The sequence below is a fragment of the Xanthomonas sp. AM6 genome (genome assembly GCF_025665335.1).
In the GTDB taxonomy this organism is placed as follows: domain Bacteria; phylum Pseudomonadota; class Gammaproteobacteria; order Xanthomonadales; family Xanthomonadaceae; genus Xanthomonas_A.
Genome location: NZ_CP106869.1, coordinates 867052 through 979268 on the forward strand (window position 1 = coordinate 867052; position 112217 = coordinate 979268).

A 112217-nucleotide genomic window follows, 5' to 3' on the forward strand; every position below is an offset into this window, starting at 1 on the left:
TGCACGGCGGCCACCATTTCGACCAGCGCCCGGCCGGCTTGGCGACGATCGTCGAGACGCGCTGGCGGCAGCTCGCGGAGGAGGCACACGGCCCGATCGTCGCGCTCGACGCCGGGCGTTCCCGCGCGGCCGCGGTGCAGCCGGCGCCGCTGCGCACGTCGAGCGGGGCGCTTTCGCGCTGATATCCGGCGCGGGCCGGTGCGGCGCCGGGCTGGACGGTGGCTTGCCGGCAGGGGCGGTCGTGGCGGCGCGCGATGCAGCGCGTGCCGCAGCGCCCATGTCTGCCCGGTCCGTCGTTTCCGGTGGTTGCGGGTAGCCATCGGCCTGCCGCCGAGAAACGCCGCGCTGGCCAGAGCGGCGTACGGGACGGCCGTGCACCACGTTTGCCAACCCACGGAGCACACGGTGGACATTGCCCGCGGCCAACGCAACGCCCGCGGCCTTGCGGTGCGACGGGGGAATGCCACCGGCACTGCCCGCGCCGCGCCGCCGCTGGCCGCCGGGATCAGCGCGGCATGAATACGCCAGTGCGCTTGACTCCAGGCAAAGTTCTTTTGTTTCATGGCGTTATTGGTGGAAATTCATCTGGACTCTGTTAACCTGCCGGCATGATTCGACGCTCGCTGATTTGCCTGATCACGCTTGGCCTGGTCGCATGCGCGACCCAGCCCAAGGCTCCGACGCCGCCGCCGCAGGCCAATGCATTGCCGCAGTCGGCGCCGCCGCCGGCGACCCCGGTGCTGCCCGCCGGCACGGCGCCCGAGGCGGCGCCCGCGCCGCCGGTCGACCTGACCCCGGTGCCGTTCGAGATCGCGCGCGCCAACTTCATCCGCGACACCGCGGCCAAGTACGGGCTGGACCCGGCGCAGATCGAGGCGACGCTGGCGCAGGCGCAGTTCAAGGATCCGATCGTGGCGGCGATGTCGCGCCCGGCCGAGCGGGTCAAGCCGTGGAACGAATACCGGCCGATGTTCATCAGCCAGGCGCGGATCGACGGCGGCCGCGCGTTCCTGGCCACGCACCGCGACGAGCTGATGCGGGTGCAGGCGCGCACCGGCGTGCCGGCCGAGATCATCGTCGCGATCATCGGCGTGGAGACCAGCTACGGCAAGAACGCCGGCAGCTACCGCGTGCTCGATGCGCTGTACACGCTGGCGTTCCGCTATCCGCGCAGCGGCGATCCGGCCAAGCTCGAACGCGAGGTGCGCCGCGAACTGTTCTTCCGCGACGAACTCGGCCAGCTGTTCGCGCTCGGCCGCGAAGAGAACCTGGACGTCACCAAGCTGATCGGCAGCTACGCCGGCGCGATGGGCCTGGGCCAGTTCATGCCGTCCAGCTACCGCCAGTTCGCGGTCGACGGCGATGGCGACGGCAAGCGCAACCTGTTCACCGACTACGACGACGCGTTCTCCTCGATCGCCAACTACTTCGTCAAGAAGGGCGGCTGGGTGCGCGACGGCCTGGTCGCGGTGCCGGCCACGCTGCGCCCCGGCGCCGAGGAATTCAATCCCACCGACTGGACCCCGAACCATTCGCTGGCCGACCTGGCCGCGCGCGGCTACCAGCCCAGCGCGCCGGTCCCGGCCGGCGCCACCGCCACGCCGATCGCGCTCGACGACGGCAGCGCCGGCAAGCAGTACTGGCTGGGCTTCCAGAACTACTACGCGATCACCCGTTACAACATTTCCAAGATGTACGCGATGGCCGTGTACCAGTTGTCCCAGGCCATCGCCGGCAAGGAGTTACCCCCGGCATGAACCCGAACGCGCTGCTCCGGATCGCCCCCGTCGTCGCACTGCTGGCGCTGGCCGCCTGCAGCAGCGCCCCGAAGAAGACCACCGGCGCCGCGGCCGCAGCGCCCGGGGTCAAGGTGGAAGGCCGCGGGCCGGCGCACGTCGCCACCGGCTGCCCGTCCACCTCGCCGTACGCACCGGCCAAGGAGGACCCGTCCACGCGCGGCAACTACACCGCCGGCGGCCTGTACGCGCCGGGGGTCAGCGACAGCACGCCCGACTACGTGCCCAACGTCGCCTGCATCCCCGAGCCGCTGGTCACCGACGAGCCGCGCTCGGCGATCGGCAACCGCTCGCCGTACATGGTGCTGGGCCGCGAATACAGGATCATCGACGACCCGCACCGCTACGTCGAACGCGGCACCGCCTCGTACTACGGCAGCAAGTTCCACGGCCGGCTGACCTCCAACCGCGAGGTCTACGACATGTACGCGTTCACCGCCGCGCACAAGACCCTGCCGCTGCCGAGCTTCGCCCTGGTCACCAACCTGGACAACGGCGAATCGGTGGTGGTGCGGGTCAACGACCGCGGCCCGTTTCACGACGACCGGGTCATCGACCTGAGCTATGCGGCGGCGGTCAAGCTCGGCATCACCGGCAAGGGCACCGGCCGGGTCGAAGTGCGCGGGCTGACCCCGGCCGACAACGGCAACCTGCTCGCCGCGCGCCGTGCCGGCAAGCAGGTCGCGACCGGCACCATGCTGGCCAGCGCGGCGCCGGGCGCCGGCACCGCCGCGCCGTCCGCCGCGGCGCGCCGCGCCACCGACATGGACAACCTGGTCAAGGCACTGCCGGCCAAGTCGGCCGCCGTCGCCGCGGCCAAGGCGCCGGCGCGCAGCGCGGCGGCGGCCGCGCCCACCGCTACCAGTGCCGCCGCGACCGCGGCGGCCTTGCCGGAAGGCGAGCGCTGGCGCTACCGCGTGCAGGCCGATGCCGACACCGCGGCCAATGCCGACCATTTCGACGACTGGATGAAATCGCGCGGCGTGCGCGTGGCCACCGGCAAGCCGGCCAAGCTCGACACGCCGGCCAAGGCCGGAGCGAGCGTGGCCGCTGCGCCGCCGCGGCGCGCCACCGCGACGGCTGCGCCAGCTCCCAGCGTTGCGGCAGCCGTGACACCGGCCCCGGCCGCGCCGGCACCGCGCGCGCTCGCCGACAACGCAGGCGCGCGCGGCCCGCTCGGCATCCTGCTGCAGGTGGCCAGTTTCGCCAGCCGCGAGAACGCCAACCGCGCGCTGTCGCAGCTGGCCTCGGCCGGCATCGCCGGCGCCAGCGTCAGCGACATCGTCTCCGGCGGGCGCACGCTGTGGCGGCTGCGGGTCGCGGCCGAGGACCATGGCCGCGCCGCGGAACTGGCCAGCCGCATCGCCGGCCTCGGTTTCGGGCGTCCGCAGATCGTCAAGGACTGAGCGCGCGCGGATCGCACGCCACGCCGAGGCGTGCGCAGCGCTCGCTCGGTGTTTACCCGGCGCTCGGCCGCCGATCGCTTAACGCCGGCTCCTGCCTGCGCCGCCGCCGCGCCTGGCCAGGCGCCGGCTGGCCCTACAATGCCTCGTTTACCATCGGCCCTCGGGCCCGCCAGGAGTCGTGTTAGATGAAATTCCGCTTCGCCGTCGCCGCCGTGGCCACCTTCGCCGTGGGCCTGGTTTCCGCGCAGACCCCCGGCCCGGTGCCGGCACAGCCTGCTGCCGCTGCCGCCGCGCCCGCTGCCGTGGCGATCCCGCCGGCGCCCAGGCCGGCCGTGTCCAAGTCCTGGGTGCTGATGGACTACGCCACCGGCCAGGTGCTGGCCGGCGAGAACGAACACGTGCAGGTGGCCCCGGCCAGCATCACCAAGGTGATGACGTCCTACGTGGTCGCCGCCGAACTGAAACTGGGCAAGATCAAGCGCGACGACCAGGTCATGCTCAGCGAACGCGCCTGGCGCGAGGGCGGCGCCGGCACCGACGGCAGCTACAGCGGCTTCCCGGTCAACCAGACCGCGCGCCTGGAGGACATGGAAAAGGGCATGGCGATCCAGTCCGGCAACGACGCGGCGATCGCGCTGGCCGAGCACACCGCCGGCAGCGAGGAAGCCTTCGCCGCGCTGATGAACAACTACGCGGCCAAGCTCGGCATGACCGGTTCGCACTTCGTCAACGCCCACGGCCTGTCCGCCGAAGGCCACCACACCACCGCCTACGACCTGGCGCTGCTGGGCCGGGCGATGGTGCGCGACTATCCGGAAACCTACGCCTACAACAAGATCAAGGAATTCAAGGTCGGCGACATCACCCAGCAGAACCGCAACCTGCTGCTGTGGCGCGACCCCAGCGTGGACGGCATCAAGACCGGCCACACCTCCGAGGCCGGCTACTGCCTGCTCAGCTCCGCGCAGCGCGGCGACCAGCGCCTGATCGCGGTGGTGATGGGCGACAGCTCCGAGAAGCAGCGCGCCGACGACAGCCTGGCGCTGTTGAACTGGGGCTTCCGCTTCTTCGAGACCCACCGCCTGTACGAACCGGGCAAGCAGGTCGCGCAGCAGCGCGTGTGGAAGGGCACCGAGAAGGAAGTGCTGCTGGGCGTGGCGCAGCCGCTGCTGGTCGGCGTGCCGCGCGGCCGCTACAACGAACTGAAGCCGTCGATCGACGTGCCCAAGACCCTGGAAGCGCCGATCAAGCAGGGCCAGGCGATCGGCACGGTCAAGGTCTCGCTGGACGGCAAGGTGGTCGCGCAGGCCCCGCTGGTGGCGCTGAAGGCGGTCGAGGAGGCCGGCTTCTTCAAGCGCCTGTGGGACAGCTTCTGGATGTGGTGGGAAGCCGAGTGAGTTGAAAAAAAGCCGGCTTGCGCCGGCTTTTTCGGGATTGGGGATTCGGGATTGGGGATTCGTTGAAGCCGGGAGCGCTTTCCAATCCCCAATCCCGAATCCCCAATCCCGGCCTTTCAGAGACGCCGACTGATCGTGAAGCTGCCGAACACCGGGGTCTGCTTCTGCAGGTCGAATTCGCGGGTGCTCCAGTAGCGCGCCAGGGCGAACTTCCACTTGCCGCGCATCACCGCCAGGCCGAAGCCGGCTTCGCCGACGAAGGGGCGCTTCTTCACGCTGTGGCTGTCGCGGAAGGTGTTGCCGTCCAGGGTGATGTCGCGCAGCACCCAGCGCGCGTCGCTGGTCAGGAACAGGTGCGCCGACCAGCCGCGGCCCATGCCGTAGCGGGGCGGGGCGGTGTTCTCGCCGGCCGGGCGCAGCGGCGAGCTGCCGAAATCGTCCGGCAGCTTCCAGCCGAAGCGCACTTCGGCGCCGGCGTTGGCATGGGTCTCCAGGGTGCCGAGCGCGCCGCCCCAGTGGCTGATCGCGTCCCAGCCCCAGCCGTCGGCGTTGACCGCCGCGTCGCCGGGCCAGCGGCGCATGCGTTCGTGCAGCACGCGGAACACCGGTTCGTCGTGCAGCTGGTTGTCCCAGCCGAGGAACTTCTCGTCGCCGAGCGCATCGTGCACCATGTCCTGCACCTGCTTGCCCTGCGCCGAGGGGCCGACCATGCCCAGCAGCAACTGGGTGGTGCGCAGGCGGTCCTGGTTGCGCGCGTTGTAGCCGAAACTCATCGCCAGCACGCCGACGTAGGGGCGGTCGTCCTTGATCAGGTCGCGGCGGGTCTTGTCGGTCGGGGTGTAGATGGCCTGGCCGAAGCTGAAGACCATGTTCTGCTGCTCGAACTCGCCCGGGTGCAGGCGTTCCAGGTAGCGGTTGACCGCCCGTGCCAGCCGCGGCAGGCAGGGGTCGTCGGTGAAGTCGACCAGGTTCGGCGAGACCAGGGTCACGCCGAACCCGTTGGTATAGCCCTGGTCCTGGCCGGCACCGCCGAACAGGTCGTTGTCGACCCGCAGGTTCACCGTGGGCGGCGTGTCCTGCAGGGCGCTGCCGGTGCAACGGTCGGCGGCGGCGGCGGGCAGCGAGGCGATGGCGAGAACAGCGGCGACGGCAACGGCGAGAGGCAGGCGCGATGACAGCATGGCGACGTCCCTGTGCAAGGAAGGGGGGAGGGTGTGGCGACGCTAGCGGGCCGGCTGCGCGGATGCCGTGAAAGCCTGCCGCGGAAGGGGCTGAAGCCCAGCATAGGATGCCGTGCCGGCCGGGGGAAAGCCATGCGGCCGTATCGCTTCGTCCCACTGGCGCCGCTTGCCAACATCGCGCGCATGCCGACGATGCGAGGCTGCCGCCGCATGACGGTCCGCCGCGGCCGCCGCCCGCGCGGCGCGGCCTTGGGTTTGCCCGGCGGCGGCCCGATAATGCAGCCATGGACATCACCTCCGACAATCCCGAACACGGCTTCCAGTTCCCCGGCGTCTTCGAGCTCAGCGCGATGGGCACCGCCAACACCGGGCTGGAGACCGAGCTGCCGCGCCTGCTCGCGCAGGCCGGCGTGGACGTGCTGGAAGAGCGCATCAGCTGGAAGCATTCGTCCAACGGCAAGTACGTGTCGGTGCGGATCGCCTTCCGCGCCGCCGACCGCGCCCAGTACGACGCCGCGCACGTGGCGCTGCGCGAGCATCCGGAAGTGAAGTGGACGCTGTAGCCGGCGACCGCGCAGCGTCGCCGGAACCGGCCTCGGCATTGCCGCCGTGCCGGGTCCGCGATCTCGGCCGCCAGCCCTACGAACCGGTGTGGCGGGCGATGCAGCGCTTCACCGATGCGCGCGGCGAGGCCAGCGCCGACGAGCTGTGGGTGGTGGAGCACGACCCGGTGTTCACCCTCGGCCAGGCCGGCAAGCCCGAACACGTGCTGGCGCCGGGCCAGATCCCGGTGCTGCACGTGGACCGCGGCGGCCAGGTCACCTACCACGGCCCCGGCCAGCTGGTGGTGTACCCGCTGCTGGACCTGCGCCGGCTGAAGATCGGCGTGCGCGACTACGTGTGCCGGATCGAGCAGGCGATCATCGACACGCTGGACGAATGGAACATCCTCGGCCAGCGCCGCGACGGCGCGCCCGGCGTCTACGTCGGCGCGGCCAAGGTCGCCGCGCTGGGCATCCGCGTGCGCCGCGGCTGCACCTTCCACGGCCTGTCGTTCAACGTGGCGATGGACCTGGAGCCGTTCCACCGCATCAACCCCTGCGGCTACCAGGGCCTGCAGGTGACCTCGGTGCTAGACTTGGGCGGTCCCTCCGGCATGCAGGCCGTCAAACCGGTGCTGCTGGCCCAACTGGCGCGCCAGTTCGGGCTGACCCTGCAGCCGCTCGACGCCCTGCCCGACCTCACGCTCACGCACGCGGCCTGACCGCCTGCCCGCCGACGACGCCATGACCCAGCCCAGCGCACGCACCATCCCCTTGCAGGTCCTTTCCGGCGACAGCGCGCCCGCGCCGCTGCAGGCCGGCGTCAAGCAGCTGGGCGGGGACAAGATCAACCGCTCGCCGGTGCAGTTCGCCGACGCGCCGGTGCTGCGCAAGCCGTCGTGGATCCGGGTGCGGATCCCGTCTGGCAACGCGGTGCAGACCCTCAAGGCCAAGCTGCGCGAGAACCGCCTGGTCACGGTCTGCGAGGAAGCCAGCTGCCCGAACATCCACGAGTGCTTCAGCCACGGCACCGCCACCTTCATGATCCTGGGCGAGGTCTGCACCCGCCGCTGCTCGTTCTGCGACGTCGCCCACGGCCGGCCCAAGCCGCCGGACGCGAGCGAGCCGGCCAGCCTGGCGCAGACCGTGGCCGACATGGGCCTGCGCTACGTGGTGGTGACCAGCGTCGACCGCGACGACCTGCGCGACGGCGGCGCCCAGCACTTCGCCGACTGCATCGGCGCGATCCGCGCCAAGGCCCCGGCCACGCGCATCGAGATCCTGACCCCGGACTTCCGCGGCAAGGGCCGCATGGACCGCGCGCTGGAGATCCTGGCAACCAATCCGCCGGACGTGTTCAACCACAACATCGAGACGGTGCCGGACCTGTACCCGAACGTGCGCCCCGGCGCCGACTACCAGTGGTCGCTGACCCTGCTGCAGAAGTTCAAGGCGCAGCACCCGGCCATCGCCACCAAGTCCGGGATCATGCTCGGCCTGGGCGAGACCATGGAGCAGGTGCAGGCCACGCTGCGCGACCTGCGCGCGCACGACGTGGACATGGTCACCATCGGCCAGTACCTGCAGCCCACCGCGCACCACCACCCGGTGATGCGCTACTGGACGCCGGAGGAATACAAGGCGCTGGAGGAGTACGGCAACGCGCTGGGCTTCAGCCACGTCGCCTCCGGGCCGATGGTGCGCTCGTCCTACCACGCCGACCGCCAGGCGGCAGGGGCCGGCGTCGCCGCCTGAGCCGGCGCGGCGGCGGCGCTGCCGCCCTTCGACAGCGGCGCGTCGGGTTCGCCCGGCGCGCGCCGCATGCCCGCTGCGCCTGCCTGTGCGCACGCCCGTGGTGCCCGCACCGGCGCCATTCACACTTCGCTACCGAGCCGCCGCTAGTCTGGTTCAGGAACAGGTGACACGGCCTGCAACTTGCGGCACTGTCGTGTTGTCTCACGCAATCTGCAGCCCCCCTGACGGCCTGGTGCCGAGAGTACGTAGATGAAATTCAAAGCTTCTGCCGTTCTGCTGGCGTTCGCGCTGACCGCGCCGCTGGCGCTGTTCGCCCGCACCGACGCGCCGGCGCTGCCGGCGGCCTCGACCGCCGACCAGGCCACCACCGCCAAGCTAGTGTACGGGCTGCTCTCCGACAGCCGCTACGCCTACCGGCCGCGCGCGCTCGACGAGGCGACCTCCAAGGAAGTCTTCAAGAAGTACCTGGAGACGCTGGACGGCAGCAAGCAGTTCTTCACCCAGGCCGACGTGGACAGGTTCGCCCCGTTCCAGACCAACCTCGGCGCCAACATCGCCTCCGGTCAGCTGGAGCCGGCGTTCCAGGTGTTCGCCGTGTACCGCCAGCGCGTGGACGAGCGCATCGGCTATGCGCGCAAGCTGCTCAAGCAGGACTTCGATTTCAACGGCACGGAGAAGTTCGAGTACGACCGCAAGGACGTGCCGTGGCCCAAGGACAACCAGGAGCTGGACGATCTGTGGCGCAAGTCGGTGATGAACGACTGGCTGCGGCTCAAGCTGGCCGGCAAGAAGCCCGAGGACATCCGCAAGACCCTGGACAAGCGCTACGCCAACCTCGCCGACTCGGTGAAGGAGCTCAAGAGCGAGGACGTGTTCCAGTTCTTCATGAACGCCTACACCAACACCGTCGACCCGCACACGGACTACTTCACCCCGCGCACCGCCGAGAACTTCAACCAGCAGATGTCGCTGTCGCTGGAAGGCATCGGCGCGCAGCTGCAGAAGCAGGACGACATGGTGGTGATCCGCGAGGTCATCCCGGGCGGCCCGGCCGCGGTGGACGGCACGCTGAAGGCGGGCGACCGCATCGTCGGCGTCGGCCAGGGCAAGTCCGGCCAGGTCGAGGACGTGATCGGCTGGCGCATCGACGACGTCGTGGCCAAGATCCGCGGCGACAAGGACACCCAGGTGCGGCTGGAATACATCCCGGCCGAGGCCGGCGTGGACGGCAAGCACCGCCAGCTGCTGCTGACCCGGCAGAAGGTGCGCCTGGCCGAACAGGCCGCCAAGGCCGAGACCATCGCCTTGCCGGCGAAGGACGGGGTGCCGGCGCGGCGCGTCGGCGTGATCAAGCTGCCGGCGTTCTACCAGGACTTCGAAGGCCGCCGCCGCAACGCCAGCGACTACGCCTCGGCGACCCGCGACGTGGCCAAGCTGCTGGCCGGCTTCAAGACCGACAAGGTCGACGGCGTGGTGCTGGACCTGCGCAACAACGGCGGCGGCTCGCTGGACGAGGCGATCGAACTGACCGGCCTGTTCATCGAGCAGGGCCCGGTGGTGCAGGTGCGCGAATCCGGCGGCCGCGTCACCGTCAACAGCGACGACAAGCCGGGCGTGGCCTGGGACGGCCCGCTGGCGGTGCTGATCAACCGCGGTTCGGCCTCGGCCTCGGAGATCTTCGCCGGCGCCATCCAGGACTACGGCCGCGGCCTGGTCATCGGCGAGACCAGCTTCGGCAAGGGCACGGTGCAGAACATCGTCGACCTGGACCGCTGGCCGGCCAACGAGACCGACCGCTTCGGCCAGGTCAAGCTGACCATCGCCCAGTTCTTCCGGGTCAGCGGCAGCAGCACCCAGCACAAGGGCGTGGTGCCGGACATCGCGTTCCCGGCCAGCGTGGATGCCACCGAGTTCGGCGAGAGCACCTACGACAACGCCCTGCCGTGGACCCGCATCGCCGCGGTGCCGCACACCCAGTACGGCAACTTCGCGCCGCTGCTGCCGCGGCTGGAGACGCTGCATGCCAGCCGCATCGCCAGCGACAAGGAATTCCAGTGGTGGGAAGAGGACGTGCAGCAGTTCCGCACCGAGGCGGCGAAGAAGTACGTGGTGCTCAACGAGGCCGAGCGCCGCGCCGAGCGCGAGAAGCAGGACGTGCAGCGCAAGCAGCGCCAGGAGATGCGCAAGCAGCTCGGCTTGCCGCTGGACCCGCTCGCCGACGACAGCAGCGACGACGGCCTGACCGGCAACGAGCGCGACATCGTCAAGGACGCCGCGCGCGAGAAGCTGGTCGACAAGCGCCCGGATCCGCTGCTGCGCGAATCGGCGGCGATCCTGGCCGACGCGCTGAACCTGCTGGAGAAGGACCGCCCGCTGTCGGTGCAGGTGCTGCCGCAGTCCACCGGCCCGGGGCGCTGGGCGGACTGAGCCTGGCGTCCACTGCCGCGCGAAGACAGACGCGCCATCGCCTAGCGGTGGCGCGTTTTTCGTTGGCCGTTCGCAGGGCCGCGGCATCGTATGCACGCTGCGCTGCCGGTGCCGAACGCGACGGCAGCGCGACCAGCGAGGCACCGGCGATCGCGCTGAAGGAGGGGCTCCGGATTGCCTCGGACCATGAGCGCCGTCAGGCGGCCTGACAGGCTCGTCGTAGGAGCGGCTTCAGCCGCGACCGGCCTTACCGGTAACGCCCGGTCGCGGCTGAAGCCGCTCCTACAAGCGCGCATCAGCTTGATCGAAAGCGGTCCTAGCCCCACGCCTGCCACGCCTGGTGCAACCCCAGCCCCAGCAGGGTCGCGAAGAACACGCGGCGGAACGCCTCGGCGGAAATGCGCTGGCGGAGCCGCGCACCGAGCCACATGCCCGCCACGGTCGGCAGCAGCGCCAGCAGCGACGGCCCCAGCGCGCCGCGCGCAAACGCGCCGTGCCAGGCCAGCGCCGCGGCCAGCGCCAATGTGGCGGTGCCGAAGCAGTAGCCCAGCGCGCGCATCAGCGCATCGCGCGGCAGGCCCAGCGCGACCAGGTAGGGCAGCGACGGCAGCACGAACACGCCGGTGGCGCCGGTCAGCAGGCCGGTCGCCAGCCCGGCCGCCGGGCCGGCCCAGGGTTCGTGCCGCGGCGGCAACCGGCCCTGCCAGCGGCTCAGGCCGAGCAGTGCGTACAGCGCCAGCAAGGCGCCGAGCCCGCCGCGGGCCAGCGCCGGATCGGCGCCGACCAGGATGCCGGCGCTGAGCCAGGTGCCGGCCACGATCGTCGCCAGCAATGGCCACAGCCGCCGCAGCAGCGCCGCCGCGCCGGCGCCCCAGGCCTGCTGCAGGTTGGTCAGCAGCGACGGCAGCACCAGCAGCGCGGCCGCCTCCGGCGGCGCCAGCCACAGGCCGAGCAGGCCCATCGCCACGGTCGGCAGGCCGGTGCCGGCGACGCCCTTGACGAAGCCGGCCAGGCAGAACACCGCGGCGATCGGCAACAGGTGCGGGATGAGCGATTGCATGCCTGCAGCATCGGCGCTGCGCCGGCGCCGGACAATGCGCGATCGCTTCAGGCAGACTTCGGCAACGACGAAGGCTGGAGCGGGCATGCACCTGGATTTCATCGACTTGCGGCTGTTCGCGGCGGTGGCCGAGGCCGGCAGCATCACCGCCGGCGCCGACCGCGCCGCGCTGTCGCTGGCCGCGGCCAGCGCGCGCATCCGCGCGCTGGAAGTGCAAGCCGGGTCAGCGCTGTTCGAGCGCGGCCGCCGCGGCGTGACCCTGACCGCGGCCGGCGCGGCGCTGCTGCGGCACGCGCGGCAGCTGCTGCGCCAGGCCGAGGCGATGCGCGCCGAACTGGGCGAGCATGCCGGCGCCAACCAGGCCACGGTGCGGCTGCTGGCCAACACCGCGGCGCTGTACGAATGGCTGCCCGAACTGCTGGCCGAGTTCCTGGTCGCGCATCCGCGCATCGACCTGGCCCTGCGCGAGCAGGGCAGCATGGCCGCCGCCGACGCCGTGCGCGAGGAACGCGCCGACCTGGCGGTGATCGCCGACCACGCCGACCTGGCCGGCCTGCACGCGCAGCCGTTCCGCCAGGACCGGCTGGTGCTGGTGGCCGCGGCCACGCATCCGCTGGCGCAGGCGCCGCAGCTGCGCCTGGCGCAGCTGTGGCAGGCGCAGTTCCTGGGCCTGGCCGACGACAGCGCGCTGCAGCGGCACCTGCGCACGCAGGCCGCGCGCGCCGGCGGCCAGTTGCGCGTGCGCGCGCACGTGCACGGCATCGAACCGCTGTGCCGGATGCTGGCGCGCGGCGCCGGCGTGGCGATCCTGCCGCAGGCCGCGCTGGCCCGGGTCAGCGTGCGCGCGCAGCTGGTCGCAGTGCCGCTGCACGAAGCGTGGGCGGCGCGGCAGCTGTCGATCGTGTGGCGGCCGGCCCCGGCGCCGGCGCCGGCGGTGCGTCAGGTGTTGGACTGGCTGTGCGCGCACGCCGACGGCGCCGCGCCGGCACGGGCGCAGTGACGCCCGGCGCGCCGATCGCGAAAACTCAGTGCGGCCAGGCGAACTCGGCGACGACCGGGAAGTGGTCCGACGGCCAATGGCCCTGCGGGCGTGCGTCCAGCGTGGCGAAACGCGTCGCGCGCAGCCCGCGCGACAGGATCCAGTCGATGCGCCGGTCCGGATGGCCGGTGAAGTCATGGAAGGTCGCCTGCGGCCCTTGCGGCTGCGGCGCCTGCGCGCGCGCGTCGGCCAGCGCCGGGACCAGGGTGCGGTAGGTGGGCGAATCGGGCGCGGTGTTGAAGTCGCCGGTGAGCACCACCGGCACGTCGGCGGGCAAGGCCTGCAGCCGCGCGAGGATCAACGCGGCGCCCTTGGCGCGCGCCGCCTCGTCCTCGTCGCGATACGGCAGGTGGGTGTCGAACAGGTAGAAGCGGCGGCCGTCGGCGATGCGCTCGAACAGCCCCCAGTTCACCATGCGCGGCAGCGGGTGGCCCCAGCTGATGCTGCCGACCACCGCCGGCGTGTCCGACAGCCAGAAGTCGCCCGAGTCCACCAGCTTCAACCGGCGGCTGTCGTAGAACACGCCCATGCGCTCGCCGTCCTCGCTGCCGTCGCGGCTGCGGCCGAACCAGCGGTAGTCGGGCAACTGCGCGGCCAGGTAGTCGGCCTGCAGCTTGACCAGTTCCTGGGTGCCGAACACGTCCGGATGCTGGGTGCGGATCAGTTCAGCCATCGCGCTGCGGCGGATCTCCCAGCGCTTGTCGCCGTCCTTGTCCACCGGCACGCGCACGTTGAAGCTCATCACCTTCAGCGGCGCCGCTGCCGGCGCGGCGCTGGCCGGGAGTGCGAGGCAGGCGGCGAACAGCGCCATGGCGAACGCGAGCGCCACGGCGCGGGCGCGGGAAGAGAGCGGGAACGTCGGCATCGGCAACATGTCTCTGGCAAAGGGAAGTGGTGCGAGCGGCGATGGTGCCATAGGCATCGTCCGGGCTCGGCATGCAGCGCAGCGGCGGCATCGCGACACGCCGGCGCGCATGGTCGCTCGCGCAGCGCTACACGATCATGACCGGGCGGTGCGTGCTGGGCAGCCGCATGTGCAGGCGCAACGCCCCGCACGTCGAGCGCATGCGGCGAACACGCGGCTGCATGCCGCGCGCGCCGCGCCGGCGAACGTCAGTCCCAGGTGTTGGGCGGCGCACCGGCGGCGGGATCGCGCATCTTGACCACGCAGAAGCGATGCCCGGTCGGCGCTTCCATCACCCACCAGCGCTTGACGAAGCCGATCCGGCGCGCGCCCAGGCCCTCCAGGCGCGCGACCTCGGCCTCGATGTCGTCGCTCTCGATGTCCAGGTGCACGCGCGAGGCGTGATCGACGCGTTGCACCTCCACCTGCAGGCCCGCGGGCGCGCCCTCCAATGCCGCGTATTCGGCGCCGAGTTCGGAATAGCCCGCCGCGGCGGAATAGCCCAGCGCCGCGCTCCAGAAGCGCGCGGCGGTGTCGGCGTCGGTGTCCTGGCAATCGATGATGAATCCGGCAAGACGGCTGCGGTGGGGCATGGTCGCGCGCTCCTGTTCGGGGGCCACGAGGCTAGCGCGATCGCGCGCGCCGCGCGCGCTGCAACGCAGCGGCCCTCGGCTGCGAGACGGACGCGGCGCAGCGTGCGGCATGTGCGCCATCGATGGGCGGGCCACGCCGCGCCACTTGACGCCTTCGCGCATCGGCGTAGCATTTGCGCCACGCCAAGGGATAGACCCGCGGCGACCCCAATCACCGTGAGGGATGCTCATGGAGTACGACTATCTTGTGTTCATCGGGCGCTTCGAGCCCTTCCACAACGGCCACGCCGCCGTTGCCCGCCACGCCCTGGCGCGTGCGCAGAAGCTCATCTTCCTGATCGGCTCGGCCGATACCCCGCGCACCATCCGCAATCCGTGGACCGTGGCCGAACGCAGCGTGATGATCCAGGCCGCGCTCGACGGCGCCGGCGAGCGCCTGATCCTGCGCCCGCTGCGCGACCATCTGTACAACGAGAGCCAGTGGATCGCCGCGGTGCAGTCGGCGGTGGCCGAGGCGGTGCGCGCCGACGGCGGCGGTGCCGAGGCGCGCATCGGCCTGGTCGGCATGGACAAGGACGCCAGCAGCTACTACCTGCGCGAATTCCCGCAATGGCCGCTGGTCGACGTGCAGCACACCGAGACGCTGTCGGCGACCGAATTGCGCCGCTACCTGTTCGAGGCCGGCAGCATCGATTTCCACGGCGCGCTGCTGATGCTGCGCGGCAACGTGCCGGCGCCGGTGTTCGACATGCTCGAGGCGTTCCGCAAGAGCTCGCCCTCGTACGCGGAGCTGCTCGCCGAGTACCAGTTCATCGAGCAGTACCGCGCGGCCTGGAAGGAGGCGCCGTATCCGCCGACCTTCGTCACCGCCGATGCGGTGGTGGTGCATTCGGGCCACGTGCTGCTGGTGCGGCGCCGCGCCGCGCCGGGCAAGGGCCTGTGGGCGCTGCCGGGCGGCTTCGTCGGCCAGCACGAGAGCATCCTCGACGCCTGCCTGCGCGAACTGCGCGAGGAGACCCGGCTGAAGATCCCGGTACCGGTGCTGAAGGGCTCGCTGAAGAACCGCCACGTGTTCGACCACCCCGAGCGCAGCCTGCGCGGGCGCACCATCACCCATGGGTTCCACTTCGAGTTCACCTTCGGCGAGCTGCCCGAGGTGCGCGGCGGCGACGACGCCGACAAGGCGCGCTGGATCCCGGTCAGCGAAGTGCTGGGGATGGGCCCGAAACTGTTCGAAGACCACCTGCACCTGCTCGAATTCTTCCTGGGCCGCGGTTGACCGCGGCCTGCCCCGGCCGGCGGACAGACCGCTGGCTTTCCCTGACGCGAAGGAGCTTCCGTCATGCAATGCCTGAACAACCTGCTGCTCAACACCGATAGCTACAAGGCCAGCCACTGGCTGCAATATCCGGCCGGTACCGACGCCACGTTCTTCTACGTGGAATCGCGCGGCGGCGTCTACGACCGTACCGTGTTCTTCGGCCTGCAGGCCATCCTCAAGGAAGCGCTGGGCCGCGCCATCACCCATGCCGACGTCGACGAGGCGCGCGACCTGTTCGCCGCGCACGGCGAGCCGTTCAACGAGGCCGGCTGGCGCGACATCGTCGACCGCCTCGGCGGGCAGCTGCCGATCCGCATCCGCGCCGTGCCCGAGGGCAGCGTGGTGCCGACCCACAACGCGCTGATGACCATCGAGTCCACCGACGCGCAGGCCTACTGGGTGCCCTCGTACCTGGAAACGCTGCTGCTGCGCATCTGGTATCCGGTCACCGTGGCCACGGTCAGCTGGCACGCCAAGCAGACCATCCGCCAGTTCCTGGAGCGCACCAGCGACGACCCGGAAGGGCAGCTGCCGTTCAAGCTGCACGACTTCGGCGCGCGCGGCGTGTCCAGCCTGGAGTCGGCGGCGATCGGCGGCGCCGCGCACCTGGTCAATTTCCTCGGCACCGATACCGTGTCCGGGCTGCTGCTGGCGCGCGCGCACTACCACGAGCCGATGGCCGGCTACTCGATCCCCGCCGCCGAGCACAGCACCATCACCAGCTGGGGCCGCGCGCGCGAGGTGGACGCGTACCGCAACATGCTCAGGCAGTTCGGCAAGCCCGGCGGCATCGTCGCGGTGGTGTCCGACAGCTACGACATCTTCCACGCGATCCGCGAGCACTGGGGCACCACGCTGCGCGAGGAGGTGATCGCCTCCGGCGCCACCGTGGTGATCCGCCCCGATTCCGGCGACCCGGTGGCGGTGGTGCACCAGTGCCTGGAACTGCTCGACGAGGCCTTCGGCCACAGCGTCAACGGCAGGGGCTACAAGGTGCTCAACCACGTGCGCGTGATCCAGGGCGACGGGGTCAACCCGACCAGCATCCGCGCCATCCTGGAGCGCGTCACCAGCGCCGGCTATGCCACCGACAACGTCGCCTTCGGCATGGGCGGCGCGCTGCTGCAGCGGCTGGACCGCGACACGCAGAAGTTCGCGCTGAAGTGCTCGGCCGCGCGCGTGGACGGCGAGTGGATCGACGTCTACAAGGATCCGGTGACCGACAAGGGCAAGCTCAGCAAGCGCGGGCGCATGAGCCTGCTGCGCCATCGCGAGTACGGCGGCTACCGCACCGAGCCGGTGCCGGCCAGCGCGGCGTCGCTGGACGCGGTGGCGCGGCCTGCCGGCTACGACGATGCGATGGTCACGGTATGGGAGAACGGCCGCCTGCTGCACGACTGGAGCTTCGCGCAAGTGCGCGAGCGCGCGAACGCGGCGCGCCTGTAGGTGCGGCGATGGACGCGCGCATGGAGTTCGCGCCGCCGCTGAGCGGCGCCTCGCCGCTGTTCGCCGCGCTGCGTGCCGGCATGCCGCACCTGGAATGGCGGGTGCCGGCCGGCGACGATGCCGCACGCTGGCGCGTGCAGCGCATCGGCGGGCGCGACTACCGCGTCGCGCAGCCGGTCACCTTCACCCCGTACGCATCGGTGCGGCCGTGTTCGGCGCGCTGCCGTTTCTGTTCGGAGACCCTGCGCCCGCACGCCGGCGGCACCGCGGCGGCCAGCCTGCGGCCGCCGCCGGACTATTTCGCGATGCTGCGCGATGGGCTGGCGCAGCTGCACGGCCTGCCGCTGTCGCATTCGCTGTCGGGGCTGGAGATGACCGACGACGAGGAATGGTTCGTGCAGTTGCTGGAGACCTTGAGCGCCGCCGAACGCGACGGGCTGCTGGTCGAGCAGCGGGTGCTGTACAGCAACGGCGCCGGCTTCGCCCGCGGCCGCGGCGATGCGCTGCTGGACGCGCTGCAACGCTTCCGGCTGTCGTGGGTGGAACTGTCGCGGCACCATCCGCAGCAGGCCGGCAACGACGCGATCATGCGTTTCCGCGATGGCGAGGCGATCGCCGACGCGCAGGTGTTCGTCGCCACCGCGCGGCGCATCGCCGCGGCGCTGCCGCTGCGCCTGGTGTGCATCCTGCAGCACGGCGGCATCGCCGATGCCGACGGCGTCGCCGGCTATCTGCGCTGGGCCCGCGCGTGCGGCGCACGCACGGTGATCTTCCGCGAGTTCTCGCGGCTGGGCGACGGCTACCGCGCCACCGGCACCCAGCGCTACCTGGCGCAGGCGCGGGTCGGCGTGGAGCAGGTGCTGGCCGCATGCATGGCCACGCCGTGGTGGCGCACGCTGCGGCCGCTGCAGATCACCGAGGGCTATTACTTCTGGAACCTGCGCATGGCCACCGACGACGGCATGGAGCTGGTGTTCGAGAGTTCCGACTACGGCGCGATGCAGGCGCGCCACGACAGCGGCGACATCTACAAGCTGGTGTTCTTCGCCGACGGCCGGCTGTGCGCGGGCTGGCAGCCGGACCGCGATCTGCTGTGGCAGGCCGCGCATGGATAGCCGCAGCTGGTGGACGCCGCCGCCGGACCCGCCCGCGCACCGGCTGCCCGATGACCTGCGCCAGCGCGATCCGCTGGGCGCGCGCGACTGCGGCTGGGTCAGCCAGATGCGCCCGTTCGTGCGCCAGTTCAGCGCGCCCGATGCCTGCGTGCTGGATCCGTTCTGCGGTTTCGGCAGCACCTTGCTCGCCGCCGCGCTGGAAGGCCGGCGCGGGCTGGGGCTGGAGATCGACGCGGCGCGCGCGGCGCTGGCGCGCGAGCGGCTGCAGCGGCTCGGGCTGGCGGCGCAGGTGCGGGTCGGCGCGCTGCCGCAGCTGGCGCTGGAGGCGCCGGTGGACCTGTGCCTGACCAACGTGCCGTACTTCGGCTGCGCCTGGCCGGGCGCGGCGACGCCGGGCCAACTCTACGCCAGCACCGACTACGCGGCCTATCTGCACGGCCTGCGCGCGGTATTTCACGCGGTGCGCCGCAGCCTGCGCGAGGACGGATTCTGCATCGCGATGGTCGAGAACGTCGAACTGGACGGCGTGTTCGTGCCGCAGGCCTGGGACCTGGCGCGGGTGCTCGGCAGCCTGTTCGTGCCCTGCGCCGAGCGCGTGCTGTGCTACCCGCGCAACGGCGCGCAGCCGCTGGCGCCCGGCCAGACGCGCAGCGACCGCAGCCACGAGTACGCGTTGATCTTCCAGAAACGGCGCGAGCCGATCGACCTGGCCGGCACCGCGCAGCTGCTCGCCGCGCTGCGCACGGAGGGGTTCGATTACGCCTTGTACGGCAGCTACCCGGCCTGGCTGGCCGACCCGGCCGCGGCCGCGCGCCTGCCCGGCGACGTGGACCTGCTGCTGCCGCGCGATCCGGGCCAGCTGCAGCGGCTGCTGGACTGGCTGCGCGCGCGCGGCTTCGCGCTGAGCCTGTGGGGCGAGCCGCTGGCGGCGCCGCCGACGCTGGCCGCGCTCGATGCCCACCACTACCTGCGCGCCGAACGCCGCGACCGCGGCGGCGGCCTGCTGCGGGTGGACCTGTCGCTGCGGCCGCCGCCCGGCCCGCTAACCGCCGGATGAGCGCCGGCGGCGGCATCAAGGCCGCCTCGACACGCTTGCGGCTATCCTTGGCCGGTTCCTTCCTTCGGTCCACGGCCATGTCCGCTTCCTCCAACGTCCTCGCCCTTCCTGCGCTGCTGCTGGTCGCGATCGGCCTGAGCGGCTGCTTCGCCCGCAAGCAGGACAACCTGGTGAAGGAGACCTTCAACTCCGACAACACCTATTCGCGCAGCTATCCGGTGCAGCCGGCGCAGGCCTGCGAATCGGCGCGGCGCACCTTGCTGAGCCAGGGCTACGTGGTGTCCAAGGCCACCGCCGATGCGGTGGAAGGCACCAAGAACTTTCAGCCCAACCAGGATTCGCACGAGCAGCTGGAATTGCGCGTGTCGTGCGTGGCGCACGGCCAGGACGAATCGTGGGTGTTCGTCAGCGCGCTGCAGGACCGCTATGCGTTGAAGAAGAGCGCCAACTCGGCCAGCGTCGGGGTCGGCGTGCTCGGCTCGGTGTCGCTGCCGGTCGGCAGCAGCGACGATTCGCTGGTGCGCGTGGCCAGCAGCACGGTGCAGGACGGCGATTTCTACAAGCGCTTCTTCGAACGCATGGCGCAGTACCTGCCCAAGTCCAAGCCGGCCGCGGCCGAGCCGCCAGCGCCGGCGGCGGCGCCCAAGTCCGAACCCGAGCCCGCCGCGGCAGCGCCGGCACCTGCGCCTGCGGCGCCCGCGCCGATGCCGCACCCGGCCGAAGCGACGCCTGCGCCTGCTGCGCCGGTTGCGCCGGTGGCAGGCGACGGCACCACGCCGCGTTGACCCCTGCGTTCATGCGCCGCTGCGGAAGCTGAATAGCGCGGTTTCGCTTCACGATCCATTCGCGAACGCGGTGCAAAGGTGGCGCCTGTCGGGAGCGCGATGCGTGCAAGCGCATCGGCTCCGCCACCCAGGAGCAACCAGCATGAACACTCTCAAATCCGCGTTGTGTCTCACCGTGCTCGCCGTCGCCACTGCCGCCGCGCCGCTGGCGCAGGCGCAGCGCCACTACGGCCCGGAAGACGCCGGGCGCCGTTTCAGCGACGGCACCCGCGTGCACTGCAAGAAGGTCGCGGTGCAGAAGAACAGCACCGACCCCAATCGCATCGGCGGCACCCTGGCAGGCGCGGCGATCGGCGGCCTGCTCGGCAACCAGGTCGGCAAGGGCAACGGCAAGAAGCTGGCCACGGTCGGCGGCGCGGTCGCCGGCGGCGCCACCGGGCGCTACATCCAGGGCCAGCGCCAGCAGGCCAACGGCAACCGCCAGGTCGAGACCGTCTGCAAGCGCTATTGAGGCCACGCCGCGATCGGCCATCGCGGCGCAGCGCTCGCACACAAAAACGCCCCGGCGGACAGCCTCCGCCGGGGCGTTTTGCATTGTTGCGGGATGCGATCGCATGTACAGAGCGCCGGGATGAGGCCAGGCGGCTCGCCTGCACTTGCCAGGCCATGACACGCTTTCGTAGGAGCGGCTTCCGCCGCGACAGGGTATTACCGGTAACGCCCGGTCGCGGCTGAAGCCGCTCCTACAGTCGCTTCGGTCGTGTGCCTATCCGATCACGGCACGCAGCGCTTCACCCAACTCCGGATGGCGGAACACATAGCCTTCCTGCTGCGCACGCGCCGGCAGCGCCCGCTGGCTGCCCAGCAGCAGGTCGGCCATCTCGCCGAAGGCCAGGCGCAGCGCCGCAGCCGGTGCCGGCAGCAGCGCCGGCCGGTGCAGGGCACGGCCCAGCTGTGCGGCGAAATCGGCATTGGTCGCCGGTGCCGGCGCGGTGGCGTTGTAGGCGCCGTCGCCGCCGTGCTGCAGCAGCCACAACAACAGGCCGACGTGATCGTCGCGATGGATCCAGCTCATCCATTGCCGGCCGTCGCCCATGCGCCCGCCCAGGCCGAGCCGGAACGGCGGCAGCATCCGCGCCAGCGCGCCGCCGTCGCGGCCCAGCACCACACCCGTCCGCACCAGGCTGGTCCGCACGCCCAGCGCCTGCGCGCGCAACGCCTCGGCTTCCCAGTCGCGGCACAGCTGTGCGGCGAAATCCGCGCCGGCCGCGCTGCGTTCGTCGAGCAGGTCGCCGCCGCGGTCGCCGTAGTAGCCGATCGCCGAGCCGGAGAGCAGGCAGGCGGGCCGCTGCGCGGCGTCCAGCTGCGCAATCCAGTCGATCAGTGCGCGGGTGGTGCCGATGCGCGAGGTGCGGAAGCGGCGCTTGCGGGTCTCGTTCCAGCGGCCCTCGCTCAGCGGCTCGCCGGCGAGATTGATCACCGCGTCCGCCGGCGCGGCGCCGTGCAGGTCTTCCAGCGCCTGGATGCCCGGCAGCGCCTGCGTCGCGCGTGCCGCGTCGCGGCTGAGCACGCTGACCTGGTGCCCGGCCTGCAGCAGGGCAGGGCACAGTGCGCGGCCGATGAATCCGGTGCCGCCGGTGACGAGCACATGCATGACGCTGTTTTCCAGAAGCGGGAGCGGCAGTGTAGGGTTGGCCGGCATTGCAGCCGGGTGAACGCGCGCGCGGCGCGGCTTCGCGGTGCGTGCACGACGTGCGCGGCACGCTCCGCGTCCGCGCCCCGGCGCGCCGACCACTCTTCTCCGCCTGCCGTTTCGCATCTGCCATGCTCGCGCCATGACCGCCCCGACTGCGCTCCAGCCATCGCCGCGCCGGCATCGTATCGCCGCGCGCCTGTTGCTGGCGCTCGCGCTGAGCGCGAGCGGCGCGCTCGCCGCGGCGCCGGACCCGGCGGACCAGGCCAGCGCCGACTGCCTGGCCGCCCTGCTGCGCCAGCTCGGCTGGCGCATCGACAGCACGCCTGATGCGCAGCCGCGCCTGCTGCCGGGCGAGCCCTGCACGCGCGCCTCGCTGGCCGACGCGCAGGCGCACGGCGACCTGCAGGCGGCGCTGCCGGCGCGATGGACCGCGGCGCAACGGCGCGACGCCCTGCGCGCGCTGCTCGACACACCGGCCACGCACTGCGGCTATTTCCTGCGGCTCGGCGCGGCCACCCAGCGCGCGGTGGCGCGCCTGCAGGACAACCCGGGCTACCGCTTCTCCGCCGTGCAGCTGGGCTGGATCGGGTTCGGCCCGGGCGGCGCGCGCCGGCAGGGCTGGCAGCGCTTCCGCAGCTTCGGCCGCGGCTACCGCCCGGTGCACGGCAACGCGCGCGCGATCGAGGCGTTCTACAGCGGCCGGGTGCGCTCGGAATGCGGCGTCGGCCGGCAGATCGCGCAGCTGGCCACGCAGCGCGAACTGTACGGCGATGCCGGTTTCGATCGTGCCTTCAGCGCCGGGGAACTGTCGATCGGCACCTTCCTCACCCTGCACCGCACCGACAGCATCCTGCTCGGCGCGCATGCCGGCGAGTTCTTCGCCGACGGCAAGGCGGCCAGGACCTCGCAACTGGGCGGCGCCGCCTTCCTCGGCGCGCCCGGCTTCATCGCCCACGTGTTCGAGCGCCGCTACCTGGACGACATCAACAACCAGGCCGAGAACTTCGTGGTCGTGGCGGTCAGCGCCGAGGCGGCGTCGGCGTTGCGCGCGCATGGCGGCTTCGCCTACTACGACCGCAACAACCGGCGCATCTGGGAACTGGCGCAGGCGCTGCGCGGCCGTGGCCGCGAACGCTTCGAGAAACTGTTGTTCGACCGCGACCCGGCCCTGCGCGCGACGTTGTCGCCGGCGCAACGCAGTGTCCTGGCGCAGATCGACGCCTTGCTCGACGACCCGTTCTACCGCGGCTTCGAGGTGTACGTGCATCCGAAGGGGGTCAAACCGATCGGCTACCACGTGGCGCGCCTGCTGGACCGCAATCCGCGCACCCCGTTCGCGATCGACCTGGCCCTGCACAACCTGCACACCACCTTGTACCGGCGCTGGCGCGACCAGCAGTTGCAGGCCTGTGCGCAAGCGCCTTCGCCTTAGCTGCGCGTCAGCCGCAGTGGGGCGCTTCGTGCGACCCTAATGCTCCTCACTTCGAGCTAGGACGGACGCATGGAACTGGGACTTGTAGGGTTGGGCCGCATGGGCGCGAACATGGCCGAGCGGCTGGTGCGTGGCGGCCACCGCGTGGTCGGATTCGACCTGGGCGAGGCGGCGCGCAGCGCGGCGCAGCAGCGCGGGGTGGAGACGGCCGACAGCATGGCCGCGCTGATCGCGGCGCTGCCGGCGCCGCGCGCGGTGTGGCTGATGGTGCCGGCCGGCAAGATCGTCGACGACACCCTGGCGGTGCTGCTGCCGCTGCTGGACAAGGGCGACGTGGTCGTGGACGGCGGCAATTCGTACTACAAGGATTCGGTGCGCCGCGCCGCCGAACTGGCCGCGCACGGCATCGCCTACGTCGATTGCGGCACCAGCGGCGGCGTGTGGGGCCTGCAGGAAGGCTACAGCCTGATGATCGGCGGCGACGAAGCGGCGGTGCACCGGCTCGACCCGCTGTTCGCCACGCTGGCGCCGGCCGCCGATGCCGGCTGGGGACGGGTCGGTCCCAGCGGTGCCGGCCACTTCACCAAGATGGTCCACAACGGCATCGAGTACGGAATGATGCAGGCCTATGCCGAAGGCTTCGCGCTGATGGGGCGCAAGCAGGAGTTCGACCTGGACCTGCACCAGATCGCCGAAGTCTGGCGCCAGGGCAGCGTGGTGCGTTCCTGGCTGCTGGACCTGTGTTCCGACGCGCTGGGCAGCAACCCGGACCTGTCCGGCATCGCCCCGTACGTGGAGGATTCCGGCGAAGGCCGCTGGACCGTGGCCGAAGCGATCGACCTCAACGTGCCCGCGCCGGTGATCACCCTGTCGCTGCTGGAGCGGCTGCGTTCGCGCGACGCCGATTCGTTCACCGACAAGCTGCTGGCGGCGATGCGCAACCAGTTCGGCGGCCACGCGGTGATGCGCGAAGTGCGCGACGTGCCTTCGCACGGCGGGCCGCGCGACACGCTGCCCAAGTAACCGGCGGCGCTCGTCAGTCCAGGGCGAGGGTGCGGCCCGAGGCGGCGCTGCGCTGGCCGAGTTCCAGCAGCCGCATCACCGCCAGCGCCTGCGCCGCGTCCACCGGCGCGGGCGCGCGTCCGGCCATCGCTTCGCGGAAGCCGGCGTAGCAGTGGCGGTAGTCGCCGCGCTGCGACGGCAGCGCCTGCGTGGCGGCGCTGCCGTCGTCGCCGACCAGGGTCAGTTGGCCGGCCAGCGGGTCCTCGCCCCACTGCGGCGCGGCCGGGGTCAGCCCGGCGCGCAGCTGCGCCTCCTGCGTGTCCAGGCCGTGCTTGACGTAGCTGCCGCGCTCGCCGTGCACGGCGAAGCGCAGCCCGTTCGCCGCGACCAGCGAGCCGGCATGCAGCACCGCGCGCAGCCGCGGGTAGCGCAGCACCGCATGGAAGTAGTCGGTCGCCTGCGCGCCGTGGCGCTGCTGCGCCAGGTCCACCTGGATCGCCTCGGGCAGCCCGAACAGTTGCAGGGTCTGGTCGAGCAAGTGCGGCCCCAGGTCGAACCACAGGCCCGAACCGGGCAGCGCGTGCTCGCGCCAGCGGTCGCCGACCTGCGGGCGGTGGCGGTCGAAGTGCGAGTGGAATTCGGCGATCGCGCCCAGGCGGTTCTCCTCGAGCAGGCGCCGCACGGTGAGGAAGTCGCCGTCCCAGCGCCGGTTCTGGAACACGCTGACGACGCGCCCGGCCTGCTGCGCCTGCGCGAGCACCTGCTGCGCTTCGGCCACGTCCAGGGTGAACGGCTTGTCCACCAGCACGTGCTTGCCGTGGGCCAGCGCCGCCAGCGCCAGCGGCGCGTGGGTCTGGTTGGGCGTGGCGATGACGACCGCATCGACCTGCGGATCGGCGAAGGCCTGCTGCGCGTCGGCGACGATGCGCGCCTGCGGATAGGCCGCGGCGGCTTCGTCATGGCGGCTGGAGACGATGCTGTGCAGGCGCAGGCCGGGCGTGTGCGCGATCAGCGGCGCGTGGAAGACGCGGCCGACGAAACCGTAGCCGAGCAGGGCGAGATTGAAGGGCTGATCCATGGCGAGAAAGGCTGTGGCGGGGGAGGCCGCCAGTATCCGGCAACGACCGTCACGCCGCGTGCACGCCTTTCACGCTGCCCGCATTTGGCGGTCACGTCGCTTGTACGCCGCCTTGCAGAGACTGCGCACACACCTTCAAGGGAGGAGGACATCATGAAAAAGTTCACGTCACCCACGCTGCTCGGCGCCGCTCTCGCGTTCGGTCTGACCCTGGCCGCCGGCCAGGCGCTCGCCGTCGATCCGCCGACCACGGCGAGCAAGGACCATGACACCATGGGCCACAACGACGGCATGAAGCACGAGTCCAAGGAGCCGGTCACCGACACCTGGATCACCACCAAGGTGAAGGCCGATCTGCTCGCGACCAAGGACGTCTCCGGTACCGACATCAAGGTCGAGACGCTCAACGGCACGGTCAAGCTGTCCGGCGCGGTCGAGAACAAGACCCAGCGCGACAAGGCCGTCTCGGTCACCAAGATGATCGACGGGGTCAAGAAGGTCGACGCCTCCGGCCTGAAAGTGACCGGCGCCGCCAAGCACTGATCCATCGCGACCACGGCGGATGCGGGACGCGAGACGAGGCGCGCCCCGCAGTCCGCATGTGTGAGAACGCACCCTTCGGGGTGCGTTTTTTTTGCGCCATGCGGGTGCATGGACCGCGGCATCTGCACCGTTTCGCGCTGTATTGACATGCATTCAGCCATCATCCAGCCATGTTGGCTACCAGGCGAATCGCTATGTTGGATGCTTACTCCCATGCCGCGCCGAGTCACGCGCACGCGACGTCGCAACCCGCAGCCGTCGGCGCGGGGCCGTCCTCCGCCGAACTGCCGTTGCGGCCGTCCTCCTTGACCTTGGCCACGCGCCAGCTGGAATCGCAGTTGGGCATGCTGCTGGCCACCTTTCACGACGATGCCGGGTTCTGGCCCGCCTTCACCACGTTGATGCAGGGGTTGGAGACCGAGCTGACCCAGGCCGAGCGTTCTCGCCTGCGCAGCCATGCCGATTTCCTGCTGGTACGGGCGGGCATGTCGTCGTGGACGTTGATCGGCGCCACCCCCGGGACCACCGCGCGCGCGGTGGCGGCTGCGGCGCGCTGACCCGGACGTTACGGATCGGCTTCACCAGGACGGGCGGCTCGCAGCCGCCCGTTTCTTTGTTTCCGGGCATTAGGATAAAGTCGTATTCAGGTGCGCGAGGGGCATGACGCGCAGCCTGAATAATTCACCTGCACCGGACGGGGATCGGCGACAATCCCGCCCCGTCCCGTGCCGCTTTCGTTTCCCATTTTCCACGAACAGGTATGCAGATCACCGCCAAACATGACCCATGGGACCGCTGGCGCCTGCCGCTGCTGGCATTGGCGGTGGTGTTGATCGTGATCCTGCCTTCGTTGCTGCTGCGGCAGATGAGCGACAGCACCCTGCGCGCGGCCGACTGGGTCAGCCACAGCCAGGAAGTCACGGCAACGCTGCACGACCTGGAAGCGAACCTGCGCGACATGGAGTCGGCGGCGATGGCGATGTCGCACCAGGTCCAGTCGCCGATCCTGCATGCGCGCTTCAACGAGTCGCGCGCCGCGATCGCGCCGACCATCGCGCGCCTGGCCGAGCTGACCCGCGACAACCCCGATCAGCAGGTGCGCATCGGCCGCCTGCAGAGCACCCTGGAGCGCCGCGGCCTGCTGGCCGTGCGCATCGCGCAGAACCGCAACCCGGAGCAGGTGCGGGCGCTGATCCAGGAGATGACCGCGGACAATCCGATCCGCGGCCTGATCGCCGAACTGCAGCGGCGCGAGGACGTGCTGCTGGCCGAACGCACCGCCGATGCCGATCAGCGGCGGTTGCTGGCCTCGGTGATCAGTTGGGTGTCGCTGACGGTGCAGCTGCTGCTGCTGGGCCTGGTGATCTGGCTGCTGCAGCGGCAGATCGGCCGGCGCCTGGACGCGGAGCGGCACCTGCTGCGCGCCAACGCCCGCGCCGCCGCGGTGCTGCAGACGGTGCGCGAGCCGATCGTGCTGCTCGACGGCACCCAGCGCATGATGATGTACAACGCCGCGTTCGGCGAACTGTACGGGCTGGACCCGGAGCGCGCGCCGAAGATGCTCGGCGAGGTCGGCGACGGCGTCTGGCAGGACCCGATCATCCGCCAGCGCCTGGCCGACGTGCTGCTGCGCGGGCGCGAGCTGTGGGATTTCGAGCACGAGCAGGCCGGCGCCGACGGTGTCGGCCGCACCATGCTGCTGAACGCGCGGCGCATGCCGTTGCCGGACAGCGACGACGAGGTGGTGCTGATGACGGTCAGCGACATCAGCCTGCAGAAGGCCACGCAGCAGCGCATCCAGGTGCTGAACCGGCAGCTCGAGGGCAAGGTGGAGCAGATCTCGGAGGTCAACCGCGAACTGGAGGCCTTCAGCTACTCGGTCTCGCACGACCTGCGCGCGCCGCTGCGGCATGTCGCCGGCTTCGCCGACAAGTTGGCGCGCCATCTGGGCGACGACGCCGACGAGAAGAGCCGCCACTACCTGGAAGTGATCGGCACCTCGGCGCGGCGCATGGCCTCGCTGATCGACGACCTGCTGGTCTACTCGCGCCTGGGCCGCAGCGCGCTGCGCCTGCAGGCGGTGGACATGCAGTCGCTGGTGGCGGAGACGCGGTCGGTGCTGGACGCCAATTTCCAGTCCGACCATGCCGGCAGCGGCCGCCGCATCGAATGGAACATCGCGCCGCTGCCGATCCTGGTCGCCGACGAGAACATGATGCGCCAGCTGTGGCTGAACCTGCTCGGCAACGCGGTCAAGTACAGCGCCAAGCGCGAGCTTCCGGTGATCGAGGTCGGCTACCAGCTGCAGGCCGACGGCAGCCATCACTTCAGCGTGCGCGACAACGGCGCCGGCTTCGACATGGCCTATGCGGCCAAGCTGTTCGGCGTGTTCCAGCGCCTGCACAAGGCCAGCGAATACTCCGGCACCGGCATCGGCCTGGCCAGCGTGCGCCGGGTGCTGACCCGCCATGGCGGCCACATCTGGGCCGACGCGGCGCCGGAGCAGGGCGCGACCTTCCATTTCGTCTTACCCCCCGCGCTCGAAGCGCCCACCAATGAGTTGACCGCATGACCGCCATCCGCACCATCCTGCTTGCCGAAGACAGCCCCGCCGATGCCGAAATGGCGATCGACGCGCTGCGCGACGCGCGCCTCGCCAATCCCATCGTCCACGTCGAGGACGGCGTGGAGGCGATGGATTACCTGCTGCGCCGCGGCGCCTACGCCGACCGCGAGGAAGGCCTGCCGGCGGTGCTGCTGCTGGACATCAAGATGCCGCGCATGGACGGGCTGGAAGTGCTCAAGCTGGTGCGCACCGACGAAGCGCTCAAGCGCCTGCCGGTGGTGATCCTGTCGTCCTCGCGCGAGGAAAGCGACCTGGCGCGCAGCTGGGATCTGGGCGTCAATGCCTACGTGGTCAAGCCGGTGGACGTGGACCAGTTCTTCACCGCGGTGAAGACCCTGGGCACGTTCTGGGCGGTGATCAACCAGGCGCCGGACAAAGAGTAAGCGCGCATGCCCATGACCGGCACCAAGCTCGGACCGATCCGGATCCTGATGGTCGAGGATTCGCCGGAAGACGCCGAGCTGCTGTCCGACCAGCTGCTGGACGCCGGCCTGGAGGCGACCTTCCGCCGCGTGGAAAGCGAGTCCGCGCTGCGCGCGGCGTTGCAGGAGTTCGCGCCGGACATCGTGCTGTCGGACCTGAGCATGCCGGGCTTCTCCGGGCACCAGGCGCTGCGCGTGCTGCGCGAGCACGGCAACGCGGTGCCCTTCATCTTCGTCTCCGGCACGATCGGCGAGGAGACCGCGGTGGAGGCGCTGCGCGACGGCGCCAACGACTACATCATCAAGCACAACCCGACCCGGCTGCCGTCGGCGGTGGCGCGCGCGATCCGCGAGGCGCGCACCGAGCGCGAGCGGCAGCGGGTGGAAGGCGAGCTGATGCGCGCGCAGCGGCTGGAGAGCCTGGCGATGCTGGCCGCCGGCCTCAGCCACGACCTGCGCAACATCCTGCAGCCGCTGCTGATCGTGCCGGAGCTGATGATCGGGCGCAGCGACGATCCGCAGCTGCGGCACCTGGCCGAGGTGATCGCCGAGTGCGGCCGGCGCGGCCACGAGATGGCCGAGTCGATGCTGTCGTTCGTGCGCGGCTCGCGCCAGCCCAGCGAGCGCGTGTCCATCGCCGGCCTGTTCCAGGCGGTGCAGATGCTGCTCAAGAGCAGCATGCCCGAGCGGGTCGGCCTGCAGGTGGAGGTGGCCGATCCCGAGCTGTCGATCGAGGCCAACTACACCGAGCTGCAGCAATGCCTGCTCAACCTCGGCCTGAACGCGATCCAGGCGATGCCCGACGGCGGCACGCTGACGTTCTCGGCGGCGCCGGCGATCGGCGCCGACGGCAGCGAGCAGGTGCGGATCCTGGTCCGCGACAGCGGCCTGGGCATGGACGCGGACACGCAGGCGAACCTGTTCAGCCCGTTCTTCACCACCAAGCCGGACGGCACCGGCCTGGGCCTGATCTCGTGCAAGCGCATCGTCGAAAGCTATGGCGGCAGCATCGGCGTGGACAGCACCCCGGGCGTGGGCACCTGCTTCGAACTGCTGATCCCGCTGCGCGGCCACGCGCCCTCGGCCGAGCCGGAGCCGGCGATCCCGATGGGCAAGGGCCAGCGCGTGCTGCTGGTGGACGGCGAGGCCACGCGCCTGTCGCTGCTGGGCAATGCCCTGTCCAGCCAGGGCTATCGGCCGCAGCTGGCCTCCGACGGCGCCGCGGCGCTGCGCGACGTGCGCGAACGCGGCATGCCGGACCTGGTGATCGTGGACAGCGACATCATCCTGCTGTCGGCGGTGAGCCTGCTGCTGGCGCTGCAGGACCTGGACTACCGCGGCCCGGCGATCGTGCTGGAGGACGCCGGCACGGCGCTGCAGCGCGACCACTTCCCGCAGGACATCGCCGTGCACGTGCTGCGCAAGCCGCTGGAGATGCAGCGCGTGTTCCGCGCGGTGGCGCACGCGCTGGAAAGCGGCTGAGGAGTCGGGATCGGGGATTGGATTCGTTGCGGGCCACCCACGACAGCGGCGTTAGCGGCGTCGTCCCCACTGCAGCCGAGCGCTGCGGCGAGCGCGCGCCTTCAGGCGGCTTGACGCCGCTTTGCGAATCCCAAATCCCCAATCCCCAATCCCGGCTTCACTGCTGCGACGACTGGTCTTCCGGGTCGCGCCGGGCCGGCGTGCGGCGCGGCGGCAGCGGCGGCAGGGCGCCGCGGTTGTCGGTTTCGCTCTCGGCGGTCAGCGCCGGTTCCCAGGGGAAGCGCGGCAGCGTGCGCACCGCGTTCTCCAGCTTGCGCGACCAGGTGTCGTGGATTTCCGAGTACAGCGGCGTGTCCGCTTCCAGGCGCATGCGCTCGGTCACGCGCAGGTCGTCGCGGCGGATCAGCGCCAGGTCGATCGGCATGCCGACCGACAGGTTGGAGCGGATCGTGGAGTCCAGCGACACCAGCGCGGTGCGCGCGGCGTCCTCCAGCTGCATTTCCGGGCGGATGATGCGGTCCAGGATCGGCTTGCCGTACTTGGACTCGCCGATCTGCAGGTACGGCGTCTCCGGCGAGGTGGCGATGGCGTTGCCCAGCGGATAGATCATGTACAGCCCGGGCCGCTCGCCGGCGATCTGCCCGCCCAGGATCAGCGTGGACTGCACGCTGACGCCGCTGTGCTGGGACTGGTCGGACAGCTTGACCTGGCTGGAGACCAGCACCTCGCCGACGTACTCGGCCACCTCGAACAGGTGCCGGAACGAGCGCAGGCTGCGCGGCGCGTCCGGATCCTCGGCGTCGCGCTGTAGCCTGGAGATCGCCAGCTGGGTGGTGGCCAGGTTGCCGGCCGACATCAGCGCGAACACCGCCTGGCCCGGATACTCGAACACATGCAGCTTGCGGTGCACGCGCACGTCGTCCAGCGAGGCGTTGGTGCGCGTGTCTGCGGCGAAGACCAGGCCTTCGTCCACTTCGATGCCTACGCAATAAGTCATGTCGCTGCCGGAAGATCAGTGCGTTTGGATTCTATGCGGGGGGGACGGGCTTGGCTACCGGTTGACGGTCGCCGCCGCGGCATGCGCGAATATCGCATGACCACCGTGCTCCTCAGCCTGGGCAGCAATCTGCGCCCGCAGCATCACCTGCGCGCCGCGATCGCGGCGCTGCGGCAGCGTTTCGGCCCGATCGTGGTGTCCCCGGCCTACCGCACCGCGGCGGTCGGATTCGACGGCCCGGCGTTCCTGAACAATGCCGTGTCGCTGCAGACCGACTGGGAGCTGGCGCCGCTGGATGCGTGGCTGCATGCGCTGGAGGACGCCCACGGCCGCGACCGCAGCGGCCCGCGCTTCGGCGACCGCACCCTGGACATCGACGTGGTGTTCTACGGCGACCGCATCGTCGAGGGCCCGGGCCACCTGCGCATCCCGCGCCCGGAACTGCGCCACGCCTTCGTGCTCAAGCCGCTGGCCGACATCGCCGCCGACTTCGTCGACCCGGTCAGCGGCCGCAGCCTGGGCGCGCTGTGGCAGGCGCATGCGCAGTTCGGGGAGGCGTTCGAGGTGGTGGAGCTCGATGAGGCCGGGAATGGGGAAGAGGGACTGGGGAATCGGTAAAGGCAGACACCGGGTAGGGTCGTTGGGCTGTCATGGCGCGGTCAGGGGCGCTCAGCAACGACTGGCCTGGGCGCGCTCGCCTATTCCCATTCCCGAGCTCCCAGCCTTCAAGAAAGGCTCCGCCCCCCATCCACCCGCAGCGTCTGCCCGGTGACGAAGCCGGCGTCGTCGAGCAGCCAGCGCACCGCCTCGGCGATCTCCTCGACCTGGCCGGTCCGCGCCAGCGGGGTGCGCGCCAGCAGGGCCTGCTGCGCGGCGCTGTCCTTGCCGGCCTCCGGCCACAGGATCGCGCCCGGGGCGATGGCATTCACCCGCACCTGCGGCGCCAGCTCCAGCGCCAGCGAGCGGGTCAGCATCGCCAGCGCCGCCTTGGCGGCGCAGTACAGCGGGTGGTCGCGCAGCGGTTGCTCGGCGTGCACATCGGTGATGTTGACGATCGCCCCGGCATGCGCGCGCAGCTGCGCGGCCGCGGCCTGGGCCAGGAACAGCGGCGCGCGCGCGTTGACCGCGAACAGGTCGTCCCATTGCGCCGGCGTCGCCTCGGCCAGCGGGGTGGGGTAGAAGTTGGAGGCGTTGTTGACCAGCGCGTCGAGCCGGCCGAAGCGCTGCACGCACTGCGCCACCAGCGCCGGCAGTTGCGCGGCGTCGCGCAGGTCGGCGTGCAGGGCCAGGGCGCTGCCGGGGCGCGCCGCGTCCAGTTCCTGCGCCAGCGCCTGCAGCTCGGCCTGCGAGGTGTGCGCATGCAGCGCCACCCGGTAGCCGGCCGCGTGCAGGCGCCGCGCGATGCCGGCGCCGATGCGGCGCGCGCTGCCGGTGATCAGGGCGACTTTGCTCTCGGTCATGTCTGCATTCCACGCTCGGCTATGCTGTGCATTGTCCACGCAATCCGGCGCCGCATGCCTATCGACCTTCCCGCCCCCGACGCCGACGCGCTCGCCCACAGCGAGCGCCTGGCCGCGCACCTGCGCGCCGAGATCGCCGCCGGCGGCGGCGCCATCCCGTTCTCGCGCTTCATGGAGCTGGCCCTGTACGCGCCGGGCCTGGGCTATTACAGCGCCGGCAGCAGCAAGTTCGGCGAGGAGGGCGATTTCGTCACCGCGCCGGAACTGGGGCCGCTGTTCGCCGCCACCGTCTCCAATGCGCTGGCGCCGGTGCTGCAGCAGCTCGGGCCGCAGGCGCGGATGCTGGAGGTGGGCGGCGGCAGCGGCGCGTTCGCCGAGGTGATGCTCAAGCGCCTGCTGGCGCTGGACGCGCTGCCCGAGCGCTACGCCATCCTCGAGCCCAGCGCCGACCTGCGCGCGCGCCAGCGCGAGCGCCTGCAACGCGCACTGATCCCGCCGGTGTTCGAACTGGTGGAGTGGCTGGACCGGCCGTTCGAGGACGACTGGAACGGGGTGCTGTTCGCCAACGAGGTGATCGATGCGCTGCCGACGCCGCGCTTCGTGCTGCGCGAGGGCGAGGTGTTCGAGGAAACCGTGACCCTGGACGGCGAAGGCCGCTTCCGCCGCGGCGAACAGCCGGCCGATCCGCTGCTGGCGGCGGCGGTGCGGCACGTCGAACGCTACCTGCAGGCGCCGTTCGCCGACGGCTACCGCTCCGAACTGCTGCCGCAGCTGCCGTACTGGATCCAGGCGGTGGCCGGCGGGCTGCGCAGCGGCGCGCTGCTGTTCGTCGACTACGGCTATCCGCGCGGCGAGTTCTACCTGCCGCAGCGCGACGACGGCACCCTGCGCGCGTTCTACCGGCACCGCACCCATGCCGATCCGTACCGGTGGCCGGGCCTGCAGGACCTGACCGCGTCGGTGGACTTCACCGCGCTGGCCGAGGCCGGCACCGGCGCCGGCTTCGAGCTGGCCGGCTACTGCAACCAGGCCAGCTTCCTGCTCGGCAACGGCATCGATGCGCTGCTGGCCGAGGCCGAGGCGCGCAGCGACGAACGCGGCCGCCAGCGCCTGCACGAGCAGGTGAAGCGGCTGACCCTGCCCAGCGAGATGGGCGAGCGCTTCCAGGTGATGGGTTTCGAGCGCGACGTGTCGCTGGCGCCGGCGTTCCTGGCCGGCGACCTGACCTGGCGGCTGTGAGCGTGCGGCTGTGAACAGGCGCGCGCTGCGCGAGTTCCGGCGGCCGGCGCCGTGGCTGGGCCTGTGGCTGCTGGCGATCGCCGCGGTGATCGCGGTGTGCCTGGGGCCGCCGCCGCAACTCCCGGACCTGCCCTCGGGCAGCGACAAGATCGAGCATTTCCTGGCCTATTTCCTGCTCGCCTGGGGCGCGGTGCAATTGTTCGCGCGCCCGCGCGCGCTGCTGCTGGCCGCGCTCGGCCTGGTCGCGCTGGGCATCGGCATCGAATTCGCGCAGGGCGCGCTGACCACCGACCGCATGGCCGATCCGCGCGACGCGCTGGCCAACAGCGTGGGCGTGGCGGCCGGCATGGCGCTGCTGCCCACGCCGCTGCGCAACTGCATGCTGTGGCTGGACCGACGCCTGTTCGGCCGCCGCGCGCCGGCCTGAGCGCGGCGGCGGCTCGAACGGCCGCGCGCCCTAGCGCGGCTGCAACGTCAGCCGGTCCAGCACCCACATCGCCGGGCGCGTGTCGCCGGTGAAGTAGACGCACAGGTCGGCGGTGCGCGGTGCGTCCGTCGGCAAGGGCACGCGCAGGGTCGCGAAGCCGTCCGCGTCCGGCCGTGCGGGCAGCGCGACGTCGGCCAGGATGCGGCCCTCGCAGCCGTCGCGCACCACCAGTTCGCCGTGCGGCGTGCGCGCGGGACGGAAGCGCCGGTGCGGTTTGTCGTGCGCGAGCTGGAAGTAGTAGGGCACGCGGCCGGCGCGGACCTGCAGCGCGCCGACGCCGTCCAGCGCGGCCTGCTTCCAGGTCCAGCACGGGTCGAAGATGTCCACGTCGAAGATCGCGCGCTCGCCCTCGCGCGGACCGTCGTCCTCCAGCCGCAGGGTCAGCTTGCCGCTGCACATCGCCAGGTCTTCGTCGCGGCGGCTGCGCAGCGAGGCCAGGTCCACGCGGCGGCGCACCGGCTCGGCGAGCGGCATGCCGTCGGCGAAGGCTTGCGCGGCGAGCGTGGCCGGCAGGGCGACGGTCAGTGGCGCGGTGTAGCGCGGCGAGGCGGCGTTCGGCGCGCTGCCGTCGGTGGTGTAGCGGATGTCGCGGTAGCCGAGCGGCGTGGCCAGGCCGACCGTGGCCCGCGCCGCGGCGCTGTCGCCGCGCACCTCGAACTGCGGCTGGAACGGGGTGGCCGCGTAGGCGATGCCGAGCGCGCGGTAGTGCGCCAGCAGGTTCGGCAGGCGCTGCAGGAAGCCGTCGTAGTCCTTGGCTTGCGCCGGCGTCCAGCCGGTCTCGGCGACGGCGGCGATGCGCGGGAACACCGCGTGCTGCAGCCGCGCCCAGCTGCGCATGTGTTCGGAGAACGCGGTGGCCTGCAGGCCGAGCACGTGCTTGCGCTGGGCCTGGTCCAGCACCGCCGGCACCGGATCGAACGCATACACCTTGCGCAGTTCGGTCAGCGCCGGGCGGCCCGGCGGCTCGTCGGGCGAGGCGGTCTGCAGGTAGTCCAGGTACAGGTCGGTGACCGGCGCCATCACCACGTCGTGGCCCTGCCGCGCGGCGGTGATGCCGCCTTCGATGCCCTGCCACGACATCACCGTGGCGCGCTCGGGCAGGCCGCCGGCGAGGATCTCGTCCCAGCCGATCAGGCGCCGCCCGTGCGCGTGGAGATAGCGCTCCAGGCGCTTGATGATCCAGCCCTGCAACTGCTCCTCGTTGGCCAGGCCCAGTTGCCTGATCCGCGCCTGCGCCGCCGGCGAGGCCTTCCACTGGTCCTTGACCGCCTCGTCGCCGCCGACGTGGATGTAGGTGCCGGGGAACAGCGCGATCATCTCGCCGAGCACGTCCTCGAAGAACGCCAGGGTTTCCTCGCTGGCATTGAACAGGTTGGCGTGCACGCCCCACTCGTTGGAGACCTGCAGCGGCGTGTCGATCGAACCGAACTGCGGATACGCGGCGAGCGCGGCGGTGGCATGCCCGGGCAGGTCGAATTCCGGCACGATCGTGATGTGGCGCGCGGCGGCGTAGGCCACCAGTTCGCGGATCTGCGCCTGGCGGTAGAAGCCGCAGCTGCGCAGCGGGCGGCCGTCGGCGCCGATGCCGGCGTCGCCGGAGGCGACCCGGCAGCCGCCGATCTCGGTCAGCTTCGGATACTTCGGGATCTCGATGCGCCAGCCCTGGTCGTCGGTGAGATGCCAGTGCAGGGTGTTGAGCTTGTGCAGCGCCATCGCGTCGAGCAGCTGCTTGATCTGCTCCACGCTCTGGAACTGCCGCGCCGAATCCAGCATCAGTCCGCGCCAGCCGAAGCGCGGCGCATCGACGATGTGCGCGCCCGGCAGCACCGCCGGGCGTGGCTGGCCGGCGGCCGGGGCGAGCTGCCACAGCGTCGCCGCCGCATAGAACAGGCCGCGCGGATCGGCGGCGCGTGCGCGCACGCCGTCGCGGCCGATGTCGAGCACGTAGCCTTCCGGCGATGCGCTGGCCTTGGGATCGAGCGCGAACACGATGCTGCGCGCGCCGGGACGGCTCGCGGGCGGCGCGAGCTGCAGCTGCAGGCCGCTGCCGCGCGCCAGGCCGTCGATGAATTGCCGTGCGGTCGCGGCCGCGCGCGGGTCGTCGGCATGCACGCGCACGCTGGCGTCGAGCGCGAACCCGTCGCCTTCGATGCGCGCCTGCTGTGGCGCGGGAATCAGCGGCAGCGGCGCTGCGGCGGCGCTGGCGGCCGCGGACAAGGCGGCCAGTGCGATCAGCGCGGTGGCGCTGCAGCGCGCCAGCGAGAAGAAGGTGCTGCGGGTGGAACGGGCCATCGGCATCTCCCGCCGGGCGGTTGCCCGGCTGCAAGCAAAGCGGGCCCGGACGAATCCGGGCCCGCAGTGGGTCTACAGGTTGCGCATGCGTTGCCGCGATCAGAACTTGAAATGCACGGTGGCCATGTAGCGGCGCCCGTTCTTGTAGCGGCCGGCGGGATGGTCGGTGTCGCCCAGGTACTGGAAGTAGTCCTCGTCCAGCAGGTTCTGCGCGTCCACCTGTACAGACCACTGTTCGTTGATCGCATAGCCGATGCTCGCACCCAGGTCGGCGTAGTCGTCGACGCTGGCCGGGGCCGCGCCGGCCACGTAGCCGCCGGCGAGATAGCTGTCGCGCCAGTTGTAGGTGATGCGCGCGTTCAGCGGGCCCTTCTCGTAGTACGGGCTGAAGGCGATGGCGTTGCGCGACTGGTAGGGCAGGGCGTCGCCGGTGTTGTTTTCGCCGTTGGCGTAGGTGTAGTTGGCGGTGAGGCCGAAGCCGCTGTCGCCGAACGGCTGCTGGTAGGCGATGGTGAAGCCCTTGACCTTGCCGTCGCCGGCGTTGCGCGGGCGCTGGATGCTGTAGTCGCAGTAGCCGTCTGCGGTACAGCCGTTGCTGCCGAGCATCTGCGCCCAGGTCTGCGGCGAGGTGTCGCGGATCGAGTTGTACTGGCGCTCGATCGTGGCCGAGGTGTCGATGTAGTTGTCGATCTTCTTGTAGAAGATGGACCAGGCCACCATCGACTGCTCGGCGAAGTAGTACTCGGCCGACAGGTTGAAGTTCCACGACTCGTACGGCGACAGCTCGGCGTTGCCGCCGCTGCCGGTGAGCGTGGTGTCGTTGAGGAAGGTGTTGTTGACCATCTGGTTGTACGGCGCCCACGCGATGACCTTGGCCGCGGCGAAGCGGAATACCCAGTCGCTGCTGGTGTCGTAGACCAGGTTCAACGACGGCAGCACGAAGTTCTCCTTCTTGGTGCGCGTCTGCCACTTGCTGTCCAGGTCGTCCAGCGTCGGCGTGCCGCTGTAGACGAAGCCGCTGCCCTCGGTCTTGGAATCCACGTAGCGCACGCCGAGGTTGCCGCGCAGGCCGCCCTGGGAGAAGTTCAACTGCGCATAGGCGGCGTTGTTGGTCTGCTCCAGCGCCCAGCTGTTGTTGAGGAAGCTGGCCGGGTCGGGATTGCCGTAGTCCACCGGGCTGTTGCGGATCCAGTCCATCACGTTGCCGCGCCCGGCCTGCACGTGCCGGCCCTGGTCGGGATAGAAGCCCTGGATGTCGGTCAGGCCGAGGGTGCCGACGTCGGCGAGCGTGCCGGGGGTGACGCCGCCGTACACGTTGAGCTCGAAGTTCTCCTTGTGCTTGCCCTGGCGCAGGCCGAACAGCAGCTGGTTGAATACGCTGTCGAAGCGCACGTTGAAGTCGAGCTGGCCGTAGGTGTCCTTGCTCTCGGTGGAGAAGATGCCGTTGTTGCCGAACCAGCCGCCGGCCGAGCCCCAGTTGGCCGGATCGCGCGCGCCGGCCGGATCGTCGAAGCGGATGCCGCGGTCCAGGTCCCAGCTGAAGCCGCCGTTGTAGAACGGCTCGATGAAGTACTGCGCCAGGTGCTTGTTCTCCGACTTGCTCTGGCCGACCTGGCCGCCCACGCCCCAGTTCTCGCCGCGGAAGGCGCCGCGCAGGTCCACGCCCTTGGTGGTGACCTCGGACTGGCGCACGTTGTTGTCGTAGATCACGGTGCCGCCGTCGGGGTTGGCGTTGGCGCTGGAATGGCCGCTGCGGACCACGCCGTTGCGCACGCCGCCCAGCGCGTCCACCGCGTCGATGGTGCCCTGGTTCCAGGTCAGGAAGCTGTACATCGACTGGTTGTAGTTGTCGAAGTTTTCCTTGATGTACAGGCCGCTGAGGTTGAACTCCAGCGCATCGCTGGGCTTGAGCTGCAGGTTGACCACCGCGCTGTCGCGCTTGCGGTCCTGCTGGAACCACGCCGCATTGACCGAGTTTGGCACGTCGGCATCGGCCGGCACGCCGGTGGCGTTGGTGAAGGTGGAGGCCTTGGCGTAGCCGAACACCTCCATGCCCTGGCGGTCGACGCGTTCTTCGTAGTGCTGCGCGGACACCGCGATGCCGAAGGTTTCCTCCGGGTTCTTCCAGCTGTACAGCAGCGAGGCGTTCGGCTTGCCCTCGCTGGCCTGCTGGCTGTAGCTGTAGCCCACCGAGGCGGCGAGCTCGTTGGCCTTCATGTCCAGCGGCTGGCGGGTGTGCATCAGCACGGTGCCGCCGAGGCTGCCTTCGGTCAGGCGCGCCTCGGACGCCTTGATGATCTCGGCGCGGCCCAGGATCTGCGGCGACAGCAGGGTGTAGTCGAAGCCGCGGTTGGGCTGCTCGCCGTACAGCCAGATCGCCTGCGCCACCGGATGCCCGTCGAGGAACGACAGGTTCAGGCTGGGATCGGTGCCGTCGATGCTGACCCGCTCGCCCTGGCCGAAGCGGCGGTCCAGGGTGACGCCGGGAATCTGCGAGAACGCCTCGGCCACGTTGGTGCTCGGGAACTTGCCGATGTCCTCGGCGGTGATCGCCTCGGAAACGGTGACGTTGTTGCGCTTGGTGTCCAGCGACTTCTCCAGGCTGGCGCGGATGCCGACCACCTGGACGGTGTCCAGCTCGGTGGCGCCGGTGCTGGCCTGCTGCGCCTGGGCGCCGAAGACCAGGCTGCTGGCGATGGCGGCGGTCAGTACGGACTTGCGGTATTTCATGATGTCTCTCCTCATCGATGAACGGATCGACCGCGCGCCTGCGACCCCCTGCAGCGCGCGCGGCCTCGGTGCCTACTGCGGTGTTGCGTGACGCTGGCGCGTGCTCTGGCCCAGGTACCAGCTGGCGGCGCCGACGACGCCCAACTGCCCGTGCTCGACCAGCTTCACGGGAATGCGCTGCAGCGCCTCGCGCATCGGCCCCTTGTCGAGGAAGCGCTGCACGAAGCTGCTGCGGATCAGGAATGGATGGATCTTCGGCAGGATGCCGCCGGCCAGGTAGATGCCGCCTTGCGCGCCGTAGGTCAGCGCCAGGTCGCCGACCACGCTGCCGAGCAGGCCGCAGAACACCTCCAGGCTGTCCACCGCCAGCGCGTCGCTGCCGTCGAGCGCGCCGGCGGTGATCGCATCCGGCGAGGCATGCACGACGGGCGCGCCGCGCACCGCGCACAGGGCGGTGTACAGATTGAGCAGGCCAGGTCCCGACAGCGCCTGTTCCACCGACACATGGCTGCGCCCGCCCAGCATGTGCCGCAGCAACTGCATCTCCAGTTCGGTGTTGGTCGCCAGCGCGGCCTGTCCGGCCTCGGTCGCCAGTACCACCGGGCGCTCGCCGGTGGGGATCCACACGGCTGCGCCCAGCCCGGTGCCGGGACCCAGCACCAGCACCGGCGCGCGCGGCGCCTGCGCCGGCCCGGCCAACTGCACGACCTGGCTGGCATCGACGTAGGCGGCCGCGTGCGCCACCGCCTCGAAGTCGTTGACCAGGTGCACCGCATCGAAGCCGAGTTCCCCGCGGATGGCGCGCGGCGACAGCGGCCACGGCAGGTTCACGGTGATCACGGTGCCGTCGGCGAGCGGGAACCCGGCGCTGGCGATCACGCAGTCCTTCAGCGCCGGCCCGCCGCGCAGGAACTCGGCCAGGATCGCGCTCAGGCTCGGATAGTCGGCGCAGCGGTAGGTCCGATAGTCGAGCACGGCGACGGGCTGCGCGGCGTCGCTGCCGGCGCGGACGCGGCCGACGCGGACGTGCGTGCCGCCGACGTCGGCGGCCAGAAACGCGTCCGGCGTGCCGGGCACGGCGTGCCTTTCGATGGACTGGACCATTGCGACTCCCTGCCTCCCCATGTCCTGCGCTCTCCGCGTTTGTGCGGAATTCGACCCCGTTCGTGCGGATTCTTACGACGTGGTGACAACGATGTCAACGGGAATTGCGGCGAGTTGTCTGGTTATGATTTCTGTGGTCTCCAGTCCGAATCCGGGAGACGAGTTCAGGAAAACGATTTCAGGGCGCCTTTGTGATCAAACACTTGCGGTATACCTAAGCAAATCAAGCGGATCCGGCATGGGCGCTGCCGCGGCGCGGGGACATGGTGCACCGCGGAAATTGGTCTTATCCGCGGTAGACAATTTCGGCACTGGAGGTGACAACGATGCTGTTTTGCGGCACTGCAACCAGACTTTTTGTCCGCTGCTGCGCATCGGTTGGCCTGTGCCCGACCGCGGGCGCGCCGCTGCCGTTGCCGCGGCTCGGTGCGGGGCGCCGATCCTGTGCAGCGGCCGTTGCAACCTTCCCGGTCCGGCAGTGCCGGCCATGAGCGCGCCGCCCCCGATGCCGGTGGCCGGCCGCGAGCGCTTCCTGTCGCTGGACGTGTTCCGCGGCCTGACCATCGCACTGATGATCCTGGTCAACACCCCCGGGCCAGGCGCGGCGCCGTATGCGCAGCTGGAGCATGCGGCGTGGTTCGGGTTCACCCTGGCGGACCTGGTGTTCCCGTCGTTCCTGTTCGCGGTCGGCAGCGCGATGAGCTTCGCGCTGGCCGGCGATCTTCCGCTCGGCGCGTTCTGGCGCCGCGTCGGCAAGCGCGCCGCGCTGATCTTCCTGTGCGGCTTCCTGCTGTACTGGTACCCGTTCTTGCATGTGCAGGACGACGGACGCCTGGCGCTCAACGCGCTGGGCGAGACCCGCATCATGGGCGTGCTGCAGCGGATCGCGCTGTGCTACCTGCTGGCGGCGCTGCTGGTGCGCCACGCGCCGCCGCGCGCAGTGCCGTGGATCGCGGCAGCGCTGTTGTTCGGCTACTGGGCGCTGCTGTACGCGTTCGGCACGCCCGGCGCGGAACTGGACAAGCTCGGCAATGCCGGCACCCGGCTGGACCTGTGGCTGTTCGGCCGCAACCATCTGTACCGGCACGACGGCGGCTTCGATCCGGAAGGCCTGCTCGGTACGTTGCCGGCCACGGTCAACGTGCTGGGCGGTTATCTTGCCGGGCGCTTCCTGCAGCGCCGCAGCAAGACCGCGGCGGCCACGGCCCTGCTGCTCGGCATGGGCGTGGCGCTGGTCGCGCTGGCGCTGCTGTGGAACCCGTGGTGGCCGATCTCCAAGAAGCTGTGGAGCGGCGCCTTCGTCGCCTGCACGCTGGGCCTGGACCTGGTGCTGCTGGCGGCGCTGGTGTACGCGATCGAGTTGCGCGGCTGGGTGCGCGGCACGGCGGCGTTCACCGTGCTGGGGCGCAATCCGCTGGCGATCTACCTGTTCGCCGAACTGTGCATGGTGACGCTGCGGCTGCTCCCGGCCGGCGACAGCGGCCACGACCTGTACGCGTGGGCGGGCATCGAGGTGTTCCAGCGCCTGCTGCCGGGACCCGGCGGCAGCCTGCTGTGCGCTGCGGCCTACACCGGGCTGTGCTGGCTGGTGGGCTGGTGGCTGGACCGCCGCCGCCTGTACCTGCGGCTGTGACCCCGGCGTGCACAGGCCACGGATTGGTACTATATTGGACCTAACGAATTCCTGCGGTCCGGAGCGAGCACGATGACCAAGCCCAAGCCGGTGCCCGATCCCAGATTGGCGGGCTTGGCCGTGGACCCGGGCGCGCCGACCCCGCTGTACCTGCAACTGGCGAGCAAGCTGGTGGCGGCGATCAAGGACGGGCAGTGGAAGCCGGGCGAGGCCTTGCCGGCCGAGCGCCAGCTGTGCGAGCAGCTGCAGGTGTCGCGGGTGACCCTGCGCCAGGCGGTGGATGCGCTGGTCGAGCAGGGCCTGGTCTCGCGCCGGCAGGGCGCCGGCACTTTCATCACCTCGCATATCCAGCACCAGCTCAGTGGCCTGGCCAGCTTCAGCGAAACCCTGCGCATGAAGGGCCTGGAACCGGGCACGCGCTGGCTGGAGCGGCGCATCCGCCCGGCCCACGGCGAGGAGATCCTGCGCCTGGGCCTGTCGCCGGACACGGTAGTGGCATCGCTGACCCGCCTGCGCAGCGCCGACGGCCGGGTCATGGCCTACGAGAAGGCGGTGCTGCCGCAGCACGTCGTGCCCGATCCGCTGGCGATCGGCGATTCGCTGTACGCCCACCTGGACGAACACGGCCACCCCGTGGTGCGCGCGCTGCAGTACTTCCGCGCGCTCAACCTGCCGGCGCGGCTGGCCGGACACCTGGGCATGAAGGAGGGCGAGGCGATCCTGCACGTGGTGCGGGTCGGCTACACCCGCGACGGCAGCGCGATCGAACTGACCGACACCTATTGCCACAACGACTACTACGACTTCGTCGCCGAACTGCGACGTTGAGCCGTCCGCACCCACGCGCCCTCCCGGAGCCCGCCCGCCCATGACCACCGCACGGCCTGCCAGTCCCTTCGCCTCGATCGCCATCGTCGGGTTGCTGTTCTTCATCATCGGCTTCTTCACCTGGATCAACGGCCCGCTGATCACCTTCGTGCGGCTGGCGTTCGACCTCGACGAGGTCAACGCGTTCCTGGTGCTGATGGTGTTCTACCTGTCGTATTTCTTCCTGGCGCTGCCGGCGTCGTGGATCCTCAAGCGCACCGGCATGAAGAAGGGCCTGGCGCTGAGCCTGGTGGTGATGGCGGCGGGCGCGGCGGCGTTCGGCCAGTTCGCCACGCAGCGCTTCTATCCCGGCGCGCTGGCCGGCCTGTTCGTGATCGGCAGCAGCCTGGCGCTGCTGCAGACCGCGATCAATCCCTACATCAGCATCCTCGGCCCGATCGAGAGCGCGGCGCGGCGCATCGCGGTGATGGGCATCTGCAACAAGATCGCCGGCATCCTGGCGCCGTTCCTGATCGGCACGCTGGTGCTGCACGGCGTCGGCGACCTGGCCACGCAGGTGCAGGCCGCCGACCCGGTGGCCAAGGAGGCGCTGCTGGATGCGTTCGCCGCCAAGATCCACCTGCCGTACCTGGTGATGGCCGGGGTGCTGGTGCTGGTGGCGATCGGCGTGCTGTTCTCGCCGCTGCCCGAGCTCAAGGCGTCCGAGGCCAACGCCACGCCGGCCGCCGCCGGCAACGCCGCGCAGAAGACCAGCATCTTCCAGTTCCCGCACCTGTGGCTGGGCGTGCTGTGCCTGTTCGTGTACGTGGGCGTGGAAGTGATGGCCGGCGATGCGATCGGCACCTACGGCAACGGTTTCCACCTGCCGCTGGACCAGACCAAGCTGTTCACCTCGTTCACCCTGGCGGCGATGCTGGCCGGCTACGTGGCCGGCCTGCTGCTGATCCCCAAGGTGATCTCGCAGGCGCGCTACCTCAGCGTGTCGGCCGTGCTGGGCGTGCTGTTCTCGTTCGGCGCCTACGTCACCCACGGCTACATGTCGGTGGGTTTCGTCGCCGCGCTGGGCTTCGCCAACGCGATGATGTGGCCGGCGATCTTCCCGCTGGCGATCAAGGGCCTGGGCCGCTTCACCGAGATCGGCTCGGCCCTGCTGGTGATGGGCATCGCCGGCGGCGCGATCATCCCGCAGCTGTTCGCGGTGCTGAAGCAGCACTTCGATTTCCAGCTGGTGTTCCTGCTGCTGATGGTGCCCTGCTACCTGTACATCCTGTTCTATTCGCTGCTCGGCCACCGCGCCGGCCAGGCTTCCGGCGCGTGATCGCGCATCATGGGCACACTTCCCGACGTGCAGGACCGCAACATGCGTAGACCGACCATCAAGGATGTCGCCGAACGGGCGCGGGTGTCGCTGAAGACCGTCTCGCGCGTGATCAACAACGAACCGTCGGTGATGCAGGCCACGCGCGCGCGCGTGCTGCACGCCATCGCCGAGCTGGACTACGAGCCGGACCCGTCGGCGCGCAACCTGCGCAGCGGCACTCCGTTCGTGATCGGGCTGGTGTACGACAACCCCAACCCGTACCACATCATCGGCGTGCAGAACGGCGTGCTGGCGGCGTGCCGCGAGACCGGCTTCGGCCTGCAGATCCATCCCTGCGACTCGACCTCGCCGATGCTGGCCGAGGAACTGGCCGAATGGACCCAGCGCTCGCGCCTGGCCGGGCTGGTGCTGACCGCGCCGATGTCCGAGCGCGCCGAGCTGGTCGCGGCGCTGACTGCGCGCGGGATCAAGACCGTGCGCATCATCGCCGCCACCGAGGATCCCCAGGACGGCCCCTGCGTCTACGTCGACGACCGCGACGCCGCCTACGAGGTCACCGAACACCTGATCCAGCTCGGCCACCAGCGCATCGGCTTCCTGTGGGGCGGCACCTCGCACCGTTCCAGCGGCGAGCGCTACGCCGGCTATGAGGCGGCGCTGAAGGACTACGGCATCACCCTGGACAAGCACCTGGTGGTGCCCGGCGACTACACCTTCGACGACGGCTTCCGCGGCGCGCGGCGGCTGCTGGCGCTGCGCGAACCGCCGACCGCGATCTTCGGCTCCAACGACGAGATCGCCGCCGGCGTGCTCGCCGCGGCCAAGTCGGCGGGCATGAACGTGCCCTACGACCTGTCCATCGCCGGCTTCGAGGACAGCCCGTTCTCGCGCCAGTCGTGGCCGGCGCTGACCACCGCCAAGCAGGCCACCGAGGACATCGCCCGCCACGCCGCGCGGCTGCTGATCAGCCAGCTGCGCAGCGACGCCTACGAAGAGCATCCGGCGCCGATGCGCAACCAGGGCTTCGTGCCGCAGCTGGTGGTGCGCGGCTCCACCGCGCCGATGCAGCCGCAGTCGCGCCGTTCCCCTTCCCCCGACCCGACATGACCCTGCCCATGGCATTGCCCACCGAAACCGAGACCCTGATGTTCCGCGAGGCCGCGGAAACCGCCGACGTCGTCGCCGCGCAGTTCGCGCGCAACCATGCGGCGGTGAGCGCGCTGGCCGCCACGCTGCGCGCCGATCCGCCGCCGTTCGTGGTCACCTGCGCGCGCGGCAGTTCCGACCATGCCGCGACCTACGCCAAGTACCTGTTCGAGACCCAGATCGGGGTGGTCACCGCCTCGGCCTCGCCCTCGGTGGGCTCGGTGTACGCCTCGCCGCTGCAGTTGCGCGGCGCGCTGTACGTGGTGATCTCGCAGTCCGGCAAGAGCCCGGACCTGTTGCGCAACGCCGAAGCCGCCAAGGCCGCCGGCGCGCGCGTGGTGGCGCTGGTCAATGTCGAGGATTCGCCGCTGGCGCAGCTGGCCGACACGGTGATCGCGCTGGGCGCCGGCCCGGAGAAGAGCGTGGCGGCGACCAAGAGCTACCTGGCCTCGCTGGCGGCGATCCTGCAGCTCGGCGCGCACTGGAAGAACGATGCGGCGCTGCTCGCCGCGCTGGACGCGTTGCCGCAGGCGCTGCGCGCCGCCTGGCAGGCCGACTGGCGCCCGCTCACCGACGGCCTGGCCGACGCGCACAACCTGTTCGTGCTCGGCCGCGGCCTGGGCCTGGCCGCGGCGCAGGAAGCGGCGCTGAAGTTCAAGGAAACCTGCGGCCTGCATGCCGAGGCGTACAGCTCGGCGGAAGTGAAGCACGGGCCGATGGCGCTGGTCGGCCCGGGCTTCCCGGTGCTGGCCTTCGCCCAGCCGGACGAGACCGGCCCCGGCACCCGCGACCTGGCCGAGGAGTTCCGCGGCCGCGGCGCGCAGGTGTGGCTGGCCGGCGCCGACGGCGACCTGCCGCTGGTCGCCGCGCCGCATCCGGTGTGCGCGCCGCTGCTGACCATCCAGAGCTTCTACCGCGCGATCAACGCGCTGGCGCTGCGCCGCGGCTACAACCCGGACTTGCCGCCGCATCTGAACAAAGTGACGGAGACGGTGTGATGGCGACCACGGCGCTGCGCAATGCGCGCGTACTCGGCGAGGACGGATTCCTCGATGGCACGAGCGTGCTGCTCGACGGCGGCCGCATCGCCGCGCTGCTCGACGACGGCGACGCGCGCGTGGCCGCGGCGCCGGTGCAGCTGGACCTGCACGGCGGCACCCTGCTGCCGGGCTTCATCGACCTGCAGGTCAATGGCGGTGGCGGCGTGCTGTTCAACAACCGGACCGACGTCGACGCGCTGCGCCGCATCGGCCAGGCGCACCGCCGCTACGGCACCACCGGCTATCTGCCGACGCTGATCAGCGACGACGTCGCGGTGATGCGCGCGGCGATCGCCGCCACCCGCCAGGCCATCGCCGACGGCGTGCCGGGCGTGCTCGGCATCCACCTGGAAGGCCCGTACCTGGCGCCGGCGCGCAAGGGCACCCACAACGTGGACAAGTTCCGCGTGCCCGATGCCGCCGAACTGGCGTTGGCCGCCTCGCTGGACAATGGCGTCACCCTGATCACGCTGGCGCCGGAGCGGGTGCCGGCCGACAGCATCCGCGCGCTGGTCGCGGCCGGCGCGCAGGTGTTCGCCGGGCACACCGCCGCCAGCTACGAGGAGGCGCGCGCCGGCCTGGATGCGGGCATCCGCGGCTTCACCCACCTGTACAACGCGATGTCGCCGCTGCAGGGGCGCGACCCCGGCGCGGTCGGCGCGGCGCTGGAAGACCGCCACGCCTGGTGCGGGATCATCGTCGACGGCGTGCACGTGCACCCGGCGAGCCTGCGCGTGGCGCTGGCGGCCAAGCCGCGCGGCAAGCTGTTCCTGGTCACCGACGCGATGCCGATGGTCGGTGCCGACAGTCCCGACTTCGACCTGTACGGCGAAACCATCACCGCCGTGGACGGCGTGGTGCGCAACGCCGCCGGCACCCTGGCCGGCTCGGCGCTGGACATGGCCAGCGCGGTGCGCAACACCGTGCAGTGGCTCGGCGTGCCCCTGGACGAGGCCGCGCGCATGGCCTCGCTGTATCCGGCGCAATGCGTCGGCCTGGACGACCGCTACGGCCGCATCGCGCCCGGCTACCAGGCCGACCTGGTGCTGCTCGACGACGCGCTGCAGGTGCAGCGGACCTGGATCGCCGGGGCGATGGAGCAACCAGCGGCATAGCCGATCCATGCGCCTGGCGCGTCCGCCACGCGCAAACGGGGGCATTCGTCGGCGGCGTGCCGACGATTCCGATCCAGTCGTGGGAGCGACTTTGGTCGCGACGCGCTTCACCGGGAATGCCGGTCGCACCCAAGCGGAAAACCCGCTAGCCTGAGCCGATGCATGCCGCCGGTTCCGACCTGTTCGCCGTGCCGGCGCATGACGGCCTGCACCGGCTGACGCTGCGCGACGGCCGTGGCGCGATCTGCAAGCGCCGCCGCGCCCTGCCGCCCGATTTCTTCGCCGCCGAAGTGCGCGGCCTGGACGCGTTGCGTGCCGCCGGTGGCCTGCGCGTGCCGCAGGTGTATGCGCAAGGCGAGGACTGGCTGTTGCTCGAAGACCTAGGCGAAGCGCGTCCGGATCCAGCGTTCTCCCGGCTCGCCGGCGAAGGCCTGGCGCGACAGCACCGCCTGCGCGGCGAGCGCTTCGGCTTCGATCACGACGGCTATATCGGCGACAGTCCGCAGGCAAACGCGGCAGACAGCGACGGGCATCGCTTCTTCGTCGAACGACGGCTGCGCCCGCAAGGCGACCGCGCGCTGCGCAGCGGCCGCCTTGACGCCACCGCGGCGGCGCGCCTGCAGCGGCTGTACGCACGCCTGCCGCAGCTGATCCCGGCGCAGCCGCCGGTGCTGCTGCACGGCGACCTGTGGCAGGGCAACCTGCACTGCGCCGGCGACGGCCTGCCGGCGCTGATCGATGCCGGCGCCACGCACTACGGCTGGGCCGAAGCCGAGCTGGCGATGCTGACGCTGTTCGGCGAACCCGATCCGCAGCTCCTGCGCAGCTACGCCGAGCACGCGCCCTTGGCCAAGGACTGGCGCGAGCGCGCGCCGCTGTACAACCTCTACCACCTGCTCAACCACCTCAACCTGTTCGGCGGTGGCTACGCCGCGCAAGTGGAGCAGGTGCTGGCCCGCTTCGGATAGGCATGCCGAAGGACACCTTGCGGCCCGCCCGGGTCGTCGCCAAGCTTGGCCATCGGTTTCCGCGCAGCGATGGCCCAGGGGCGAGCGGTCGTTGCTTCGCTCCATGTCTCTTCCGGGGAGTGTGCATCGAATGATTCGCAACGCTGCGCTGGCGCTCCTGCTTGCAGGAATCCCGGGCACTTCCGCTGCCCGCGCCGAGGAGGCCTGGGCGCCGGTGGAGGCGCGCGTACCGTTCGCGCCCACTGCGTTCACGGGCAGCGACGGGCTCACGCACCTGGCGTACGAGCTGCACGTCACCAACTTCTACGGCGACTCCGGCGCGCTCGCGCCGCAGGGGCTGGACGTGTTCGGCGACGATGCGGCCACGCCCCTGCTGGCACTGGATGCGAAGCAGCTGGCGCAAGTGGCGAAACCTGCGCCGGCGGCGCAAGAACCCGTGGCGATACTCCCCGGCAAGCGCGCGGTGTTCTTCGTATGGTTGACCCTGCCGGCGGACGCGTCCGTGCCGCACCGCCTGCGCCATCGCATCCAATTCACCGCGGACACGCATGCGAACAGCGTGCTCGACGGCGCCACCGTCCAGGTCGGCGATGCGAAGCCCATGGTCATCGCATCGCCGTTGCGCGGTGGCCGCTGGTTGGCCCACGAAGGCCCGGGCGCCGCCCAGTCGCACCACTGGGGCAGCCTGGTGGCGGTGAACGGGCAGCTGACCATTCCGCAGCGCTACGCCCTGGATCTGGTGGGCGTCGACGATGCCGGACACGTGCTGCGATCCGGCGTGAAGGACATCCAGAAATCCCTCTACGCCGACTGGATCGGCTATGGCGCGGACGTGCTTGCCGTGGCCGATGGCGTCGTGCGCAGCGCGCGCGATGGCGAGGCCGAACACCCGCCGCTCAGCGCGCAACCGGAACCCAGCGCGCTCACCAGCAACGGCCTGTTCGGCAACTACGTGGTGCTGGAAATCGCGCCGGGCACGTTCGCAAGCTATGCGCACCTGCGGCGAGGCAGCCTCAAGGTGAAACCGGGCGACCGGGTGCGGCGGGGGCAAGTGCTCGCGCAGCTGGGACAGTCCGGCAATTCCGCCGCGCCGCATCTGCATTTTCAGCTGTCCAATGCCGTCGCGTTCGAAGGCTCGGAAGGCGTGCCTTACGTGTTCGAGCGCTTCGGCTACCTCGGCCCCGAATCCGAAGCCCAGCTGTTCGGGCAGGGCGATCCATGGAAAGCCTCGCCCATCGAATACCGCCGCTCGCAGCTGCCGCTCAACGACGTGGTGATTCGGTTTCCCGGTCCTTAGGAGATCTTTGCCGGCTTCCTGCGCCCGCCTGGGCGGCATCCAGGCCGGACACGGGAAGTGGCCGGTGTGGCCGTTGGGGGACGGCGCGCGCAGCTTCGCCCCAGCCGCTTGGGCCGGCGTTTTTTTCAGGTGGAAAGAACCGGACCGTGCCTGCGAGACGGCATGCGATGCAAGGCGCGGCCGCGTCAGTCCGCGGGTGCGCCGCGCGCCGCGGCGATCGCCTTGATCCGCGCCTTGGCCAGCGCCTCGCCGATCTGCGGGCCGCTCAGGCCCTGCGCGGCCAGGTCGCGCGCGTTCACCGCCAGCGCGGCGGCGTGCAGGCGCTGCAGTTCGCGGCCCTGCGGGTAGTCGGCGTCCTCGCTGCCGAGGCGGCCGCGCTTGTCGGCCTCGCACACCAGCGCCAGCTGCGCGATGCGCTCGGGCTTGCGGAAGCCATCGCAGCGTTGCAGCAGTTCGTGCACGGTGCGGTCGCGCAGCTCGGCCAGGCGGTGCACGTTCAGGTGCTCGCGGCAGGCGATCTCGGCCAGCTGGCGGTGCTCCTGCGGCAGCTTCAGCCGCTCGCACAGCGCGCGCAACGGGGCCACGCCGCGCTGTTCGTGCATCACGTGGCGGGGCCATTCCGCTTCCGGCGTCAGCGCCTTGCCCAGGTCGTGGGTCAGCGCGGCGAAACCGATCAGCGCATCGCCCGGCGCCAGCCGCGCGGCCATGTCGCTGACCAGTTCCTGGTGGCGGCCGGTGTCGATCTCGGGATGGTATTCGGCGCGCTGCGGCACGCCGTACAGCGCCTCCAGTTCCGGCAGCACGCTGCGCAGCGCGTCGGCTTCATGCAGCGTGCGCAGGAACGCCGAGGGCTGCGCGGAGGCCAGGCTGCGCCGCAGTTCCTGCCACACGCGCTCGGGCACCAGCGTGTCCAGTTCGCCGCTGGCCGCCATCTCGCGCATCAGCGCCAGCGTCTCCGGCGCCACGCTGAAGCCCAGCGGCGCCAGCCGCGCCATGAAGCGCGCCGCGCGCAGCACGCGCAGCGGGTCTTCGCCGAACGCAGGGCCGATGTGGCGCAGCACGCGCTGCTCGAGGTCGCGCACGCCGCCGTACGGATCGACCAGCGCGCCGCTGGCCTCGTCGCGGGCGATCGCGTTGATGGTGAAGTCGCGGCGCTGCAGGTCCTCTTCCAGCGTCACCGACGGATCGGCGTCGACGGTGAAGCCGTGGTAGCCGCGGCCGGACTTGCGCTCGGTGCGCGCCAGCGCGTATTCCTCGCCGCTGTGCGGATGCAGGAACACCGGGAAATCGCGGCCCACCTGCTTGTAGCCCAGCGCCAGCATCTGCTGCGGCGTGGCGCCGACCACGACCCAGTCGCGGTCGCCGGGCGGCTGCCCGAGCAGGCTGTCGCGGACGGCGCCGCCGACGAGGTAGATATGCATGGGCCGGGATTCGGGAATGGGGAGTGGGGATTGGCCAGGGCGGTGTCGCGCGAGCGGATGCCGCCCTGGCCTATCCCGGCGATGCTACCTGCATACGGACGCGCTGCGCTGTTGCCAATCCCGAAATCCCTAATCCCGAATCCCTGCCTCACAGACGAACTTCTTGCGCGGCGCGTCCAGCTTGCCGAGCATGCGGTCGCTGACCGGCAGGGCGTCGCCGTTGAGGCGCCAGTCGTAGATCACGCTGAAGGCGAGGATGCGCGCGACGTATTCGCGGGTTTCCTTGTAGCTGATGGTCTCGATCCAGAAATCGGCGTCGTGGCCGGGGCGCTGGCTCTGCCAGCGCTGCGCCGGGCCGGGGCCGGCGTTGTAGGCGGCGATGGTCAGGTACGGCAGGCCGTAGGTGTTCAACAGCTGGCGCAGGTAGGCGGTGCCGATGGCGATGTTGGTGTCCGGGTCGTACAGGCTGGCGGCGCCGCCGTAGCCGGCCAGGCCGAGGTTCCTGGCGACGCTGGCGCCGGTGGCCGGCAACACCTGCATCAGGCCCATCGCATTGGCCGGCGAACGCGCGTTGGGATTGAAGATGCTCTCGGCGCGGATCTCGGCGGCGACCCAGGCCGGGTCGATCGCGTTCTTGCCCGCTTCGCGGCGGATCGTGGCGTCGTGGTGCAACGGAAAGCGCAGCGAGTACAGGCGCTGTTCGTCGGGCGACTTGCCCAGCGCGAACACCGCGCGGTCGAACCAGCCATTGTCGCGCGCCACTTCCACCGCGATGCGCCGCTGGGTGTCGTCGAAGCGGCCCAGCGCGTCGTTCCATTCGGCCACCGCCCAGGACGCGCGCTCGATCTTGAACAGCTCCAGCGCGCGCACCAGCGCCGGATCGCGCGCCACCGCGGCCTGCGCCTGGGCGCTGTCGTTGGGTTCCCACGGGCACAGCGCGTAGGGCTGCTTGAGCCGGTCGGCGGCCATGAAGCCGTGGAAGGTGGCGGACTTGGCCGCCTCGCGGTACAGCCGCTGCGCCTCGCCGGCCGTGCCGGTCTTCTCCGCCAGCCGCGCCTCGAAATACTGCCAGCGCGAATCGTTGCGCTGCGCCGGCGCCATCTTGCGGATCGCCGCCAGCGCCGCCGGCCAGTCGCCGCGCGCCATCGCCTCGCGCGCGCGCCACTCGTGCAGGCGCTCGTCGTAGGCGCTGTCGGGCACGGCGTTGAGCCGGCGCGCCGAATCCGGGCCGTAGGACGCCACCGTCCACAACGCGATCTGGTACAGCACGTCGCCGCGCTGCGCCTCGCTCAGCTGCAGCGCCTGGGCGAACTGCGGCAGCTGCCGCTCGGCGGCGTCGGGATCGGTCTTGGCCAGTTTTTCCAGGCCATCCACCACCACCTTGCGGCTGCGCTCGGTCTTCGGCCAGGACAGCGCGCGCGGGTGCACCGCGTCCAGGAACGCGGCGTAGTCGTTGGCCAGGGCCAGCTCGGCGGCGGGCAGGCCGCGTGCGGCGCTGCGCATCACTGCCGGCTGCTGCGCGTCGGCCGCCGCTTCCACGCGGCTCCAGCGCAACGCGTCGGTCAGGCCGCCGCGCGCCTGCAGCACCGCGAACACCGCATCGCAGGCGTCCGGCAGCGACTTGCCGCTGCTGCGCCACAGCGCCTGCGCCTCGTCGACCCATTGCGCATCGGCGCGGCCGGTGGCCTGGCGCGCGTTGAGCTGCGCGCAGCGCAGGCCGACGTTGTCGGTGGGCTTCCAGTTGGCCAGCAGCGCCGGCCAATCCTGGCGCCGCGCCAGCGCCGGCAGCCACAGCGCGCGGAAGCTCTCGGCCACCGGCTGCCCGGCGTAGCGCTTGAGGAAATCCTGCGCCTGCGCGTCGGAGACGCGGTCGATGGTGCGGCGCAGGTTGGCGTATTCGAGCCAGCCGTACAGCGGATGCTGCCTGAATGCCGCGGCCTGGGCGGGATCGAACTGGCCGCGTTCGGCGGCGTCGATCGCCGCGCGCAGCGCCGGACGCTGGGCGTCCAGGGACTGTGCGAGGGCAGGAGCGGTGCCGCAGAGCGCGGCGGCGAGCAGCAGGAGGGACATGCGCAATTTCATGCGCAGGACTATACCGAACGCCGATGAATCGACGCGCCAGGCAAGGCGCTGCGGCAGCGCCGGCGCAGGCGGACATGGCTGCGCGGGCGCGCTCGCTGCAGCGTGCGGCGCCGATGCAGCGACGTCGGTCGGGCAGGGCAGTGGGAACCGGTGCACGGCCTGCGCCGGCTGCCTGCCGACGCCCAACCCCGTGTTCGCCGCCGGGCGCCGCCGCGCATGCGGATCGCCAGCGCGTCGACCTGCGCCATGGCCACGGCGCACCACCGTTCTTCCGACGCATCGGCCTGCCCGTGTCTACGACGTCATCCAGTCGGTCCGGGTCCGGCCGAATCCCGTTCCGATCGCTTGCTTAGCGTTTACGTTTTGTTTACAAGGTAGGCCACGCCGTCGCGGTGCAGGGGGTCGCAGCGGCCGACCCACATCCTTCCTGGAGAGAGAGACGGATGAATTTCCTGCACCGCCATCCTTTGGTTTTCGCGGTTTCCTTGTCCTTGCTCGCCGGTTCGCCCGTGCTGGCCGTCGCCCAGCAGGCCGCGCCCGCTGCCCCCGAATCCGCCACCACCCTGGACAGCGTCCAGGTCACCGGCACGCGCATCCGCAGGGCCGAGCTGGAAGGCCAGGTGCCGGTGCAGACGCTCAGCCGCGCCGACATCGAACGCACCGGGCTGAACTCGATCGGCGACGTGCTGCAGGAGCTGACCGCGTCCGGCTCGGCGTTGAACGCCAAGTTCAACTCCTCCGGCAACTTCGGCTTCCCGCCGGACGGCAGCGGCGTCGGCGCCGGCTCGGCGCAGGTCGACCTGCGCCATCTGGGCTCCAAGCGGGTGCTGGTGCTGGTCGACGGCATGCGCTGGGTCAACGAATCCTCGGCCTCGGGCGTGGGGTCGTCCACCGATCTCAACACCATCCCGCTGGCCATCGTCGAGCGCATCGAAGTGCTGGAGGACGGCGCCTCGTCGCTGTACGGCTCCGACGCCATCGCCGGCGTGGTCAACATCATCACCCGGCGCAAGTTCGACGGCGGCCAGGTCACGCTGAACTACGGCCAGTACGACAAGGGCGACGGCGCCAGCAAGGGCTTCGACCTGGCCTGGGGCCACAGCACCGAGCGCACCAGCCTGTTCCTGGGCGCCAGCTACACCAAGCAGGACCCGATCTACGCGCGCGACCGCAAGCAGTCGCTGTATCCGGTGCCCGGCACCGGGCTCAGCTTCGCCAGCTCGGCCACGCCGGACGGCCGCTTCATCTTCGTCGATCCGGTCACCGGCGCCGAGCAGGACCTGACCCTGAACAGCGGCGTGCGCGGCCCGGCCTACGACGGCAGCGCCGGTTGCACGCGCAGCGACGACTACCACTGCTTCGGCACCCCCGACCGCTACAACTTCGCCGCCTCCAACCTGTTGCTGACCCCGTCCGAACGCAAGGGCGTGTTCGGCCAGTTCCGCTACTTCTTCAACGACGACGTGCAGTGGTACCTGAAGGTGCTCGGCAACCGCCGCGAATCGACCAACCAGGCCGGGCCGGAGCCGATCTTCCTCGGCCCCGATGCCGGCACCGGCAACCCGCTGGCCGACAACATCGTCATTTCCGCGGCCAACCCGTACAACCCGTTCGGCTTCGACCTGGATTCGTCCAGCAACCTGATCATGATCGGGCGCCGGCCGGTGGAAGGCGGCGCGCGCGTGTTCGAGCAGCGCGTGGACACCCAGTACGTCGGCACCGGCTTCATCGGCAGCTTCGAGAGCGCCGACCGCACCTGGTTCTGGGACGTCAACGGCGCCTACAGCAAGAACAAGGCCGAGCAGACCAACTACGGCAGCTACAACATCTACAACATCAACCTGGCGCTGGGCGACCCGGCCGCATGCGCGGCGGTGGCCGGCTGCGTGCCGCTGGACATCTTCGGCGGCGCCGGCAGCATCACCCCGGAGATGCTGCGCTGGATCCAGCCGGTGGTGCACGACCGCAGCCAGAACGAACTGACCCAGTTCACCGCCAACCTCAGCAGCGACCTGTTCACGCTGCCGGCCGGCGCGGTGTCCTTCGCCACCGGCGTGGAATACCGCAAGTACGAGGGCTCGTACCAGCCCGATCCGCTGACCGTGATCGGCCACTACAACGGCGTGCCGTCGTTGCCGACCGAGGGCAGTTACGACGTCAAGGAGGCCTACCTCGAACTGAGCGTGCCGATCTTCGCCGACTCGCCGCTGGGCGACAAACTCGACCTGAGCCTGGCCGGGCGCTACTCCGACTACTCCACCTTCGGCGGCAAGTTCACCCCGAAGTACGGCCTGCGCTGGCAGGTGTCGCCGGACTTCGTGTTGCGCACCAGCTTCGCCGAAGGCTTCCGCGCCCCGACCATCGGCGAGCTGTACGGCTCGGCCGCGCGCGCCGACCTGACCCTGTCCGACCCGTGCTCGATCGGCCTGGGCGGCACGCCGCCGCGCGGCAGCGCGGCCAACTGCGCCACGCTCGGCGTGCCGGCCGGCTACCAGCAGGCCAACTCGCAGATCTCGGTGACCACCGGCGGCAACCGCGCGCTGGAACCGGAGGAGGCGCGCAGCTTCAGCGCCGGCTTCGTGTGGAGCCCGTGGTTCGCCAGCAACGTGCCGTGGTCGGACCGCTTCGACGTCGAGGTGACCTTCTACCGCCACGACATCGAAGGCGCGATCCAGGCGATCAACGCGCAGACCCAGCTCGACCTGTGCGTGGACACGCTGGACCCGACCTATTGCACCGGCATCACCCGCGCCTCCACCGGCGGCATCAACGGCTTCAACAACCGCCTGACCAACCTCGGCTCGATCAAGACCGACGGCTGGGACGTGGACCTGTTCTGGACCTCGCCGGAGACCGCGGCCGGGCGCTTCAAGATCGGCTGGCAGAACACCTTCGTCACCCGTTACGTCGCCACCGGCGCCGCCGGCCAGGTGCAGCCGCAGGAACCGGGCGTGGAAGTGGTGGACAGCGCGATCCCGGAATGGACCAGCAACCTGACCCTGGACTGGTCGCTCGATCGCTGGAACGCCTCGTGGACGGTGCGGCACATCTCCGAACTGACCGAACAGTGCGGCGATGCGGTGGCGTTCCCGGTGTGCAGCGACCAGGCCGCCGGCACCAACACCCTGGACGCGACCACCTACCACGACGTGCAGCTGGGCTACCGCATCGACTGGCTGAAGGGCCTGACCGTCAGCGGCGGCGTCAACAACGTCTTCGACAAGGATCCGCCGATCTGCCTGTCGTGCTCGCTCAACGGCTACGACGCGTCCACCTACGACATCCCGGGCGGCCGCTACCTGTACGTGCGCGCGGACCTAAAGTTTTAGTCGCCTTCGCCCCGGGAGCGGCCACTTGTGGGAGCGGCTGCAGTCGCGACGGGCTTCACCGAGGGCCCCGCCGCGACTGCAGTCGCTCCCACAACGTCATGCAAGCGCCGCGCTTTTTGTAGGAGCGGCTTCAGCCGCGACGCTCTACCGGGAAAGCCCGGTCGCGGCTGAAGCCGCTCCTACAGGAGACGCAGCGGTACGGGAGGCAGCGGTACAGCGGGCGCAGCAGCAGGGAGGAAGCGCGCAGTGCAGGAACCGCGGCGCTAGCGCAGCATCCCCTGCGGCACTTCGATCTCGGTCGCCACCGCCAGGTGGTCGGAGAACGCGGCGGGCAATGCGCGTTGTTCGTTGCAGCGCAGTCCGTCGCTGACCAGGATGTGGTCGATCGCGCGCTGCGGGCGCCAGCTGGGGAAGGTCGGCACCACGCAGCCCGGCGGTTGCAGCCGGGTGCGCTTGTACAGGGCCTGCATCTCGGGCCGGTCGGCGACGCAGTTGAAGTCGCCCATCAGCACCGCGTTGGGATGGTCGGACAGCAGTTCGGCGATGAACGCCAACTGCGACGCGCGCGAGTTGGCGCCCAGCGACAGGTGCGCCACCGCGATCGCCAGGCCCTCGGCGCCGTCGCCGAACTTGGCCAGCAGCACGCCGCGCCCGCCGAGCCGGCCGGGCAGGGGATGGTCCTGCACCTCGACCGGCTCCAGCCGGCTGAGCAGGCCGTTGGCGCTGGAGGCCACGCCGCCCATGCGCCGGTTCGGCTGGTGGCTCCAGTAGTTGAAGCCGGCGCGCTCGGCCAGGTAGTGGGTCTGGTTGGTGAAGCCCGAGCGCAGGCTGCCCGGATCGCTTTCCTGCAGGCCGACGATGTCGTGCTCGCGGGCCAGCTGCGCGATCGCGTCCAGGCTGCTGCGCTTGCTGCCCGCAGGCAGCGCATGCGACCAACTGCGGGTCACGTAGTCGCTGTAGCGGCGCGTGCTGGAGCCGGCCTGGATGTTGGCGGTGAGCACGCGCAGCGTGCGGGTGGCGGGGGCGGTCACGGTGGGGCGGGGCTCGGGCTTACTTGGCCAGCGCCGCGCGTTCGCGCGCGATCAGGTGATCGGCGATGCGCAGCATGTCGTCGTAGTTCTTGCCCTTGACCAGGTACTTGCCGTTGACGATCAGCGACGGCGTGCCGGTGATGCCGCTGCGCGTGGCGAACTGCTTGGCGCGGTTGGTCTTGGTGCTGACCGCGAAACTGCCCATGGTGTCGGCGAACTGCTTGGGGTCCACGCCGTACTTGGCGTAGAAGCCGGCGATGTCCTGCACCGAATCGCGGCCGCGCTCGCCCTTCAGGGTCTCGTCGATGTGGATCGCCTTGTACAGCGCCTCGTGGGTCTTTTCCTGCACGCCCAGCGCCTCGGCGGCGTAGAACGCGCGGGCGTAGTCGTCCCAGGTGCCGCCGAACATCGCCGGCACGTACACGAAGTGCACGTCCGACGGCAGGCCGGCCTTCCATGGGCCGATCAGCGGCTGGAAGCGCGCGCAGGCCGGGCACACGTAGCCGAACACCTCGGCCACCTCGATCTTGCCGTTGGTCGGCTGGAACGGCTGGCCACCGGCGATGTCGACGTAGTCGGTGCCGGCGACCGGTTCGGCGCCGCTCGGCGCGCGCGCCACGACCGGCGCGGCCGGGGTGTCGGCGGCAGGCGGCGTGGCGGCATCGGCGGCCGGGGCGGTGGCGGTGTCGGCCGCGGCCGGCGCGGCGTCGCTGGCGCCTGCAGCGGGCGCGGCAGGCGCAGCGGCCGGCGCGTTGGCGGCCGGGGCGGCGGTGTCGGCAGTGCCGTCCTGGGGCTTGCATGCGACCAGGATCGGCAGCAGGGCCATCAGGGTCAGGGCGAAGCGGGTCTTCATCGGCGGCATCTCCAGCAGGATGGGGGACAAGGCCGGCCGCGCCGGAACGCGCGGCAGGCAACCCCGTCATGATGCCATGGCGCGGATGAAGCGCCGTGCTGCCGGAATTACTTGGCCGCGCGCTCGCGCGCGACCAGCGCATCGGCGATGCGCAGCATGTCCTGGAAGTTCTTGCCCTTGATCAGGTACTTGCCGTTGACCACCAGCGCCGGGGTGCCGGGGATCTCGGTGCGCGCGGCGAAGTCGCGCGCGGCCTTGACCTGCGCGGCCACCTGCGGGCTGTTGTAGGCGGCGACGAAGTCCTGCGGCTTGACCCCGTAGGCGGCGTAGAACGCAGCCAGTTCCTCCGGCGCCACGTTCTGCACCGGCACGCTGTGCTTGTCGTGGATCGCCTCGAACAGCGCGCGATGGCTGCGGGTCTGCACGCCCAGCTTCTGCGCAGCGTAGAACGCGCTGGCGAAGCTGTCCCAGAAACCGCCGAACGCGCCCGGCACCAGCGTCACCCGCACGTCCTTGCCCTGCTTTCGGGTCCACTCTTCCAGGATCGGCTCGAAGTGCGCGCAGTGCGGGCAGGTGTAGCCGAATACCTCCACCACCTCGATCTTGCCGGCCAGCGGCGCGAACGGCTGCGGCTTGGCGATCAGCGCGTAGTCCTCGCCTTCGACCACATTGGCGGCCTTGGGCTGCGCGCAGGCGCCCAGCGGCATCAGGGTGAGCAGGCACAGCAGCAGGCGGGGCAGACGGTTCATGCGATCTCCATGGCAAAAAACGAACGCCGGTCGTGACGACCGGCGCGAGAGGGAAGCGGTCCGGCGCCGCCGCGGCGGCGCACGGTCAGGATTGTTGCGCCGGCGCCGCCGGTTGCGGCGCGGCCTGCGCCGCGGCCGCGTCGTCGGCGCGATCGTGCAGACCCTGCAGGTAGCTGCCCAGCGCCTTGATCTCCTGCTCGGTCAGCGGCTTGGCCACCTGCGCCATGATCTTGAACAGGGCCGGGTCGCGTTCCTGGGTGGCGCCGGCCTGGTATTCCTGCAGGCGCCGCGCCACGTAGTCGGCGTGCTGGCCGCCCAGGTGCGGGTACGCGGGGCCGGGATTGCCGGCGCCGGTGGGGCCGTGGCAGGCCATGCACGCCGGGATCCCGCGCGAGGCGTCGCCGCCGCGGTACAGCTGCTGGCCGACCTCGTAGAACTTCATGCCGGCGTACGGGCCGTCGGCGATCACCGCGTCGTCGGCGATGCCGGCGGCGGCCTTCTGCGTGGCGAAATAGGCGCCGATGTCGCGCATGTCCTGCGCGCTCAGCGGCTGCACGAACGGCACCATCACCGCGACCGGGCCGGAGGTGCGCTCGCCATTGGCGATCAGGGCCATCTGCCGCGCGCTGTAGCGTTCGCTCTGGCCGGCGATGCGCGGATACATCGCGACCGAGGGGTTGCCGTCGGCGCCGTGGCAGGCGGCGCAGGCCGCGGCCTTGGCCTGGCCGGCCTTGGCGTCGCCCCAGGCGACCTTGCCGACGTCGGTTTCCAGCGGCGCGGTGCGCACCGGTGCGTTGTCGGGAATGGGAACCACCGAGGTCTGCGCGAACGCGACCGCGGCGGCGACGGAAACCGCTAGACCGGCAAAGGCAAGAACGCGAGCGTGGCGCATCAGCTGAAGCTCCGTATGACCCCAGCGGGAGCCGGGCCGGCAACCGCATGTCGCGCGATTATCCCTTCGCGGCGCCGTGCCGGTCAACGAACGCCGCAGGACGGCCGCGGCGGACCCGCCAATCCCGCGCCAACGGCCGGGATCGGCGCCGAACGTGCGATCCTAGCGCCATGTCGCTCCTCATCGAACGTGCCCAGTACCTGCTTTCCGCCCACAACCACCGGCAGCTGCCGGAGGATGGGGGCTGGGAAGTCGCCTTCGCCGGCCGCTCCAACGCCGGCAAGTCCAGCGCGCTGAACGCGCTGACCCGCCAGAACGCGCTGGCGCGGGTGTCCAAGACCCCCGGCCGCACCCAGCAGCTGGTGTTCTTCCAGGTGCAGCCCGAGCGCTATCTGGTGGACCTGCCCGGCTACGGCTACGCGAAGGTGCCGCTGGAACTGCAGGCGCACTGGCAGTCGTTCATCGACACGTATTTCCGTACCCGCGAGGCCCTGCGCGGGCTGGTGGTGGTGATGGACATCCGCCACCCGCTGAAGGACTACGACCGGCAGATGCTCGGCTACGCGGTGCAGCGCGGGCTGCCGGCGCATGCGCTGCTGACCAAGGCCGACAAGCTCGGCCGCGGCCAGCAGGCGCAGGCCTTGCAGCAGGTGCGCAAGGAACTGGCCAGCGCCTTCGGCGACACGGTCAGCGTGCAGACCTTCTCCGGCGAGACCCGCCAGGGCGTGGACGAGGCGCGCGGCATCGTCGGCGGCTGGCTGGGCCTGGACGCGGAGCCGACCGCCGCGGAGTGAGCGCGGCGGGGACGGATTTCCGGCATCCGCGGCGCCGATGCCGCCTGCAGGCGATCGCAGGCGGCGGACGCGGCCGTCCTGCCTGCTTCGGGCTGCATCGGATGCGCGATGCTGGCGCCCGCAGGGGCGTACTAGGCTACGGACGCCGCCTTCGCGAGGCGCTTCGCGCCGGACCCTCACCCCGACCCCTCTCCCGACGGGAGAGGGGCCAAGCCGCGCCATTGCGGTTCTTCCTTCTCCCACCGGCAGAACGCGGCACTCAAGGCGTGGCCGGCAACGGTGCGAACTCGGCCGGCACCCAGGCGAACGCGTCGCCGTCGCGGCGCACATGGCCCAGGCCCGGGAACGGCAGGTGCGCGCCGGCGACCCACCAGCCGCCGTCGGTGGCCTGCGCCATCGTCCGCTTGCGCGCGGCGATCGCCGCATCGCGGTCGCTGTCGGCCTCGTAGGACGCCTGCGGCTGCGCGAACTGCACCGCGTGGTAGTGCACCAGGTCGCCCCACACCAGCAGCTGCTGGCCGCCGCCGCCATCGAAGCGGTAGGACACGTGGCCGGGCGTATGCCCGTGCGTATCCAGCGCCACCGCGCCGCCGGGCAGCGCATCGCCGGGCCGGAAACGGCGCAGCCGGTCCTTGGCCTGGTACGGCGCCGCCGCCGCGCGCGCCAGCGGGAACGCGAACTTCAGCATCTGCGGCGCGCCCGCCTCGCTGGCCGGATCCAGCCAGTACGCGGCATCGGCCGCGCTCAGCCACACCGTGGCATTGGGATAGGCCGCCTGGCCCTGCGCATCGAGCAGGCCGCACATGTGGTCGGGGTGGGCGTGGGTCAGCAGCACGTCGTCGACCTGCGCCGGCGCATAGCCGGCCGCGCGCAGGTTGGCCAGCACCTGGCCCAGGCCCGGGCCGAAGCAGGTGGCGGTGCCGGTATCGACCAGGGTCAGGCGCGCACCGTCCTGGATCAGGTAGGCGTTGACCGCGGTCTGCAGGCCTTTCGGGGTTTCCGGCACGTAGCGGTGGTCGAGCAGGCCCGCGATCGCGCCGGCGTCCAGGTTGGACAACTGCGCGCGCGGCAGCGGCACCGTGCCGTCGAACAGCGCGGTGACGCGCAGCGTGCCGATCGCCTGGCGGTAGACGCCGGGGACCTGCTGGGTGGGCGCGGCCGGCGCGGCGGCGTGCGCGGCGGGCGGCAGCGCGGCGGTCAGCGCGGCGGCCAGCGCCAGCAGGGCGAGCGGGCGCGAGAGGGAAACGGGCATGGGAGGTTCCGGCAGAAGCGGCGTGCGCCGCGGTACCGGCATGCTGCGCGGGCGGCGCTGCGCGATTCGCTCATTCGGCTGCGCGCGGCGCTCGCGGCGGCGCAGCGCAGCGCAGCGGCCTAGTTGCCGATGCTCGCCGGATCCAGGCCGTAGCGCTGCTGGAAGCGCTGGCTGAAGCTGCGCGTGGAGCGGTAGCCGGCGCGCGCGGCCACCGTCTTCAGCGGCCAGCGCGTGGTGTAGAGCAGTTCCATCGCATGCGCCAGGCGCGCATCGACCAGCAACTCGCGCAGCGTGGTGCCTTCGCCGGCCAGGTGCCGGCGCAGGGTCGCGCCGCTCAGGCCCAGGCTGTCTTCCAGATCGCGCGATCGCCATGCGCGCTGCGGCTGCGCCGCGATCAGCTCGCGCACCTGCGCGGCGACGCTGGGCGCGGGCGGCAGCAGCAGGCCGCCGTGGCCGCGCCGGCAGAACGCGACCACCAAGGCCGCCAGCGCCAGTCTGGCTTCGGTGTAGTGGCCGTCCTGCAGCGCCTGCCGCCACTGCAGCAGCGCGCTGCCGAACTCGATCGTACGCAGCCGTGCCAGTTCTTCGCCGGCTGCGGGCAGCGGTTCGTTCCATAGCGTGCGTGCGGCCGTCAGCGCTTCTTCGCACAACGGGATCACCACGCTCAGATAGAGGCCGCTGTGCGGGTCGGGAGCATTGACAACGTCGATGCGGCAGCGCCGGGTGATCAGGAACAGATCGCCCGGTGCGAATTCCAGCGTCTGCGTCGCCGTGCGCACCTGCTTGCGGCCTTGCAGCAGGATCGCCAGCTGCGGCCGCGGCATCTCCACCGAGCGCGCGCCGTGTTCGCGGCGCGCGCTGATGCAGGCGTAGCCCTTGGCCTGCGCGCAGGTGGCCAGGCTGGCTAGGCGCGCCAGCAGCAGGGCGTCGGGGGAAGTGGTGTCGGCCATGACAAGCGATGCTACCGCAGCGCACTGCGCGCGCGCTCAGAGTAAAGCGCCGGGCCGCTAAGTCGCAGCCGGCAGGACCACCACGACTGTGCTGGTGCCGGCCCTGCAAACTGCCGGTCTCGGCGCGCCACAGGCTGCTTCCTCGCGGGTTGGCCGTCCGCGCCGCGGGCAGCCGACGTATCTCGCCGCAAAGTGAATCACACATTTGACGATCGGCGATCGAAAGAGCCGGAGCGCTTCACACCACGCCGGATGAGACTTATCTGGAAGGTTGCATGATTTCGATGGTGATCCCATCGGGCCCGCTTACGTAAGCAACGACGGTTCCCGCGCGTGGCCCGGCCTCGATAGGCCGTGGCGATCCTTTCAAGTGCCATCCCTGCGCCTGGATCCTGGCGACAGCCACGTCGATATCCGCTACTGTGACGGCAAGATGGGCCGCGCCGATCGCGCCAGCGCTTTCGGGTGTCTTGCCCAAGGTGTGGGCTGTCGAGTATTCCAGAAGTTCGATGGGAAACCCGGCAGGCGATACCACCAGCGCCATGCGGCAACGAGGATCGTCGACGCCCGTCACCTCGCGCAGGAAATCGCCGCCCATTTGGCCTGTGCGGACAAGTTCGAAGCCCATGGCCTCGGTCCAGAACCCGATCGCCTCATCCAGCGACGAAACGGAAAATCCAATGTGGTCGACGACCATGGTGCCAGTCTTAATTTTCAGTACTCCATTTTGTTCTGTTTCGAGGGATGGGCGTGCGATGGCCTTGCATTCTGCCCTTTGCGTCTGGCTGGATCGAATGCTGCTGTTGCTGCCATCGCAGCGTTTCGATGGGCAGACATCGGCAGTGTTGCGCTGGCATAGCGCCATTCCCAGCGCCGCCAGCGCCAGCGGCACGGCCTCGGCAGAACCGATGTCGGCCATGCCGGCGATGCTGCCGTAGCGCGCGGCGCGCCTGTTCAGACATGCACGCCGAACGTATGGCCGATCGCGCCGCTGGCGAGCATCGCCGCCGCGCCCCAGAACACCACCCGCAGCGCGCCGCGCGGGCCGGAGGCGCCGCCGGCCCGCGCCGCCAGCGCGCCGGTCAGCGACAGCCCGAGCAGCGTTGCCGCGACGGTCACCCACACCTGGCGCCCGGCCGGCGCCAGCAGCGCGGCCAGGATCGGCAGCGCCGCGCCGCAGCAGAACGCGGCCGCCGACGCCAGCGCGGCCTGCAGCGGCCGCGCGCGCAGGGTCTCGGTGATGCCGAGTTCGTCGCGCGCATGCGCGCCCAGCGCGTCGTGCGCGGTCAGCTGCTCGGCGACCTGGCGCGCCAGCGCCGCGTCCAGCCCGCGCTGGCGGTAGATGCCGGCCAGTTCTTCCAGCTCGCTGTGCGGATCCTCGCGCAGTTCGCGGCGCTCGATCGCCAGGTCGGCGCGTTCGGTGTCCACCTGCGACTGCACCGAGACGTATTCGCCGGCGGCCATCGACATCGCGCCGGCGACCAGGCCGGCGATGCCGGTCGCCAGCACCGCCGGCGCCGGCGCGCCGCTGCTGGCCACGCCGACCACCAGCCCGGCCACCGACAGGATGCCGTCGTTGGCGCCGAGCACCGCGGCGCGCAGCCAGCCGGCGCGATCGGCGCGGTGCAGTTCGGAATGGGCGGGGCGCATCGGCGGCCTGCAGGGCGGGGAACAGGCCTGTAGCCTAGCCGAGCGCGACGCCGCCGGCCGTGCTGCGTCTCACTCTCGCCGGCGCCGGCCGGGCGGATCGTGGAATGCTGCAGCACTGCCGGTAGCGATGTGGGCCTGGCGCCGGTCACGCTATAGTGCGGCCCTTGCGATGGCGGCGGGCCGTCCCCACATCGCCTCACCTTCCGTGCGAGCCTGCCCTTGTCGAGCCCCAGCCACGTTGCCGAGACCCCGATCACCGACCGCACCGAGCTGGTCGAGGTGCTGGCCTCCGGAGAAAAGCCCGAAGCGCAATGGCGCATCGGCACCGAACACGAGAAGTTCGGCTTCCGCCTGGACGACCTGCGCCCGCCGGCCTTCGACGGCGAGCGCGGCATCGAGGCCCTGCTCAACGGCTTGACCCGCTTCGGCTGGGCGCCGGTGCTCGAAGGCGGGCGTACCATCGCGCTGCTGCGCGACGGCGCCTCGGTGACGCTGGAGCCGGCCGGCCAGCTGGAACTGTCCGGCGCGCCGCTGGAGACCATCCACGACACGTGCGTGGAAGTGGGCAGCCACCTCAACGAGGTCAAGCAGGTCGCCGACGAACTGGGCCTGGGTTTCCTCGGCATGGGCTTCCAGCCGAAGTGGCGCCGCGACGAGATGCCGTGGATGCCCAAGGGCCGCTACCAGATCATGAAGAACTACATGCCCAAGGTCGGTTCGCTCGGCCTGGACATGATGACCCGTACCTGCACGGTCCAGGTCAACCTGGACTACGCCAGCGAAGCGGACATGATCAAGAAGTTCCGCGTGTCGCTGGCGCTGCAGCCGATCGCCACCGCGCTGTTCGCCGACTCCCCGTTCACCGAGGGCAAGCCCAACGGCTACCTCAGCTACCGCTCGCACATCTGGACCGACACCGACGCCGACCGCACCGGCATGCTCGACTTCGTGTTCGAGGACGGCTTCGGCTACGAGCGCTACGTCGACTACCTGCTCGACGTGCCGATGTACTTCTCCTACCGCGACGGCACCTACGTCGACGCCAGCGGGCAGAGCTTCCGCGACTTCATGCAGGGCAAGCTGCCGGCGCTGCCGGGCGCGCTGCCGACGCTGCGCGACTGGTCCGACCACATGACCACCGCGTTCCCCGAAGTGCGGCTGAAGAAATACCTGGAGATGCGCGGCGCCGACGCCGGCCCGTGGGGCCGGCTGTGCGCGCTGTCGGCGTACTGGGTCGGCCTGCTGTACGACGATGCCGCCCTGGACGCGGCCTGGGACCTGGTCAAGGATTTCAGCCTGGTCGAACGCCACGCGCTGCGCGACGGCGTGCCCAGGCAGGCGCTGAAGCTGCCGTTCCGCAACGGCACCGTGCAGGACCTGGCCGCCGAGTCGGTGAAGATCGCCCTGGACGGCCTGCGCCGCCGCGCGCGCCTGAACGGCGACGGCCAGGACGAATCGCGCTTCCTGGAACCGCTGGTGGAGATCCTGCACGCCGGCGAGACCGCGGCCGAGCGCAAGCTGGCGCTGTATCACGGGGTCTGGCAGGGCGATGTGGATCCGGTGTTTCGCGAGTTTGCCTACTGAGTAGCGTGTGCCGGCTGTGTTCGACGCGGCTGGCCATGATGCGCAGCAACGCCTTGCCTGCATGTCTGTTGCTTTTGCTGGGTGCTGACGTCAGCGGGATCTCAAAGCACCCTCTGCCGCTGGCCGGCCAAGACATGGGCCTCCAAGTACGCAAGGCCGCGCGGATTTGGCGGCGCGCACGTCGCGGGAGTGGAGGAGGGCTTTTTTACGCGCTGGCGTGGCCGCGCTTCATTCACGAACCCGCTTCGCGGGCCGGCTTCATTCGGCGTCAGGGATCATGCCCAACTTTCGCGCAATTTTCGGTATCGGTATCGGCATCTGCATTGCAGTCGCCACTACTGCATGCCAACCGCAGCAAGAGGAGCCGACTGCCGCCGCGCGCGCGCCTGCCTCCCGTGATTCGGCTGCCGGCCCACCCGCTCGGCCAACCTTGCCCGCTCATGTCCGTACCATCATCGAGGCCAGCCGAGCCAGGATTTCCCTGGGAGAGGTCTACGACCCCAAGTACTACGCCATCGCCTATCCGGGTGGAGATGTCGCCAACGATCGTGGCGTTTGCACCGACGTCGTCATTCGCGCCTACAGGCACCTCGGGATCGATTTCCAGCAGCTGATCCACGAGGACATGCGCCAGCATTTCTCGGCGTATCCGCAGCTCTGGGGGAGCCAGTCGACCGACAGGAACATCGATCATCGGCGGGTGCCCAACATCGAGAGGTTCCTGGCCCGCAAGGGCGCATCGCTGCCGATCAGCGACCGTGCCGTGGACTACCGGCCCGGCGACTTGGTGACGTGGCGGCTGGCTGGCGGCTTGCCCCACATCGGGATCGTCTCGGATCGCCATGCGTCAGGAAGCGACCGCCTCCTGATACTCCACAACATCGGTGCCGGCACTGCCGAAGACGACGTCCTTTTCGCTTATCCGGTCGTCGGTCATTTCCGCTACTACCCGGATGGCACCTAGTTTCCCGGGGTTTCGTCGACCGCCTTCACCGATCACAGGCCCAGCTCTGCAGGCGGCTGCCGCATCTCGGATGGCAGGCGCCATGCTTAGCCCGCAGCCGCCTGGCACGGCAGTTCCACGCACACCCGCAACCCGCCTTCGGGGCGGTTGCTCAGGGTGATCTCGCCGCCGTGGGCGAGCGCGATGCTGTGCGCCACGGACAGGCCCAGGCCGATGCCGCCGGTGTCGCGGTTGCGCGAGTTCTCGCCGCGGAAGAACGGCAGGAACAGTTGTTCGTGCTGGGCCGGATCGATGCCGGGGCCGTCGTCGTCGATCCACAGCACGCAGTCGGCGCCGTCGCGGTGCAGCTGCAGGCGCGCGCGCTTGCCGTACTTCAGGGCGTTCTCGAGCAGGTTCATCACCATCCGCCGCAGCGACAGCGGGTCGCCGTCGAGGGTGATCGCCTGGCCGGCGACGAAGGTCGCGTCGGCGCCGGTGTCGCTGGCGTCGTCGACCACGCTTTCCACCAGCAGGCGGAAGTCCAGCGGCGCGCGGGCGCCGCGGCGGCTGTCGTTGTGGATGAAATCCAGCGCCGCGGCGATCATCGCCTTCATCTCGTCGATGTCGGCGATGGTCTTGTCGCGCAGCGGCGGTTGCAGGCCTTCCAGGCGGAACGCCAGGCGCGCGAGCGGCGTGCGCAGGTCGTGGGCGATCGCCGCGACCATGTGCGTGCGTTCGTTGACCAGCCGGTTCAGGCGCGCCTGCATCGCGTTGAACGAGTCGGCGGCCTGCACGATCTCGCTGGGGCCGCTGCGCTGTAGCGGCTGCGCGTCGGGATTGCGGCCAAGGCGGTCGGCGGCTTCGGCGAAGCGCTTGATCGGCGCGGCCAGCGCGCGCGAGAACCACCACGCCAGCGGCAGCATCGCCAGCAGGCCGGCGACGAACAGCAGCGCGACCTGGGTCTTGAATGCGGTGGAGAAACGCCGCGGCGGCGACACCACGCTGCGCCAGCGGCCGTCGGGTTGGCGCAGCGCGGCGGTGAAGCCGCCCAGCAGTGGCGAGGCGGGGGCGAGGCCGCGTTCGCGCCAGCGCGCGCCGGTCGCGCGCATCGCCGCGGCGACCGCGTCGCTGGCGGCAGGCGCCGGATCGCGCGGGGGCTGCTGCGCGACGGGGTCGTCGAACGGGGCTCGCGGCGGCGCGCCCTGGTCGGCGAACGGCGGGGGTTCCTCGCGCAATAAACGTGCGTCGCCGGGCGGCCCGGCGCGCGGCTGCAGGCGCGGCCGGCCTTCGGGAAACTCCGGGTTGTGCATCTTTTCGTCGCTGCTGCGATAGAAACGCACCTGCTCCGGCGCCACGTCCAGCCAGTTGCTCATCATGAATTCCGCGAAACGGTCGCGGATCTGTCCCGGCGCCGGCAGCGGCGCGTGCGCCGTGTCGTGCACCTTCAGCGTCTGCGTGCCGGCGGGCATCTTGGTGGTCAGCAGCGCGATCACTTCCGGCGGATGCACTGGCATCTCGTAGACCGGCGTGCGCAACACCAGCAGGGCGATGCCGATCAACTGCGCGGTCAGCAGCGCGGCCACCAGCAGCAGGAAGGTGCGGGCGAAGATCGAGACGCCGCGGCGGCCCCGCTTGGGCGCGTTCACAGCCGGGCGACGCTCGGCAGCAGCATGTAGCCCTCGTTGCGCACGGTGCGGATCAGCTCGGTCTGCACGCGCTCGTTGATCTTGCGCCGCAGGCGGCTGATCTGGCTGTCGATCGCGCGATCGTAGACCTCGGTGTCGCGGCCGCGCGCGTAGTCGAGCAGCTGGTCGCGGCTGAGCACGCGCTGCGGATGCTCGACGAAGGTGCGCAGCAGGGCGAACTCGCCGTCGGAGAGATTGATGAAGATGCCGGTGGGGTCGCGCAGGTCGCGGCGGATCACGTCCAGGCGCCAGCCGGCGAACTCGTAGACGTTGCCGCGCGCTTCCGGCGGCAGCGTCGCCGCCTGGCTGCGGCGCAGCAGCGCGCGTACCCGCGCCAGCAGCTCGCGCGGATTGCAGGGCTTGGCCAGGTAGTCGTCGGCGCCCACTTCCAGGCCGATGATGCGGTCGGTGTCGCTGCCCAGCGCGCTGAGCATGATCACCGCCGGCGCGCCGCGCTCGCTGGCCAGCTGCCGGGCGGCGCTGAGGCCGTCCTCGCCGGGCATCATCACGTCCAGGATCACCAGGTCGGGCTGGCGTACCGCCATCAGCCGGCGCATGTCGGCGACGTTCTCCGCGGCCTCCACCTGATAGCCATGCTCCTGCAGGAATTCGCTGATGAGCCGGCGCAGATCGGGGTCGTCGTCGACCACCAGAATGAAGGATTGCATATCCATGATCTTGAAGGGCGGCCGCTCGGAGTTCAGCCAGTCTAGACGCGGCCGCTGCCGCCTGGAACTGGTGCGGGGCGGGCCGTCGCTGCGGGGTGCAAGGCGGGCGCGTATCGCACCGCCATGATAGGCAGTGACGGCAGTGGCCTCATGGCCGGTTTGTGTCGGTCGCCGACATGCGATGACACATTGGGTGCGCCGCCATCGGGACTGCGTGGCCTTTCGTCCGTCACCGCGAGAGCATCGCTGGCGAAGGCGCATCGCCGCGGCGTGTCGGCCGATGACAATCGCATGCGAGATCGGCATGAAACCATGCCTCCATGGATGCATCGCCGGGCGCACCGCGGGGAGCGGTTGCGACAGTGCCGGCACGTCGCGTCCGTCGTCCGTTTCCTCACCCGCCATCAGGAGCAGGCATGCCGCGCATGACATCGCATCGAGTCGCCAACGGGGTATTGGCCATCGTATTGGGTACCGCGTTGAGCGGCTGCGTCACCGTGTGCGCCGGCGGCCCCGGCGCGCCGCCGCCGCCGCCGGGTGGCGCACCGCACCATGGCCCGGAGCCCGGCGAGGGCCACGACCGGCCGCCGCCGCGCGATCCGGCGGTCGAGGCGGCGATGCGCTCCTGCGCGCGCGAACTCGGGTTGCCGCTGCCGCCAGGCCATCCCCCTGGTGCGCCGTTCGCCGATGCCGGCCCTGACGCACCAGCCGACGCGTCGGCTGCGCCGTCGCCAGGCGCCAAGCCGGCTCCGGCGCCGCGGCCGGACGTCGCCAGGCTCGACGCCTGCCTGCGCGGCAAGGGCGTCGCCCCGCCGCCGTGGCGTGCGCCGCCGCAGGACGGCGCGGCGCCAGTCCCGGCCGCGCCACCCGCCCAGCGCTGAGTTCCGCGGCCCGCTGCCGCCCGCCCGCGCCATCCGGATCCTGGATGGCGTGGGCGTTTTCTTTTGCGGGCGGTGGAATATACTGTCCCCCAGTATAGTTCCGGGCCGCCGTTGCATGCCGCACACTCCCCATGAGAAGAAACGTGTCCTGGCCCGCATCCGCCGCGTGCGCGGACAGACCGAGGCGCTGGAGCGCGCGCTGGAGGGCGGTGCCGACTGCGCCGCGGTGCTGCAGCAGATCGCCGCGATCCGCGGCGCGGTCAATGGCCTGATGTCGGAAGTGATGCAGGCGCACATCCGCGAAGAATTCGGCCACGCCGCCGCCTCGGAGACGCAGCGCGCCGCGCGCGTGCGCGAGATGGGCATGCTGGTCCGCTCCTATCTCAAGTGACCCGAACCCCACGACCCAACCCGTTCTTCCAGGAGAAACCTCATGAAATCCCGTGCCGCCGTCGCTTTCGAAGCCGGCCAGCCGCTGCAGATCGTGGAGATCGACGTCGAACCGCCGCGCCAGGGCGAGGTGTTGGTCCGCATCACCCACACCGGCGTCTGCCACACCGATGCGTTCACGCTGTCCGGCGACGATCCGGAAGGCATCTTTCCCGCGGTGCTCGGCCATGAGGGCGGCGGCATCGTCGAGGCGATCGGCGAGGGCGTGACCAGCGTCAAGGTCGGCGACCACGTGATCCCGCTGTACACGGCCGAATGCCGCAAGTGCAAGTTCTGCCTGTCGGGCAAGACCAACCTGTGCCAGGCCGTGCGCGCCACCCAGGGCAAGGGCCTGATGCCCGACGGCACCACCCGTTTCTCCTACAACGGCCAGCCGATCTTCCACTACATGGGGTGCAGCACCTTCAGCGAATACACGGTGGTGCCGGAGATCTCGCTGGCGGTGGTCAACCCCGCCGCGCCGCTGGAGAAGGTGTGCCTGCTCGGCTGCGGCGTCACCACCGGCATCGGCGCGGTGCACAACACCGCCAAGGTCAAGCCGGGCGACACGGTGGCGGTGTTCGGCCTGGGCGGCATCGGCCTGGCGGTGATCCAGGGCGCGGTGCAGGCCAAGGCCGGGCGCATCCTGGCCATCGACACCAACCCGGGCAAGTTCGAGCTGGCGCGCAGCATGGGCGCCACCGACTGCATCAATCCGAAGGACTACGCCAAGCCGATCCAGGAGGTCATCGTCGAACTGACCGACGGCGGCGTGGATTTCAGCTTCGAGTGCATCGGCAACGTGCACGTGATGCGTTCGGCGCTGGAGTGCTGCCACAAGGGCTGGGGCGAGAGCGTCATCATCGGCGTGGCCGGCGCCGGCCAGGAGATCAGCACGCGTCCGTTCCAGCTGGTCACCGGCCGGGTATGGCGCGGCAGCGCGTTCGGCGGCGTCAAGGGCCGCACCCAACTGCCGGGCATGGTGGAGCAGGCGATGCATGGCGAGATCGACCTGGACCCGTTCATCACCCACACCTTGCCGCTGGAAGAGATCAACGAAGCCTTCCACCTGATGCACGAAGGCAAGTCGATCCGCACCGTGATCCATTTCTGACCTGACGGTCAGTCCGGCGCGCGGCCGCTTCCGCGCATGCAGGTACGCAACGAACCCGGGAGGGGCATGATGAGTACCGTAACGATTCATCCGTCGGTGGACGGCGGTGTGCGCGCCGGCGCGGAGAATTTCCAGGGCGGCACCCTGGAATGCCACTGCGCCAGCGACAAGGTGACCGTGGAGGTGGGGGCGCAGACCGCGCACAACCACGCCTGCGGCTGCACCAAGTGCTGGAAGCCGAAAGGCGCGACGTTCGCGGTGATCGCGGTGGTGGGCCGCGACAAGGTCAAGGTCACCGCGCATGAGGAGAAGCTCAAGGTCGTCGACGAAAGCGCCACGATCCGGCGCCATGCCTGCACCGGCTGCGGCGTGCACCTGTACGGCCGCATCGAGAACACCGAGCATCCGTTCTACGGGCTGGACTTCGTCCATACCGAGCTGTCGCCGCAGCAGGGCTGGTCGGCGCCTGGCTTCGCCGCGTTCGTGTCCTCGATCATCGAGAGCGGCACCCGCCCGGAAGCGATGGACGGCGTGCGCAGCCGGCTGCGCGAGTTGAAGCTGGAGCCCTACGACTGCCTGTCGCCGGCGTTGATGGATGCCATCTCCACCCACGTCGCGCGCAAGAGCGGCGTGTTGCAGTAGCCTCCGCTGTTCCGCAGCGTGCCGCCTGGCGGCGCGCCGCGGCAGCGTCTTCGGATGCGGCCGGCGTCTGTCCGGCCGCGTCCCCCAATCCGGGATTCCTCCAATGGAACGCATCGAACACCATGCCTGCTGCGGCGGCTGGCAGGACGTCTATCGCCACCAATCGGCCGTGCTCGGCTGCACGATGAACGTGGCCGTGTATCTGCCGCCGCAGGCCGAGCATGCCGCGCTGCCGGTGCTGTACTGGCTCAGCGGGCTGACCTGCACCGAACAGAATTTCATCACCAAGGCCGGCGCGCAGCGCTACGCCGCCGAACACGGCGTGATCCTGGTCGCGCCGGACACCAGCCCGCGCGGCGACGACGTCGCCGACGCCGAGGGCTACGACCTGGGCAAGGGCGCCGGGTTCTACGTCAACGCCACCCGCGAGCCGTGGGCCAGGCACTACCGCATGTACGACTACGTGGTGCAGGAACTGCCTGCGCTGATCGAGGCCAACGTGCGCACCAATGGCGCACGCGCGATCAGCGGCCACTCGATGGGCGGCCACGGCGCGCTGGTGATCGCGCTGAAGAATCCGGGCCGCTATCGCAGCGTGTCGGCGTTCTCGCCGATCGTGGCGCCGTCGCAGGTGCCGTGGGGCGAGAAGGCGTTCGCCGCCTACCTGGGCGAGGATCGCGCCAGCTGGAAGGCCTACGACGCCACCGCGCTGATCGGCACCGCGTCCGAACGCCTGCCGCTGCTGATCGACCAGGGCGGCGGCGACGAGTTCCTCGACAAGCAGCTGCAGCCGCAGCTGCTGCAGGCCGCGGCCGAGGCCGCCGGCTATCCGCTGACCCTGCGCGTGCAGCCTGGCTACGACCACAGCTACTACTTCATCGCCAGCTTCATCGGCGAGCACATCGCCCACCACGCGCGCGCGCTGCAGGGCTGAGTGCGCGTTGCCGCGGCGTCCGGGCGGCCTCTCCGCGCGGACGGTCGTGTCGGCGACGCGCGGTGGGTGCGTCGACCAGCATGGCGCGGACTTGAGCAGCGCGCCGTCGTTGCGGATCTGCCGCTCGCGGCCGCGCCGCGCCGGGGCCCACCCGCGGCAGGCGCGGCTGCCGCTTGCATGGCATGTGGGGGCATGGCGTCGGTGCGGTGATGCGGGGGCGCCGGCAATGGGGCGGCAGATGCTGGTCGCTGCGGTCGCCTGTATCTCAAGCGCTGGCCGGGGACGCGCATTGCATCGTGCTGCAGCTTTCTTGCCGCGTGCCGCGGCGGCACCAGCCTGGCATGCAGGGTCGCTCGCGAGTGCGCGGCCCAGTGCGCCGGTGACGCCTCCATGCTTGCGGACAGGCATGGACAGGAATGCGGCGCATTTCTCCGCCGGTACGTATGGCCAATACAACTGACGCAGGTGGTGGGGAGCGCCTTCAGTCGCGACGGGACTCCCGATAAAGCCCGTCGCGACTGAAGTCGCTCCCACAAGATTGCATCGCCTGTAGCAGGCAAGAGGGGTGGCCTTGGCGCCGCTTGCTGCGGTCGCCGGCATGACAGCGCAGGCGGGGTTGGCAGGGGCAGCGCCTTCATTGCCGCAGGGCGCCATGTCCCCGCTTTCGATGGCGCCACGGTGCCAATGCCGTGACGGTTGCATGTCGGTTGCGCTGCGCACTGGCCTGGTTCGTAAACAAATGCGCGGCGCATCGTCCAATGCGCGGATGTGCGATTGCGGTCGCGTCGGCTGAGACGGCGGGCCGCTAGATTCCTCGGCCTTCGCCATCGTGTCTTCCCGGACTGGAGTCGCGCCATGCTCGCCTGCCGCAAACCCGCCTCGTCGTTCTCGCGGCAACGCTGGCGCAGCCCGCTCAGCGCGCTCGCCATGCTTGCCTGCACCCTGATCGGCGCCTGCGCGGCGCTGGCGATCGGCGCGGCGGCGGCGTAGGCGAGCGTCGGACGGTCGCGTTGCCGGCAGGGCATTTGCTGGTCGCGGTCGACAGGCGCGGGAATGGCCTCAGGGCACTTCCGGAAGGCCTTGATCTGGAGCAACCGGTGCCGTGCAGCTCAACAGCGCGTGGGTGTTCTTCGCGGATCCGCGGGTTGTCGGAAGTTTCTTCGGTTGCCATCGATCGCTCGGGGCCGGTTCGCAGAATGGCTGCCGTAGCCAGATGAGGGAAAACACCCTGGCTTTCCTGGCTTGCCGCTGATCCGCGGCGGCGACGGACGCGATGGCGTCCGTTCGACGAGGACGGCCGTCACTGGCTTGGGCGCTCCGGCGCGTACCTCGGCACGCTGCCGTCCGTGCACTAGGGCTTGGCCAGGTCTCCGGCTCTGCACGGGGCATGGCCGGATCGCCGGTTCTGCACGGGCAGTTCCGATCGCCGGGCCTGGCGGTTCAGCGCGGCAACCGCGCGGCCAGCGCGCCCAGGCGCCGCATCGCCCGTTCCAGGGTCTCGCTCCAGGGTTGGCCGCAGGTCAGGCGCAGGTGGTCGGCGTAGTCGCCGCGGCTGGAATACAGGTGCCCGGGCGAGGTGCCGATGCCTTCGGCCAGCGCCGCTTCGAACAGCGCCTGGCCGCTGCCGGCATCGGCCAGTTGCAGCCATAGCGACAGCCCGCCGGCGGGATCGCCGACGCGGGTGCCCGCCGGCCAATGCCGCACGACCGCCTCGCGCAGGCGCTGGCCGTTGTCGGCGAGGGTGCGGCGCAGCTTGCGCAGGTGCCGTTCCAGGTCATGTTGGGCCAGGTAGTCGGCCAGCGCCAGCTGCGGCAGGCTGGCGCCGCCGATGGTGGAGAAGTACTTGGCGCGGACCAATGCGTCGGTCCATTCGCCGCCGAGCAGCCAGCCCACCCGCAGCCCGGGCGCCAGCACCTTGGAGAACGAGCCGCAGGTGATCACGTTGCGGTGGGTGTCGAAGTGGCGCAGCGGGCGCGGCCGCTGCCCGGACCAATCCAGTTCGCCGTAGATGTCGTCCTCGATCACCACGGTGCCGTGGCGCGCGCAGCTGTCGAGCACGGCGCGCTTGGCGCTATCGGGGGTGAGGCTGCCGAGCGGATTGTTGAAGTTGGGCACCAGCACCGCCGCGCGCGCGGGCGTGCGCTGCAGCAGCGCGTCCAGGCGCGCGGCGTCGATGCCGTGGCCGGCGCGGGTAGGCACTTCCAGCACCTTCAGCCGCAGCGCCGCCACCGCCTGCAGGATGCCGTGGTAGGTCGGGGTTTCCACCAGCACCACGTCGCCGGGCGCGGTCAGCGTGCGCAGCGCCAGGCTGATCGCCTCCATCGCGCCGGCGGTCACCACCACTTCCTCCGCCGCCACCGTGGTCGCGCAGTGCGCGTAGCGCTGCGCGATCTGCCGGCGCAGCGCGGCGTGGCCCTGCGGCGGCGCGTAGTCGAGGGCGACGCCGCGATGGCGGCGCAGCTGCCGCGACAGCGCGGCCGCCAGGTGCGCGCCGGGCAGCAGCGCCGGCGCCGGCGTGGCCGTGTGCAGCGGCACCAGGTCCGAGCGCGCGAGCATGTCGAGCACGCCCTGCAGCGCCGGGTTGTCGACCATGCCCGGCGCGCGCCGCCGGGCCGGCGCCGTGGCCGCCGGCAGCGGCGCCGCCACGGCCCGCACGAAGTAGCCCGAACGCGGCCGTGCCTGCACCCGCCCTTCGCGTTCCAGCTGCAGGCAGGCCTGCACCGCGGTGGCGGTGCTGATGCCGTGGCTGGCGGCCAGTTGCCGGATCGACGGCAGGCGCTCGCCGGCGCGCAGCGTGCCGCGCTCGATCTGCTGGCGCAGCTGCGTGGCGAGCGATTCGTACAAGAGCATGCGGGCGCCTCACTGTATCGGTCCATTTACAGCGTATCTGAATCTGTAATGGTTGCGCGCGGCGCCGCAGACTGGGCCCGTGCCGGCCATCGCGTCCGGCATCCCTCTCCCGTCGCGAGGCCGGTCATGCCGTTGTCCCTGTTCGTCGTCGATGCCTTCACCACGGTCCGCTTCAAGGGCAATCCGGCCGCCGTGGTGCCGCTGCAGGCCTGGCTGCCCGACGCGCTGATGCAGGCCATCGCCAGCGAGAACAACCTGTCGGAAACCGCGTTCTTCGTGCGCGATGCCGACGGCGCGTTCGCGATCCGCTGGTTCTCGCCGCTGAAGGAAGTCGGCTTCTGCGGCCACGCGACGCTGGCCAGCGCGTTCGTGATCGCCGCGCAACGGCTGGCGCCGTTCCCGCTGCGCCTGCGCGCGGCCGCGGTCGGCGAACTGGGCGTGGACCAGGTGGCCGACGGCACGTTCGAGATGCGTTTTCCGAATCAGGCGCCGGCACCGCTGGCGGAAGTGCCGCCGGCCTTGCACGCGGCCCTGTCGATCGCGCCGCAGGCGGTCTACGTCAATGGCCAGGCGTACATCGCGGTGTACGCGAACGAACGCCAGGTGCGCGACGTGGTGCCGGACCTGGCGCGGATGCTGGCGCTGGCGCCGCGCGACGTGGCGGTCACCGCGCCCGGCGGCAGCCACGACTTCGTGTCGCGCTATTTCTGGCCCGCCAACGGCGGTGCCGAGGACCCGGTGACCGGCTCCATCCACGCCGCGCTGGCGCCGTTGTGGGCGCAGCGGCTGGGCAAGCCGCAACTGACCGCGCTGCAGGCCTCGGCGCGTGGCGGCGAACTCGGCTGCCGGGTCGAGGCGCAGCACGTCTACGTGCGCGGCAGCGCGGTGCAGTACCTGCACGGGACGATCGCGCTGTGAGCGCCGCCGTCGCCGTTCCCGCCGGCGCCGCGCGGCTCGCGCTGTGGCAGTTGCTGCTGGCCGAGGTGCTGATCGGCTCGGTCGGCGTGTTCGTGCACGAGAGCGGCCAGGACCCGGTGACCGCGGTGTTCTACCGCTGCCTGTTCGGCGCGCTGCTCCTCACCGTCTGCGGCCTGCTCGGCGGCCAGCTGCGCGGGCTGTGGCGCGAGCGCACGCTGCTGCGCGACGCCGCGGTCAGCGGGGTGTTGCTGGTGTTGAACTGGGTAGCGCTGTTCGCCGGCATGGCCCGTTCTTCGATCGGCGTGGCGACGATGGTCTACCACGTGTTCCCGTTCGTGATGCTGATCCTGGCGGCGGTGCTGCAAGGCGAGCGCACGCGCCGCAGCGACCTGGGTTGGACGCTGCTGGCCTTCGTCGGTGTGGCCTGCTCGGCCGACCCGGCGCGGCTGTGGCACACGGCCGATCGCGGCTATTTGCTCGGCATCGCGCTGACCTTGCTGGCGGCGCTGCTGTGCGGCGCGTCGCTGCTGATGTCGCGGCGCATCAGCCGCGAGCGGCCGCTGGCGGTGGTGACGGTGCAGTGCTGGGTGGGCACGCTGCTGCTGGCGGGATTTTCCAGCGGCAGCGCACTGCATCCGGGCATGCACTGGCTGTGGCTGGCGGGACTGGGGGTGATCCACAGCGGCATCGTCTACGTGCTGTTCTATTCGTCCTACCGGCACCTGCACGTGGCGACGATCGCGATCCTGGCGTTCGTGTACCCGCTGGTCACGCTGCTGCTGGATTACCTGTTGTACGGGCACCGGTTGGTGCCGGTGCAATGGCTGGGACTGGCGTTGATCGTGCTGGGCACGCTGGCGGTCAACCTGAAATGGCGCTGGCCGCGGCGCGCGGCAGGCGCGGTGGCGGGCGGCGCGGCGCGCTAGAACACAGTGCACGTATCGCGGTCGGCGAAACGCTGCAGGAGCGACTTCAGTCGCGACAGGCCTTGCCGGTAGAGCCTGTCGCGACTGAAGCCGCTCCCACAGAAATCAGTCGCACCTGTTCTGGTCCGTGCCGCCGGCACGGATGCGCGGAAGAAGCGCTCAGCGCACGTTGCGCAGTTCCCAGCCGCTGCCGGCGAGCAGGCGCATGCGCTGCTTGAGGATGTCGCCGGGGATGCTGGTGGTGGCGACCAGGTCGATGCGCAGGTCGTCCTGCTTGCCGCTGACCGTGGCCGCCGGGTCGACGACGCCCAGCGACGGATCCACTTCGTCCGGCTCCGGCTGCAGCGCGCGCCAGCGCTCGAACCACGCGGGGCTGCTCAAGGCCTGCTGCAGCTGCTCGGCGAAGGCGTCGGCGCCGTTGGCGCTGAAGCTGAGCGTGGGTTCGCTGCCGCGTGCGCGGGCGGGGTCGGGCAGGCTGATCGAATAGGTCACGGCCATGGCTGTTTCTCCAGTGAAGCGGTGCGGCGCAGCCTAGCAGGCTGCGTCGTGAGTGGGCCGTCTACGCCAGTGGTCTTGTGTAGGAGCGGCTTCAGCCGCGACCGGACTTTTCCGGTAACGCGTGTCGCGGCTGAAGCCGCTCCTACAGGAGGCGGAGCGTGCGCGCGATCTGCATTGCCTAGGCGAACGTATGCGGCGCGTCGGCGAAGCCCAGCGTGATCGCGCCCTTGCCGACGTTGACCATACCGGTCAGGCTCATCACGCTTTCCAGCACTTCCACCGCATGCGCCTCGCAGATCTCGCGCAACGCCGTGTAGCCGGGCAGGGCGCGCAGCTCGCTCAGCTCGCCGCCGTAGCTCAGGCACAGCGTCGGCGTCATCAACCCGGCGGCGACGCGCTTGCCGACGAACTCGAACAGTTTCTGCACGGCGGCGTCGAAGCCCTTGATCTTGGCCACCGGCGCGGTGTCGCCGCGATAGCCGTGCAGCACCGGCTTGATGTCCAGCGCGGTGCCGAGCGCGGCGCTGAGCAGGCCGACGCTGCGGTCGCCCTTGCTGCGCGCGCGGGCGCGCATGTAGTACAGGTCGCGTGTGATCATATAGCCGTGCACGTTGCCGGCCAGTTCCTCCAGCCGTTCGCGGATCGCCTGCACGCTGGCCCCGGCCGCGCGCAGCCGCACCGCTTCCACCGCGGTCACCGCCTGCGCGGCGAACAGGTTCTGCGTGTCGATCACCCGCAACGCGAACGGCGAGGTGTGCCCGGCCGCCTGGCGGATCGGCTTGTAGTCGTTGAGGATGGCGAAGCTGGCCTGCAGCGCATGCTCGTGGATCGGGCTGCGGGTCTTGGTGATGGTCATGCAGAATACGTGGTCGAAGTCGATCACCAGCCGGCTCAGGAACAGTTCGCGGATCTGCGCCACGCTGAACGGAATGGTCTCCGCCTCGGCGCCATGCGCGGCCACGTGCGCATGCAGGAAACTCAGCGTGGCCTCCTCGTCGCGGTGGTCGGCCAGCACGGCGTCGCCGATGCGCACGCTGATCGGCAGCAACACGATGTTGTTGCGGGCGATGTAGTCCTGCGGCAAGTCGCAGGCGGAGTCCACCACGATCCCGATACGCATCTGGCCCCCTCCGGCATTGCGCTTGGTCACTGCCGGCTAGGGTAGCGCAGACGCCGTGCGGCGTCGCGCGCCCGGCTCAAGCGCCCGGCTCAAGCGCCCGGCTCAAGCGCCGCGCTGCACGCCGACCGGCAGCGCCGCCAGCCGCGCCATCTCGCCGCGCTGCAGCAACTGCGGGTCGGCCAGCACCGCCTGCATCAGCGGGTGCGCGTCGTTGCCCCACAGCAGCGCATCGCCGACCTGCAGCGTCGGTACCCCGAACACGCCGGCGGCGATCGCCCGCTCGGTGTTGTCGCGCAGCCGCGCCTTGACCTGCGGGTCGGCCAGCGCGGCCGGCGCATCGGCGATGCCCAGGGCCAGCGCCACCGGCGCCAGCGCCGCCGCGTCGTCGCCGGCATGGCCGTCGCGCCACAGCCAGTCGAAGATCGCCTCGATCGCCTGCGGCGTGCTGCCGGCCGCGATGCACAGCCGCAGCGCCGCCAGCGGATTGAACGGGTGCGCCGGCGGAAAGTGCAGCGGCACGCCCTCGTGCTGCGCCTGCCACTGCACGAACTGATAGGTGAAGCCGCGCTTGTGCGCGATCTCCGCCGGCCCGCGCGTGTGCAGGTGCTGCAGCACCGCGCCGAACACGATCGGCACCGGCTCGATCTGCGCGAATTCGGGCAGCGCCTTGAGCTTTTGCCAGTGCAGATAGGAAAACGGCGAGACGAAATCGAAATACCAGCGCAGGGTCATCGTGCTTCTCCGGCGGACGCCGCCAGCTTATCGCGCGGCGCGGCATGCCGCGCTGGCTGCGGCACGCGCATGTTGCAGTGCGAAGCGGCGCCATCGGTTCGGCATCGCGGAGGCGGCGGGCGTAGACAATGCCACGGCGCGGATCTCGCCGGCGCGCTGGAACTGGGAAGCGGCGCACGCGCGCACGCTCGACCGGATAGCGCTATTGCGCCAGCGCATGCCGCGCGCGCTTCTTTTCATAGCTCGCCGCGAAAACGCTTTGCTAGCGTCCGCCGCGGCAGCATTTCCGCTGCCGTGTGCCACCCCATCCAGGAGAGACAGCCCATGCACGATGTCCAGACCGCTTCGATCGCCAAGCCGTCCCTGCACGCAGCCGCGCATCGCGCGCCGTTGCGCCGTCGCCTGCTGCAGGCGTTGTTCGCCGTGTCGTGCCTGGCCGCCGCGCCGCTGGCGCTGGCCGGGCCCTACAAGATCTTCGGCAATCACTATGCGTGGGTCAACAATTTCAACGACCCCAACAACGTCATCCAGGGCACGTTTGGCAACGGCAGCACGCCGGAGCTGACGGTCACCTTCAGTTTCGCCAACTCCAATCTGTACGGATATCCGGCGATCGTGCGCGGCTGGCACTACGACTGGAACCCGACCAGCGATACCTTGTTCCCGCGACAGGTGTCGTCGTTGAGCACGATCCCGGTCAAGTTCACCTACAGCGCCGGCGGCAGCAATCTGGGCGGCGATTTCGCCTACGACCTGTTCTTCCGCCGCGACACCAGCAAGGGCGTGCCGCAGCTGGAAGTGATGATCTGGGGCGGCCACAATTCCTGGCCGATCGGCACGCTCAGCGCCAGCAACGTGATCAGCGCCGGCGGCCAGACCTTCGACCTGTGGGAAGGCAACAACAGCGCCGCCGGCTACTACGTCTACACCTTCATTCCGCACGGCACCGCCGGCCAGGCCAACCTGCCCACCAGCGGCACCCTCGACCTCGACGTCAAGCCGTTCCTGAACTGGCTGCAGGCCAATCGCAGCCAGGACGGCCGCTACAGCAACGCGCTGTACCTGCACGTGGTCGAAGCCGGCTTCGAGGTGGTGCGCGGCAACGGCTGGGCCAAGGTCAGCGCGACCATCGACGCGCATTGAGCGGCGCGGCGGCGGCCAGATCAGGCCGTCGTCGCCATTGCGAGATATCCCCGGCATCGAGGTCGGCGCGCCGGCGAAGGTCGGTACCCGTGCGGCAAGCGGATCGGACAGGAACGCTGCATCGCCGTCGCGGCGGGACCGCGGGCGCTTGCAGGACGGCTGCCGGGCCATGGCACGGGACGCGACGCTACGGGTCGTGTCCCGTCCCGCTTGCGCCGCCCGCTACTGCGGATACGCCCGCGGCAGCGCCCCCGCCTGCTTCATGTAGCGGTCGCGCAGTTCGGTCTGGCGCGAGCGCATCGGGATCGCGCGGCCGCCGAGCCAGACCTGCTCGGCGTAGTGCGCCACGTCCAGCGGGTCGCCTTCCCACAGCACCAGGTCGGCGAGCTTGCCGGGGGCGATGCTGCCCAGCTTGTCGCCGACGCCCAGCACTTCGGCCGGCACCTGGGTCAGGCCGGCCAGGCCGTCTTCCCAGGGCAGGCCATGCGCGACCGCGTTGCCGGCCAGCTGGCGCTGCTTGCGCGCGTTGTGCGAGCCGTCGCCGCCCTGGGTGAAGCTCACCGCGACGCCGGCCGCGCGCAGGCGCGCGGCGTTCTCCAGGGTGGCGCCGATCTGGTCGAAGCTGGCCGGCAGGTCGTCCAGTGCGTTGACGAACACCGGCACCTTCACCGCGGCCAGCAGCGGCGCCAGCTTCCACGCCTCGTCGCCGCCGGCGATGGCGATGCGCACCTTCTCGCGCTCCGCCCAGCGCAGCAGCTGGCGGATGTCGGCGGCGCGGTTCACCGCCACCACGATGCGGCCCTGGCCGGCCAGGTACCTGGCCAGCACGGCGCGGCCGGCCGGGGTCAGCAGCGCGTGCGGCGAGTCCGCGGGCATGCGTCCGCGCGCTTCGGCGACCAGTTGGTCGAGCAGCATCCACTGCGCGGCGCGCGACTTGCCGCTCAGTTCCAGCGCGTCGCTGCCCAGGCGCACGTACAGTGCGCGCGGGCCGATCGGGTCGACGCTGCCGTCCAGGCGCATCACGCCGCCCTGGCCGGCGATGAAGGCGCCGCCGCTGCTGGCGCCGAGCGCGGTGAAGCCGATGCCCTCCACGCGCGCGACCGGGATCAGCACCGACTCGGGGTTGTAGGCCAGAGTCACGTCGAATTCCGGGCGCACCGGTTGGTCGCGCGGCAGGGTCACCGCGCTGTCCACGGTGGAGGACTCGCCGGACACTTCCTCGATGCCGATCTCGGTGATGCCGCCGAACAGCGCCGGGGTCAGCGGGCGGCCCTTGGCCTCGACCACGGCGACGCCGGCCGGCGCCGTCAGGCCCGGGCCGACCGCGCGGATGGTGCCGCCCTGGACCAGCACGTCGGCGTTCTGCAAGGTGCCGCGCGCGCTGGCGGTGTGCACGGTGGCGCCGCGGATCAGCACGTCCTGGGCGAAGGCGGGGGCGCTGCCCAGGACCAGGCACGCGGCCATCGCCAGGCGATGCGCAAGGCGATACGGATGCGGAGCGGAACGGCTCATCGTGCAGCCTCCTGGCCGAGCATGAAGTCGGATGTGGGTTGCAGGCGGCGGTCGGCGCGGTCGTAGACCTGCGCGCCGTCGATGTAGACCTTCTCGGCCAGCGCGTAGGAACTGAACGGGTTGCCGTTCCACACCACCACGTCGGCCATCTTGCCCGGCGCCAGCGCGCCGGTCTGCTGGTCGATGCCCAGTGCCTTGGCGGGGTTGCTGGTGAGCCAGCGGATCGCGCGTTCGGGCGGGATGTCGATGCCGGCGCGGCGGCCGGCGGCCATCGCCTTGGCCGCTTCCTGGTTGAGCCGCTGGATGCCTTCCTCCGAATCCGAATGCACGATCGCGCAGCCGTTGGCCGGGCGATCGACCAGCGCGATGTTTTCCTGGATGCCGTCGAAGGCTTCCATCTTGAAGCCCCACCAGTCCGCCCACAGCGCGCCGCAGACATTCTCCTGGGCCAGCCGGTCGGCGATCTTGTACGCCTCCACGCCGTGGTGGAAGGCGGCGACCTTGAAGCCGAATTCCTTGGCCAGGTCGAGCATGGTGGTCATCTCGTCGGCGCGGTAGCAGTGGATGTGCACGCGGATGTCGCCGTTGATCGCGCCGGCCAGGGTGTCCAGCTTCAGGTCGCGCTTGCCGCCGCTGTCGCCGGAACTGTCGTTGTCGCCGGCGCCGCGGCTCCACCAGTGGCGCTTCTCCGGCGCCTTCTTCTTCGGCGCGTTCTTGCGCAGGTATTCGCTGGCATCGATGAACGCGGCGCGGTAGCCGGCGACGTTGCCCATGCGCGTGGCCGGGCCGCCCTTCTCGCCGTAGACGCGCTTGGGGTTCTCGCCGCAGGCCATCTTCAGGCCCCACGGCGCGCCGGGGAACTTCATCGCCTGGTAGGTGGTGGCCGGCACGTTCTTCAGGGTCACGCCGCGGCCGCCGACCAGGTTGGCCGAGCCCGGCAGCACCTGCAGCGAGGTCACGCCGCCGGCCAGCGCGGTGCCGAAGCCCGGATCCTGCGGCCATACCGAATGCTCGGCCCAGACGTTGGGCGTCACCGGCGCGGTCATCTCGTTGCCGTCGCTGTGCGCGTTGACGCCGGGGCTGGAGTACACGCCCAGGTGCGAGTGCACGTCGATGATGCCGGGGGTGACCCACTTGCCGTGGCCGTCGATACGGGTGACGTCGGCCGGGGCGGCCAGGGCGCGGCCCACGGCCTGCACGCGGCCGTCCTGCAGCAGCACGTCGGCATCGTCCAGGCGCTCGCCGGTGCCGGTGAGCACAGTGGCGTGCTCGATCAGCACGGGCGTGGACGCCAGCGCGCGGTAGGTGCTGGGATACGGGTCTTCGACGAAGCGCGAGGCTGCCGCGGCAGGGCCGCACAGCGCCACGCCCAGGCAGGCGAGCAGCAGATGACGCATCAGATTTTTCCCCGGATGGTGGATGCAGGCGTGGAGCCGCCTGCGCACGCTAGCCCGAGCCGGCGCGCTTGCCAAGTGCAGGTGGTGGCGCCGCCGCGCGCTGGCGGCGCCGCACATCGCGTGGCGACGGCGGATCGGGTATAGAAGCCGATTGCCGATCGATGGAAACGCGATGACCGAGACCCTTGCCCGCGCCGTCGTGGAGTTCTGGCGCAGCGCCGGCCGCGAGCGCTGGTTCGCCGCCAACGAGTCGTTCGATGCGAACGTGCGCCAGCAGTTCCTGGATGCGCACCACGCCGCGGCGCGCGGCGAATACGCGGCGTGGATGGACAGCGCCGAGGGCGCGCTGGCGCTGCTGCTGTTGCTCGACCAGGTGCCGCGCAACGCCTTCCGCGGCAGCGCGCACGCCTATGCCACCGATGGCCTGGCGCGGCGCTACGCGCAATGGGCGCTGGCCGCCGGCCACGACCGGCAGGTGGAGCCGGAACTGCGCATGTTCTTCTACCTGCCGTACGAGCACGCCGAGGACGCGGCGCTGCAGCGCCAGGCGGTGGAACTGTTCAGCGCGCTCGGCGATGCCGACGGCCTGCAGTGGGCCACGTTGCACGAGGACGTCATCCAGCGCTTCGGCCGCTTCCCGCACCGCAATGCGGCGCTGGGGCGGGAGACGACGCCGGAAGAGCGGCGTTTCCTGGACGAGGGCGGTTTCGCCGGCTGAGCGCGGTGTGCGTCCACGCGTGGACGTCGGCGTCTTTTGTAGGAGCGGCTTCAGCCGCGACAGGCTGTATCGGTGAAGCCTGTCGCGGCTGAAGCCGCTCCTACAGGGTTCCAGCGAAGTGCCGGCTGCGGCTGGCTACGACGACGCGCACTGGCGGACCGCCGCCGGCCGGATGCCGCGCTCAGCAGCCTCCGACCAGGTCGTCGGTGCGCCACTGGCCATCGACCAGATGCAGCAGCCAGAAGCCGTAGCTCTCGTAGCCGGCATGCTGGATCAGGAAGTCGACGTTGCCGTCGGCATCGACGTCGCCGAACTGCAGCTGTGCGTAATCGTCGTTGCGGCCCTCGCAATCGTCGCAGCCGTGGTTGGCGAAGCTCATGCGCAGGCGCCAGCCGGCGTCGCCGCGTTCCAGCACCGCCAGCAGGGAGGTCAGGGAGGACGCCTCCTCGGCCGAGGCCGGCGCCGCGTCGTTGACGCTGGCGGTCACCAGCGCCACCTCGTGGCCCGGGCGCTTGGCGTCGGTGATCACCGTCAGCGTCGGCGCGTCGTCGTCGGCGGGCGGCGCGGCCAGGTGCGCCAGCAGCCGTTTCAGCGCAGGGGCGGGCAACTGCTTGCGCACCGACGGATCGCTGCCGATGGCCTGGATCAGCGCACGCCGTTGCGTCGCGTCGGGGGCGCTGCGGGTGAAGCGCCGGCCGGGATTGAGGTCGAACGTGGCCAGCAGCGCGTCGTGGTCGAGGACCGGGCCGTGCGCGGTCTTCAGGCGCACGCGCAGGTCGCCGCCGCACATCGTCCGGTCGTCGATCGAGAACCCCAGCGGCGTCGCCACGCCGTCCTCGTCGCCCTCGTCGAACACCCGCAGCGGCGTCTTCAGCCCGCGCCATTTCCCCAGTTCGGCCTCGTCGGACGGCGCGTTGCGCACCGGCACGTAGCTCATCACCGTCTCGCCTTCGCCGACCGGCGCGACGTAGAGCACGGCCTGCGCCGGTGCCGTCTGCGGTGCGGCGGATGCTGCGTTCGCGGACAGCGCAAGGCCGATGACGGCCGCGGTACAGCGTTTCAGCATGGTCGCCATGCGGTGATTCCCCCCAGGAAAACTACGAAATGCCGGCACAAAAAAAGCGGGCGATCCCCGGATCGCCCGCCGCGGTGTCGCTGCGTCGGCTCAGTACTTCGCCACGCCGTTGTCGACCTGGTCGGCCCAGGCATCGATGCCGCCGACCACGTTGTGCACGCGGGTGAAGCCGAGCGCACGGAACTGCTCGGCGGCCTGCGCGCTGCGCCCGCCGTGGTGGCACAGGAACGCCAGCGCGGTGTCCTTCGGCAGCGCTTCCAGCTGCGCGCGCTGGTCGCCGTCGAAGGTGCGGAACGGCACGTTCACCGACGCGATCGCGCGCTCTTCCGGCGGGCGCACGTCCACCAGGATCAGGCCGCCGGCGCGGACCTGGTCGTCGGCATCGCGCACGCTCAGTTCCTGCACCGGCTTGGGCGCGTTCGGGTTGTCGATCGCCAGGCCGCGGCCGCGCAGGTCGTCCACCCAGTCGATGGTGATGCCCTCGGCGCGGCGCGCGCTGGCCAGGTCGAACTGCACGCGCAGGCCGTTGGACTCGGCGGCGATGGCGTTGGGGTCGGTCGGCGCCAGCTGGAAGTTCGGCTGGAACTGCGCATCGATCGCCAGCGCCAGGGTCGCGCCCGGGGCATCGGCCAGCGCGCCGCGCAGCATCTCGGCGGCAGCGTCGGTGATAGTGATCGACGGCGGGGTGCGGTCCGGCGCTTCCACCCCGAGCAGTTCGCTCAGCTCGCCGCTGCCGGCCATCTGCAGGATGATGTCGCTGCCGCCGACCAGTTCGCCGTCCACGTACAGCTGCGGGATCGTCGGCCAGTCGCCGTAGGCCTTGATGCCTTCGCGGATGTCCTGGTCGGCGAGCACGTTGACGTGGGCGAAGTCCACGCCCAGTTCGTTCAGCGCGCCCACCGCCTTGGCGGAGAAGCCGCACTGCGGCATGCTCGGCTGGCCTTTCATGAACAGCACGACGCGGTTGGAGCTGAGCAGCGTTTCGATGCGGGAACGCAGGGCGGGATCGAGGGACATGGCAGTGATTTCGGTCGCTGAGTCGGACCGGCCATTCTACGCCGCATGGCATCATGGGGCATGACAGTTCCGGAAACGCTGCATCGCATCCCTCGCCACCCCTACCGCTGGCTGCCCTGGGCGCTGGCGTCGCAGGCGCTGGTCGCCACGCTGTGGTGGGCCTGGGGCTGGCGGATCGGGCTGCCGGCGCTGCTGGCCTCGCATGCCGCGTTCGTGCTGCCGGTGTTCCTGCCGCGGGCCCGGCTGTACGCCCCGGTGCTCAGCCGCCTGCCCGGCAACGCGCCGCAGGTGTGGCTGACCATCGACGACGGCCCCTCCGACGACACCGCCGCGATCCTGGACCTGCTCGACCGCCACCAGGCCAAGGCCACCTTCTTTCTGGTCGGCGCGCGCGCCGCCGCGCGCCCGGAGCTGGTGCGCGAACTGCTGCGCCGCGGCCACGGCATCGGCAACCATAGCCACACCCACCCGCAGGCCTGGTTCTGGGCGCTGGGCCCGCGGCGCATGGCGCGTGAGATCGGGCAGGCGCAGCAGGCGCTGGCCGCCATCGCCGGCACCGCGCCGCGCTGGTACCGCTCGGTGGTGGGCATGACCAATCCGTTCGTCGCCGCGCCGCTGCGCCGCCACGGCCTGACCCGGGTCGCCTGGAGCGCGCGCGGCTTCGATGGCGTGCGCTGCGACCCCGCCGCCACCGTGGCGCGCATCGTGCGCGACCTGAGGCCCGGCGCGATCGTGCTGCTGCACGAGGGCGCGGCGCATGGGCACAACGTGGCGATCGTGGACGGCGTGCTGCAGGCGATGCGCGAACGCGGTTACCGCAGCGTGTTGCCGGACTAGGGCGGTCGTCGCGAGTGGAATGGCCACCGCCGGTCCCGTCTGGCCGGGAGTGAGCGAGCGGACCAGGCCGGTCGTGCCGTCTTCGACATGCTGGAGGGAATGCCGCGATGAGGCGCTGGCGCGTCATCGCAACCGGAGGGCATTGCGGCATCCCGCGACGCGACGCCGAAACGGCAACCGACAGCCCGCGGCGCTAGTCGCCCTGCATGAGCCCGAAGACGATCAGCGCGACGATGCCGATCAGGGTCGCGACCGCGAAGATCAGGCCGAGCACGCCGTACAGTTTCCGGCGGTCGCGCTGGAACAGGCTGCCGATGCCCAGCGCGGCGGCCGCCAGTTCGGCGAAGATGGTGATCATCATCGCCAGGCCGACCAGCATCGCCATCGGCGCGTCTTCGTCCAGGCTGCCGGGCTGGTAGTACGCCAGCGCCCCGCTGATGCCGATCAACACGAAGGTCAGCGCCGCGGCGATCAGGCTGACGGCGAACGAGGCGATGCCGAGGCCGGAATAGGGAGGAAGCGGCGGGGAGGTGGTCATGGGGACTCCGGGCAAGGGCAGGATCGCCCCGGCGCCGATGCGCGCAGGGCACGCGAGGGTGCGAATGAACTGCGACGGGGCGCAGTGCTCCGGCAGCGATCGGGCATGCGCATCAGGCCCGGCAAGCCGGTGCGATCGCGCTGGACGAGGGAGGCAGAACGTGTCGGACTTGCGTTTCCATCCCTGGAATCCAGGCGTTGCCGCCGCTGCGTGATCGAAGGCGCGGCAGTATAGACGTCGCGCGTACCGATCGCCGCCATCGCCCTCGATGCGAGGCGTGGCGAGTGACGAGCGAGCGACCAACCGGCGCATGGGTTTTTCGCGGTCAGGCGTTTGGCCCCGCGAGCCGTGCGACGTGCAAACGACGCGGGCTTGGACGTTCCCGGCTCGAGAGGTGCGAAGCGAACCCGCGTCAGCGCGGCTCGGCGACGATCAGCCAGTTGTTGAACGGGGTGTTGCCGTACAGCGGCGCGAACGTGGCCCGCAGCCCGGCCGCGTCGAGCTGGGCTTGCAGGCTGTCGCGGGTGGGATAGCACTTGGGCACTTCCTGCATCCAGCCGGCCAGGTGCGCGAGCACGTCGGTGATGCGGCTGGTGCGGCCGCGGCCGCTGGTATCGCCCAGCCCGCTGCGGATCACCAGCTTGGCGCCGGGCGTGAGCATCTTCGCCACGCTGCGGATCAGGTTCGCCTGCATGGCCGCGTCCAGGTATTGCAGCACGTCCAGGATCGCGACGCTGCCGCTGTGCGCGGGCCAGGCCTGGCCGAGATCGACCACCGCGAAGTGGGTGCCGGGCAGCTCGTTGCGCGCGGCGATGCGGATCGCGCGGCGGATCTTGGCCGCGTCGATGTCCACCCCGTGGTAGCGCTGGCGCTGGCCGTCGGCGCGCAGCGCGTGCGCGAGCAGGCCCAGGCCGCAGCCCAGGTCCAGCACCGGGGCGTCGGTGCCGCGCAGCGCGGCGAGCACGCCCGGATACAGCGGGTCGGTGCGCAGCTTGGTGCGGGTGTAGTAGTAGTCGTAGCGGTTGCCGAGCGGATGCGTCGGCAGGAAGGCGCGGGCGATGGCCAGGGCCTGCGGGCGGGTCATGGGCTGGATGGTGCTGGCGTCGCGCAATGTCGGTCCTTGGCAGCGGGGCGTCGTACTCCGCTAGGCTAACGCATCGCGCGCCGCGGGCAACAGCCGGGCGGTCCAGCGCGCATACATCGCCGCGGACGGATGCAGCCCGTCGGCGGCCAGCATCGCCGCGTCGCCGCCGCCGTCGCGGCTGGCCGCGGTGATGTCGACGAAGCGCACCGCGCGCGCCTGGCAGCACGCCTGCGCGGCCGCGTTGAACGCATCGATCTGCGCGCCGATGCGCGCCGGATCGTGCGCGGGCGGCTGCGCGAACGGGGTCACGCCCCAGTCCGGGATCGACACCGCCAGCACCCGCCGCGGCTGCCCATCGGCAAACCCGATCGCACGCTGCAGCAACGCGGCGAACTGTCCGCGGTAATCGTCGAGCGCGCGGCCGCGGTACTGGTTGTTGACCCCGATCAGCAGCGTCACCAGCGCGAACGGGCCCTGCGGCGCGGCCGCATCGATGCCGGCATCGAGTTCGTCGGTGGTCCAGCCGGTGGTGGCGACGATCTGCAGATCGGCGATGGCGACGCCGTCCTGGCGCAGCGCCGCGGCCAGTTGCTCCGGCCAGCGTCCGCCGTCGGCGACACCCTCGCCGATCGTGTAGGAATCGCCCAGCGCCAGATAGCGCAGCGGGGCATGGTGGAGCGTGGCGAAGCTGGCCTGGCTCATTTGTGCAACACCGAAGGCAGCCGCGTCACCGAGGCCGGGAGTGGCGGGAACGCCTCACGCTTTGCCCATTCCCGATTCCCCATTCCCTATTCACCGCCCCCCAGCCATGCTGCGCGGCTTCAGCGGCACCACCTTGGTCGCCGCCTCGGCGCGCCGCGCCAGCACCCGGTCGATGCGCGCGAACACTTCGCGCATCACTGCCGCTTCCGGCAGCAGGGTCACCCGGAAATGGTGGCGGTAGGGCACGTTGAAGCTGGAACCGGGCACCACCAGCACGCCCTCGTCGTTCATCAGCTCCAGCGCGAAATCGTGGTCGTCGAAGCTGCGCGCCGCCGCGCCGACCACCGCCGGGAACGCGTACAGCGCGCCGGCCGGCTGCACCAGCGACAGGTGTTCGCTGGCCGCGCAGGCCTCGATCACCGCGCGGCGGGTCTCGTACAGGCGCCCGCCGGGCGCGCACAGCGGCGAGATGGTGTCCGGGCCGTTGACCGCGGCGTCGATCGCGTACTGGCCCGGCACGTTGGCGCACAGGCGCAGCGCGCCGAGCAGGTCCATCGCGTTGCGGAACTCGGTGACGCGCTCGGCGGCGCCGGACAGCAGCGCCCAGCCCACCCGCCAGCCGCAGGCGCGGTGCACCTTGCTCAGGCCGCCGAAGCTGATGCACGGATGCTCGCCGGCCAGCGGCGCGACCGGCACGAAGGCGGCGCCGTCGTACAGCACCTGGTCGTAGATCTCGTCGACCATCAGCAGCAGGTTGTGCTTGACCGCGATCGCCACGATCCTCTCCAGCAGCTCGCGCGAATAGCTGGCGCCGCTGGGGTTGTTCGGGTTGATCAGCACGATGGCGCGGGTGCGCGAGGACACCAGCGTCTCGATCTCCACCGGATCGGGCTGGAAGCCGTTCTCCGGCGCGCAGCGGTAGTACACCGGGCGGCCGTCGTTGAGGATGGTGGCGGCCGACCACAGCGGATAGTCGGGCGAGGGCACCAGCACTTCGTCGCCGGGATTGAGCAGCGCGCGCAGCGACAGGTCGATCAGTTCGCTGACCCCGTTGCCGATGAAGATCCGGTCCGGGTGCGCGTCCGGGTGCTGGCGCCGCGCATAGGCCGCGGCGATCGCCTCGCGCGCCTCCGGCAGGCCCTGCTGGTGCGTGTAGGGATCGGTGCGACCCATGTCGTCGGCGATCGCGCGCTGCAGGTGCTCCGGCGCGCGGAACCCGAACGCGCCGGGATTGCCGATGTTGAGCTTGATCAGCTTGCGCCCCTGCGCCTCCAGCTCCCGGGCTCGCCGCGCCAGTTCGCCCCGGATCTCGTAGCGGACTTCTGACAGGCGTTCGCGGATCGCGAGCGGCTTGATCGGGGGCGTGGGCATTGCGGTGGGCCGGTGGCGGGCGTTGGACTTGGCATGGTAACGGAAATGTGGTTGTGCCGCAGGTCATGGCGCGCTCTGATCGGAAAGCGTCTTCGGGCGTTGGGCGCTAGTCGCTGACAGCTCGCCATTTGGCAGGATTTTGGTGGCAGTAGGGAAAGGCAAAACCGGGCCGATATGGCGATAGCCGGATTGACGAGGCGCTCGGGCCGAAGGATCCTATGCCGAGACTTGGGCCAAAGTTGGGCCCAGAAGCAAAGGATTGTGCTATGTCAGGGGGAATGGCGTCGCTCTCGCTTGTCGAGGGCGGTGAGGCTGTGCAGGATCGACCGGATCTGGCACTGCAGGGGTTGGTACTGCTCGCGCAGTTTCATGGTATTGCCGCGGATGCCGCGCAACTGGCGCATTCGTTCGCTCGCGTAGGCGAGCCGTTCGACGAAACCACATTGCTGTTGGCAGCCAAGCAACTTGGACTCAAGGCCAAGGTGGTGTCGCAACCTGCTCCGCGGATCGGGATGGTGGCGCTTCCGGCGCTCGCGCTGGCGCCGGAAGGCGAGGCATTCATCGTCGCGAAGGTCAGTGGCGAACAAGTCCTGATCCACGATCTGGTCGAGAAGCGGCCGCGTTCGATTTCGATTGCCGAATTCGAGGCGCGCTATCAAGGCCGCCTATTGCAAGTGGCGTCTCGCGCGTCTGTGCTCGGCGACTTGGCCAAATTCGATTTCAGCTGGTTCATCCCTGCGGTGGTCAAGTATCGCAAGCTGATGCTCGAGGTGTTCGTCGTCTCGTTTTTCATCCAGATGTTCGCGCTGGTAACACCCCTGTTCTATCAGGTCGTGATGGACAAGGTGCTTGTGCACCATGGATTGACCACGTTGGACGTCATCGCGATCGGGCTGGTCTCGATGGGTGTGTTCGAGGTGGTGTTGTCAGGCTTGCGTACCTACGTATTCGCCCACACGACCAGCAAGATCGATGTGGAACTGGGGGCGCGCCTGTTTCGCCATGTACTTGCGCTGCCGCTGGCCTACTTCGAATCGCGGCGCGTAGGCGACACCATCGCGCGCGTGCGCGAGCTGGAGAATATCCGCAATTTCCTGACCGGACAGGCACTTACTTCGGTGCTGGATCTGTTTTTCACTGTGGTCTTCCTGGCGGTGATGTTCTGGTACAGCGGGTGGCTGACCTTGATTGTGGTGCTGTCCTTGCCGCTCTACGCCCTCATTTCGGCACTGGTGACGCCCGTGCTACGCACCCGGCTGAACGAAAAATTCGCCCGCGGTGCTGACAACCAATCGTTCCTGGTGGAAACCGTCAGCGGTATCGGCACGGTCAAGGCGATGGCGGTCGATCCGCGCGTCACCCGCACCTGGGACAACCAGCTCGCTGGTTACGTCAACGCCGGCTTCGGCGTTACCAGGGTCGCTACGTTGGGGCAGCAAGGCGTACAGCTGGTCCAAAAACTGACCGCTGTCGCCGTGTTGTTCTGGGGCGCCAAGCTGGTCATCGAAGGCAAGCTATCAGTCGGGCAACTGATCGCCTTCAATATGCTCTCCGGCCAAGTCACTGCGCCGATCATCCGACTTGCTCAGCTGTGGCAGGACTTCCAGCAGGTCGGCATCTCGGTCGAACGGTTGGGGGATATCCTCAATACGCGTACCGAAGTACCCGGCAGCCGTCTAGCACTGCCCCCGATACGCGGGCAGGTAACGTTCGAACGCGTGACGTTCCGCTATCGCCCCGACGCGCCGGAAGTGCTGAACAGCATCGAGTTGGATATCCGCCCAGGAGAGGTCATCGGCATCGTAGGGCGATCCGGTTCCGGCAAGAGCACCTTGACCAAGCTGGTGCAGCGGCTCTACACGCCTGAGCGTGGCCGGGTACTGATCGATGGTCAGGATCTCGCGCTGGCCGATCCTGCCTGGTTGCGCCGCCAACTGGGTGTTGTGCTGCAGGAAAACTTCCTATTCAACCGAAGTGTGCGCGAAAACATCGCACTGTCCGACCCCGGCATGTCCTTGGAGCGGGTGATCGATGCTGCCAAAATGGCGGGTGCACACGACTTCATTGTCGAGTTGCCCGAAGGCTACGACACCAAGGTAGGAGAACAAGGCGCGGGTCTGTCCGGCGGCCAGCGCCAGCGAATTGCCATCGCACGCGCATTGATCGGCGATCCACGCATTTTGATCCTGGATGAGGCGACCAGCGCCCTGGACTACGAGTCCGAGCATGCCGTGATGAGCAACATGCGTTCGATCTGCAAAGGCCGCACTGTCTTGATCATCGCCCATCGGCTATCGACGGTGCGCCAAGCCAATCGGATCGTCGTCGTGGAAAAGGGTCGTATCGTCGAAAGCGGCTCGCACAACGAACTGGTGGATCGTCCAGACGGCCACTACGCAAATCTATTCCGACTTCAGCAGGGAACCCCATGAAGCATCTGCTCCAGGGATGGCGCGATTTCTTCCTTCGATACTTCAATATTTTCAGGTCTGTCTGGTCGATCCGGAAGCAGATGGATGCGCCAGACAGGACAGCGGACGAACGCGCGTTTCTTCCCGCGCATCTTGAACTGATCGAATCACCGACATCACCCACTGCGCGCTGGACCATGCGCATCATCATTGCGTTCTTCTGCGTTGCGTTGCTGTGGGCCTGCCTGGGCAAGCTGGATATCGTCGCGGTGGCGCCCGGCAAGACCGTGGTCGATTCGAGGACCAAGGTGGTGCAGACGGCGGAGACGGCAATAGTGCGCAGGATTCTGGTGCGTGATGGACAGGCGGTGAAGCGGGGTCAGCTGCTGGTCGAACTGGATGCCACGGTAACTGGCGCGGACTTCGCCCAGGCTGGCGACTCGCTGGCCAATGCGCGTCTGATGGTGTTGCGGCAGTCGGCACTGGCCCGCGCCATTGCCAATGATCAGCCACCCAAGTTGGATCCGGCACCCGATTTGAACGCCGAACGGGTCGCAACCGAACAGCAGCTTGTCATCAGCCAGTTCGACGCCTTCCAGGCTCGCCGTCACAGCCTGCAGGCCAGCATTGCGCAACGACAGGCTGAACTGCGCACGACGCAGGATGCAATCGGTCCCTTGGCCGAATCCGCGCGTATATCCAAGGTCCGTGCGGATGACTACAGCCGCCTTGTTGAAGGCAAGTATGTGGGACGTCACGAATACCTGCTGCGCGAACAGGAGCGCATTTCCGCAGAAAGCCAACTCGCGACCCAGCGCAATCGTCTCCAGGAGATTCGCTCTGCCCTCAGTGCTGCGCAAGAAGAATTACAGGTACTGGTGACCGAAACCCGGCAGCAGGCGCTAGATGCTACGCGCCAGGCGAACGAACAAGTCGGACAGTTGACTCAGGATGTGGCAAAGACTGGGCAACGCGACAAGCTGATGGCACTGCGCGCTCCGGTGGATGGAACCGTCCAGCAATTGGCAGTGCATACAGTTGGCGGCGTAGTGACACCGGCGCAACCTTTGTTGGCCGTAGTGCCAGCAGAGGAGACATTGGAAGTGGAGGTCACGGTGTTAAATAAAGACATTGGGTTTGTGCGGCCAGGTCAGCCGGCGACGGTGAAGATCGATAGTTTCCCTTATACGCGTTATGGCTACTTAACGGGGACAGTGGCGAGTGTTTCGCATGACGCTGCACAGGACGAGAAACTTGGTTTTGTATTTCCTGCGAGGATCAAGCTGAACAAAAGTGTGTTAAATATTGATGGTCCGAAGCTGCGGATGAGTGCAGGCATGAGCTTAACGGCTGAGATCAAAACAGATAAGCGAAGGATCATTGATTATCTAATAAGTCCTTTAGGTCAATATTCGTCGGAGTCCTTTCGAGAGCGTTGACCGCGTATAGTATTAGTGCGGAGTCTAAAGGCATTAAGTTATTATAATAACTTAAATAAATAAAATGAGGACTTAAATTTGAAGGCTGAATTCCGTGATTATTTGGAAAGCCGCGGGCCCTGGCTCATGTGCGCATTCTTTTTATTCCCTGTTTTTATAAGTAAAACTATCACCTTGATGGGATTTGATGACTTGTGCCTGGGCGAGAACTGGAAGGCTTTCACTGAGGCAGCGTGGGGTGGTGCGGATGCATACTGCTCCGCAATGGCTTTATATCTATTATTATCTCCTCTTGTTTTTTTGTGGATGTACTCAAAAGCAAGGTTGCAAGAAGTCTACGATGCAAAAGCCGTCTTAATTGCCTCGGGAAATTTCGGTATATTTTTATTTCTTTTATTTCTTGCCTTGGTGGGGCCATCGGCGTCCTCGATTGAGGATCCTGCTAAAGGTCTTAAGTTGATTTTAATTTTAGGAAGGTCGCATGCTATTTTTTGCATGATGTACGGATGCCTTGTTATGGCTTGCGTCGCCACTGGTTATGTGTCTGTGAGTATTTTCTGGAAATCATTGATAAAATAGGAGTTTCGCAAATGAGTGATAATTCTGAAAACGAAGCGCCGCCACAGAATTCGTCCCCGTCCTTAAGTCTGGAGGATGTAAACAAATTTGGAAGCGCGTTCCGCGCGGGAACGTTCGCTTTTGTGGCTGAATATGAGAGACAGTACGCAAAGTCTATCGCCGATGGAGCCGACGCTCAGGTCGCAGTAAAGCAGGCGTTGGAAGCTGCACACAAAAAGCAGTCACAGATTTTCATGAGCTATGCAGCAGCGGCGAGCTCTGTCGCTGATCCAAAGTGGAAAGCCGCTTATACGGAGGCCTCCCTTGAGGCTGCGCGCCAGGCTAAAGCGTTAAGTGATGCACAGGGGCCTATGTCTGACGTGTTGGCTTCCTACTCTGCAAGTGCTACTTCCCAGTATTCCTCATTAATGAAGGCAAATCCTGCGTTGAGATTTGCCGCAAAATATGGCGGTCCAGTAGGGGATGTCGTGGATATCGGTAGCGCCGCCCTGTTCGGCACATCGGGCGATGTTGCTAAAGCAGTAATTGGTGCCGCTCTTGGTGCCGTTACTGGGGCATTAGTAACTTTCGGACTCGGCGCGGTAGGATTTGTTGGAGCTCCGGCTTTGGCGATCGCGGGCATTGCTGCCATTGGCGTAGGAGTATTTGCTCCCGATCTGGTCCCTGATAGCTGGTGGGATGGACTCGGGGAGTGGGGCAAGGAAGCTCTGAATGATGTCGCGGATTGGTTCGAAGATTCATGGTATGACACCGCTAGGTGGTGGGGAGATCGAACCGACGAGTTGGGTGACTCATTGAAAGATATGTTTGACCGTGCCAGAAACTTTGTTCCGCGCAGGGATCCACTCGTACTGGATCTTGATGGTGATGGGATAGAGACGATATCCGCTAATGGCGGCGTTCTTTTTGACCATGACGGTGACGGCGTAAAGAATGGAACCGGATGGATTGGCCCAGATGACGGGCTGGTTGTCATGGATAGGAATGGAAATGGAAGGATTGATGGTGGCTCTGAATTATTTGGAGCTGATACAAATCTTTCTTCTGGTGCTAATGGCGTATCAGGTTTTGCCGCTTTGGCTGACCTCGATAGCAATAGCGACGGAATATTTAATTATGCGGATGAACATTTTGGTGATGTTCGCATATGGCGTGATCTTAACCAGGATGGTGTATCGCAAGCGGATGAGTTATTTAGGTTTGACCAGCTTGGCGTCGCGTCGATAGTGTTAAAGCCTGTCGCTACCGAAGATGTCGACCTTGGTAATGGAAATATCGTTGACAATCGCGGTACTTATATTCGATCGGACGGCACAGCCGGCTTGGCTGGTGATCTCCAGCTGGCGATGGATTACTTCTTTCGGGACTTCACGGAATCTTTGGATCCAGTGAACGTGACAGATGAAGCCGGGCAATTACCTGATCTCAAGGGTAGCGGCGCGGTGCGCGATCTGAAAGAAGCCGCAAGCCTGTCGCAGGATTTATTGGCTGCTATTCAGGCGCTGACACCTGGTACATCACGCGACGCAATGCGGGCCGCACTGGACACGATCCTTGCGAATTGGGCAGGTACGTCGACCATGAAAAGCAGCGAGGATATTCTCGAGGCGTCTAGCTCGACAACACGCACCGTCTATTACCATGGAGCGGTACCCGCTGCTGTTGCCGATCAGGGGGCTGCCGCGGTCGAAGCATGGGAGAAGCAGCAGCACGCGCAGCTGGCGCCGATCATTGCGATTCTGGAAAAGTTCAACGGCTCAAGTTTGATCAGCTACCAGAACGACCAGGTTTCGACGGGTGGCAACACCTATAGCTGGAAGAATGCTACGCGAGCCGATGGTAGTGCGGAGCAAGTGATGAGCGTGGTGCTACAGCCCGAGCAGATCAGTGCTTTGCTCAGTGCTTACGCCAATTTGAAGGAGTCCGTGTATGCGGGGCTCGTGACTCAGACTCGTCTTCATGACTATGTTGATAGCCTTGCCATGCGCGTCGTCGACGGCAAGTTGCAGTTCGACATTTCTGGTCTAGGTGTCATGCTGGAAAGTAAGGCCCAGAGCAATCTTGGGGAGGGACTTCAGGACGTTCTTGATCTCTATAAATATGCGGGAAGTTTTCTCGCCGAGGCTGGCTGGGACGGCCCGGCGTTGCTGAACAACTGGATCGAAAGCGCCAGCGCGACGTCCGCTGGGCTTGAAGCTATCGCGTTTGCAGGCATCCAGAGCGTGTCAGGAAATTTCACGGGCACGTCTGCGAATGATCTGGTTTGGGGTGAAACGACCAAGGACATCATTCATGGAGGTGCAGGCGATGACATGCTCGGCGGAGGCGCTGAGGCGGATACCTTGTATGGCGAGGCTGGGAACGACAGGTTGTTTGGTGGTTCAAGCGACGACGCACTCTTCGGCGGTAGCGGCAACGACATTCTGTTGGGTGGCGGGGGCAACGACACATTGGACGGTGGCGCAGGCATGAACCGTCTGGAAGGCGGTGCGGGCGACGACGTACTGAGCGTGCTCTATGACTCGCAGGACAACGTGCTGGCCGGTGGGACCGGGACCGACACGCTGACTGGCAGCTATGCCTCGGACACCTATCTGTTCAACAAGGGCGATGGCCGTGACACGGTGGTGGAGACTTCTTACACCAGCGGGGCGATGGACAAGATCGTGTTCGGTGAAGGCATCGCAGCCGGCAGCGTACGGGTGTTGAGAGAGGGCGTGACGTGGTGTTGTCCGTTGGTGATGGTGCGGATGCGGTTCGGCTGAGGAACTGGCTGGACTCCAGCGGCTACGAGAGCGCGGGTGCGGGCATCGAGCAGGTTGTTTTTGCCGATGGGACGATCTGGACGCCAGCGACCATAAAGGCGGCGGGCCTGACGACGCTGGGCACGGAAGGGAACGACACGCTGACGGGCTGGGGTGGCAACGACATTCTGTTGGGTGGCGGGGGCAACGACACATTGGACGGTGGCGCAGGCATGAACCGTCTGGAAGGCGGTGCGGGCGACGACGTACTGAGCGTGCTCTATGACTCGCAAGACAACGTGCTGGCCGGTGGGACCGGGACCGACACACTGACTGGCAGCTATGCCTCGGACACCTATCTGTTCAACAAGGGCGATGGCCGTGACACGGTGGTGGAGACTTCTTACACCAGCGGGGCGATGGACAAGATCGTGTTCGGTGAAGGCATCGCAGCCGGCAGCGTACGGGTGTTGAGAGAGGGGCGTGACGTGGTGCTGTCCGTTGGTGATGGTGCGGATGCGGTTCGGCTGAGGAACTGGCTGGACTCCAGCGGCTACGAGAGCGCGGGTGCCGGCATCGAGCAGGTTGTTTTTGCCGATGGGACGATCTGGACGCCAGCGACCATAAAGGCGGCGGGCCTGACGACGCTGGGCACGGCAGGGAACGACACGCTGACGGGCTGGGGTGGCAACGACATTCTGTTGGGTGGCGAGGGCAACGACACATTGGACGGTGGCGCAGGCATGAACCGTCTGGAAGGCGGTGCGGGCGACGACGTACTGAGCGTGCTCTATGACTCGCAAGACAACGTGCTGGCCGGTGGGACCGGGACCGACACACTGACCGGCAGCTATGCCTCGGACACCTATCTGTTCAACAAGGGCGATGGCCGTGACACGGTGGTGGAGACTTCTTACACCAGCGGGGCGATGGACAAGATCGTGTTCGGTGAAGGCATCGCAGCCGGCAGCGTACGGGTGTTGAGAGAGGGCGTGACGTGGTGTTGTCCGTTGGTGATGGTGCGGATGCGGTTCGGCTGAGGAACTGGCTGGACTCCAGCGGCTACGAGAGCGCGGGTGCGGGCATCGAGCAGGTTGTTTTTGCCGATGGGACGATCTGGACGCCAGCGACCATAAAGGCGGCGGGCCTGACGACGCTGGGCACGGAAGGGAACGACACGCTGACGGGCTGGCGTGGCAACGACATTCTGTTGGGTGGCGGGGGCAACGACACATTGGACGGTGGCGCAGGCATGAACCGTCTGGAAGGCGGTGCGGGCGACGACGTACTGAGCGTGCTCTATGACTCGCAGGACAACGTGCTGGCCGGTGGGACCGGGACCGACACACTGACCGGCAGCTATGCCTCGGACACCTATCTGTTCAACAAGGGCGATGGCCGTGACACGGTGGTGGAGACTTCTTACACCAGCGGGGCGATGGACAAGATCGTGTTCGGTGAAGGCATCGCAGCCGGCAGCGTACGGGTGTTGAGAGAGGGGCGTGACGTGGTGTTGTCCGTTGGTGATGGTGCGGATGCGGTTCGGCTGAGGAACTGGCTGGACTCCAGCGGCTACGAGAGCGCGGGTGCGGGCATCGAGCAGGTTGTTTTTGCCGATGGGACGATCTGGACGCCAGCGACCATAAAGGCGGCGGGCCTGACGACGCTGGGCACGGAAGGGAACGACACGCTGACGGGCTGGGGTGGCAACGACATTCTGTTGGGTGGCGGGGGCAACGACACATTGGATGGTGGCGCAGGCATGAACCGTCTGGAAGGCGGTGCGGGCGACGACGTACTGAGCGTGCTCTATGACTCGCAAGACAACGTGCTGGCCGGTGGGACCGGGACCGACACACTGACCGGCAGCTATGCCTCGGACACCTATCTGTTCAACAAGGGCGATGGCCGTGACACGGTGGTGGAGACTTCGACTTACAGCGGCGCTACGGATCGTATTGTCTTTGACAAGGATCTTGCTGTAGACGACACCTTCTTCAGCAGATCCGGAAACGATCTGGCCATCACCATTCGGGGAAGCGACGATCAGCTGACCGTCTCTGGTTGGTTTTCTTCCAGCTCCCGCCAAGTCGAGTATTTGCAGTTCAAGGACAAGACTGTCGCGTCTAGCGAAGTGGCCGCCTTGATCGCTGCAATGGCCACTACCAGCTCCTCGTCCGCACCGTTGGTATCTTCCAACTCTCAAGAAGCAAAGCTGTTGGTTGCCAGTTCAATAGTCTGAAACTGCTTCTCAGTCCTTGCATGAGTTGTAACTAAGGAGGCCCCGCTGACGCGGGGCCTCTGTTTTTATGGGTGCTCCCTCTTCTGGGATCGGCATCTGCGGTAAGCAATCACGAATAGCAACCTTTTCGCTTCCGCTAGGGATGCTTGACGTTGCGGTGATCCTCCCCGATTCACGATTCTGGCGGCCTTCGAGTCTCGATAGCGCCACGAGTACTCGACACCCTCTAGAATCCGCTCATGACTTCCCCCCAGATCGACTTCGACGCGCTGCGCCCCATCGGCTGGCCCTGGCCCGGCATGCCGGAAGAACCGGCCTGGCTGGCGGCGATGGCCGCGCATCCGCTGGCGCGGCCGGTGCGGGTCAGCGAGCAGCACCGCACCGGCTACGTGGTGGCCGATGCGGTGGATACCGGGTTCAAGGTCGAGTCGCTGCCGGAATGGCAGCGGCCGCGCTTTCCCAGCCACGAGCGGGCGGCGGTCGGCGACTGGGTGTTGCTGGAGGACGACAAGCGCATCGTGGCATTGCTGCCGCGACGCACCGCGATCAAGCGCGGCGCGGCCGGGGAGCACTACCACCAGCAGGTGATCGCAGCCAACATCGATACGGTGTTCATCGTCTGCGGCCTGGATGCGGACTTCAATCCGCGGCGCATCGAGCGCTATCTGCTGCTGGTCGGCGGCGGTGGCGCCGAGCCGGTGGTGATCCTGACCAAGGCCGATCTCACCGAGTACGCGGACGATGCGCTGGCGGTGCTGGAGGAACTGGCCGCGCAGAACATTCCCCTGCTGACCGTCAACGCCAAGGACGCCGACAGCGTGGCGGCGCTGCGGCCGTGGCTGGGCGCGGGGCGCACCGCGGTGCTGGTCGGTTCGTCCGGCGCCGGCAAGTCCACCCTCACCAACACCTTGCTCGGGGTGCAGAAGATGCGCACCGCGGCGGTGCGCGAGAACGATTCGCGCGGCCGCCACACCACCACGCACCGGGCGCTGCTGCCGCTGCCGTCCGGCGCCTGCCTGATCGACACGCCGGGCATGCGCGAGCTCAAGCCCACCGGCGAGGAGGACCTGGCCGAGGGCGGGTTCGCCGACATCGAGGCGCTGGCGGCGCAGTGCCGTTTCAACGATTGCGCGCACCAGGCCGAGCCGGGCTGCGCGGTGCAGGCGGCGATCGAGCGCGGCGAGATCGACGAGGCGCGGCTGGCCAACTACATGAAGCTGCGCGAGGAGGTCGCCGGCGCGGCCGGCAAGCTGGCGCAGCGCCAGGCGCAGAACGCGGCTGCCGGCAGGTCGGGCAAGCCCGGCGGCAAGCGCCCGCCGCCGCGCAACCAGCGCCGCTGACGCTGCCTCCGCCACGCTCGCGATGACCGCGCTGCCCGCCGACATCCTGCACCACGCCGCGCTGGATGCGCGCTTGGTCAAGGCGGTGCGCGGCATCCGCCTGCTGGCGCTGGCGAGCTGGCCGGCGGCGCTGCAGGCGCCGTTCCTGGATAGCGTGGCGCGCGGCCAGCCGCAGCTGCCGCAGGTGCAGTGCCCGCGGCTGGAATTCGCCGACACGCGCCGCGAGCTGGCCGCGATCGGCCAGGCGGCCGATCCGGCGCATCCGCTCGGCGCCTATCTGCAGGCCTCGGCGCGCAGCTGGGACCTGGCCGCGGCCTTGCTGGAATCGCTGGGCACGCCGGCGGTCGGCAACTACTCGGCGCAGCTGTTCGGCGCGCCCGAGGACCCGATGCCCGGGCACGGCCCGACCACCCGCGACGCCGCGCGCCATTTCATCCATATCGCGCAGGAGCTGGATCGCGAACTGCTGTCGGCCGAGGAACAGGTGCCGGTGTCGGCCAGTGCGCTGCGCCTGCAACTGCAGCAGGACCTGGACGGATTCTTCGGCAAGCGGGTGATCGCGGTCGAGCTGGATCCGGAGTTGCTGGCCAAGGCCGCGGCCGGCGCGCACCGCATCCGCCTGCGCTCGGGTGCTTCCTTCAGCGACTACGACCGCGCCCAGCTGTTCCACCACGAGGCGCTGGTGCATTCGCTGACCGCGCTCAACGGCCGCGAGCAGGTGCATCTGCCGAGCCTGGCGCTGTCCTCGCCGCGGGTCACCGCGACCCAGGAGGGACTGGCGACCTTCGCCGAGCAGATCACCGGCAGCATCGACATCGCGCGGATGAAGCGGATCAGCCTGCGCATCGAGGCGATCGCGCTGGCGCGCGACGGCGCCGACTTCATCGAGGTGTTCCGCTATTTCGATGCGGCCGGGCAATCGCCGGCGGAGAGCTTCTCCTCGGCGCAACGCGTGTTCCGCGGCGTGCCCACGAGCGGCGGCGCCGCGTTCACCAAGGACACGGTGTACCTGCGCGGGCTGGTGTCGGTGCACACCTTCTTCCGCCAGGCCCTGCAGCGCGACCGCCTGCCGCTGTGCCGCTGGCTGTTCGCCGGCAAGATGGCGCTGGAGGACGTGGCCGCGTTCGCGCCGCTGTTCGAGGCCGGGGTGTTGGCGCCGCCGCGCTGGCTGCCGGACTGGGTGGCGCGCGCCAGCGGCCTGGCCGGGATGCTGGCGTTCTCGCTGTTCGCCAACCGCATCCGCATGGACCAGCTGGACGGCGCCGACGGCGCCTGAGCCGCCAAGCGGACGATGCCCGCATGCCGCACGTGTGCGGTCCAACTGCGTGTGGTGGCCAGGCGCAAGCGCGGCAGCCGCTTCGCGGGCATGCGTGCGAAGCCGGGCATCGTCCGCAGCCGGGCGCTGGAGCCGCCCTGCCGTGCAGGCGCGGCATCGCGCAGCGCGCACCGTCGCGTCATGCCATGTGCAGGCCGCCGTTGACCGCGTAGTCGGCGCCGGTGACGTAGGCGGCTTCGTCGGAGGTCAGCCAGCCGCACAGCGCGGCCACTTCCTCGGGCTTGCCGAGCCGGCGCAGCGGCACCGAGGTCGCCAGCCGGTCGAGCACGTCCGGCGGGAAGCTGCTGATCGAGGCGCTGGCGATGTAGCCGGGCGACACCGTGTTGACGGTGACCCCGCGCGAGGCCACTTCCTGCGCCAGCGCGCGGCTGAAGCCCTGCATCGCGGCCTTGGCGGTGGCGTAGTTGATCTGCCCGATCTGGCCCTTCTGCGCGCTGACCGCGCCGATGTTGACGATGCGTCCCCAACCGCGCGTGGTCATGCCGTCCACCACCTGCTTGGTGATGTTGAACAGCGAGTTGAGGTTGCTGGCGATCACCGCCTGCCAGTCCTCGCGGCTCATCTGCCGGAACAGCGTGTCGCGGCTGCCGCCGGCGTTGTTGACCAGCACGTCGATCTCGCCGACCTCGGCCCTGACCTTGGCGAACGCGGCGACGGTGGAGTCCCAGTCGGTGGCGTTGCCTTCGGAGGCGACGAAGTCGAAGCCCAGCTCGCGTTGCTCGCGCAGCCATGCCGCCTTGCGCGGCGAATTGGGGCCGCAGCCGGCGACCACGGTGTGCCCGTTGCGGGCCAGCTTCTGGCAGATCGCGGTACCGATGCTGCCCATGCCGCTGGTGACGTAGGCGATTCTTAGCGTCATGGAAGAACTCCTTCGGAGTTGGGATTCGGAAGTGGGGAGTGGGAATTGGACGAGCGGAGCGGCCCTGCGCTTTTGCGCATCCCGCATCCCGAATTCCCAATCCCGGGCGGCAGTCAACTTGCCAGCGGAAAGAGGCCGAACAACAACCCGCCGCCCATCAGCAACAACGACACCAGCACCGCCCACTTCAACGTGAAGCGCTGGTGGTCGGCGAAGTCGACCTTGGCCAGGCCGACCAGCAGATAGGTCGAGGGCACCAGCGGGCTGAGCAGGTGCACCGGCTGCCCGGCCAGCGAGGCGCGGGCCATTTCCACCGGGGTGATGCCGTAGTGGCTGGCGGCCTCGGACAGGATCGGCAGCACGCCGAAATAGAACGCGTCGTTGGACATGAAGAAGGTGAACGGCATGCTGGCCAGCGCGGTGATCACCGCCAGGTACGGGCCCCACGCGTCGGGGATCACCGCCAGGAAGCTGCGCGACATCGCCTCGACCATGCCGGTGTTGGACAGGATGCCGGTGAACACGCCGGCGGCGAAGATCAGCGACACCACCGACAGCACGTTGCCGGCATGGTTGACCAGGCGCCGGCGCTGCTCGGCCAGGTTCGGATAGTTGATCAGCAGCGCCAGCGCGAAGCCGATCATGAACAGCACCGGCATCGGCAGCACGCCGACCACCAGCGCCGCCATCAGCGCCAGGGTCAGCGCCAGGTTCACCCACAGCAGCTTCGGCCGCTTGATGTCCTCGGCGTCCTCCACGGTCGGCAGCGCGTCGCCGTCGTCGGCCACGCTGCCGTCCAGCCAGCTGTCGCCGGGCAGCGCGGCCACGCCGAGCCGGCGCCGCTCCTGCATGCCCAGGTACCAGGCCAGGACCAGGATGCCGGCGATCGCCAGCGCCATCGCCGGCACCAGCGGCACGAACACCTCGGCCGGGTCCACGTGCAGCGCGGTGGCCGCGCGCGCGGTCGGCCCGCCCCACGGGGTCAGGTTCATCACTCCGCCGGCGAGGATGGTCACGCAGGTCATGTTCAGCGCGTTCATGCCGATGCGCCGGTACAGCGGCAGCATCGCCGACACGGTGATCATGTAGGTGGTGGAGCCGTCGCCGTCGAGCGAGATCAGCAGCGCCAGTACCGCGGTGCCGACCACGATCTTCATCGGATCGCCCTTGACCAGGCGCAGGATGCGCCGCACCAGCGGATCGAACAGGCCGGCGTCGATCATCACCCCGAAGTACAGGATCGCGAACATCAGCATCACCCCGGTCGGGGCGATCTTCTTGATCCCTTCCAGCATCATCTCGTTGATGCCGGTGCCGAAACCGCCGGCCAGCGCGAACACGATCGGCACGATGATCAGCGCGACCAGCGGCGACAGCCGCTTGCTCATGATCAGGTACATGAAGGTGATGACCATTCCGAAACCGAGCGCGGTCAGCATGGGAGTTCCTCAGGGTGGCGCGTGAAAAAAATCGAACCCGGCAGCAGGAGCGGGCAGCCGTAGACCGCAAGCCGATAACGCATCAAATCGCGTAATCCCGCTTTTGCGATTCCCCAATCCCCAATCCCCAATCCCGGCTTTCAGAAGTCATACTGAAAACGCCCCGTAATCGCTCGGGTGTGGTCGAGCGTGGTGCCGGCCAGGCGGTCGCGGTTGCGGCTGTCGATCAGGTTCAGCATCAGCCGCAGGTTCGGCTTGAGGTACCAGTTGCCGGCCAGCGTCCACGACGCGGTGGAGGCATCGAGGAAATCCGCCTGGCCGTCCAGGTGCTGCGTGCCCCACATGCGGTCGTAGCGCAGCGCCAGTTCGAACGCGCCGTGCGGACTGTCGACCTGCTTGATGCGGGTGAAGCGCCCGGTCTTGCTGTCGTAGCGGCGCGATTCGCCGGTGGCGAACCAGCTGACGAAGCCGTACGCGGACAGCACCTGCGCACGCTGCGCGCCGTCGTCGAACAGGCCGCCGCTGAATTCGCCCTGCCACGACAGCGGGCCGCGCACCTGCGCGTATTCCAGCGACCACTTGTCCACGTCGGTATCGCGGCCGTCGGCGAAGCGCGCCAGGGTGATGCGGCTGTCGTCGGACAGGTGCCCGGCCGGACGCGGGCGGATGCTCAGCGCCGGCGCGCCGTTGGCGCCGGGATGGTCGTAGCGCTCGTGCGCCAGCGACAGGCCCAGGTGCAGCACGTCGCCGTCGCGCGCGCCCGGCGCCCAGGTGCCGCGGCCACCGAACGCATCGCCCTTGATATTGGATACGTCGATGCTTTCCAGGCTGTAGACGCTGGCCGCCCAGGTGTAGTCCGTGCCGGCCGCCTGCCACGACACCGCCTTGCGGTACAGCGGCGCCAGCGTGCTGGCCGCGCCGCTGCGTTCCAGGAACTGGCCGAAGTTGGAGCCGGTGCGGTCGTCCAGCGAGAAATACTGCTTGAACTGGCCGACGCTCAGCGTGCCGGCATCGAACTTGCGGGTCAGGTAGACATCCTTGGCCTCGATGCCCTTGCCGTTGAAATCGTCCTGCAGCCCGGCGAAATCGCCTTCGATCTTGTAGCCGAAGCCGAAGAACTTGCCGGACACGTCGATCCACAGCCGGCGGATCTCGGTGTCGTCGGGATTGGGCGTGCCGCGGCCGTCGTTGTCGAACTGGGCGAAGTCCCAGTGCAGGCGGCCGCCGAGTTCGGCGGTGACCGGGCCCTCGTCCCCGCCCTCGGCGGCCCGCGCCAATGCGGGCAGGGACAACAAGGCGCAGGCGCAAGCGCCGCACAGGCTCAGTTTCTTCAGGTCCACGTACCCTCCCAGGTGCGCGCAGCGCGTCGATGAGTCGGTCGCCTGCACCGTAGGGCGCAGGCCAGCGTGGCTGCAGCCTAGTGCGGCGTTGCTGTCATCGACCTGTCGGTGGGGGCCGGGATTCGGGATTCGGGATTGGGGATTCGTAAGAACACCGCGCGTCGCTGTTTCCTTTGGCGAAGGCGCGGTAGCATCCGCCGGCCGAATCGCTTTTGCGAATCCCCAATCCCGAATCCCAATGCGCCTTTTACTGGTCGAGGACAACGCCGATCTGGCCGATGCGATCGTGCGGCGCATGCGCCGCAGCGGGCATGCGGTGGATTGGCAGAGCGATGGACTGGGTGCGGCCAGCGTGCTGCGCTACCAGAGCTTCGATCTGGTCGTGCTGGACATCGGCCTGCCCGGGCTGGACGGCTTGCGGGTGCTGGCCGGCTTGCGCGAGCGCGGCGACACCACGCCGGTGCTGATGCTGACCGCGCGCGACGGCATCGAGGACCGGGTGCAGGCGCTGGACGTGGGCGCGGACGATTACCTCGGCAAGCCGTTCGATTTCCGCGAGTTCGAGGCGCGCTGCCGGGTGCTGCTGCGGCGCAACCGCGGCAACGCCAGCGAGGTGGTGCAGCTGGGCGGCTTCGCCTTCGACAACGCCGCGCATACGGTCAGCCTGGACGGTGCGCCGATCGAGCTGCCCAACCGCGAATACCGCCTGCTGGAGATCCTGATCGGTCGGCTCGGTCAGGTGGTGGGCAAGGACGAGATCGGCAACGGCCTGTTCGGCTTCGACGACGAGGCCGGGCCGAACGCGATCGAGCTGTACGTCGGGCGCCTGCGCAAGAAGCTGGCCGGCGCGCCGCTGCGCATCGTCACCGTGCGCGGGGTCGGCTACAAGCTGGAAGCGGCCGAGCTCCAGGCGCCGCCGGCGCCGAGGCCGGACGCGGGCGCCGATGGCTGAGGCCGCGCTGCCGGCGCCGTCGATCCGGCGCACGCTGCTGCTGTACCTGGGCGCGCTGTCGCTGCTCGGCGCGGTGGCGCTGTTCTTCGCCGCGCGCGACTACGGCCAGCGCGCCGCCAACCGTTCCTACGACCACCTGCTGGTGTCCTCGGCACTGTCGATCGTCGATTCGGTGGCGCTGGCCGACGGGCAATGGCAGGTGGACCTGCCGTACGCGGCGCTGGACCTGCTGGCGATGGCGCCGGAAGACCGGGTGTTCTACCGCGTGTTCGATGCGCGCGGGCGCACCATCACCGGCTACGGCGATCTGCCGAAGGCGCCGTCGCTGCCGCGCGCCAGCGCCGCGCCGCGGCTGTTCGATGCGTTCTACAGCGGCGAGCGGGTGCGCTTCGCGGTCGTGGCGCGGCGGGTGTCGTCGGCGGCGGCGCAGGACGAGGTGTGGGTGCAGGTCGGGCAGACCCGGCGCGCGCGCGAAGCGCTGGCGCAGGACGTGGTGCTGCACGCGCTGGTCGCGATCGCGCTGCTGTCGCTGCTGTCGCTGGCGCTGGTGTGGCTGGGCGTGTACCGCGCATTGCGCCCGCTGCAGCGGATCGAGCGCGACCTGTCGCGGCGCGAGCCGTCGGAACTCAAGCCGCTGGCGATGGCCGCGCCGCAGGAAATGCACCAGATGGTGGCGGCGCTGAACCGCTTCATGGCGCGCCTGGCCGGCAGCAACGAGACCCTGCGCGCATTCATGGCCGAGGCCGCGCACCAGATGCGCACGCCGCTGGCGGCGCTGCGCGCGCAGGCGCAACTGGCGCTGGACGACGACGACCCGCGCGACATGCGCCGCAGCCTGGAAGCGATCGAGCGCAACGCCACGCACATGAGCCGGCTGCTCAACCAGTTGCTCAGCGACGCCAGCGTGATCCACCGCGCCAACCTGCAGCGCTACGCCAGCGTGGACCTGGCCGAAGTGGTGCACCAGGCCTTGCACGAGGCGCTGCCGCAGTCGCAGCCGCAGCCGCGCGTGCAGCTGGCCATCGCCAGCGAGGCGGCGCTGGTGCGCGGCGACGCGCTGCTGCTGCGCGAGGCGATCAAGAACCTGATCGACAACGCCTGCAAGTACGGCGGCGACGGCGCGCTGCAGGTGGCGCTGACCTGCGAGGCGCGCGATTGCGTGGTGACCGTGGCCGACCATGGCCCCGGCATCGCCGCCGCCGATGCCGAGCGCGTGTTCGAGCGCTTCGCGCGCGGCGAGGGCGCGGCCGCCGGCGGCGCCGGGCTGGGCCTGGCGATCGTCAAGCGCGTGGTCGACAGCCATGGCGGGCGCATCGATCTGTCCAACCGCGTCGGCGGCGGCCTGATCGCCAGCCTGCGCCTGCCGAGGTTGCATCCATGACCGTGCTCCAGGCGTTTCGCGCCGCCGCGCTGCTGCTGGGCTGCGTCCTGGCCCATGCCGCTGCCGCCGCGCCCGGCGACGTGCGCCGCTTCCCGGCGCAGGGCGCGCCCGACGCGCGGCTGTGCATCCAGGGGTCGACCGACATCGAGGTGTTCGCCGCGGTGATCGGCGACTACCAGCGGCTGCATCCGCGCACCGAAGTGGTGTACCAGGACGTGATCGCCTGGGACATGTACCGGCGCTACCTGCACCCGCAACCCGGCGCACGCTGCGCCGACCTGTTGATCAGCACCAGCATGGACCTGCAGACCAAGCTGGTGAACGACGGCCACGCGCTCACGCACCGCTCGCCGCAGACCGAGGCGCTGCCGGCATGGGCGCAGTGGCGGCACGAGGTGTTCGGGATCAGCTACGAGCCGGTGGCGATCGTCTACAACAAGGCGCGGCTGCCGGCGGCGCAGGTGCCGCGCACGCGCCGCCAGCTGCTGGAGCTGCTGCGCGCGCCGGGCATGCCGCTGCGCGGCAGGATCGGCACCTACGACGTGGAGCGCAGCGGCGTCGGCTACCTGTTCGCGACCCAGGACGGGCAGATCGGCAGCATGGCCGGCGCCCTGCTGGCGGCGCTGGGCGACAACCAGGTGGTGCTGGAGGAGCGCACCGGCGTGCTGCTGGACCGGGTCAGCCGCGGCGACCTGCTGCTGGCCTACAACGTGCTCGGGTCCTATGCGCAGGCGCGGATCGACGCCGGCGCGCCGCTGGCGATCGTGCAGCCGGAGGACTACACCCTGGTCGCGCTGCGCACCGCCGTGATTCCGCGCGATACGCCGCACGCGGCCGAGGCGCGCCGCTTCCTGGACTACCTGCTGTCGCCGCGCGGCCAGCAGGTGCTGTCGCGCGAGGCGCGGCTCAAGCCGATCCTGCCGATGCCCGGCGGCCCGGGCGCCATGGCGCCGGCGGCGACCCCGGCGTTCCGCCCGATCGCGCTGGGACCGGGCTTGCTGGTGTACCTGGACGCGCTCAAGCGCCGCCAGTTCCTGGACGCCTGGCGCAGCAGCATGCGCCGCAAGCCGCCGCGCTGAGGCGCCGCTCGTCGCTGCGTTCGGCGTGCGAGGGGTGGCGGCGCGAGGGTGCGCTGGCTGCGCGCTCCGTCGCCGCGCTGCTCGGTGCGCCGCCGGCCTGCGGACCCTGCGTCTGCGTCTGCGGCCGGTCCGGCGCCGCGCGGCCCTTGTCCGGCCACCAGTCGGGCGCGCCGCGCAGGACCGATCCGCTGCGGTCGAGCCGCATAGCGCGGCCGGGGCGACACCCCTTCGCCGCGCATGCCAGACTGTCGGCATGGAGACGCCGAAGATCCTGGTCGCCGACGACCATCCCCTGTTCCGCGCCGCGGTGCTGCACGCGCTGCGCCAGGCCCTGCCGCGCGCACGGGTGACCGAGGCGGCCAGTGCCGGCACGGTGGATGCCGCGCTGGCCGCGCAGCCGGACATCGACCTGGTCCTGCTGGACCTGGCGATGCCCGGCGCGCGCGGCTTCTCGGCGCTGCTGCACGTGCGCGGAGAGCATCCGGACGTGCCGGTGGTGGTGATCTCCTCCAACGACCACCCGCGGGTGATCCGCCGCGCGCAGCAGTTCGGCGCGGCCGGGTTCATCCCCAAGTCCTCGCCGGCCGAGACCATCGGCATCGCGGTGGCGGCGGTGCTGGACGGCGGCACCTGGTTCCCGCCGCTGACCGCCGCGCGCTCGGAGGCCGACGCGCAGCTGGCCGCGCGCCTGGCGCAACTGACCCCGCAGCAGTTCCGCGTGCTGCTGTGCCTGGCCGACGGCCTGCTCAACAAGCAGATCGCCTACGAGCTGGGCCTGGCCGAGAACACGGTGAAGGTGCATGTGACGGCGATCCTGAAGAAGCTCGAATGCCACAGCCGTACCCAGGCCGCGGTGCTGGTCAAGGCGCTGGAGCCGGAAGGCGAGGCCTGAACCGCCGCGCGGCCGGCGGCCGCGCGATGCGCCGGGAGCATTTTCCGCCGCGCCCGGATACGCGATGCTATGCACTGGCGCCCGCGCTTCCTGCGGGCCGA

98 protein-coding genes (1 of these 98 running past the window's edge) are annotated in these 112217 nt (G+C 69.7%); 60 read left to right on the forward strand and 38 right to left on the reverse strand.

From position 1 onward, the window contains the following. The 4 genes from OCJ37_RS03590 to OCJ37_RS03605 all read left to right on the forward strand — a co-directional run. Positions 1–182 carry the final stretch of a virulence factor family protein gene (locus OCJ37_RS03590; protein ID WP_263112333.1) on the forward strand. Its footprint begins 1156 nt before the window's first position, so 182 of the gene's 1338 nt are visible here — the last part of the coding sequence; the start codon falls outside the window, past its left edge; it ends in the stop codon at positions 180–182. 426 nt (positions 183–608) lie between these two features. Continuing rightward, positions 609–1757, forward strand: coding sequence for a lytic murein transglycosylase B (gene mltB, locus OCJ37_RS03595; RefSeq protein WP_263112334.1), 1149 nt, complete (start codon positions 609–611; stop codon positions 1755–1757). Continuing rightward, complete coding sequence (locus tag OCJ37_RS03600; RefSeq protein ID WP_263112335.1) at positions 1754–3202, forward strand: septal ring lytic transglycosylase RlpA family protein; 1449 nt, start codon at positions 1754–1756, stop codon at positions 3200–3202. Before mltB ends, OCJ37_RS03600 begins: the two co-directional genes overlap by 4 nt. A 185-nt stretch (positions 3203–3387) precedes the next feature. Continuing rightward, positions 3388–4599, forward strand: a complete 1212-nt coding sequence (locus OCJ37_RS03605; RefSeq protein ID WP_263112336.1) for a D-alanyl-D-alanine carboxypeptidase family protein — start codon at positions 3388–3390, stop codon at positions 4597–4599. Between the two features lie 116 nt (positions 4600–4715). On the opposite strand, the gene OCJ37_RS03610 is transcribed toward OCJ37_RS03605, so the two are convergent. Then, on the reverse strand, positions 4716–5780 hold the full coding sequence (locus OCJ37_RS03610) for a lipid A deacylase LpxR family protein (RefSeq protein ID WP_263112337.1): 1065 nt from the start codon (positions 5778–5780) through the stop codon (positions 4716–4718). 284 nt (positions 5781–6064) lie between these two features. On the opposite strand from OCJ37_RS03610, the gene OCJ37_RS03615 reads away from it, so the two are divergent. The 4 genes from OCJ37_RS03615 to OCJ37_RS03630 all read left to right on the forward strand — a co-directional run bounded on the left by OCJ37_RS03615 (position 6065) and on the right by OCJ37_RS03630 (position 10504). Next, positions 6065–6343: a DUF493 family protein gene (locus OCJ37_RS03615; protein WP_263112338.1), complete on the forward strand. Its 279-nt coding sequence runs from the start codon at positions 6065–6067 to the stop codon at positions 6341–6343. A gap of 98 nt (positions 6344–6441) precedes the next feature. After that, entirely contained in the window at positions 6442–7044 is a 603-nt protein-coding gene (gene lipB / locus OCJ37_RS03620; RefSeq protein ID WP_263113573.1) for a lipoyl(octanoyl) transferase LipB, read from the forward strand. Between the two features lie 22 nt (positions 7045–7066). Further along, on the forward strand, positions 7067–8077 hold the full coding sequence (gene lipA / locus OCJ37_RS03625) for a lipoyl synthase (RefSeq protein ID WP_263112339.1): 1011 nt from the start codon (positions 7067–7069) through the stop codon (positions 8075–8077). A 249-nt stretch (positions 8078–8326) separates the two neighbouring features. After that, the gene (locus OCJ37_RS03630) at positions 8327–10504 is read left to right on the forward strand and encodes a carboxy terminal-processing peptidase (RefSeq protein WP_263112340.1); all 2178 of its coding nucleotides are present in this window, start codon (positions 8327–8329) and stop codon (positions 10502–10504) included. Between the two features lie 316 nt (positions 10505–10820). Here the strand turns inward: OCJ37_RS03630 and OCJ37_RS03635 are convergent, their stop codons facing one another. Further along, a complete protein-coding gene (locus tag OCJ37_RS03635; protein WP_263112341.1) occupies positions 10821–11564 on the reverse strand; it encodes a sulfite exporter TauE/SafE family protein in 744 nt (247 codons plus the stop codon). An 85-nt stretch (positions 11565–11649) separates the two neighbouring features. Between OCJ37_RS03635 and OCJ37_RS03640 the strand changes: the two genes are divergently transcribed. Next, complete coding sequence (locus OCJ37_RS03640) at positions 11650–12564, forward strand: LysR substrate-binding domain-containing protein (RefSeq protein WP_263112342.1); 915 nt, start codon at positions 11650–11652, stop codon at positions 12562–12564. A gap of 25 nt (positions 12565–12589) precedes the next feature. Here the strand turns inward: OCJ37_RS03640 and OCJ37_RS03645 are convergent, their stop codons facing one another. Beyond that, positions 12590–13468: an endonuclease/exonuclease/phosphatase family protein gene (locus OCJ37_RS03645; protein ID WP_263112343.1), complete on the reverse strand. Its 879-nt coding sequence runs from the start codon at positions 13466–13468 to the stop codon at positions 12590–12592. A 248-nt stretch (positions 13469–13716) separates the two neighbouring features. Then, complete coding sequence (locus OCJ37_RS03650) at positions 13717–14100, reverse strand: VOC family protein (RefSeq protein ID WP_263112344.1); 384 nt, start codon at positions 14098–14100, stop codon at positions 13717–13719. 223 nt (positions 14101–14323) lie between these two features. Between OCJ37_RS03650 and OCJ37_RS03655 the strand changes: the two genes are divergently transcribed. From OCJ37_RS03655 to OCJ37_RS03680, 6 genes are all read left to right on the forward strand, one after another. Continuing rightward, positions 14324–15379, forward strand: a complete 1056-nt coding sequence (locus OCJ37_RS03655; protein WP_263112345.1) for a bifunctional nicotinamide-nucleotide adenylyltransferase/Nudix hydroxylase — start codon at positions 14324–14326, stop codon at positions 15377–15379. Between the two features lie 63 nt (positions 15380–15442). Continuing rightward, the gene (locus OCJ37_RS03660; RefSeq protein ID WP_263112346.1) at positions 15443–16867 is read left to right on the forward strand and encodes a nicotinate phosphoribosyltransferase; all 1425 of its coding nucleotides are present in this window, start codon (positions 15443–15445) and stop codon (positions 16865–16867) included. A gap of 8 nt (positions 16868–16875) precedes the next feature. Continuing rightward, entirely contained in the window at positions 16876–17982 is a 1107-nt protein-coding gene (locus OCJ37_RS03665; protein WP_263112347.1) for a hypothetical protein, read from the forward strand. Further along, positions 17975–19039, forward strand: coding sequence for a DNA methyltransferase (locus OCJ37_RS03670; protein ID WP_263112348.1), 1065 nt, complete (start codon positions 17975–17977; stop codon positions 19037–19039). Before OCJ37_RS03665 ends, OCJ37_RS03670 begins: the two co-directional genes overlap by 8 nt. 77 nt (positions 19040–19116) lie before the next feature. Beyond that, positions 19117–19824 (forward strand): DUF2242 domain-containing protein, encoded by a 708-nt coding sequence (locus OCJ37_RS03675; protein WP_263112349.1) that lies wholly within the window; start codon positions 19117–19119, stop codon positions 19822–19824. A gap of 142 nt (positions 19825–19966) precedes the next feature. Beyond that, entirely contained in the window at positions 19967–20335 is a 369-nt protein-coding gene (locus OCJ37_RS03680) for a glycine zipper 2TM domain-containing protein (RefSeq protein ID WP_263112350.1), read from the forward strand. A gap of 255 nt (positions 20336–20590) precedes the next feature. On the opposite strand, the gene OCJ37_RS03685 is transcribed toward OCJ37_RS03680, so the two are convergent. Further along, entirely contained in the window at positions 20591–21478 is an 888-nt protein-coding gene (locus OCJ37_RS03685) for a TIGR01777 family oxidoreductase (RefSeq protein WP_263112351.1), read from the reverse strand. Positions 21479–21659: 181 nt separating this feature from the next. Here OCJ37_RS03685 and OCJ37_RS03690 point away from each other — a divergent pair, with 181 nt between their 5' ends. Beyond that, positions 21660–22952, forward strand: coding sequence for a hypothetical protein (locus OCJ37_RS03690; protein ID WP_263112352.1), 1293 nt, complete (start codon positions 21660–21662; stop codon positions 22950–22952). Between the two features lie 69 nt (positions 22953–23021). After that, positions 23022–23975 (forward strand): phosphogluconate dehydrogenase (NAD(+)-dependent, decarboxylating), encoded by a 954-nt coding sequence (gene gnd / locus OCJ37_RS03695; protein ID WP_263112353.1) that lies wholly within the window; start codon positions 23022–23024, stop codon positions 23973–23975. A gap of 13 nt (positions 23976–23988) precedes the next feature. On the opposite strand, the gene OCJ37_RS03700 is transcribed toward gnd, so the two are convergent. Next, a complete protein-coding gene (locus OCJ37_RS03700) occupies positions 23989–25032 on the reverse strand; it encodes an oxidoreductase (RefSeq protein WP_263112354.1) in 1044 nt (347 codons plus the stop codon). A 153-nt stretch (positions 25033–25185) separates the two neighbouring features. Between OCJ37_RS03700 and OCJ37_RS03705 the strand changes: the two genes are divergently transcribed. The 5 genes from OCJ37_RS03705 to OCJ37_RS03725 all read left to right on the forward strand — a co-directional run bounded on the left by OCJ37_RS03705 (position 25186) and on the right by OCJ37_RS03725 (position 30105). Beyond that, positions 25186–25575 carry a BON domain-containing protein gene (locus OCJ37_RS03705; protein WP_263112355.1) on the forward strand — a complete coding sequence of 130 codons (390 nt, stop codon included), beginning with the start codon at positions 25186–25188 and terminating at the stop codon, positions 25573–25575. A gap of 194 nt (positions 25576–25769) precedes the next feature. After that, a complete protein-coding gene (locus tag OCJ37_RS03710; protein WP_263112356.1) occupies positions 25770–26132 on the forward strand; it encodes a hypothetical protein in 363 nt (120 codons plus the stop codon). Between the two features lie 203 nt (positions 26133–26335). Continuing rightward, on the forward strand, positions 26336–28147 hold the full coding sequence (locus OCJ37_RS03715) for a sensor histidine kinase (RefSeq protein WP_263112357.1): 1812 nt from the start codon (positions 26336–26338) through the stop codon (positions 28145–28147). Next, positions 28144–28584, forward strand: coding sequence for a response regulator (locus OCJ37_RS03720; protein WP_263112358.1), 441 nt, complete (start codon positions 28144–28146; stop codon positions 28582–28584). Before OCJ37_RS03715 ends, OCJ37_RS03720 begins: the two co-directional genes overlap by 4 nt. A 6-nt stretch (positions 28585–28590) precedes the next feature. Continuing rightward, the gene (locus OCJ37_RS03725) at positions 28591–30105 is read left to right on the forward strand and encodes an ATP-binding response regulator (RefSeq protein WP_263112359.1); all 1515 of its coding nucleotides are present in this window, start codon (positions 28591–28593) and stop codon (positions 30103–30105) included. 157 nt (positions 30106–30262) lie between these two features. Here OCJ37_RS03725 and OCJ37_RS03730 read toward each other — a convergent pair whose 3' ends face one another. After that, entirely contained in the window at positions 30263–31102 is an 840-nt protein-coding gene (locus tag OCJ37_RS03730; RefSeq protein WP_263112360.1) for a proteasome-type protease, read from the reverse strand. Positions 31103–31198: 96 nt separating this feature from the next. On the opposite strand from OCJ37_RS03730, the gene folK reads away from it, so the two are divergent. After that, positions 31199–31720, forward strand: coding sequence for a 2-amino-4-hydroxy-6-hydroxymethyldihydropteridine diphosphokinase (gene folK, locus OCJ37_RS03735; RefSeq protein ID WP_263112361.1), 522 nt, complete (start codon positions 31199–31201; stop codon positions 31718–31720). Between the two features lie 107 nt (positions 31721–31827). Here folK and OCJ37_RS03740 read toward each other — a convergent pair whose 3' ends face one another. Continuing rightward, a complete protein-coding gene (locus OCJ37_RS03740) occupies positions 31828–32562 on the reverse strand; it encodes a pteridine reductase (protein ID WP_263112362.1) in 735 nt (244 codons plus the stop codon). Positions 32563–32616: 54 nt separating this feature from the next. On the opposite strand from OCJ37_RS03740, the gene OCJ37_RS03745 reads away from it, so the two are divergent. Together OCJ37_RS03745 and OCJ37_RS03750 are read left to right on the forward strand one after the other, a co-directional pair. Beyond that, positions 32617–33801 (forward strand): class I SAM-dependent methyltransferase, encoded by a 1185-nt coding sequence (locus OCJ37_RS03745; protein ID WP_263112363.1) that lies wholly within the window; start codon positions 32617–32619, stop codon positions 33799–33801. A gap of 10 nt (positions 33802–33811) precedes the next feature. Beyond that, a complete protein-coding gene (locus OCJ37_RS03750) occupies positions 33812–34228 on the forward strand; it encodes a VanZ family protein (protein ID WP_263112364.1) in 417 nt (138 codons plus the stop codon). Between the two features lie 30 nt (positions 34229–34258). Here the strand turns inward: OCJ37_RS03750 and OCJ37_RS03755 are convergent, their stop codons facing one another. The 3 genes from OCJ37_RS03755 to glk all read right to left on the reverse strand — a co-directional run bounded on the left by OCJ37_RS03755 (position 34259) and on the right by glk (position 40414). Beyond that, positions 34259–36580, reverse strand: coding sequence for a beta-N-acetylhexosaminidase (locus OCJ37_RS03755; protein WP_263112365.1), 2322 nt, complete (start codon positions 36578–36580; stop codon positions 34259–34261). Between the two features lie 99 nt (positions 36581–36679). Further along, positions 36680–39310: a TonB-dependent receptor gene (locus OCJ37_RS03760; protein WP_263112366.1), complete on the reverse strand. Its 2631-nt coding sequence runs from the start codon at positions 39308–39310 to the stop codon at positions 36680–36682. Between the two features lie 72 nt (positions 39311–39382). Continuing rightward, positions 39383–40414 carry a glucokinase gene (glk, locus tag OCJ37_RS03765; protein ID WP_263112367.1) on the reverse strand — a complete coding sequence of 344 codons (1032 nt, stop codon included), beginning with the start codon at positions 40412–40414 and terminating at the stop codon, positions 39383–39385. A 487-nt stretch (positions 40415–40901) separates the two neighbouring features. On the opposite strand from glk, the gene OCJ37_RS03770 reads away from it, so the two are divergent. The 8 genes from OCJ37_RS03770 to OCJ37_RS03805 all read left to right on the forward strand — a co-directional run bounded on the left by OCJ37_RS03770 (position 40902) and on the right by OCJ37_RS03805 (position 49762). After that, positions 40902–42047, forward strand: coding sequence for an acyltransferase family protein (locus OCJ37_RS03770; RefSeq protein ID WP_263112368.1), 1146 nt, complete (start codon positions 40902–40904; stop codon positions 42045–42047). A gap of 105 nt (positions 42048–42152) precedes the next feature. Further along, positions 42153–42875 (forward strand): GntR family transcriptional regulator, encoded by a 723-nt coding sequence (locus OCJ37_RS03775; RefSeq protein ID WP_263113574.1) that lies wholly within the window; start codon positions 42153–42155, stop codon positions 42873–42875. A gap of 40 nt (positions 42876–42915) precedes the next feature. After that, positions 42916–44193, forward strand: a complete 1278-nt coding sequence (locus tag OCJ37_RS03780) for a sugar MFS transporter (RefSeq protein ID WP_263112369.1) — start codon at positions 42916–42918, stop codon at positions 44191–44193. A 42-nt stretch (positions 44194–44235) separates the two neighbouring features. Continuing rightward, on the forward strand, positions 44236–45303 hold the full coding sequence (locus OCJ37_RS03785) for a LacI family DNA-binding transcriptional regulator (RefSeq protein WP_263112370.1): 1068 nt from the start codon (positions 44236–44238) through the stop codon (positions 45301–45303). Between the two features lie 8 nt (positions 45304–45311). Beyond that, the gene (locus OCJ37_RS03790) at positions 45312–46340 is read left to right on the forward strand and encodes an SIS domain-containing protein (RefSeq protein WP_263112371.1); all 1029 of its coding nucleotides are present in this window, start codon (positions 45312–45314) and stop codon (positions 46338–46340) included. Continuing rightward, positions 46340–47497: an N-acetylglucosamine-6-phosphate deacetylase gene (gene nagA / locus OCJ37_RS03795; RefSeq protein ID WP_263112372.1), complete on the forward strand. Its 1158-nt coding sequence runs from the start codon at positions 46340–46342 to the stop codon at positions 47495–47497. The genes OCJ37_RS03790 and nagA overlap by 1 nt, the downstream gene beginning before the upstream one ends. A gap of 158 nt (positions 47498–47655) precedes the next feature. Further along, positions 47656–48465: a fructosamine kinase family protein gene (locus tag OCJ37_RS03800; RefSeq protein ID WP_263112373.1), complete on the forward strand. Its 810-nt coding sequence runs from the start codon at positions 47656–47658 to the stop codon at positions 48463–48465. Positions 48466–48595: 130 nt separating this feature from the next. Next, positions 48596–49762: a M23 family metallopeptidase gene (locus OCJ37_RS03805; protein ID WP_263112374.1), complete on the forward strand. Its 1167-nt coding sequence runs from the start codon at positions 48596–48598 to the stop codon at positions 49760–49762. Positions 49763–49947: 185 nt separating this feature from the next. On the opposite strand, the gene OCJ37_RS03810 is transcribed toward OCJ37_RS03805, so the two are convergent. After that, positions 49948–51183, reverse strand: coding sequence for a multifunctional CCA addition/repair protein (locus OCJ37_RS03810; RefSeq protein WP_263112375.1), 1236 nt, complete (start codon positions 51181–51183; stop codon positions 49948–49950). 129 nt (positions 51184–51312) lie between these two features. Further along, positions 51313–53253 carry a transglycosylase SLT domain-containing protein gene (locus OCJ37_RS03815; protein WP_263112376.1) on the reverse strand — a complete coding sequence of 647 codons (1941 nt, stop codon included), beginning with the start codon at positions 53251–53253 and terminating at the stop codon, positions 51313–51315. 455 nt (positions 53254–53708) lie between these two features. Between OCJ37_RS03815 and OCJ37_RS03820 the strand changes: the two genes are divergently transcribed. Then, entirely contained in the window at positions 53709–56594 is a 2886-nt protein-coding gene (locus OCJ37_RS03820; RefSeq protein WP_263112377.1) for a TonB-dependent receptor, read from the forward strand. A 263-nt stretch (positions 56595–56857) separates the two neighbouring features. Here the strand turns inward: OCJ37_RS03820 and OCJ37_RS03825 are convergent, their stop codons facing one another. The 4 genes from OCJ37_RS03825 to OCJ37_RS03840 form a co-directional block, all read right to left on the reverse strand. Then, positions 56858–57625 (reverse strand): endonuclease/exonuclease/phosphatase family protein, encoded by a 768-nt coding sequence (locus OCJ37_RS03825; RefSeq protein ID WP_185825532.1) that lies wholly within the window; start codon positions 57623–57625, stop codon positions 56858–56860. Positions 57626–57644: 19 nt separating this feature from the next. After that, positions 57645–58478, reverse strand: coding sequence for a thiol:disulfide interchange protein DsbA/DsbL (locus tag OCJ37_RS03830; RefSeq protein ID WP_263113575.1), 834 nt, complete (start codon positions 58476–58478; stop codon positions 57645–57647). Between the two features lie 107 nt (positions 58479–58585). Continuing rightward, positions 58586–59227, reverse strand: coding sequence for a thiol:disulfide interchange protein DsbA/DsbL (locus OCJ37_RS03835; protein WP_263112378.1), 642 nt, complete (start codon positions 59225–59227; stop codon positions 58586–58588). A gap of 85 nt (positions 59228–59312) precedes the next feature. Further along, positions 59313–60119 (reverse strand): c-type cytochrome, encoded by an 807-nt coding sequence (locus OCJ37_RS03840; RefSeq protein WP_263112379.1) that lies wholly within the window; start codon positions 60117–60119, stop codon positions 59313–59315. A 170-nt stretch (positions 60120–60289) separates the two neighbouring features. Between OCJ37_RS03840 and yihA the strand changes: the two genes are divergently transcribed. Next, positions 60290–60913, forward strand: a complete 624-nt coding sequence (yihA, locus tag OCJ37_RS03845) for a ribosome biogenesis GTP-binding protein YihA/YsxC (protein ID WP_263112380.1) — start codon at positions 60290–60292, stop codon at positions 60911–60913. A 259-nt stretch (positions 60914–61172) separates the two neighbouring features. On the opposite strand, the gene OCJ37_RS03850 is transcribed toward yihA, so the two are convergent. From OCJ37_RS03850 to OCJ37_RS03865, 4 genes are all read right to left on the reverse strand, one after another. Next, positions 61173–62165, reverse strand: a complete 993-nt coding sequence (locus tag OCJ37_RS03850) for an MBL fold metallo-hydrolase (protein WP_263112381.1) — start codon at positions 62163–62165, stop codon at positions 61173–61175. A 119-nt stretch (positions 62166–62284) separates the two neighbouring features. After that, on the reverse strand, positions 62285–63115 hold the full coding sequence (locus OCJ37_RS03855) for a helix-turn-helix domain-containing protein (protein WP_263112382.1): 831 nt from the start codon (positions 63113–63115) through the stop codon (positions 62285–62287). 259 nt (positions 63116–63374) lie between these two features. Next, the gene (locus tag OCJ37_RS03860) at positions 63375–63812 is read right to left on the reverse strand and encodes a VOC family protein (protein WP_263113576.1); all 438 of its coding nucleotides are present in this window, start codon (positions 63810–63812) and stop codon (positions 63375–63377) included. A gap of 257 nt (positions 63813–64069) precedes the next feature. Next, positions 64070–64765 carry a VIT1/CCC1 transporter family protein gene (locus tag OCJ37_RS03865; RefSeq protein ID WP_263112383.1) on the reverse strand — a complete coding sequence of 232 codons (696 nt, stop codon included), beginning with the start codon at positions 64763–64765 and terminating at the stop codon, positions 64070–64072. A gap of 219 nt (positions 64766–64984) precedes the next feature. On the opposite strand from OCJ37_RS03865, the gene OCJ37_RS03870 reads away from it, so the two are divergent. Both OCJ37_RS03870 and OCJ37_RS03875 read left to right on the forward strand, forming a co-directional pair. Further along, a complete protein-coding gene (locus OCJ37_RS03870) occupies positions 64985–66349 on the forward strand; it encodes a glutamate--cysteine ligase (protein WP_263112384.1) in 1365 nt (454 codons plus the stop codon). Positions 66350–66626: 277 nt separating this feature from the next. Further along, positions 66627–67313, forward strand: a complete 687-nt coding sequence (locus OCJ37_RS03875; RefSeq protein ID WP_263112385.1) for a DUF1287 domain-containing protein — start codon at positions 66627–66629, stop codon at positions 67311–67313. A gap of 86 nt (positions 67314–67399) precedes the next feature. Here the strand turns inward: OCJ37_RS03875 and OCJ37_RS03880 are convergent, their stop codons facing one another. Both OCJ37_RS03880 and OCJ37_RS03885 read right to left on the reverse strand, forming a co-directional pair. Next, positions 67400–68938: an ATP-binding protein gene (locus OCJ37_RS03880; protein WP_263112386.1), complete on the reverse strand. Its 1539-nt coding sequence runs from the start codon at positions 68936–68938 to the stop codon at positions 67400–67402. Then, positions 68935–69651 (reverse strand): response regulator, encoded by a 717-nt coding sequence (locus OCJ37_RS03885; RefSeq protein WP_263112387.1) that lies wholly within the window; start codon positions 69649–69651, stop codon positions 68935–68937. The genes OCJ37_RS03880 and OCJ37_RS03885 overlap by 4 nt, the downstream gene beginning before the upstream one ends. 419 nt (positions 69652–70070) lie before the next feature. Between OCJ37_RS03885 and OCJ37_RS03890 the strand changes: the two genes are divergently transcribed. The 6 genes from OCJ37_RS03890 (at position 70071) to OCJ37_RS03915 (ending at position 74635) form a co-directional block, all read left to right on the forward strand. Continuing rightward, a complete protein-coding gene (locus tag OCJ37_RS03890) occupies positions 70071–70526 on the forward strand; it encodes a hypothetical protein (RefSeq protein WP_263112388.1) in 456 nt (151 codons plus the stop codon). A 115-nt stretch (positions 70527–70641) separates the two neighbouring features. Next, entirely contained in the window at positions 70642–70917 is a 276-nt protein-coding gene (locus tag OCJ37_RS03895; RefSeq protein WP_179567232.1) for a metal/formaldehyde-sensitive transcriptional repressor, read from the forward strand. Positions 70918–70959: 42 nt separating this feature from the next. Next, positions 70960–72069, forward strand: coding sequence for an S-(hydroxymethyl)glutathione dehydrogenase/class III alcohol dehydrogenase (locus OCJ37_RS03900; RefSeq protein WP_263112389.1), 1110 nt, complete (start codon positions 70960–70962; stop codon positions 72067–72069). Between the two features lie 69 nt (positions 72070–72138). After that, positions 72139–72711, forward strand: coding sequence for an S-(hydroxymethyl)glutathione synthase (gene gfa / locus OCJ37_RS03905; RefSeq protein WP_263112390.1), 573 nt, complete (start codon positions 72139–72141; stop codon positions 72709–72711). Between the two features lie 103 nt (positions 72712–72814). Next, positions 72815–73645: an S-formylglutathione hydrolase gene (gene fghA / locus OCJ37_RS03910; protein ID WP_263112391.1), complete on the forward strand. Its 831-nt coding sequence runs from the start codon at positions 72815–72817 to the stop codon at positions 73643–73645. Positions 73646–74500: 855 nt separating this feature from the next. Further along, on the forward strand, positions 74501–74635 hold the full coding sequence (locus tag OCJ37_RS03915) for a hypothetical protein (protein ID WP_263112392.1): 135 nt from the start codon (positions 74501–74503) through the stop codon (positions 74633–74635). Between the two features lie 450 nt (positions 74636–75085). Here the strand turns inward: OCJ37_RS03915 and OCJ37_RS03920 are convergent, their stop codons facing one another. Then, positions 75086–76495 (reverse strand): aminotransferase-like domain-containing protein, encoded by a 1410-nt coding sequence (locus OCJ37_RS03920; RefSeq protein WP_263112393.1) that lies wholly within the window; start codon positions 76493–76495, stop codon positions 75086–75088. A 126-nt stretch (positions 76496–76621) separates the two neighbouring features. Between OCJ37_RS03920 and OCJ37_RS03925 the strand changes: the two genes are divergently transcribed. Together OCJ37_RS03925 and OCJ37_RS03930 are read left to right on the forward strand one after the other, a co-directional pair. Further along, on the forward strand, positions 76622–77413 hold the full coding sequence (locus OCJ37_RS03925) for a PhzF family protein (RefSeq protein ID WP_263112394.1): 792 nt from the start codon (positions 76622–76624) through the stop codon (positions 77411–77413). Next, positions 77410–78339: a DMT family transporter gene (locus tag OCJ37_RS03930; RefSeq protein WP_263112395.1), complete on the forward strand. Its 930-nt coding sequence runs from the start codon at positions 77410–77412 to the stop codon at positions 78337–78339. The genes OCJ37_RS03925 and OCJ37_RS03930 overlap by 4 nt, the downstream gene beginning before the upstream one ends. A 159-nt stretch (positions 78340–78498) precedes the next feature. Here OCJ37_RS03930 and OCJ37_RS03935 read toward each other — a convergent pair whose 3' ends face one another. The 3 genes from OCJ37_RS03935 to OCJ37_RS03945 all read right to left on the reverse strand — a co-directional run bounded on the left by OCJ37_RS03935 (position 78499) and on the right by OCJ37_RS03945 (position 80689). Next, positions 78499–78837, reverse strand: coding sequence for a hypothetical protein (locus OCJ37_RS03935; RefSeq protein WP_263112396.1), 339 nt, complete (start codon positions 78835–78837; stop codon positions 78499–78501). Between the two features lie 178 nt (positions 78838–79015). Then, entirely contained in the window at positions 79016–79957 is a 942-nt protein-coding gene (locus tag OCJ37_RS03940) for a DegV family protein (protein ID WP_263112397.1), read from the reverse strand. A 102-nt stretch (positions 79958–80059) separates the two neighbouring features. After that, positions 80060–80689, reverse strand: a complete 630-nt coding sequence (locus OCJ37_RS03945; RefSeq protein WP_263112398.1) for a 2-hydroxychromene-2-carboxylate isomerase — start codon at positions 80687–80689, stop codon at positions 80060–80062. 324 nt (positions 80690–81013) lie between these two features. On the opposite strand from OCJ37_RS03945, the gene OCJ37_RS03950 reads away from it, so the two are divergent. Then, on the forward strand, positions 81014–81832 hold the full coding sequence (locus tag OCJ37_RS03950; protein WP_263112399.1) for a GH12 family glycosyl hydrolase domain-containing protein: 819 nt from the start codon (positions 81014–81016) through the stop codon (positions 81830–81832). A gap of 222 nt (positions 81833–82054) precedes the next feature. On the opposite strand, the gene OCJ37_RS03955 is transcribed toward OCJ37_RS03950, so the two are convergent. Next, positions 82055–83296 (reverse strand): amidohydrolase family protein, encoded by a 1242-nt coding sequence (locus OCJ37_RS03955; RefSeq protein WP_263113577.1) that lies wholly within the window; start codon positions 83294–83296, stop codon positions 82055–82057. Between the two features lie 44 nt (positions 83297–83340). After that, complete coding sequence (locus OCJ37_RS03960) at positions 83341–84741, reverse strand: amidohydrolase (RefSeq protein ID WP_263112400.1); 1401 nt, start codon at positions 84739–84741, stop codon at positions 83341–83343. Positions 84742–84913: 172 nt separating this feature from the next. On the opposite strand from OCJ37_RS03960, the gene OCJ37_RS03965 reads away from it, so the two are divergent. Continuing rightward, positions 84914–85459: a DUF924 family protein gene (locus OCJ37_RS03965; RefSeq protein WP_263112401.1), complete on the forward strand. Its 546-nt coding sequence runs from the start codon at positions 84914–84916 to the stop codon at positions 85457–85459. Positions 85460–85640: 181 nt separating this feature from the next. Here OCJ37_RS03965 and OCJ37_RS03970 read toward each other — a convergent pair whose 3' ends face one another. Both OCJ37_RS03970 and grxD read right to left on the reverse strand, forming a co-directional pair. Further along, positions 85641–86435, reverse strand: coding sequence for a hypothetical protein (locus tag OCJ37_RS03970; RefSeq protein WP_263112402.1), 795 nt, complete (start codon positions 86433–86435; stop codon positions 85641–85643). Positions 86436–86624: 189 nt separating this feature from the next. Beyond that, the gene (gene grxD, locus OCJ37_RS03975) at positions 86625–87551 is read right to left on the reverse strand and encodes a Grx4 family monothiol glutaredoxin (protein WP_263112403.1); all 927 of its coding nucleotides are present in this window, start codon (positions 87549–87551) and stop codon (positions 86625–86627) included. A gap of 45 nt (positions 87552–87596) precedes the next feature. Between grxD and OCJ37_RS03980 the strand changes: the two genes are divergently transcribed. Next, positions 87597–88388 (forward strand): polysaccharide deacetylase family protein, encoded by a 792-nt coding sequence (locus OCJ37_RS03980; protein WP_263112404.1) that lies wholly within the window; start codon positions 87597–87599, stop codon positions 88386–88388. Positions 88389–88581: 193 nt separating this feature from the next. Here the strand turns inward: OCJ37_RS03980 and OCJ37_RS03985 are convergent, their stop codons facing one another. From OCJ37_RS03985 to OCJ37_RS04000, 4 genes are all read right to left on the reverse strand, one after another. Continuing rightward, entirely contained in the window at positions 88582–88926 is a 345-nt protein-coding gene (locus tag OCJ37_RS03985; protein ID WP_263112405.1) for a hypothetical protein, read from the reverse strand. A 412-nt stretch (positions 88927–89338) separates the two neighbouring features. After that, positions 89339–90010: a methyltransferase domain-containing protein gene (locus OCJ37_RS03990; RefSeq protein ID WP_263112406.1), complete on the reverse strand. Its 672-nt coding sequence runs from the start codon at positions 90008–90010 to the stop codon at positions 89339–89341. Between the two features lie 60 nt (positions 90011–90070). Beyond that, a complete protein-coding gene (locus tag OCJ37_RS03995) occupies positions 90071–90712 on the reverse strand; it encodes an SGNH/GDSL hydrolase family protein (RefSeq protein ID WP_263112407.1) in 642 nt (213 codons plus the stop codon). A gap of 90 nt (positions 90713–90802) precedes the next feature. Further along, the gene (locus OCJ37_RS04000; protein ID WP_263112408.1) at positions 90803–92083 is read right to left on the reverse strand and encodes a pyridoxal phosphate-dependent aminotransferase; all 1281 of its coding nucleotides are present in this window, start codon (positions 92081–92083) and stop codon (positions 90803–90805) included. Positions 92084–92349: 266 nt separating this feature from the next. Here OCJ37_RS04000 and OCJ37_RS04005 point away from each other — a divergent pair, with 266 nt between their 5' ends. The 8 genes from OCJ37_RS04005 to OCJ37_RS04030 all read left to right on the forward strand — a co-directional run bounded on the left by OCJ37_RS04005 (position 92350) and on the right by OCJ37_RS04030 (position 104114). Further along, positions 92350–94515: a type I secretion system permease/ATPase gene (locus OCJ37_RS04005; protein WP_317633210.1), complete on the forward strand. Its 2166-nt coding sequence runs from the start codon at positions 92350–92352 to the stop codon at positions 94513–94515. Next, the gene (locus tag OCJ37_RS04010; protein ID WP_263112409.1) at positions 94512–95933 is read left to right on the forward strand and encodes an HlyD family type I secretion periplasmic adaptor subunit; all 1422 of its coding nucleotides are present in this window, start codon (positions 94512–94514) and stop codon (positions 95931–95933) included. Before OCJ37_RS04005 ends, OCJ37_RS04010 begins: the two co-directional genes overlap by 4 nt. 78 nt (positions 95934–96011) lie before the next feature. Beyond that, positions 96012–96512, forward strand: a complete 501-nt coding sequence (locus tag OCJ37_RS04015; RefSeq protein WP_263112410.1) for a hypothetical protein — start codon at positions 96012–96014, stop codon at positions 96510–96512. Positions 96513–96523: 11 nt separating this feature from the next. Continuing rightward, the gene (locus OCJ37_RS20980) at positions 96524–99277 is read left to right on the forward strand and encodes a calcium-binding protein (protein WP_317633211.1); all 2754 of its coding nucleotides are present in this window, start codon (positions 96524–96526) and stop codon (positions 99275–99277) included. Continuing rightward, on the forward strand, positions 99235–100296 hold the full coding sequence (locus OCJ37_RS20985; RefSeq protein WP_317633212.1) for a calcium-binding protein: 1062 nt from the start codon (positions 99235–99237) through the stop codon (positions 100294–100296). Before OCJ37_RS20980 ends, OCJ37_RS20985 begins: the two co-directional genes overlap by 43 nt. After that, the gene (locus OCJ37_RS20990; RefSeq protein ID WP_317633213.1) at positions 100254–101498 is read left to right on the forward strand and encodes a calcium-binding protein; all 1245 of its coding nucleotides are present in this window, start codon (positions 100254–100256) and stop codon (positions 101496–101498) included. Before OCJ37_RS20985 ends, OCJ37_RS20990 begins: the two co-directional genes overlap by 43 nt. 239 nt (positions 101499–101737) lie before the next feature. Continuing rightward, the gene (rsgA, locus tag OCJ37_RS04025; RefSeq protein WP_263112411.1) at positions 101738–102838 is read left to right on the forward strand and encodes a ribosome small subunit-dependent GTPase A; all 1101 of its coding nucleotides are present in this window, start codon (positions 101738–101740) and stop codon (positions 102836–102838) included. A 22-nt stretch (positions 102839–102860) separates the two neighbouring features. Continuing rightward, positions 102861–104114, forward strand: coding sequence for a flavohemoglobin expression-modulating QEGLA motif protein (locus OCJ37_RS04030; protein WP_263112412.1), 1254 nt, complete (start codon positions 102861–102863; stop codon positions 104112–104114). Positions 104115–104292: 178 nt separating this feature from the next. On the opposite strand, the gene phbB is transcribed toward OCJ37_RS04030, so the two are convergent. The 3 genes from phbB to OCJ37_RS04045 form a co-directional block, all read right to left on the reverse strand. Further along, positions 104293–105033, reverse strand: coding sequence for an acetoacetyl-CoA reductase (gene phbB, locus OCJ37_RS04035; protein ID WP_263112413.1), 741 nt, complete (start codon positions 105031–105033; stop codon positions 104293–104295). A gap of 113 nt (positions 105034–105146) precedes the next feature. Then, on the reverse strand, positions 105147–106472 hold the full coding sequence (locus OCJ37_RS04040; protein WP_263112414.1) for a CitMHS family transporter: 1326 nt from the start codon (positions 106470–106472) through the stop codon (positions 105147–105149). 140 nt (positions 106473–106612) lie between these two features. Beyond that, complete coding sequence (locus OCJ37_RS04045; protein ID WP_263113579.1) at positions 106613–107797, reverse strand: OprO/OprP family phosphate-selective porin; 1185 nt, start codon at positions 107795–107797, stop codon at positions 106613–106615. A 253-nt stretch (positions 107798–108050) separates the two neighbouring features. Between OCJ37_RS04045 and OCJ37_RS04050 the strand changes: the two genes are divergently transcribed. The 4 genes from OCJ37_RS04050 (at position 108051) to OCJ37_RS04065 (ending at position 112116) form a co-directional block, all read left to right on the forward strand. Then, positions 108051–108764, forward strand: coding sequence for a response regulator transcription factor (locus OCJ37_RS04050; protein ID WP_263112415.1), 714 nt, complete (start codon positions 108051–108053; stop codon positions 108762–108764). Next, the gene (locus OCJ37_RS04055) at positions 108757–110145 is read left to right on the forward strand and encodes a sensor histidine kinase (RefSeq protein ID WP_263112416.1); all 1389 of its coding nucleotides are present in this window, start codon (positions 108757–108759) and stop codon (positions 110143–110145) included. Before OCJ37_RS04050 ends, OCJ37_RS04055 begins: the two co-directional genes overlap by 8 nt. Continuing rightward, the gene (locus OCJ37_RS04060; RefSeq protein WP_263112417.1) at positions 110142–111224 is read left to right on the forward strand and encodes an ABC transporter substrate-binding protein; all 1083 of its coding nucleotides are present in this window, start codon (positions 110142–110144) and stop codon (positions 111222–111224) included. Before OCJ37_RS04055 ends, OCJ37_RS04060 begins: the two co-directional genes overlap by 4 nt. A 253-nt stretch (positions 111225–111477) precedes the next feature. After that, the gene (locus OCJ37_RS04065; RefSeq protein WP_263112418.1) at positions 111478–112116 is read left to right on the forward strand and encodes a LuxR C-terminal-related transcriptional regulator; all 639 of its coding nucleotides are present in this window, start codon (positions 111478–111480) and stop codon (positions 112114–112116) included. Positions 112117–112217: the final 101 nt, after the last annotated feature.

Bases quoted from the DNA above. Each gene is read 5' to 3' on its own strand.
- mltB (WP_263112334.1), top strand. From the start codon at position 609: ATGATTCGACGCTCGCTGATTTGCCTGATCACGCTTGGCCTGGTCGCA.
- OCJ37_RS03600 (WP_263112335.1), top strand. From the start codon at position 1,754: ATGAACCCGAACGCGCTGCTCCGGATCGCCCCCGTCGTCGCACTGCTG.
- OCJ37_RS03605 (WP_263112336.1), top strand. From the start codon at position 3,388: ATGAAATTCCGCTTCGCCGTCGCCGCCGTGGCCACCTTCGCCGTGGGC.
- OCJ37_RS03610 (WP_263112337.1), bottom strand. From the start codon at position 5,780: ATGCTGTCATCGCGCCTGCCTCTCGCCGTTGCCGTCGCCGCTGTTCTC.
- OCJ37_RS03615 (WP_263112338.1), top strand. From the start codon at position 6,065: ATGGACATCACCTCCGACAATCCCGAACACGGCTTCCAGTTCCCCGGC.
- lipB (WP_263113573.1), top strand. From the start codon at position 6,442: ATGCAGCGCTTCACCGATGCGCGCGGCGAGGCCAGCGCCGACGAGCTG.
- lipA (WP_263112339.1), top strand. From the start codon at position 7,067: ATGACCCAGCCCAGCGCACGCACCATCCCCTTGCAGGTCCTTTCCGGC.
- OCJ37_RS03630 (WP_263112340.1), top strand. From the start codon at position 8,327: ATGAAATTCAAAGCTTCTGCCGTTCTGCTGGCGTTCGCGCTGACCGCG.
- OCJ37_RS03635 (WP_263112341.1), bottom strand. From the start codon at position 11,564: ATGCAATCGCTCATCCCGCACCTGTTGCCGATCGCCGCGGTGTTCTGC.
- OCJ37_RS03640 (WP_263112342.1), top strand. From the start codon at position 11,650: ATGCACCTGGATTTCATCGACTTGCGGCTGTTCGCGGCGGTGGCCGAG.
- OCJ37_RS03645 (WP_263112343.1), bottom strand. From the start codon at position 13,468: ATGCCGACGTTCCCGCTCTCTTCCCGCGCCCGCGCCGTGGCGCTCGCG.
- OCJ37_RS03650 (WP_263112344.1), bottom strand. From the start codon at position 14,100: ATGCCCCACCGCAGCCGTCTTGCCGGATTCATCATCGATTGCCAGGAC.
- OCJ37_RS03655 (WP_263112345.1), top strand. From the start codon at position 14,324: ATGCTCATGGAGTACGACTATCTTGTGTTCATCGGGCGCTTCGAGCCC.
- OCJ37_RS03660 (WP_263112346.1), top strand. From the start codon at position 15,443: ATGCAATGCCTGAACAACCTGCTGCTCAACACCGATAGCTACAAGGCC.
- OCJ37_RS03665 (WP_263112347.1), top strand. From the start codon at position 16,876: ATGGACGCGCGCATGGAGTTCGCGCCGCCGCTGAGCGGCGCCTCGCCG.
- OCJ37_RS03670 (WP_263112348.1), top strand. From the start codon at position 17,975: ATGGATAGCCGCAGCTGGTGGACGCCGCCGCCGGACCCGCCCGCGCAC.
- OCJ37_RS03675 (WP_263112349.1), top strand. From the start codon at position 19,117: ATGTCCGCTTCCTCCAACGTCCTCGCCCTTCCTGCGCTGCTGCTGGTC.
- OCJ37_RS03680 (WP_263112350.1), top strand. From the start codon at position 19,967: ATGAACACTCTCAAATCCGCGTTGTGTCTCACCGTGCTCGCCGTCGCC.
- OCJ37_RS03685 (WP_263112351.1), bottom strand. From the start codon at position 21,478: ATGCATGTGCTCGTCACCGGCGGCACCGGATTCATCGGCCGCGCACTG.
- OCJ37_RS03690 (WP_263112352.1), top strand. From the start codon at position 21,660: ATGACCGCCCCGACTGCGCTCCAGCCATCGCCGCGCCGGCATCGTATC.
- gnd (WP_263112353.1), top strand. From the start codon at position 23,022: ATGGAACTGGGACTTGTAGGGTTGGGCCGCATGGGCGCGAACATGGCC.
- OCJ37_RS03700 (WP_263112354.1), bottom strand. From the start codon at position 25,032: ATGGATCAGCCCTTCAATCTCGCCCTGCTCGGCTACGGTTTCGTCGGC.
- OCJ37_RS03705 (WP_263112355.1), top strand. From the start codon at position 25,186: ATGAAAAAGTTCACGTCACCCACGCTGCTCGGCGCCGCTCTCGCGTTC.
- OCJ37_RS03710 (WP_263112356.1), top strand. From the start codon at position 25,770: ATGTTGGATGCTTACTCCCATGCCGCGCCGAGTCACGCGCACGCGACG.
- OCJ37_RS03715 (WP_263112357.1), top strand. From the start codon at position 26,336: ATGCAGATCACCGCCAAACATGACCCATGGGACCGCTGGCGCCTGCCG.
- OCJ37_RS03720 (WP_263112358.1), top strand. From the start codon at position 28,144: ATGACCGCCATCCGCACCATCCTGCTTGCCGAAGACAGCCCCGCCGAT.
- OCJ37_RS03725 (WP_263112359.1), top strand. From the start codon at position 28,591: ATGCCCATGACCGGCACCAAGCTCGGACCGATCCGGATCCTGATGGTC.
- OCJ37_RS03730 (WP_263112360.1), bottom strand. From the start codon at position 31,102: ATGACTTATTGCGTAGGCATCGAAGTGGACGAAGGCCTGGTCTTCGCC.
- folK (WP_263112361.1), top strand. From the start codon at position 31,199: ATGACCACCGTGCTCCTCAGCCTGGGCAGCAATCTGCGCCCGCAGCAT.
- OCJ37_RS03740 (WP_263112362.1), bottom strand. From the start codon at position 32,562: ATGACCGAGAGCAAAGTCGCCCTGATCACCGGCAGCGCGCGCCGCATC.
- OCJ37_RS03745 (WP_263112363.1), top strand. From the start codon at position 32,617: ATGCCTATCGACCTTCCCGCCCCCGACGCCGACGCGCTCGCCCACAGC.
- OCJ37_RS03755 (WP_263112365.1), bottom strand. From the start codon at position 36,580: ATGGCCCGTTCCACCCGCAGCACCTTCTTCTCGCTGGCGCGCTGCAGC.
- OCJ37_RS03760 (WP_263112366.1), bottom strand. From the start codon at position 39,310: ATGAAATACCGCAAGTCCGTACTGACCGCCGCCATCGCCAGCAGCCTG.
- glk (WP_263112367.1), bottom strand. From the start codon at position 40,414: ATGGTCCAGTCCATCGAAAGGCACGCCGTGCCCGGCACGCCGGACGCG.
- OCJ37_RS03770 (WP_263112368.1), top strand. From the start codon at position 40,902: ATGAGCGCGCCGCCCCCGATGCCGGTGGCCGGCCGCGAGCGCTTCCTG.
- OCJ37_RS03780 (WP_263112369.1), top strand. From the start codon at position 42,916: ATGACCACCGCACGGCCTGCCAGTCCCTTCGCCTCGATCGCCATCGTC.
- OCJ37_RS03785 (WP_263112370.1), top strand. From the start codon at position 44,236: ATGCGTAGACCGACCATCAAGGATGTCGCCGAACGGGCGCGGGTGTCG.
- OCJ37_RS03790 (WP_263112371.1), top strand. From the start codon at position 45,312: ATGGCATTGCCCACCGAAACCGAGACCCTGATGTTCCGCGAGGCCGCG.
- nagA (WP_263112372.1), top strand. From the start codon at position 46,340: ATGGCGACCACGGCGCTGCGCAATGCGCGCGTACTCGGCGAGGACGGA.
- OCJ37_RS03800 (WP_263112373.1), top strand. From the start codon at position 47,656: ATGCATGCCGCCGGTTCCGACCTGTTCGCCGTGCCGGCGCATGACGGC.
- OCJ37_RS03805 (WP_263112374.1), top strand. From the start codon at position 48,596: ATGATTCGCAACGCTGCGCTGGCGCTCCTGCTTGCAGGAATCCCGGGC.
- OCJ37_RS03810 (WP_263112375.1), bottom strand. From the start codon at position 51,183: ATGCATATCTACCTCGTCGGCGGCGCCGTCCGCGACAGCCTGCTCGGG.
- OCJ37_RS03815 (WP_263112376.1), bottom strand. From the start codon at position 53,253: ATGTCCCTCCTGCTGCTCGCCGCCGCGCTCTGCGGCACCGCTCCTGCC.
- OCJ37_RS03820 (WP_263112377.1), top strand. From the start codon at position 53,709: ATGAATTTCCTGCACCGCCATCCTTTGGTTTTCGCGGTTTCCTTGTCC.
- OCJ37_RS03830 (WP_263113575.1), bottom strand. From the start codon at position 58,478: ATGAAGACCCGCTTCGCCCTGACCCTGATGGCCCTGCTGCCGATCCTG.
- OCJ37_RS03835 (WP_263112378.1), bottom strand. From the start codon at position 59,227: ATGAACCGTCTGCCCCGCCTGCTGCTGTGCCTGCTCACCCTGATGCCG.
- OCJ37_RS03840 (WP_263112379.1), bottom strand. From the start codon at position 60,119: ATGCGCCACGCTCGCGTTCTTGCCTTTGCCGGTCTAGCGGTTTCCGTC.
- yihA (WP_263112380.1), top strand. From the start codon at position 60,290: ATGTCGCTCCTCATCGAACGTGCCCAGTACCTGCTTTCCGCCCACAAC.
- OCJ37_RS03850 (WP_263112381.1), bottom strand. From the start codon at position 62,165: ATGCCCGTTTCCCTCTCGCGCCCGCTCGCCCTGCTGGCGCTGGCCGCC.
- OCJ37_RS03855 (WP_263112382.1), bottom strand. From the start codon at position 63,115: ATGGCCGACACCACTTCCCCCGACGCCCTGCTGCTGGCGCGCCTAGCC.
- OCJ37_RS03860 (WP_263113576.1), bottom strand. From the start codon at position 63,812: ATGGTCGTCGACCACATTGGATTTTCCGTTTCGTCGCTGGATGAGGCG.
- OCJ37_RS03865 (WP_263112383.1), bottom strand. From the start codon at position 64,765: ATGCGCCCCGCCCATTCCGAACTGCACCGCGCCGATCGCGCCGGCTGG.
- OCJ37_RS03875 (WP_263112385.1), top strand. From the start codon at position 66,627: ATGCCCAACTTTCGCGCAATTTTCGGTATCGGTATCGGCATCTGCATT.
- OCJ37_RS03885 (WP_263112387.1), bottom strand. From the start codon at position 69,651: ATGGATATGCAATCCTTCATTCTGGTGGTCGACGACGACCCCGATCTG.
- OCJ37_RS03890 (WP_263112388.1), top strand. From the start codon at position 70,071: ATGACATCGCATCGAGTCGCCAACGGGGTATTGGCCATCGTATTGGGT.
- OCJ37_RS03895 (WP_179567232.1), top strand. From the start codon at position 70,642: ATGCCGCACACTCCCCATGAGAAGAAACGTGTCCTGGCCCGCATCCGC.
- OCJ37_RS03900 (WP_263112389.1), top strand. From the start codon at position 70,960: ATGAAATCCCGTGCCGCCGTCGCTTTCGAAGCCGGCCAGCCGCTGCAG.
- gfa (WP_263112390.1), top strand. From the start codon at position 72,139: ATGAGTACCGTAACGATTCATCCGTCGGTGGACGGCGGTGTGCGCGCC.
- fghA (WP_263112391.1), top strand. From the start codon at position 72,815: ATGGAACGCATCGAACACCATGCCTGCTGCGGCGGCTGGCAGGACGTC.
- OCJ37_RS03915 (WP_263112392.1), top strand. From the start codon at position 74,501: ATGCTCGCCTGCCGCAAACCCGCCTCGTCGTTCTCGCGGCAACGCTGG.
- OCJ37_RS03920 (WP_263112393.1), bottom strand. From the start codon at position 76,495: ATGCTCTTGTACGAATCGCTCGCCACGCAGCTGCGCCAGCAGATCGAG.
- OCJ37_RS03925 (WP_263112394.1), top strand. From the start codon at position 76,622: ATGCCGTTGTCCCTGTTCGTCGTCGATGCCTTCACCACGGTCCGCTTC.
- OCJ37_RS03935 (WP_263112396.1), bottom strand. From the start codon at position 78,837: ATGGCCGTGACCTATTCGATCAGCCTGCCCGACCCCGCCCGCGCACGC.
- OCJ37_RS03940 (WP_263112397.1), bottom strand. From the start codon at position 79,957: ATGCGTATCGGGATCGTGGTGGACTCCGCCTGCGACTTGCCGCAGGAC.
- OCJ37_RS03945 (WP_263112398.1), bottom strand. From the start codon at position 80,689: ATGACCCTGCGCTGGTATTTCGATTTCGTCTCGCCGTTTTCCTATCTG.
- OCJ37_RS03950 (WP_263112399.1), top strand. From the start codon at position 81,014: ATGCACGATGTCCAGACCGCTTCGATCGCCAAGCCGTCCCTGCACGCA.
- OCJ37_RS03955 (WP_263113577.1), bottom strand. From the start codon at position 83,296: ATGGCCGCGTGCCTGGTCCTGGGCAGCGCCCCCGCCTTCGCCCAGGAC.
- OCJ37_RS03960 (WP_263112400.1), bottom strand. From the start codon at position 84,741: ATGCGTCATCTGCTGCTCGCCTGCCTGGGCGTGGCGCTGTGCGGCCCT.
- OCJ37_RS03965 (WP_263112401.1), top strand. From the start codon at position 84,914: ATGACCGAGACCCTTGCCCGCGCCGTCGTGGAGTTCTGGCGCAGCGCC.
- grxD (WP_263112403.1), bottom strand. From the start codon at position 87,551: ATGTCCCTCGATCCCGCCCTGCGTTCCCGCATCGAAACGCTGCTCAGC.
- OCJ37_RS03980 (WP_263112404.1), top strand. From the start codon at position 87,597: ATGGCATCATGGGGCATGACAGTTCCGGAAACGCTGCATCGCATCCCT.
- OCJ37_RS03985 (WP_263112405.1), bottom strand. From the start codon at position 88,926: ATGACCACCTCCCCGCCGCTTCCTCCCTATTCCGGCCTCGGCATCGCC.
- OCJ37_RS03990 (WP_263112406.1), bottom strand. From the start codon at position 90,010: ATGACCCGCCCGCAGGCCCTGGCCATCGCCCGCGCCTTCCTGCCGACG.
- OCJ37_RS03995 (WP_263112407.1), bottom strand. From the start codon at position 90,712: ATGAGCCAGGCCAGCTTCGCCACGCTCCACCATGCCCCGCTGCGCTAT.
- OCJ37_RS04000 (WP_263112408.1), bottom strand. From the start codon at position 92,083: ATGCCCACGCCCCCGATCAAGCCGCTCGCGATCCGCGAACGCCTGTCA.
- OCJ37_RS04005 (WP_317633210.1), top strand. From the start codon at position 92,350: ATGTCAGGGGGAATGGCGTCGCTCTCGCTTGTCGAGGGCGGTGAGGCT.
- OCJ37_RS04010 (WP_263112409.1), top strand. From the start codon at position 94,512: ATGAAGCATCTGCTCCAGGGATGGCGCGATTTCTTCCTTCGATACTTC.
- OCJ37_RS20980 (WP_317633211.1), top strand. From the start codon at position 96,524: ATGAGTGATAATTCTGAAAACGAAGCGCCGCCACAGAATTCGTCCCCG.
- rsgA (WP_263112411.1), top strand. From the start codon at position 101,738: ATGACTTCCCCCCAGATCGACTTCGACGCGCTGCGCCCCATCGGCTGG.
- OCJ37_RS04030 (WP_263112412.1), top strand. From the start codon at position 102,861: ATGACCGCGCTGCCCGCCGACATCCTGCACCACGCCGCGCTGGATGCG.
- phbB (WP_263112413.1), bottom strand. From the start codon at position 105,033: ATGACGCTAAGAATCGCCTACGTCACCAGCGGCATGGGCAGCATCGGT.
- OCJ37_RS04040 (WP_263112414.1), bottom strand. From the start codon at position 106,472: ATGCTGACCGCGCTCGGTTTCGGAATGGTCATCACCTTCATGTACCTG.
- OCJ37_RS04050 (WP_263112415.1), top strand. From the start codon at position 108,051: ATGCGCCTTTTACTGGTCGAGGACAACGCCGATCTGGCCGATGCGATC.
- OCJ37_RS04055 (WP_263112416.1), top strand. From the start codon at position 108,757: ATGGCTGAGGCCGCGCTGCCGGCGCCGTCGATCCGGCGCACGCTGCTG.
- OCJ37_RS04060 (WP_263112417.1), top strand. From the start codon at position 110,142: ATGACCGTGCTCCAGGCGTTTCGCGCCGCCGCGCTGCTGCTGGGCTGC.
- OCJ37_RS04065 (WP_263112418.1), top strand. From the start codon at position 111,478: ATGGAGACGCCGAAGATCCTGGTCGCCGACGACCATCCCCTGTTCCGC.